Raw genomic sequence first — 115,343 nt, forward strand, 5'->3', positions numbered from 1 at the left:
CGAAGGGCTTCTGGCAGATGACGGGAATACCCATCCTCGCCGCGAGCTCGACAAGCGGGCGGTGACTCGCCACCGTGGTGGCGATATCGACGAAATCCGGCTTCTCCGCCTCGAGCATCCGCTCGGCGTCGCCATAGCGCTTGTCGATGCCGAAAAGGTCCCCGGCCTGAGCGAGACGTTCCGGGTCACGGTCGCAGAGGGCGACGATGTCGACGCCCTCTGCGTCCCGCCAGGCATGGAGCTGGTTGATGGCGAAGAAGCCGCAACCGATCAGGGCACCCCGATAGGACATCATCAGGCCAGCCTCGCCATCTGGCGCAGGGCAACGCGCTGCTGCAGCCGTCGCTGAGCCTGGTCCACCACCACGGCGATGACGATCACCAGGCCCTTGATCACCATCTGCCAGAACTCGCTGACCCCCATCATCACCAGCCCGTCGGAGAGAATGCCGATGACGAAGGCACCGATGATGGTGCCGCCAATGGTGCCGCGGCCGCCAGACATCGAGGTTCCGCCGAGTACCGCCGCGGCGATGGCGTTGAGTTCGAAGCTCTCGCCCGTGGCGGGATGCGAGGCCATCAATTCGGAGGAAACCACCAGGCCGACGACGGCGGCGCAAAAGCCCGAGAACATGTAGACGAAGAGCTTCACCCGGTTGACCCGGATACCCGACAGGCCCGCAGCACGCTCATTGCCGCCGACTGCGAAGATATGGCGGCCGAGCGGCGTGCAGCGCGCCATATAGGCGGCGGCCAGCGCCAGCACGGCGAGGATCCACACCGACGTCGGCAAACCGAGAAGACGTCCCGCCCCCAGGACGGCATAGCCCTGCGTGCCGAAATCGGCGCGGCCGACCAGATTGGGGAAGGTCGCGCCACCGGACGAGAGAAGCGCCAGGCCGCGGGCGATGTAGAGCGTGCCGAGCGTCGCGATGAAGGGCGCGACATTGAGCTTGGTGATCAGCAATCCGTTGACGGCGCCGATCAGAATGCCCACCAACAAAGTGATCGCCATCACCTCGTAGATGTTGAAGAAGATGGTGTAGCCGATGCGCAGGTCCAGGCCGTTGAGGATCAGCCCGCCGGCGACCATGCCGCATAGGCCTACGATCGATCCGACCGACAGGTCGATGCCGCCGGTGACGATGACGAAGGTCATGCCCATCGCCAGGAAGGCGTTCAGCGCCACATGCTTCGACATCAGGATGAGATTGGCCGTGCTGAGGAAGTTCGGCGCCGCCAGCGAAAAGAAGATCAGCACGGCGAACAAAGCGATGAAGGTGCGCAGCTTCATCAGGTTCAGGGCAAGCGAGCCGCTTCCCGCGGACGGATTGTTCAAGGTTTCCTGCGCGACTGTCATGCCGGCGCTCCGTGATTGGCAGAAGAAGTGGAAGGAACGGGGCCATGTCCGAGCGCAGAGGCGGCCACCACCTTGGCGGCCGTGGCCTCGGCCCGCTCGAACAGGGCCGTGAGCTTGCCGTTGCTCATCACGGCGATGCGGTCCGACAGCGCCATCACCTCGTCGAGGTCGGACGTGACGAACAGGATGCCGAGGCCGTCGGCGGCGAGCCGCCGCATGGTGCGGAAGACATCGGCCTTGGCGCCGACATCGATGCCGCGGCTGGGCTCGTCCATCAGCAGCACTTTCGGGCCCGTCATCAGCGCCTTGCCGATCACCACCTTCTGCTGGTTGCCGCCGGACAGGGAACTCACTTCCAGCTCGGGATCGGCCACCTTGATCGACAGGTCCTTGACGGCGGCGCGAATGGCGGCCTGCTCGCGTCCGCGCCTGATGTGAAAACCGGCGAGGAAGCGGCCGAGGGCGGCCATGGAGAGATTGGCGGCGATCGAGAGGATGCTGACCAGCCCCTCCCTCTGCCGGTCTTCGGGGATCAGGGCCAGACCCCGACGGATGCGTCCTGTCACGTCCTTTTCCGCCACGGGCTTGCCGTCGACGAAGAGGCGGCCGGTGGCGTGGCGATGGCGCCCCATCACGCATTCGAAGAATTCGCTGCGCCCGGCACCCATCAATCCGTAGATGCCGACGATCTCGCCCTGCCTGACCGACAGGGAGACGTGGTCGACCGCGAGCCCCCCGCTCACGCGCGGCAGGCAGACATCCTCCGCGCGGAAGACTTCCGGGCCCAGCGGATGATCCTCGGTCTTGGCGAAGTCCTTGGCGTCGGAGCCGATCATCTGGTGCACGATCCAGGGCACATCGACATTGGCGATGCGCTCCTGCCCGGTGACGCGGCCATCGCGCAGCACGGTGATGTAGTCGCCGATGCGGATGAGCTCTTCGAGCCGGTGGGAAATGTAGACGATCGCGACGCCGCGCGCCTTGAGGTCGGCGATGACGCGAAAGAGGATCTCGACCTCGGCGGCGCTGAGCGCGGAGGTCGGCTCGTCCATGATCAGGATGCGGGCGTCCTGCGCCACCGCCTTGGCGATCTCGACCAGCTGCTGCTGGCCGATGCGCAAATCCTCCACCGGCGTGCGGGCATCGATGCCGGCTTCGAGCCGCTCCAGGAACTCGGCAGCGCGGCGTTCCTGCTCGCGATGGTCGATGCCCAGGGGCAGCCGCACGATTTCGCGGGCGGCGAAGATGTTCTCGGCCACGGAGAGATTGCCGAACAGGTTGAGCTCCTGGAACACCATGCCGATGCCATGCGCCACCGCCTCGCCCGCATCGCGGAAGGTGACGGGCTTGCCGTCGAGCAGGATGCGCCCGTCCGTGGGCTGCACGACCCCGGCAATGATCTTCATCAGCGTGGACTTGCCGGCGCCGTTCTCGCCGACCAGCACGTTCACGGCGCCGCGGCGCACGTCGAAATCGGCATGCCTGACGGCGACCGTGCCGGAATACACCTTCGACACGCCTTCCAGGCGCAGGACGACGTCGTCATCGGGCATGGCAGGGCGGCCCTCTTCCATCATGACCCCGCCCCGAGACTCAGTTCGGCCGGCGTCACCAGCGGCGGCTTGCCACCCGGCTCCAACACATAGGCGCCGAGCACCGTCACGGAGCGCCCGGCAAGCTTTTCGCGCGGCAGGGACTGCAGCACGTCGGCATTGACCCGGGCATTGAAGGCCTTGCCGAACTGGGCGTATTCGATCTGGTTGGTGAAGGCATTGAAGGACACGAAATCCAGGCTGTCGCGCAGGGCTGTGCCGCGCACGGCCGGTCCGATCTGCACCACCATGTCGGCCTTGCCGTCCCCGTCGACATCGACGTCGATGGTGGCGGCGCGCGATCCGGTATTCGCCGCCACGATGCGGCCCTCGGCCTTGACCACATAGGTCCAGGGCACGGTGCCCTCCTTGGCCCGATACCCGTATTTCTGCCCGGCCTCGTCCGCATTCTTGGCGGCAAGATCACGCACGACGACGAAGTCGCCTGCCTTCGCCTTGAGATAGGGCAGGACCTTGGCTGCCCAGATCGCGTCGACGGCCTTGTCCGGGTCGAAGACGAGTCCCGTGCCCGAGGCGCCGACCTGTCTGGCCGCCTCGACCTCCGCGGTCGGCACGATCTTGCATGCTGCAAGGGTGAGCGCCATGGCGGCGATCATCAGCCTGTTGGCAAGCCTGGGCATGGATGGGCTCCGGCCTCGATTGTCGGGATCTGGAACGGGCCCGGGACGCCTGCCGCGAGGCAGGTCCCGGGCAATTTTCATCGCAACGTCAATTCGCCAGCGCGAAGGTTTCGAGCTTGCCGGCATTGTCGGGCGTGATCAGCACGCAATCCATCAGCTGCTTTTCCTGCGCAGGGCCCTTCTTGGTCTTGATGTAGGTGTCGGCCTGCTCGACGGCGGTCTGGGCCTGGAGATAGGCGGGCTGCAGGACCGTCGCCTTGATGCCGCCCTGCTTGATGGAATCGCGCACATCGTTGGAGCCGTCGAAGCCGACCACGATCACATCCTTGCGGCCGGCGGCCTGCAGTGCGGCGATCGCGCCCATCGCCATGGTATCGTTGCCGGAAATCACGCCCTTGATGTCGGGATTGGCCTGCAGGATGGTCTCCATCTTGCTGTAGGCCTCGGTCTGGCTCCAATTGGCCGACTGCCGCGCCACCATTTTGAGGTCCGGATAGTCGTCGATGACGTCGTGATAGCCCTTGGAGCGGATGCCGGCATTGGTATCGGCCTCCCGGCCGACCAGCTCGACATAGTTGCCCTTTTCGCCCATCAGCCGGACGAACTCCTGCGCACCGGCCTGGGCGCCCTGGTAGTTGTTGGACACGATCTGGGCGACGGCAATGCCGGCGACATTGATCTCGCGATCGATCAGGAAGGAAGGCACGCCGGCATCCTTAGCCTTCTGCACGGCGGCCACCGTGGCGGCGGCGCCGGCATTGTCGAGGATGATGGCCTTGGCCCCGCGGGCAATGGCGGTGTCGATCAGCTGCGACTGCTTGTTGGCGTCGTCGTCATGCACCAGCACCAGCGTGTCATAGCCCAACGCCTTCGCCTTGACCTCGGCCCCCTGGGCCTCCGCCTTGAAGAAGGGGTTGTCATGCGATGGCGTGATGATGGCGATGAGATCGGCGGCCAGGGCGGTGCCCATTGCTGCCGATGCCATGACGCCGGCGAGCGCAGCGCCCAGCAGAAGTCGTTTCAAGCTCATGTCGTCCTCCCATTGTGTGTCGACGGTTCAGTCCGGATGGCCGCCGGTTGTGTCCGGCGGGTCGTTCTTGCCAGGTGCCAATTCGTCCTCAGGGCCTGAGGGGCGCATAGGCCCGCGTGCCCTCCCCGCCTTTCCTGATCTCCCGCCCGACGAGAAAGGCGAGGACGGCCGAGAGCAGCATGAAGGCCCCCACGATGATCATCGGAGCCTGGTAGAGGCCGGTGTAGTCCTTGACGGCACCGGTGACATAGGGCGCCGCGAAGCCGGCCACATTGCCGATGGTGTTGATGAGAGCGATGCCGGCTGCGGCCGCCGCGCCGGACAGGAAGCGACCCGGCAAGGCCCAGAAATTCGGCAGGGCCGAGAAGATGGCGCAGGCCGTGACGGTGATGCAGGCGACCGTGGTCTCGGGGGTGGGCATATAGAGCGCCAGCGGGATGCTGATCGCGCCGACCAGCGCCGGAATGCCGATATGCCAGGCCCGCACCCCGCGCTTCGTCGCGTCGCGGCTCCACAGATAGAGCGCGATGGCGGCGGGAAGATAGGGAATGGCGATGATCAGCCCGGCCTGGAACACGGAGAACTTGGTGGCGAACTTCGCCTCGAAGCCGGAAACGATGGTGGGCAGGAAGAAAGCCAGTGCATAGAGGCCATAGATCATGCCGAAATAGATGAGCGCCAGCAGCCAGACCCGGCCGCTCGACAGGGCCGCGCCGATCGAGCCGTTGTGCGGCTCACGCTTGGCGCTGTCCTCGCGGGCGAGTTCGCCGGTGAGCCACCTCTTCTCTTCGGCGCTGAGCCACTTCGCATCCTTGGGCGAGTCCGGCAGGTAGAACCAGGTGACGATGCCGACCACGATGGCCGGGATCGAGACGCCGAAGAACATGATCCGCCAGCCTTCGAGGCCGAAGAAGCCGTGGGCCTGGATGAAAGAGGAGGCCAGCGGCGCGCCGATTACCGTCGTCATCGGCTGGGCGATATAGAAGAGGGCGAGGATGTTGGCCCGGTGGCGGGCCGGCACCCAGGTGCTGAGATAGAGGATCGCGCCCGGGAAGAAGCCCGCTTCGGCGATGCCCAGCAGGAAGCGCAGGACATAGAGCTCGGTGACGCCGCTGACCCAGGTGAACAGCACCGAGACGATGCCCCAGGTCACCATGATGCGCGCAAGCCAGCGCCGTCCGCCGAATTTGTGCAGGGCCAGGTTGCTGGGAATTTCGAGCAGGATGTAGCCGATGAAGAAGATGCCGGCGGCGAAGCCGAATTGGGTGGCCGTGAGCCCCAGATCCTTCGTCAGGCCATGCGGGCCGGCGAAGGAAATCGCGGTCCGGTCCAGGAAGTTGATGAAGAACATCAGACCCAGGAAGGGCGCGAGGCGCCAGGTGGCCTTGCGGATGGCCGATCGTTCGACAGGGTCGATCGCGAGGGTATTCGAGCTCATTTTTCCTCCCAATGAGCAAAGCGCCTCCTCCTGTGTGTTGTTTTTGGAGGCGCTGGCGGCTGGCTGCTCGACGGGTCGTCCAGAAGCCTGGTCGAAAGCAGGCAGCCGCCACCAGGGGGTGACGGCTGTTGCAAGATCCAGTTCAGGTGATGCGGCGGATGCTGTCGGCGATCTCGTTCGGCTCGAAGACGCGCTTCCAGTCGTCCCGCATCAGGGCCGGCTTGCCGAAGGCAATCGCCTTGTTGCAGGCATCGGAGAACACACCCTCGACCTCGCCGAAGATCACCGCACCCAGCACGTTCATATGGCCGAGCAGAAAGTCACGGGCCGCCTCGCGGGGCACGCCCCGGGCCACCACCTCGTCCATGGCCTCGCGCATCACCACGAGCAGGGTTGCGCAGACGGTCTCTGACAGACCCGGCTCCAGCAGCGCCATCTGCTCCACGGTGACGCGATGGGAGCGCATGACCGGTGCCCAGATCACCTTGGCGATCTCCTCGCCGACCGCATAGGCGCTCTCCGGGCCCTGCATCAGCGCGCTGACGATGTGCTGCTTGGCCGCGATCCCGCCGAAATGGTCCTTCTTGGCGGCCATCTCCGTCTCGTCGTTGAAGATCGGCGGATGGCAGGGATGAGTGACGAAATAGGTCAGGTCGGGGCGATCGGGAAGATGACCGGCAAAGGGCGCGGCAGCGTCGAGCACGACCACCATGGTGCCGGGCTTGAGCTTGTCGGCAATGCCGGCGGCAACCTTGCCGATCAGCGTATCGGGAACGGCGAGAATGACGACGTTGGCCCCGTCCAGAGCCGCATCCGGCGCGACGCTGTCGAGGCCAAGGCCGGTCTTGAGGCGTTCCTGGCCGGCTGCGCTCACCTCGACATGCCGGACCTCGAAACTCGACGTCTTGAGGTTGCTGGCCAGCCGGTAGCCCATCTTTCCGCCGGCGCCAAAGAGCGCGATCGTCGTCATGCAGATCTCCTCTCGAATTCGAGCGGCTTATAGATCTACTGGTATGATGAGTCAATCATCACTTGTGATGTGACGTGCTTTTGATTCATCTCCGACGTGATGCGTCCGATGAACAGAAAGCTGGAGCTATCCGCGAACGACAACCTCGCGCGGCCAACGGCATACGCGCGAGAATAGAATATTTTGTATAATCAATATCTTATGGTAATATTTGAATTTACTACTTCAGTCCCGAGAGCGGAGGTGGTGGATCGACTCACCCTTGTCTCGCCAGCCGAAAGCGGGAGCGCCCAAGCGGGTCCACAGGCCAGCTTCTTTTACTCGGCCGGGTCAGTGCGCCCTACCTTCCCGAGGCTCCAGCAATGTCCGGGCTGCCGCGACCAACTCCTGCGTGGACGGGAATTTTCCCAGCCCTGCCAATCCCTCGCTGCATTCGATATGGGTCCAGCGTACGAACCCATCGCTGTCGATGAGAAACTGGCCCTTGAGCTGAGGCCATTGCCGTTCCATGTCGGCATGGTCGATCGAATTCTCGACATAGCCATCGAGCCGCGCCAGCGTGTCGGCCGCCTGCCGCACAGGCAGGGGTTCGGGCAACTCGCCGGTGGGATTGACATGGAGCTCCGCCAAGGCGGCCATCAGATCCGGCGTGGGCATCGGCTTGGGAACGCCATAGGCGCGATGCGTCGAAAGTTCCGGATCGGTGGCAATGCGCAAACGGCTCGGGCGAAACTTGAAATAAAGGCGCGCATTTTCGAGTTCGGTGGCAACGATGCCGAGCGTCTCGACCCCCAATGCCTGCAATTGCGGGCCAGCGGCCGCCATCTGAGCGATCGACCTGCGGCAGAAGGGACACCAGAGCCCGACGAACAAGGCAAGGAAGAGCGAGCTCTTGCCGCGATAATCGGCGAGCGACACCGTGCCCGATCCATCGAGAGCGGGCAGCGAAAAATCCGGCGCGCGTTCACCCGGGGCGATCGGCACCAGTATCGGCTGCATGCTCATGCGAAACCCCTTTCATCTCGAGGCAAAACCCATTGTCACGAAATGATTTTCGGCCTTCGCTCTTCGCCTCGGTCCGGCCTGCCAATTCGAGGTGGTCCCGATCCAATCGCAAAACACGTCAGCATAGAAACGGCAAAACCATCAGGGCGTCGGGTTCGAGGCCGGCTCGCTGACAGACCTCCTCCGACTTGGCCAAGTATAGCGCCGCTTGGTCCTGGTTCCCAGCATCGAGATGGAGCGTGCCCAGACCGTCATAACAGGGAAACAGGAATTGCGGTTCACCCATCTGCTCGGCCAGGCGCAAGGCCTCCTCGTAGGACGCGAAGGCGAGCGCATGCTCGCCCCGGCACTGATAGATCTGGCCAAGGATGATCAATGGTGCCGCCAGATGGTCGAGCAGGCCCAGCCGCCGGTCGAGATCGACCGCCATCTGCGCCGCCTTGACGCCTTCCGCCTCGCACCGATCCGTCAGGGCGCAATAGGCGACGGCGAGATTGGCATAGATGCGGGACTGGAAGCCCAGATCTCCCACCTTCTTGGCGGTTTCCAGGCCGCGCAGACAGGTTGCGATGCTGCGCTCGGGATCGAGAGTGCTGTAGAGCACGCCGAGATTGGTATAGCCGCGGCAGGCGGCCTGCAGCAGATGATGGTCCTCGGCCAACCGGACGCTGCGTTCGATCTGCTCTACGGCGACCGCCGACCGGCCGGTGCGTGCCAGCGCCACGCCCATCGTGTTGTAGGCCTGGGCGCGTATCGCCGCGAGGTCACGCATATGATCCGGTTCGGGATCGGCCTTGGTATCGCGATCGGCCTCGGCCAGCGCCCGTTCCGCCCAGGCGATCGCCCCGTCATTGTCGCCGGCGCGGAAGGCAAGCCGGCCGACCTCCTGGTACAACTGCGCGCGCTCGGGCAAATAGCCCTCCTCGCCGAGCAAAGCGAGGCCCCGCATGAAGCAGGCCCTGGCCCCCTCGCGATCGCCGGCCTCCCAATGCAGGCCGCCGATCTTGCGCTGGAGCCGGGCCGCCCCGGCCCGGTCGCCCGCGGCCTCGAGCGCCTCGCACACTGCCTCGTAGTGAACCGCCGCCTCGGTTCGCCGCTCGGTCAGCGCCAGGAGATCCGCCAGCCGTTCCCGCGTGGAACGGATGTCGCTCTCACCGCCCGGACAATCGGCCAGAGTACGAAGAGCCCGCTCATAGTGCCGGATCGCATCTTCGTTGGCATAGACGGCTCGGGCCCGGTCGCCGGCCGCCATGAGATAGTGTGCGCCCCTGGCCTTGTCGAAACTCAGGCTCCAGTGATGACCCAGCGCCTCGAGGTCGCTCAAACGCTCGGGCCGGCTGCCGACCGCATGTTCGAGCGCGCGGCCGGCCCGTTCATGCAGTTCGGTCCGGCGGGACAGGAGCAGATTGTGATAGACGGCCTCGTGGACAAGGGCATGGGCAAAGCGGTGGCTCCCGCCCTCGCCGACCCGGCAGAGGAAACCGGCTTCGGCCAGACGGCGAAGCGCCGCGTCGACCGCAGCCGGCTCCGCGGCAATTTGGGTGAGAAGGTCCTGTTCGAACGCCATGCCGAGCACGGCCGCCGCATACAGCACGCGCCGCTCGGCGACGGCCAGCCCGTCGACACGCGAGAGCAGCAGCCCCTGCAGGGTCGGCGGCACATCCTCGGCGTCGAGCGGCGCCGTGAAGGTCCAGCGACTGCCTTCCTTTTTCAGAATGCCCCTGGCCACGAGGCTTCGAACGATCTCTTCGACGAAGAGGGGGTTGCCGCCCGCCCGCCTGGTGACGAAGGCCTGGATGTCCGCGAGGGCGTCGCCATCGGCCTCGCCGAAAAGAGAACCGAGGAAGGTCCGCGTCTCATCGGCGGAGAGCGGGGCGAGATGAAGGCTCGATTGCGAGGCGCGGGCGAGGCGCAACGACGGCCCGCCGGGGCGATGCGATAGCACGATCATCAAGCGCCGGTCGGCAAGATGATCGGCCACGTCGCACAGAAGATCCACGGAGGCCATGTCGGCCCAATGGAGGTCTTCGACGACGATGAGCAGATGCCCCTGATCGAGGCGCCGCGCGATCAGCATGCGCGCGGCAAGCGCGATCTGGCGCTTCACCTGTTCCGGCGCGAGGTCTCCCGACGGCACGCCCTCCACACCCAGCATGTAGTTCAGGACCGGTGCAACCGCATCCGCCACGTCGGCCTCGGCGCCGAGCGCCACGAGGCCCGCAGCCAGCTTCCGACTTGCCGTTTCGAGCGTATCGTCCCGGTGCACCCGATAGGCTTCGCGAAACAAGGCAGCGAAGAGACCATAGGCGGGTTCCCCGAGGGACGAGCAAACGGCCTGGCGGACGGCGCCGCCGGCAAGCTTTCCCTGCGTTTCGAGCATGCCGAGGAATTCGGCGATCAGCCGCGACTTGCCGGCGCCCGCTTCCCCCACGAGATCGACGACCTGCGCCGATCCGGTCTGCGCCCGTTCGAAGAGCGCGACGAGCCGCGCCAGTTCCTCGTCGCGGCCGACCATCCGGCTTTCCAAGCCGTGCGCGGCCAGCCCTCGTCCGGAAGCCGGCATGGCCAGCCGTCCGACCAGCCGATAGGCCGCGACCGGTGCCGCCTTGCCTCGCAAGGTGAGGTCGGGCACGGGCTCGAAAGCGAAACGGTGGCGGGTCAACGCCTGGGTTGCCTCGGAGACCAGGATGGCACCCGAGGCCGCCGCCAGCAGGCGGGCCGTCGTATTGACGGTGTCGCCGGTCACCGCATAGCTGGCCCCGGCGGCCCGACCGAGATGACCGGCCACGACCAGACCGGTATGGATGCCGATATGAAGGCTCACCGGCTGGCCAAGGCGCCCGGCCCAGTGCTCGTCGAGCCGGTTCGCCTCGACCGTCATGTCCAGCGCCGCGCCGAGAGCCCGCTCCGGATCGTCCTCATGGGCCAGCGGCGCGCCGAACACGGCCAGCACGGCATCGCCGACGAACTTCTCCACGAAACCCTGATAATGCGCCACCACATTTGCCAGCGTTTCGAACAGGGCGTTCTGGAAGGCTCGGACGTCCTCCGGGTCGAGGCGCTCGGAAAGAGCGGTGAAGCTGGAGACATCGGCGAAAAGCACCGTTACCTGCCGCCGGTCCGCCTCGGGACGATCGGGCGTCCCAGCCGATGCGACGCCATCGACAAGCGATGCGGCGTCGGGCTCGGCGGCAGGCAGGCCAGGCGGGCGCGCCGTTCCGCAGCGCGGGCAGAAGGCAAAACCAGGCGCGCAGGCAAATCCGCATTTCGCACAAGGCGTCGGTTGCGCCCGCCCGCAATGCGGACAGAACGCGAAACCCGATGCCAATTCCAGACCGCAACCCGCACAAGCCATGGAACGATCCGCCACCGGTGAAACGAGCTCCCCCTGCCTTAATCCGAGAGGTCCCCTCGCGGGTCCGGCCGCAGATCCGGCGGATCGAGCGTCGTCAGGCGGAAGACAATGCGTCTTCCTGCTCCAAGGACAGGATTTTACTCACTTTTTTAGCTTTGGGCAGCCGGTATCATAGCCGCCCGCCAGGCTCTTTTCTGCCCGACGACCATGCTTCCCATCGGAACAAGCAGGTCCGGACAGCGAGGTTGGGACAAAGGCTGCCACTTCGTTCGGAAGAGGTAGGCACATTTTTTTGCGGATGCGCTATAAATTTGAGATGCTTCAATTCGTGAGATAAATTCAATGTAATTGTTCTTTTACTTGAATTTGGACTTTGGACGGCGGCTAAAAAGCCTTGATCGAGTTATGTGCGCTGTCGGTACGAGGCCCCCGGTGAAGCGAGCATTCATGGCGACGACACCGCCCGGCAGGTCGGCCCGGAAATCCGCCGAAGCGGCAGCGGCCGGCAAAGGGCTGCCACCCCTGTTTTCCTACATCTGGCAGAACAGTCGTCGGCAGCAGGTCGTCGTACTCATAGTCGTGCTTGCTTCCCTGCCCTTCTACTTTCTGTCGCTCGACCTGCCGCGCAGCATCGTCAATGACGCCATCCAGGGACGCGCCTTTCAGCATGGCGCCGCCGAAGCACCGCTTTTCGCCTTCAACCTCGCCTTGCCGTCCTTCCTGGGAGGCGGAACCCTGCACTATCCCGGCATGGAATTGTCCCGCATCGCCTATCTGATGGTGCTGAGTTCGGCCTTCATGCTGCTGGTGCTGGTCAACGGCGCCTTTCGCTATGTCATCAATATGCAGAAGGGCAAGCTGGGCGAAGGCCTGCTGCGCCGCCTGCGTCTCGATCTCTTCAACCTGCTGCTGCGCTTCCGGCCCGAGGCAGTCCGCAATGTCCGCTCGGCGGAAGTCGCCACCATCATCCGCGACGAGGTCGAACCCATCGGCGGCTTCGTCGGCGATGCCTATATCCAGCCCGCCTTCCTCGGCAGCCAGGCGCTCACCGCCCTCGCCTTCATCCTGCTGCAAAGCCCCCTTCTCGGCCTTCTCGCCGCGGCGATGGTGTTGGTGCAGGGCGCGGTCATCCCGCGTCTTCGGCGTGAGCAGCTCAGGCTCGGCCGCCAGCGCCAGGCGCGTTCACGCTCGCTGGCCGGCCATATCGGCGAGATTGTCGACGGGATAGGCGAGGTGAGCAATCACGGCACAGCCGCCTATGAACGCCAGAAGATCACCGGCATCCTCGATGACCTGTTCTGGATCCGCTATCGGCTCTACGGCCGGAAGTTCATGGTGAAATTCATCAATTCCGTGCTGGCGCAGGTGACCCCCTTTCTGTTCTACGCGCTGGGCGGCTATTTCGCGCTGCGTGGCTCGCTCGACATCGGCCAGCTCGTCGCGGTGATCGCCGCCTATCGCGACCTGCCGCCTCCCATCAAGGAACTGATCGACTGGGATCAGCAGCGCCAGGACGTCGAAGTCAAATATGAGCAGATCCTGGAACAGTTCTCTCTGGCGGAACTTCCCGAACCCGCCGGCGAAACGCCCCAACTGGCGGCCGGAGGCACCATCGCGATCGAGGCGCTCAGGGTGCGCGCCCCGAGCGGCGACGTCCTGCTCGACAATGCCAATCTGGTCCTGCCTCTCGGCGCGCACGTCATGCTCACCGGATCCCGGGGTGAAGGCTTCATCACCCTGGCCCAGGTGCTCGCGCGCCGCCTTACCGAATTCGACGGCACGGTCCGCCTTGCCGGCCAGGATATCGCCGCCTTTTCCCCGGGCTGGATCGGAGAGAACCTTGGATATCTCGGTCCCGATTTCATCATTTTCGGGCGCTCCATACGCGAGAACATCGTCTACAGCCTGCGCGGCCCGCGCGCCGGGCAGGGTTTGCCGTCCCCCGCCGATCCAGGCGGCGGCCGACCCGACCAGGCAATCCGCCCCGGCGGGGAAGCGGAAGCTGCAACCTCTTCCATCGACCTGCGCAGGGCCGGCGCAGCCCATGCCGGCGAACTCGACGACATCATCGTCGCCCTGCTGGGCGAGATTGGCCTGGCCGATGCCGTTTATGGCTTCGGCCTGTCTCGCACATTCAATCTGGAACCCGACCGGGATCTCGCCGAGCGCCTCGTCGACTGCCGCCGACGCCTCGTCCAGGAGCTCGAGGCAACCCATCTCGCCGATCTGATCGAACCATTCGATCCGGCCCGCTTCAACCGCTACGCCACCATCGGCGAGAATCTGTTCTTCGGTGTTCCGGTTGCCGAAGGTGCCATCGAGACACTGATCGAGGACGCGGAAATTGCCGCGCTGCTCGCAGAAGGAGGGCTCGGAGACAGCCTGGTTGCCCTGGGGCTGAAAGTCGCCGCAACCATGGTGGAGATCTTTTCGCAGATCGCCAGCGATCACGCCGTGTTCGAGCGCTTCTCGTTCATCTCATCGAGTGACCTGCCGCGCTTTGCCGAGATAGCCTCTCGCGCCGGCAGTCGCGGCACCAGCGCACTCACCTATCCGGAACGCCGTTCCCTGCTGCTGCTGGCGCTCCACTATGTCGAAACCCGCCATCGGCTCGGACTGCTCACCGCCCCCCTTGCCGATGAGATCGTGCGGACGCGCGGGCGGATCATGGCGCTCGATCCGGCCCGGTTCGCCCGGCTGCTGGAGTTCTATGCTCCCGATCGGCTCTGCCCCGTCGCGCCGCTGCGCGACAATCTCCTGTTCGGGCGTATCGACCATGCCATGGCGCATGCCGAGGAACGGATCATGGTCGCATTGCGCAAGGTCGTGCGTGATTGCGGCCTCGAGCGGATCATCTACCAACTCGGCCTGGACCAGGAGGCCGGGCCCGGCGGGCGGCTGCTGCCGGCAACCCATCGATGTGCCCTCGCCCTCGCCCGCTGCCTGATCAAGCGCCCCAGGATTCTCATCCTCGACCAGCTCGACCTGATGTTTGCCGAAGGCCAGCGTGCCACCATCCTGGAGGTGGTGCGCCGGCACATGGCGGGACGCACCCTTGTCGTCGCCATGCGCGATACCACCTCCCGAGACCTGTTCGATATCGTGGTGACCACCCGCGGCAACCGCATTGAATCGGTGTCGAAACCCTCCGCGCCTTCGGACGCACAGGAAGCGGCAGCGCAGACGCCGGTCGAGGAACTGGCCGAGATCCAGGCCCTGCGCGACGTGCCGATGTTCGCGGCCCTCGATACCCCGCGGCTGAAATTGATCGCCTTCACCTGCGAACGCATCTCTTTCGAACAGGACGAAATCCTGTTCCGTCAGGGGGACATCGCCGATGCAGCCTATGTCATTCTCTCGGGGACCGCCGATGCCTTCATGGAACTCCCCGGCGAGAGACTGCATCTTTCGACCACCGGACGCCATTCCATCATCGGGGAGATGGGCCTGATCAGCGGAGCGCCGCGCTCGGCCACCGTCGTGGCCACCACCGACGTCACGGTTCTGAAGATTGCGAAGGACATCTTCCTCAATCTCATCGCCGAATTGCCCGCGGTTGCGCTCGTGGTGATGCGTGACCAGGTAAAACGGCTGAGCCTTGCCGAAGAACGTCTGACCCGTATGCTGCAAGGCCAGTCGACGCCGTCCTGAATGACTCCTGAGAACGCCGACGTCCTTGTCGGCAGGCGCGAACTTTGCAGGTTTATAGCGCGCTTCCGGTGGGGCGATCTCCGGATCGATCGTCTTGGAAACGCGGGATCTGCCCGCAGGAAGATGCCGATCTAGAGAACGGCACACCATGTTTCGCGCGCGTCTCGCCTCAAGTGCGTGCCTGGGCTACTCCATACAGTTCCGCTACCCACATCAAACAGCGCGGCAGACCGGTGAACTGCGGATTTGCTTCAGCTGTTTTTCGGTCAGCGCCAAGGGCGTCGGCCCGTTGCTCGACGTTGCGAACATCAGGTTGCGCGTGCTGCCCGAATGCACCGGCGAGAAGGAGCTGGTCAACATCACGTGGCCGATCTCGTGGGCCGGATCCCAGCGCGAGCAATCATGCGTGACGGCGCAGGCCGGCTTGCCGGTGGCATGTCCGCCGCAGCCCAGCACGTTGTTCTCCTGGAACCTGTTGACGAAGAACAGCTTCACATCGTTGTTGGGGACGGGTGTTCCAAGCGCGTGGAGTTCCGCGAACTCACCTGAATCCATCTGCCAGGTGCAGTTCTGCCCCACGACGTTGAAGCGGTTTTCTTCCTCCTGCGTCAGGCCGAGCGACTCGCCGGAGGCGAAGAATATCTCGATGCCATATTGGGCATAAACGGCCTGGGCGCTGGAGAGGATGCGCTCGAACGGTACGTCGCTGAGGGCCAGCGAACGGAAATGCACCCGCACGCGATGCTTGAACCCGCCGATCTGCTTGTCGATCTCCCGGATCGTCGCCTGGCCCAGCTTGCCATCCTCGACGAGGGGTGGGTTGCGCCGCTGGAACGCCTTCACCACCGACTCCGTTTCGATGCCGTAGACACCATCGGGGCTGTAATCCTGGCTCTGGGTCGAGATCGGCATGGCAAAGCCGAGATCGACGAGGGCCATCTGCAGGAGATGGACATGGCGACCTGACATGCCGCGCAGCAGGACATCATTGCCGGCCTCTATGCGCTGCAAAGAGGGCTCATTCTTGAAACGAACAGATGTCAAAGCCATGATGGCTCTCCTTCTCGCAGTCCTCGGGCGGATGTTGCCGAATAATTCCAGGTACTATCCAGATCTGCGGCATGGAAGATCAGGACCATCCGTGCGGCTCTTCCTCGCTCGGACGCCTGAAAATGTATCTGAACGTGTCGACCGGTTTCACGTTGCTTCTGGCTGCCCAGCCGATGCCATAAGCTTTTTCCGGTCCCTGAACGATCGAATAGGCCTTCGGCTCCTTCGAATAGTGGACTTCCTCGCCGCCATACCAGCCCCATTCGACCAGCTGGATATTCGCGGTCGAACCGCTGACGGTGCAGGAATCGATCAGGGCGATATGCTCATAGGGTGCAGCTGTACAATGGGTGACGACCACATCGCCCAGCTGGATGTCTTCGATCCTGGTCCGACGCCGGGCGGTCGAGGCATAGGCATCGATGGAGGCCGAGGGATTGCCGCCATAATAGTTGCCGACCAGCCCGTTGCAGTCGAGCGTGATGAAATCCGTTGCATAGGCCTGGGCCGTCGCCCGGGCGCAAGGCTGTCCCGCGAGGTCCTTGCCCGTGCCGATGCGGCCGATCGCATAAGCCAGCCGGAGCGTGTCGATGATCTCGTCGGGGCTGCCCTTGCCGACGAAGGCCTGGATGAAGGTGGTGGCGTAGAAGTCCTCGGTCGGCTGGATCAGGCCGAGCGGCTGCTGGTCGAAGAAGAACTTGGCCCCGCATGGCGTATTTGCATTGCCGTGATGGGCCATCCGAAGCGCCGCTGTGAAGGCCGCATGCTCACGCTGCATCACCTGGCCGGTCCCGGCCTTGCCGTTTCGGAAATCCCAGCCCGAGCCATACATGGTGATGCCGGCTGAGATGAGCTCATTGTTGAGCGGACTGTAGAACTTCAGATAGGTGTATCGATCCAGATACTCTTTCGGCGTCACGATCCCCTCCATTTCGCGCAGCCCATTGAAGAATACGGCATATCCGAGCTGTCCTGGTTACGCTCCCCCGTCGATATTTGTTATTTTATACTCAAGCTGCTGGCGGGATATCCCTCAAAGACGGGAGGCAACACACCCAGTCGACAGGATTTCGTCTTATCCTTCAGCAAAGGCGACAAACACCGGACTCGTGCACGAAGTCGCGCGAAGCATGGCACTCATTCAGGGAGGCGTGGGCAATGGCGGCCCGACCGAGATCTGATAGCTTGGGCGATAAGGCAGCTCCTGCTGGGCGATGATATTGAGCTCGGCACCATTAGGCCCCTCGTCGGGATATTTCTCACCCTCCAGGAAGAGATAGAAGAAGCTCTTGGGCGGCTTGCCGGGATCGGTCACCACATCCTCGTTGGACGCCACGCGCTTGGTGTAAGCTCGCACCACGACACCCCAGTCATTGGCGATCTTCTTGAGGAAGTCGCTGGCATTACCGACCCGGCAGGTGAGCAGGACCATCCTGTATGGTTTGATGGCTTTGAAATGCGCGCCGATCTCCTGATAGATCTTCCAACGTGCCAGGCGGTCGGAGCTTGGATTGTTGGCGATGTCGTAATCCATGTCGGATTTCTGGCCGGCAAAGCGGGGACGGTCATAGAACACGTTGACGGTGTGCGGGCTTTCCGCACCGTTGAGGCCGACCAGTTTGAACGTGCCGCCGGGAGCGATCTCGCACATGCCGTCGACCGTGCTGCCATCCAGGGCCGTGCCATGTCCGACGCTGATGATGACCGTGCCATCCGCGCCCGCCTTGCTGATCGCACTCTTGAGGATGTCCCGCGTCTGCGCCATGGACTGGCCTGCCGTCATCTTGACGAGGGCACGAGCCTGCGGTTGGTGTGCGACATAGGATTTTGCCCAGCCGAACCAGGGATTTTCCGTGGTGGTGACGATGACGTCCATGATGATGATGCCAGCAAAGGGAAGGATGGGGATCTCGCCGCAGAGGCGAGTGCGTCAAAGCATCGAAGGCGTGGGAACGTTCTGCCGGGCCAGCATTTCAGTATCGAGGCTCTTGATCGTCATCTTGCCGACGATATTGTCCGGACTGCTTTGATAGGCTCGGTTGATGATCTGCCGCGATGTCTTGTAGCGTAACACGGCGGCAGCCGTGGAAGCGCCATAGACGCCGTCGATGTAGTCCCTGCCGTCGATCTGGTTGAAGCCGAGCTTGACCAGCGCCTCCTGCACAAGCCGGACGTGGTGGCCGGTCGTGCCGGCGGTGAGATGCGCCTGATCATTGACGAGGCAAGCCTCCAGCTCCGGTACGCCCGCAAAAAGCCGACAATGCAACACCATTAAAATCCTCCATTGCTGACGTGAACGCCTGATCCGTGCATGCTCGCCGCGTGATCAGGCCACATCGTACGCAAACTCCCCGTTTTCCACCCCAACCTTCGCCTCCCCGATCTGCTCCCCGGCGATCGCTTTCGCCAGGATGCGCTGAGACAGCGCCGGCAGCAGCGTGTTGGTGACGATGTTGTCGACCATGCGCCCGCCGGAATCGGGGTCGTTGCACTGGGACACGATCTTCTCGACCACCGCATCGTCATAGCTGAAGCGGGCCCCATGATTGTCGCGGATGCGCTTGCCGATGCGATCGAGCTGGAGGCGCACGATGGCGCCCAGCATCTCGCCGGACAGCGGATAATAAGGGATGGTGACGATGCGCCCGAGCAGGGCCGGCGGGAAGACATCGAGCAGATGCGGCTTGAGATCCACCGCCAGCGCTTCCGGATCCGGCTTCTGCGAGCCGTTCCCTGCGGCGGCCATGATCATGTCGGTGCCGGCGTTGGTGGTGAGGATGATCAGCGTGTTCCTGAAATCGATGCGCCGGCCCGAGCCGTCCTCCATCACGCCCTTGTCGAAGACCTGGAAGAAGATCTCGTGCACGTCGGGATGGGCTTTCTCCACCTCGTCGAGCAGGACGACGGAATAGGGCCGCCGGCGCACGGCCTCGGTGAGCCGGCCGCCTTCGCCATAGCCGACATAGCCGGGAGGCGCCCCTTTCAGGGTGGAGACCGTATGCGCCTCCTGGAATTCCGACATGTTGATGGTGATCATGTTCTGCTCACCGCCATAGAGCGCCTCGGCGAGCGCCAGCGCCGTCTCCGTCTTGCCGACGCCGGAGGGGCCGGCGAGCATGAAGACGCCGATGGGCTTGTCGGGATTGTCGAGCTTGGCCCGGTTGGTCTGGATGCGCCGGGCGATCATCTTCAGGCCGTGATCCTGGCCGACCACGCGCCTGGCCAGGATGTCGCCGAGATTGAGGATGGTCTCGACCTCGTCCTTGACCATGCGGCCAACTGGAATACCGGTCCAGTCCGAGACCACCGAGGCCACGGGCTGCTCGTCGACATAGGGATAGACCATGCGCTTTTCGGGATCGATGGCGGCAAGGTCGGCCATGATCCGGGTGAGCTTTTCGCGGGCGGCTTCGGCCCCCTCGCCCCCTTCGGCGATGTCCCGGCGCGCGGCCATCAGTTCGGCCACGATGGCCTTCTCTTCGCCCCAGGCCTTCTCCAGCGCCGCCAGCTTGTCCCTGGCTGCCGCGATGGTTTCCGTCACCTCGCCAATGCGCTTCTCGTCGGCATTGCCGACATCGCGTTCACGCTCCAGGGCCTTCAGCTCACGCTCGCTCGCCTCGATGGCGACGCGCACATCCTCGACCGCGGCGGGCGTGGCGTTCTGCGACACCGCCACGCGGGCGGCGGCGGTGTCGAGCAGGCTGACCGCCTTGTCCGGCAGCTGGCGCGAAGGGATGTAGCGGCTCGACAGCTTGACGGCGGCGACCACGGCGGCTTCCGAAATATGGACGTTGTGGTGTTTCTCCATCGGCGCCAGCAGGCCGCGCATCATGTTGCAGCACTGCTCGATGCCGGGTTCGCCGACATTGATCGGCTGGAAACGGCGGGTCAGCGCCGGGTCCTTCTCGATATGCTGGCGATATTCCGACCAGGTCGTGGCGGCGATCGTCCTGAGCGTGCCCCGGGCCAGAGCAGGCTTGAGCAGATTGGCGGCGTCCCCGGTGCCGGCCGCGCCGCCGGCGCCGATCAGCGTGTGCGCCTCGTCGATGAACAGGATGATCGGCGTCACCGAGGCCTGGACCTGATCGATCACCGAGCGCAGGCGCTGCTCAAACTCACCTTTCATCGAGGCGCCAGCCTGCATCAGGCCGATGTCGAGCGCGTAGAGCTTGTTGCCCTTGAGTGGCGGCGGCACGTCACCGGCCGCGATGCGCTGCGCAAAGCCTTCGACCACCGCCGTCTTGCCGACGCCGGCCTCGCCGGTGAGGATGGGATTGTTCTGGCGCCGGCGCATCAGCACGTCGACGACTTGGCGGATCTCCTCGTCGCGGCCGACGATGGGATCCATCGTGCCGCTGGCGGCGCGCTCGGTGAGGTCGACGGCGTAGCGGTCGAGCGCGCTGGTGCCCTTGGCGGCGGTGCCCGCATCGCCGCCCGCGCCCTTGGCGACCGGACCGAAGCCATCCATCGGGCGCATGTTCTCTTCGGCCGACTGCTGCCAGATCTTGCGATGCTCGTTGGTGAGCCGCTCGACGTCGATCAGGCGAAACTGCTTGGAGAGGCCATTGAGCGTGCGCGCCAGACGCGGTTCCTTCAGGATCGCGGTGAGCACATGGCCGGTGCGCACCTGCGTTTCGCCGAACATCAGCGTGGCGTAGTTCCAGCCCTGGCTGAGGGCATCGAAAATGTCGTCGGAGAAACCCGGCAGCTCGGTCTTGTTCATGGCAAAGCCGGCCGTGACGGCGCTGAGATCGGCCAAGAGCCGGCCGACGTCGAGCTTGAAATGGGCTACCGTCAAGGCGAGATCGCTGCGGTCGGCCTGCAGCACCGCCTGCAGCCAATGGGCCAGCTCCAGGTTGCGGTTGCCCGCGCCCTGCGCCAGGCGGAAGGCCTGCATGAAGCTGTCATAGCCGAGCGGATTGAGCTTGCCGGTGAGGACTTCGAGGCTGACATCGGCCATGGCAACTACCCTTTGCTCGGTTTGCGGCGCCGCTCAGCGCGGATCTCGGCGGGATGGAAATGGCAGTCCCAGCGCATGCGATCGACCGTGGCGTCGGCCGCACCCTTCCTGCCCATCCAACAGGTCCATCCCAGGCGGCCGAAACCGCCGAGCTGGGCCGGCTTGGTCTTGCTTTCCGCCAGGCCGAATTCGACGTCGTAGATGAAGGTCTCGCCGAGATAGAAGCGGATGATGTCGGCCAGCGGTTCGAAATGAACGCCGTCGGGCAGGAAGGTCTCCAGCTCGTCGAGATCGGCGACTTCGAGCCTGATGCGGAACTTGTCCTTCAGGCTGTAGGCCGAGCGGCCGATGATGCTGTCGACGCCGAGCGCACAGCTGCCCGCCGCCAGCACCGCCTGTTCGCGCTCCTCCAGCGGCAGCCAGACACCGACGAATTCCTGTACCTCGACCTTGACGTCGAACAGCCAGCCGAGCATGCCCTCGATGCGCGAAGCGCTCTTGACCGCCGGCGCCATCAGGCCGGCCAGGGCAAGCTTGGAGAAATCGTGAAGCTGGCCGCGCCCGCGCATGGCCGGCGTGCCGATGCCGATCATGGCGCCGAGATAGGTGAGAAACTGGTTTTCGTTCGGCCGGTCCGCCTGTACCGCCGGCCGGGCATTGGCCCAGGCCCGGAAGAACAGTTGCTGGAAGCGGTTGTTGAAGATGTCGAGAAAACGCGCGAAGGCCACGTCGCGCATATTGGCCCAATGGGTCGCTTCATAGCTGGTGTGCAGCGGCAGGGCGCCCTGCGGTCCCAGCAGGCCGAGGAAACGGCTCTCGACCTCGGCAGGCCGTCCCTCGGATGCGGCAATGTGGCCGACATTGGTATCGGTAAAATCGATGTGGGGCTGCTGGCCCAGTCTCGCCACGGCCTCAGCCGAGGAAGCGCTCTCGCCGATGCGCGGCTTGGCGCCGGCCAGATGCTCGAGGCGACGCAGAAGGTCGAGGAAGTCGTAACTTCCCGGCTTTCGAACAAAGTGCGCTGCCTCCGAATCGCGCTTCTTTTCCAGCTCCTCGTCTTGACGCACTTTCTTAGCCGAAAAGTCTGTCAACTCTTCCGGAGAGCGCTCCTGCGGCATGTCGGGAGGCGTACTCATAGCTGCTGCCGCCGCCCGAGTTGCGCCGGCCAGCGCATGATCTCGCCGCGTTCGGTCGAGCGGATCACGGTCTCGACCACGTTGTTGAGGCCGACGAACTCGGTGAGGAAGCGGTCAAGGATGGCACCGAGCAGAAAGATGCCGCTGCCTTCGAAGTGCTTCTCGTCGAGTGTCACCGTGACTTCCAGCCCGCGCACCACGCCCGCGCCGGTGCGTTGGCGGATTCGCCGGGTGATCGGCCTGCTGTCGACGGCGATGACGCCCTGGATGCGCCGTTCGATGGCGGCGCTGCCGCGCGTGGCGAAAAGCGAGAGCATTTCGCGCAGCGAGGCCGCCGAATCCCGCGTGCCATAGCCGGAGAGCCCGAGATGATTGAGGCTCAGCATGCTGATCAGCCGCCAGGCCGAAGTGCCGCCTGCGCCATGCCGGCCGCGTGCTTCCGGATCGGTGGCGGTGGAATCGCGCGGCAGGGTCGGCCCGACCACGCAATCCACCCTCAGCGTGGTCCGGTCTTCGAGAATGAAGTCGGCGCCCCCCTGCCCGACCGGCAGATGCTCGGTGAGGTGGCGGTTCGAACACAGCGCCCGCAGGCTGAGCTCGGCGACGTGGAGGCCATCCGCCCTGTCGCGGTGGTTGGTGAGCGTGACGAACATGTCGCTGCCGACATATTGCGTCGGCTGCGCATTGCGCCGTTCCTCCTGCGAGCGACGGCGCGGCAGGCGCCGCACGGTATAGAACATCGTCTCGGTGGCGGAGACCCCGAGCGGCGGCGCGGCATAGAGCGGATAGACCTCCACCTTGTCGCCGCTGCCGGTGACATGGGCGTGCATCCTGATCAGGCGGTGGGCCTCGAAATCGAGATGGCGCGAGCGGTCGGTGACGACGTGATATTCGTGCTCGTTGTCCTTCACCGGCACGCGCGCCAGCTGCATCTCGAAGAGATTGGAGGCAGCGGCGGCGTAGAGGGCGAAGCTGTCGGCCCTGACGACCGATTGCAGCCGGCTGTCCCCCTGGCTGAAGGCGATGACGATGTCGCAGCGATTGGTCCTGATCGCCGATAATATGGTTTTTAGACTGTTTAGTCTGAAACCGAGGAACTTTGCCGGCAGCACGAAATATTCGCGCAGGAGATCGACCCCCCTGAACACCCGCCGATCGGACGGAAACAGCGGTTCATCGGGCGCAAAGCCGATCTGGGTAAGGCAGGCCTTGGGCAACGGCACGATGACGGGATCGCCGGCTTCGTCGAGATAGCGAAAATAGATGCCGGTGGTAGCGCCGAAGAGCTGCTCGTAAAGCCTGACCGCATCGCCCTCTTGACCGATGATGTGAAAGGCCAGCTCATCGGTCCGGCAATTGGCAAACCAGCAATCGGGTCGCTGCGCCACCTGCTTGTCGGCAGGCTCGGTGAGGCGGTCGGCGGCGGAGCGCCGCAGCAGGGAAAGCCTCAGGCCCGCCTGGCTGGCCGGGCCGGCCTCGATGCCCAGGGCCTGCAACGTTGCCGGCCCGCTCAGATATTCGGCCTGGCCAAGCTCGAAAGGCCACAAGGTGACCTCGCTGGCGAGGCGGTATTTGCAGGCGATGCGGCGTTCACGCTCGACGAAGCGCGCATCGGCATAGGAGCCGGCGGCGATCCTCACGCCGTCCTTGAGATTGGGATCGCCATAGGGCGGCTCCACCCGCAGCAGCGCCGCCGAAGGCACCGGCGCCAGATAATCGGGCACGAGCTGGTCGAGCAGATTGTCGGTGAACTCGGCATATTCATGCTTGAGCTTGAGCTGCACGCGGGAGGCCAGATAGGCGGTGCCTTCGAGCAGCCCCGCGATCATCGGATCCGTGTTGTTCTCCAGGAGCCCACCCAGGCGCTCGGCGACGCCGGGAAACTCGGCTGCGAACTGCTTGGCTTCCTCCTTGAGAATGCCAAGTTCACGATTGTAGAGTTCGAGGAATTCACGGTTCATGGCGTCACAATCTGAAGACTCTGATCTTGCCGCTCTCGACCTCGACGTCCGCCACGAACTCTATTGGAATATCGGTGGGCGTCGACACCATTTCGGCGCTGATATGGAACCTAAGCTGCCCGGAAGCGCTGTCGTCGAGCGGCTCACCCGATATGGCCACCGTGCCCGGCACCAGCCGGCAGTCATACAGTTCCAGCCTCTGCTTGAGCAGAAGCGCAACCCGCCGCGCCGCCTCCGGACTTGCCACGATCGCGGTCAGATCGGGCAGGCCGAAATTGAGGATCGAGGCCGCCACGGCGTCGAAGCCGTCGAGATCCTCGATCGCCGCCAGTTCCACGGTGTTGAGCAAGGAGGCAAGGTCCTCGCCCAGTTCCGAGCGCAGCACGGTCTCGCCGACCGCCGAGCGCGGCGAGGTGCGCCGGCCGGCAATCACGCGTTCGCCGGCATCGTTGCGATTGTCGATGGGCTTGGCGGCATCGCGCAGCCGAAAGGCCTCCCGGAAGGCATGCATGATGGGAGGTACGAAACGATCGCTCTTGACAGCCCGGAAACGGCTCACTTGGTCTTCCGCATGCGAAGGCGTCTTGCGATGGAACGGCAACCGCCGGAATCGCAAAGACGCGCCGAAACAAGGAACTGGAGCAAACACGCCTTCAATCATGAGCGCGCTTGCCCCGGGTCCGGCGATGAAGAGGCAGTCCCTGCCGGGCGGACGGCCGCCATATTTGCGCAGCCGTCCGCCCTCGAAAGGCGAGGAATTACTGATCCTTGCCGGTGGCGACGTTGTAGGTGAACTCGATCGAACCGCCGTCGGCGGCGCCGGTCTTGTCCTGAGGCTGATACTCGTGGTTGATCTTCTCATAGGTGACCGAGAAGCTCTCCATCGCGCCGCCGTCGGAGCCGCCGCTCGTCTGATAGCTGGTGATGAAGCAGTTGGTCAGGGTGATGGTGATGTAGGTGAGCTTATCTTCGCCCGCCGCCTTGCGCACGACGAGCTTGACCTCGTCGATGTGATTGCCGAAGGCGCAATATTTGAAGATGTTGGCGGAGGCCTTGTCCACGGTCTTGGTGCAATGCAGGTCCTGCAGGACCGACTTGCCCTTGCCGCCGCCGGTGCCGCTGCCGAAGGTCGAGGAGTTCGAGCCGCCGATGCTCCAGCTCAAAAGCTCCATATAGCCGTCGAGGCTGTCCTGCTGGGTTTCACCCTCGATGCCGTTGATCTGAAGTAATGCGTCTGATTGGGCCATTTTACTCTCCTGTGATGTGAGCGGATCCACCTTTTCCAGAAGGCATCCGTCGGATTGAATTGGCCAAGCGGGATCGTTCGCTCGCCGGAGCGTTCAGGCAGTCCCGCTTGGATGTCGTGTTACTTCTGGCTATTGGGCAGTCTCGAGACGAGACTGATGCCGATATCCATTCCTTCCAGCTGGTAGTGCGGCCTCAGATAGAACCTGGCGGCGTAGTAGCCGGGGTTCTCTTCGTCGGGGAACACCTCGACCTTGGCGGCGGCCAGCGGTTTCTTGGCCTTGATCGCCTCGGTCGAGTTCTTGGGATCGCCGTCGACATAGCGATTGATCCAGGTCTGCAGCCATTTCTGCAGCTGATCCTGTTCCATCGTGGCGCCGATCTTGTCTCGCACCATGCATTTGAGATAATGCGCGAAGCGCGAGACCGCGAACATGTAAGGCAGCCGGGCCGAGAGGTTTTCGGAGGCCGTCGCTTCGTCCGTATCCATCTTCCTGGGCTTGTACAGCGACTGGGCACCGATGAAGGCGGCCTTGTCGGTATTCTTGCGATGGATCAGCGGCAGCACGCCCGACTTCGACAATTCCGCCTCGCGCCGATCGCTGATGGCGATTTCGGTGGGGCATTTGAGGTCGATGCCGCCATCGTCGGTGGGGAATGTGTGCGTGGGCAGGTTGACGACCTCGCCGCCCGACTGAACGCCGCGGATGCGTACCGTCCAGCCATATTCCTTGAAGGCGCGGTTGATGTTGACCGCCATGGCGTAGGCCGCGTTCATCCAGGCATATTTCCGGCCCTGATGGCCGTCCGTATCCTCTTCGAAGGCGAACTCCTCCACCGGTTCCGACTTGGCGCCATAGGGCTGGCGCGAGAGAACGCGGGGCATGCACAGGCCGACATAACGTGAATCGGGCTGTTCGCGCAGCGAACGGAAGGCGGCGTAATCGGGCGTATCGAAGATCTTGCCGATATCGCGCGGATTGGAGAGCTCGTTCCAGCTATCCATGCCGAACAAGGCCGGGTTGGCGGCCGCGAAGAAGGGCGCATGCGCCGCAGCCGCGACCTTGCTGATGTCGCGCAGCAGCTGCACGTCGGGCGGCGAGTGGTCGAAATAATAGTCGCCCACCAGGGCACCGTAGGGGTCGCCGCCCAGCTGCCCATATTCGGCCTCGTAGAGCTTCTTGAAGATCGGGCTCTGGTCCCAGCGAGCACCGGGATAGACCTTGAACTCGCGAAAGAGCTCTTCCTTCGACACGTTCATGAAGCGGATCTTCAGCGTGGTGTCGGTTTCGGAATTGAAGACGAGATAATTGAGGCCGCGCCAGGCACTTTCCAATTTCTGGAACTCGGGCGCGTGAATGACCTCGTTGAGCTGGATCGAGAGTTGCTCGTCGAGCTTGGCGATCATCGAGTCGAGGGTATCGAGGACGTCTTCCTTGACCAGCGAGGTATCGTCGAGGGCCTGGCGGACCAGGGTGGCGACGGCATTCTCGACCTCGGTGGCAGCACTGTCATTGCGCGGCTTGAAGCTCTTGCGCAACAGGCTGGAGAAGGTCTCCAGGTCGCGGGTTTCGGTTGCGGGAACGGTCTGGGGGGTAGCGGCTGTTTCGGCCATGTGGCTGAACTCCTGGCTTGATCTGCTGGCTTGATCTGCTGGCGGGAGCCGCCGTCAGGCCTCTTCAGGCTTGGCCTGCTCGCTATTGTCCTTGAGCAGCCGCATGAGCTCGGGGTCCTTGAGAAGGGCCTTGATCTGATCCTCGGCCGCGACCTTGCCGTCCATGTAGCGCTGCAGATTGGCGAGCTGCTCACGGGCCTTCAGCAATTTCGCCAGCGCCGGTATGTTGCGGACGACCTGCGCCGGGTTGAAGTCGCTCATTTTCTCGAAGCTGAGCTTGACCGACATCTTCTCGTCGCCCTTGGCGTCGCCGAGCCGATTGGTGACCTTGAAGCTGACGCCAGGCTTGATGGCCTTCATGCGGTCATCGAAATTGTCCATGTCGATGTCGAGATATTTGCGCTCGGCGATCGGCGCTTTCTCGACCTCGGAAGCATTGCCGGACAGATCCGACATGACCGCCATGACAAACGGAATCTCGACGAGTTTTTCCGCATTGTAGGGATCTTCATACTGGATCTGAACGCGCGGCGGGCGATTGCGCTTGATGAACTTCTGTCCGCTGTCGGCCATGATTTTGTCTCTCTCCTCGACGCTGCAGTCGGAGTTCCCGCCCATCGAAGAAAACCGGCGGAAAAGTTCCCAACCATCGCGCTTGAATTCATTGAAGTTGGTGAGCGCCGGCCCAACGGGCGGGTGTCATCCCCCTTGTGATACGCATCTTGCGCCAAACCCCTTCCCCCGTAATCCCCTATTTGGGGGGCCGGCACCGAGCCCCCTTCGTCGAGTACTGTGGTCGATGGCACAGACCGGCTCTTTCGAAGCAAAACCGGCCGTATTGCGGGAATTTCGGGAAACGAGACTGGCCATTGCCAGTCTAAACAAGCCAAGTGATTCCGGCGTGACATCGTGCGGGGAACTGCCCCTGCAAGCGGCCTCGATCCACCCGGCACCGGCCCGATGAGATCGAGAGCCGGCAATATCTTGTGCGAAGACTTCCCCCTGCCCGCCTCCTTGTGAATGTTACGACGATCGGAGAAGCGCGCGGCGATGACTATGCCTGTTGGGGGAGTATCTTCTCTTAACTCAGTATAGAACGCAAGATTGATTCCAGGCCCAAGATGAGCTGCGCGAAGAAGGTTTCGATATCTCCGCCCGCGGGCCGTTCGTCAGATTTTCGGTGCCACTTAGCGCGGCATGTTGATCACGCCCATGCTCGACGCTTCGAAGACGGCTTCTGCCCGCGAATTCACTTCGAGCTTCTGATAGATGTTCTTGACATAGGTCGCCACGGTGCTGCGGCCGATCTTGAGGATGTCGCCGATTTCGACGAAGGTGAAACCACGCGCCAAGAGTTTGAGCACTTCGAGTTCGCGTTTCGACAGCAATTCGAGGCCTTTCTTGTCCGCTTCCTGCTCGCGCGGCTGAAACTCCTTGAGCAGTTGCCGGGCGATGACCGGGCTGATCGGCGAGCCCCCGCGCCGAACCTCACGGATACTTTCGGCAAAACTGTCGAAACGCTCATCCTTCAGAAGATAGCCGCGAGCACCAGCCTTGATGCTCTCCAATACCTTGTCCTGGTCAGCGAAAATCGTGATGACCATGATGTCGACGTCGGTATACTTCTGAGCCGCATAACGGATGAGGCCGATGCCCGAGCCATCAGGCAGGCCGAGATCGCATAGCAGCACGTCGAACCCGCCCTTGTCGATCAGGGTTTTTCCCGTGGCGGTGTTCGGCGCATTGGCCACCACCGAGATGTCGGGCGCCGCTTCCAGCGCCCCTGTGATGCGTTCCAGGGCCGCGGGATCGTCCTCGACGACCGCGACGCGAATGAGGGGCTGGGGCACTGGCGTGGGGGTCGTTTCTGTCATCGTAGGATATCGTCCGGTTCGACGTTGTCTTCACGGCAAAACGGCCGTCGATCGAGCGGGGAACGTCCTCGCCCGTGACAGCCGGCACCCGTTCGCGTGCACTGTTCGCGCCAGCTTGCCAAGACCCGCCTTTAGCGTCAATCTTGCCACAAAAGCCGCACACCCGCCACGTCCCCGGGACTAGATCCGGTCCTGCCGGCCCAGGCGAGGCTTGATCCTGCCATTACTGCCTGCCCTTCGCGGTCCTCGCTTAGGCTTTTGGAAACCGAGCATGGACGCGTCCCAGCAAAGAACCTTCGATACGATCGTGGCCCGCTGCAAGGACCTGATCCCGCCGATCGATATCGCCAGGCACATCAAGGCAGGCACGCGGCAGGTGGCGAACAACACGCTTGACGGCATCACGTTCGAGGCGGTGGATCCGGACGATCTCATCGCCGAACTGGGAGGGCGCATGAAGCTGCCGGGCGCCGGCAAGACGCCCGCACCCGGCTCCTTCTCCATCGATACCACGCGCAGCCCGCGTCCAGCCAACGCTTCGATGATCAGCATGAAGGAAGACCCGCAGCATTGGGCCCTCAAGGCGTCGTTCGGCGCCACCGTCGGCGAGGGCTTTCGCGAGCAATGGCGCCCGCCGCCGCCCTCGTTGAGAATAGCGCCGCCGCTGCCTCGTCACGGCAGCGATCGCGTTTCCCTCGCTTTCGGCGAGACCGGCAAGCGCCTGACCTTCACTGCCCTTCATGCCGCGGTCTCCAGGAACAAGTGCAACATCCATATCGACGAGCGCGGCTTCGTGGTGGCCATGCCCGAAGGCGCTCTGGTCACGCCCACCTTCTGGGGACATATCGCCAATGAATTGCTGCTCAAGACCCTATTCCGGGACTGGCTCGACGGGCTGGTCGGCGACAACGTCGTCGGGGCGCTCGTGGTCGAAGCGGTCAATCGCATCTCCCTGCGCTTTTCCGATGCCGAGAACGGCTTTGCCGGCCTGACCGAGCGGGTGAACCGTATTTCCGGCATCGGCGACGTCAGGGACATCGGCAAGGCATTGCTGCCGATCGGCGTGTCGGCGGACCTGGTTCGCCTCAGAAACTCGACCATTCAGGCCAATTATTATTGGCACGACGGCCAGCAGACGCTCACGCTCAGCTGGGGCGGCACCTTCGACAAGTTCGGCTCGAAATAGGAAATGCGGCGGGTTCCGGCTGGCTCCCCCTGTTTGTAGGATGTGCCACGAGGGCGCCCCGGCCTATGATCGGCTCGCACGCTTGGCGCAGAGTGACAAAACTGCCGCAGTCGGACAAAGTACGCAGTGAGCTCGCGCGTCCGATGCCCGGATACACGGAACGGGATTTGCCTGATGGGACAACCTGCCTCACGTCTGGGCGACATGCATGTCTGCCCGCTGGTGAATGTGCTGGTGCCGCATGTCGGTGGTCCGATCGTGATGGCGTCGATGAACGTCGTCACCGGCGGCCAGCCGCAGGCACGCGTGGGCGACATCTGCATCTGCGTCGGCCCGCCCGACGTGATCGCGCTGGGGTCGACCACCGTCTATGTCAACGGCCAGATGGCGGCACGTATCGGGGATCTCACCGCCCATGGCGGCACCATTGTGGGTATGTGGCCGACCGTGCTCATCGGCGGATAGGCTTTCAGGCCGGACATTCCGTTGCACTAAGTGCAGGAGCGAAGAGCCCGCCTGTAATCGAATTGGGTCTCGATACGTGAATGGCAAAACACAACGAGAAACCAATTCGCCGACATCGCCAATATCATTGCCGACGCTTCATCATCTTAGCAATTCAACTCTAGAGTTTACTTGAGGTTGACATGGCAAGTGACGTCGAACCGATCAATCCAGGGCAGGCGTCAGCTGCGGGACGCCTTTGCAATTTTACGACCGGACAATCCCGGCTTCTATCGAGCCATATCGCGTGGCTGGACGCGACGGTGATCCCGCTCTTGCGCAACACGGCCAATCCGTGGGTCGATGTGTTCGGATATGCCAGCCGGAGCGGCGACGCTCAATTCAACAAGCGGCTTTCGGACCAACGCTGCCAGGCCGTCGTCGACCATATCAAGGCTGCTGTATCAGGCGTCTCGTTCCCGCAGCAATTCGGTTACGGTGAAAGCCAGAGCGGCGGCCGCGACAACGACAATGACGGCTACTGGCGGGCGGTGGAGCTTTACGTCTACGCCACCGGCCGTCCGCCGGCACCTGCTCCGACGCCGCCACCCGCGCCCAACTTCGTCTGCGGCCCTGATGTGACGACCCAGGTCCGGGAGACCTGGAGCCGGATCCAGGTCGAGTTCCGGGCCCGGTCGCGCCGCGACAAGATCTCGCTCTGCAACGAGATCCTCCTGCCGGTCAAGGATCCGGCCGGCCTGGTCAAGGAGGTGACGGATTCATTGCTGGGCGGCAAGGTGCCGGATCTCAATGCCCTGCTCGCCAAGGTGCGCGCCCATGCGAAGATCGACGGATGGGATGTCATTCCGCTTTATCAGGGCGCATCCGAGTGGCTGCGAACACCACCCATTTTCGATCCGGCCCTCAACGGCCCGATGGCGACGCCGTCGTCGTCCGACTATGCCAATCCCGACCCTTTCGCGGCCGGGCACGAGGACGAGGCCACCTGTTCGAATACCGTGCAAGTCGCCGGCCAATGCTGGCTGAACGGCAGCGTCAACTATGGAACCTACGGCATCATGGTCCGGCTGTGCAGCGAATTTGCCGCCTCGGACATCTTCATACCGAATACCCTCAGCAAGAATCCCTTCGACCACCCGCTCAAGTTCAACCCGGTCGTCCGGGCCATCTATTCGCTGCTTTGGGCGACCATGCTGATCAAGGCCTATAAGAAGTTCGGCAACAATCCTGAAGGTGCGATCATTCCGGTTGCCTGGACGAAGGCCACCTTCGAGGGCGGCCCCGCCGCCACGCCCGGCCTGACCGGCAATCGTCCCAAATGCCAGTTTAGCGCGGGGCCCGATGGCAGCATCGTCACCTGGGACTATGTCTGGGAGCCGCTCAAGCCGCGCGACGCAGCCAAGCTTCCCAAATAACGGTACCCCGGCAAGTTGCGCGCTTGTCTGTTTGCTTCGGTGACATGTTGCGGCTTGCGTCGATAATTATGGATTAATCAATCCATAATCCTGGCTCGACCTGGCGAACCGTCACTGGTCGCGAAGCTTGAGATAGCCCGCCACCGTGGTGACGTCGCGCGCATTCGCGATCTCCTTCAGGAAAGGCGTGATGAAATCATCTGCCTCGAAAGCATCCTGCGCGTTGATGCTGATCAACGGCCGCGATGAAGCCACCGCGAACACCAGCATGGGAAAGAAGGGCGGGCGAGCCTCGCCCTCGACCCTGGCCGGCGCCGACAGGCTCAGACCGGCCTCGATCTCCCCCGCCTTCATGGTGATGCAGGAGGCGCAGAGCCGATTGATGTTCTGGATCCCACCCTTGTGGTCCATCACGAACAGATAGATGTTGCGCTCTCCCGCCCCGGTCACGGAAACGGTAAGCGGATCACCCGGCGTACCCTTGTCCGCATCATCGCCGCGGATTTCGGACTTGCTCAAGACGATCTTCAAGGGCGGCGCGCCTGCAACCGACATGCGGCGCAAGGCGCCGACGAAACCGCATTGCTGGTCAGAAACCGCTTCGAGCTTCACTGTCGGCGCAAAGTTCGCCTTGAGCTTGAAGGCATTGGCGAAGCTTTCCTCCGCCGCCGCGGTGCCGAGGGCCGTGACGGTTGCGGAACTGGCCGTTACATCGTCCGCCGTCGCAGAAAAGCAGCTATCCGCTCCAAAACCAGCGACGAAATCCCTGAGCACAGCAGGCGTGGGTGACGTCACAGCCGCCAATTTGGTGCCTTCAACCGCAGCTTTCGCCTTTGCAGCCAGATCATCAGGACAGTCGGCTCCGCATTGATCGAGGAACCGCTTGAGTGCGGTAGCATTCTTGCCGGCAGCCGTGAGCTGCGCCGCAAGGCGGTCATGCCGCACGGCCAATTCTTTCGCGGCATCGATGCGGGCCCGGGCTTGCTGGGCGAGATCGCCGGGGCAGTCCGCACCGCACTGGTCGAGGAAACTTTGCAGGGCGGTTCTATCCTGCCCGGCATTTGCAAGCTGGTTTGCCAGGTCCGCACGGCGCTTGGCCTGCACCTCCTGGGTGTTGATGCTGCCCCTCGCCTGGCGGGCCAGATCGTCGGGGCAGTCCGCGCCGCACTGCTCGAGGAAGCTTTTCAGCGCAGCCACGTTCTGGCCGGCGCTCGCAAGCTGGTTTGCCAGATCCGTACGGCGCTTGGCCTGCGCCTCCTGGGCGCTGATGCTACCCCTCGCCTGGCGGGCCAGATCGTCGGGGCAGTCCGCGCCGCACTGCTCGAGGAAGCGCTTCAGCGCAGCCACGTCCCAACCGGCACTCGCAAGCTGGTTTGCCAGGTCCGTACGGCGCTTGGACTGCGCCTCCTGGGCGCTGATGCTGTCTTTCGCTTGGCGGGCGAGATCGTCGGGGCAGTCCGCGCCGCACTGCTCGAGGAAACTCCTCAGCGCGGCCACGTCCCGGTGGGCGCTCGCAAGCTGATTGGCCAGGCGGTCATGGCGCTCGGCCTCCTGTCTGGCAATGGTTTGCTGGTTGTTGCCATTCGGCGGCTTATCGTCTGGCGGCTTGTCGTCTGATTGCCTGCCAACGGGCGTGCCGTTGCCCGAGAACAAACTCCCGTCCGAATAGATCCAGCCGCCAAGGGCGCCAAGGCCGATGACTGCGACAGCAGTAATGCCGAAGATCGTATTGCGCAGGGCATGTGACGGTTTGGCCGCCGTGGCTTCGGCTGGTTTCACGCCGACAGCCTTGGGCTTCTCGGTCTTCGGCTTGGGGGTTGCCTGATCATCCGGCCAATCGCGGATGGCAGCCATGTCCTCGGGCCGCCCCGCCGGATCGGGTGCCAGCATCGCCGCGAGCACAGCGTGAAACTGCCGGGGAACGCCGCCGAGATCGGGCACGCTGCGGCGTTTTTCGATGATGTCGAGCTGTGAGCCGGTCATGTCGAGCGGGCGGCCGCGCATCGCCGCCGCCATCACCAGAGCCAGGCTGTAGATATCGGATTTGGGCGTGACCTCGCCGCCGTAAAGGCCGAGCTGCTCGGGCGAGACGAAATTGTATTTTCCGGCAAAACTGCCGCCCAGCAAGGTTTCGCCACCGACATTGGCAGACCGGGCAATGCCGAAATCGATGATCTTGGCATTCTGAACCAGGCCACCCGGCAGGATGACATTGTCGGGCGACATGTCGCGATGAATGACGCCGGCAAGATGCGCCCGGTGCAAGCCATCGGCCAGCCGGCGCAACAGCGGCATGAACTCTGCAGCAGTGAGGGGTGCGTTCTTCACATGGGCCGCCAGCGAGGGCCCATCCACATATTCCATCGCCAGATAGGGCCGCGACAGCACCGGGTCGATCGAGAATACGTAATAGCGGACGATGGCCTCGTGGTAGAGGTGGTTGAGGATACGGGCTTCTTTGCGGAACAGCCCGAGAATGGTCTCGTCCTCGGCATATTCCGGCAGCACGATCTTGATCGCCACCGGATCACCGGTCTGGATGTTGTGGCCCTTATATACTTCTCCCATGCCGCCGATGCCGAGAAGGGCATCGATGCGGTAGGTCTGATTGAGTTCGGCGCCGACGCTCACGGCCGAGCCGCGGATCGCGATCCGGGTTCGTTCATCGTTCAAGGATGGTTCCATCGGCGCCATTATCGCATCACAAGCGTTGTCGCGCCTTTGTCGACGACATTGACGATGACAACAGAGATGTTGTCCTTGCCGCCGCGCGCCAAGGCAAGTTCGAGAAGTTCATGGCTCGCCTGGGTCGCGCTCAGTCTGCTGCTCACGGCGAGGATTTCCTCATCCTTGACGTGTCCGGTCAGGCCATCGCTGCACAGGACGAAACAATCCCCCGACTTTATCACACCGGTGGCTTGCTCGAGCTCGAAATCATCGATGGCCCCCACGGCGCGGGTCACGATATTGCGGCGTGGCCAACTCGCCGCTTCATCCTGGCTGATGATGCCGCGATCCACCAGTTCCTGCACTTCGGTATGGTCATGCGAGAGCTGCTCGATGCGCTCGTCACGCACCAGATAACAACGGGAGTCGCCGGCCCACAAGCAACAATAATTGCCGTCAACGGTCAGCAGCGCCACGACCGTCGAGCCGACGATATGCTCGGGCCGGCCCTGGGAGCGGGCCAGCAATTCAGTGTTGACGATGCCGATCTCGCGCCGGAACGCCTCGGAGAATTCCACCAAGGAGGTGGTCTTGCCGAGACCTCGCGCGGCATCGCCGATCATCGCGCTGGCGAGATTGCCGTCGCGGTGGCCGCCCATCCCGTCAGCCACCATCCATATGCCACGCGCGCCATCGGTAAAGATGCAGTCCTCATTGAAGCGGCGCACATGACCCGGATGGGTCAGCGCCGCGGTTTCGAATTTCAGATGCTCACCGGATGCCCAAGGGTCCATCAAACAGCCTCCCCTGTCATCAGGAACGAAAAGAACTGGGCGCCGGGCTTGCCCTCGGCCACCACGAGCCTGGCCGGATGCCCGCCTTGCCCGCCCTGCGTCCACCAATAGCTGCGGCCGCCATTGCGGGCATCGCCATCCGCCATGTCGAGCGAACGGAAAGCATCGGCAACCGGCAGGTCCTCGCCGGGCCAGAGCAGCAGCCCCCCCTCGCGCTGCGGCGGCGCCAGGCGCGATGCGAGGGGCGGAAACGGGATTTGCGCCAGCTGGTGGGCCGGCTCGCGCTCGAACTGATCGTCGAGCATATGGAGCAGGAATTGCTCGCAACCCTCATGCCACTGGTCGAGCCCACGCGAGGGCGGCGGTTCCAGATAGGTGTCCGCCGGCTCGCAGGCGCACACCGTCAGCGGAAAATAGCGCCCCACCCTGTCGACCGAGGCCATCAGCGCACCGGTCACCGCCGAGCCGAAGACCCGCCTGCCGCACCAGAAACGCCAGATCGGAAAGCTCAGATAGATCTCCTGCCAGCGCTCGCCGAGCGCGTGCCGGCTGGCTGCAACCGCGCTCTGGAGCCACTCCTCCCATTGGTCGAGGAAGGGCCGCGGCATGTTGTAGGCCACGAAATCCCGCTTGGAGGGCAGCTTTCCGAACATGCCGCACATTGTCATCATGATGGCCGACAAAGAGTTACAGATCCGACGGACAGGCGAATTTGAGTTGCGACAGGATGGTGAAGGGATTGTCGAGCGTATCGAAGGTCAACTGATAGGTGACTTCGCGGCCGCCGACGACGAAACGCGCCGTCGCCTTGTTGCCGGATTGGCGCATATCCCCCTTCTGCAGCAGGCGATAAAGGGCCCAGGCCCCGGTGAAGCGCAATGAGGGAGACGTGCCATCGCTTTCAGGCATGGTGATCGAGGCGGTGCCGTCAGGGGAGCGCCCCGGCCATTCGAAATCCCCGCGCGAGACCACGCCGAACGGACTGTCGAGCTTGGTGCCGTTGACCTCGAAGCTCACCGAGGCCGTCTTCTGGCTCATCGACTGCGTCACCAATGCGAATTTCACATTGGGCGAGCTGCCGCGGCCGCTGAAGAAAGCCTCCTTGATGCGTGCGGCGTTCTGGAACTGATGCAGCGTTTCGGGCGAGAGCGCCTGGCTGAACTTCGAATTCTGCTTCCAGCCCCAGGCCGCGCCGGAGGTATCCACCAGTCCCGCCAGCTTTTCGCGGAAGAAGGTGTCGAAGACACCGTTCGGTCCGAACAGGCGGCCGAACTCGCCGATCGGCACCTCCTGCTTGCCGTTGGGCGAGAAGGGATATTTGTTGCCGACGATGTTGAGGCATTCGCGGGTGACCGAGCCTTTCAGGTCGCCCTTGAGGTCGGCCACCTTGTCGCCGATGATCTTCTGCTCGAATTCCGCCATGGCATCGCGGAACATGGTGTCGAAGGGCGTCTCGAGCCGCGACGAGCTGGTGGCGATGGAGCCGAGGAAGGTCTGCATGTTCTGGCGGGCCTGCACGGCGCGCTCGAAGTCCTGCTCGTCGATCAGGCTCTGATAGAGGCCCTTCAGCTGCTCGACCAGGAGGTCGATCTGGCTCTTGTCGCCATTCTTGCGGACAAGATCGTGATAGCGGCGGAAATGTTCCTGGATGATGGCGCCGGGCACGAAGGGCGCTTCGACATTGCCGCCGCGGCCAGAAGCTTTCTTGGCAGCATCGAGCCCGATTGCAGCCATGTCGTCGAGCCTGCTGCCGACGGCTTTGGTCACGGCCTTGGTGGCGGCCTTCGCCGCCGCATCCTTGAGCTTGCCGGCAACCTCGCCATCAGCGCCCTGCCGTGCTTCCGTCAGCCTGGTCTGCGCCGAGATCGACTCGAACAGGAGTTTGATCGGCGAAGCGGCGCCCGTGGCGGCGCGCAGCGTGGCATAGCCGGGCTTGTCCGCGGCGAAGCTGTTGAGCTTCAGCTTTCCGAGCGCCGCGGTCCAGGCCTTGATGAATTCCTGGTCGTAGATGCGGTAGAGATCGGGGCCGAGATTGGCGTATTGCTCGTCGATGGCCTGCGTGCTGCCCGCCTCGCCCAGAACCCAGCGCTCGTTCTGCAACAACGTGATCACCGACTTCATCTTGTCGAGGAACAAGGCGTAGAAGCCGTCATAGGTGAACAGCGACTGGACGCCGACGCTCTCGATGGGCGAACCGTCATTGGTGCCGAAGACGACGGCGGCATCGGGACCGGCATTGCCCGCCACGGTCCAGTCCCTGACGCTCTGGTCATGCGCGGCCGACTTGATGATGGCAAAGGCCCGCTCGGCCAGCGACAGCCGCGTCAATGCCACCTGGCTCGCCTTGACGAGATCGCCATTGAGGGCGATCGGACGCGGCGTGCCCTCGATGCCCAGCATGGCGTCGAGATGGCGGCTCAGGCTGTCGCGCACGGCCTTGTTGGGTTCGCCCGGATAGAGGTTCTCCCAATCCCCGCGCATCCAGCCCTCGATCAGGGCGGTGTCCACCGGAATGGCAGGATCGCCACCCAGCATCATATAGACCTTGAGCGGTTCGTAGAGCTGCTCGGGCTGATCCTGCAAATCGGCGAGCCGCTTTTCGAGATGGAAAAGGATGCGTGGGCGCAACAGCCGGTCCAACCCGTCGCGATAGGCCGCGACGCTTGCCGTGCCGATGCGCTTGTGCTGCCCCAGCCCCAACGTCTCGCTGATCTGCGGCTCGGTCTCGAGCTTGTCATAGCCCCAGGGAAAGTCGCGCAACCTGTCGAGTGGACCGATGACCTTGGGGAACTCGGCATCATCGACCGGATCCTCCTTGAGCAGGCTCGCCGTATCGTTCGCATAGGCGGCGGTGGCGGCATCGGTGCGGTCGATCAGGGCCTTGTTGCCGTAATAGCTGGTCAGCCAGCCGCCAAGCGCGGCCAGCGTCACGCCGGCGACGAGCACATAGCCCGAGGTCTGCAGCAGGAATTTGCGGCGCACCGCGGCAGCATTGGTGGAAACCCAGCCGGCCTCGCCGAACACCACCTTGGTGAGCAGATGTTCGAGGAAAAAGCTCTTGGCTTTTCCCGAATAAGCGAGGCTGGCGCCGGCCTGCAGGCCGAGATCGCGCGACAGCGAGCCCAGCAGTTGGTCGATCGGCGTGCCTTCCTGCGTGCCGGAGGTGAAATAGAAGCCCCGCAGCGCGGCGCTGGTCTGGTAGCGCGTCGGCTCGAAGATCTGGTTGAGGAAGCGGGTGATGACGGGTTTGAGCGCCGCGAGCTGGGACGGCAGGCCGGTGAGCCGCACGCGCGAAATGGGGTCCGGCTCTTCCTGCAGGCGATCGGGCAATTCGGCGCTCAGCCGCGAGACCAGAAGGTCGATCTCCGGTCCGACGTCACCGACCCGGTTCTCCTTCTTGTTCCTGGTCTGGAAGGTGGCGCCCCAGACGGCCTTGCGTTCCTCGGGGTCGAGATTGCCGAAATATTCCATGAAGCCGGCGACGAGGTCGGCCTTGGTGAAGATGACATAGACCGGGAAGTCCACCTGCAGGCGATTGTTGAGTTCGGCCAGGCGTTTGCGGATGGCGACGGCATGGGCGCCGAGTTCGGCCTCCTTCATCGACAGGAGGTCGCCGATCGAGATGGCCACCAGCACGCCGTTGATGGGCTGGCGCTCGCGGTGGCGCTTGAGAAGATCGAGGAAGGCGAGCCAGCTCTTGCGGTCGGATTCGGTATCGGAATCCTGTGTGGTATAGCGCCCGGCGGTGTCGATGAAGACGGCATCCTCGGTGAACCACCAATCGCAATAGCGCGTGCCGCCACTGCCAGCGATCGGCCCGGTATGGGCGGCCAGAGGGAATTTCAGGCCGCAATTCATCAACGCGGTGGTCTTGCCGGCGCCAGGCGGCCCCACGATGAGGTACCAGGGCAGTTCGTAAAGGAAGTCGCCCTTGGTGCGGCGCGAGCCCTTGAGCGTGAGCAGGGCATCCCGCATCTTCTCGGCCAGGACGCCGGCGTCGGAGCCGTCATCCTCGGGTTCCTGCACCGCGATATTCTCGGCGAGCGCCCGCGCCGATTGCCCATGCCTGTAGATGCGATAGGCCAGCCAGCAGAAATAGATCGCCAGCAACAGGCCGATCAGCGCCAGCCGCAGCCACGGACTGTCGAACGGCTCGATGCCGCCGACGGCGACCAGCGGCAGCACCAGCCAGATCACCGCGCACAGCGCGACCACGGCCAGGAAGCTGACAATGAAAATGATCCAGCGCTTCATCACATATCCTCGCGCGGGATGAACACTTCGACACGCCGGTTCTTGGCCTTGCCCTCGGCCGTGTTGCTGAGGTCGATCGGTGCGGTGTCGGCCAACCCCGAGGTGGTCAGGCGCTCGGGATCGGCAATGCCGGCGATGAGGATCTTCTCGACGGCCTTGGCCCGCTGCTCGGAAAGCTGCTGGTTATCCTTGTAGCGCACCGTGGCGCGAACCGGCGTGTTGTCGGTATGGCCGACGATGCGGATCTTGCCGGGTTCCTTGTCGAGCGCCGCGGCGATATGGCCAATGACCGGCACGGCGTCCGGGCGCAGGGTGGTGCTGCCCCTGTCGAACAGGGAATCGTTCAGGAGCCTCACTACGATATCCTTGCCGGAATAGTCGGCCGAAGCCTTCTTGGCGGCGATGTCGTCCTTCAGGCGTTCGCGGATGCGCTCGAGCTGGGTGGTGACCTTGATCGGTGGCGGCGGGGGCGGCGGTGCGGGCACGGTGCGGTAGATATGGATGTCGCCGGTCGGATGCAGCGCGAGCAGGCCGGCGCTCGCCGTGTCGGAGAAGCCGCCGAGCAGCCAGCGGAACACCAGGAAGCTCAGGAGAAGCACCCCGACGGCGACGGAAGTGATCGCCCATAGAGGCACGGTCCGCCGCACATAGGCGGCGGCGATATCCTGGCCCCGCCAATGCGGCGAGATGTGATCCGTCACCCGTGCCTCGCGGGCGCGCAGGGTTTCATAGAGGTCGCGGCGGATCTGCTGATGCGGAACGTCGCCGCCGGCGACACGGTATTTGCCCTCGAAGCCGAGCGACATGCAGGCATGCATCAGCCCGAGCAGGTTGTGATTGATCTGCGGGTGCTGCCGCAGCTTGGCCAGTTCCTCGAAAAAGCCGACGCCGCTGTCGCGCACCTGAAAATAGCGGCTCAGCATGCTGTATTGCGTCCACAGATTGCGGTCCGAACTCGGCAGGTTCTGCACGATGTCGTCAGCGGTGGCACAGACCGCATATTTGGCGGTGCGCACCTGGGGTTCGGGAATGCCGCGGGCATTGAGCTCGGCCTCGAAGGCCTCGATGCCCTGCGCCACCGTGCTCATCATCGGCGCGACCTGGGGAACCTGCCTGGCGATGCGGATATTGGCGAGCACGAGCAGCAAGGGCATGGCCGCTTCGAGGATGGGATTGGGGCCGCCGGTCTTGTCGCTGACGCCGAGCGCCTCGAGATCGACCGTGGCGGGACCGAGCGGCAAGGGCGGCTGGGCTCGCGGCGTCTCGGCCAGAGCGGCCTGATAGGGCTGCGGCGCTGCCGAGCCTGCCGCCACGCGCGGCCCGCCCCAGATATCCTGCGCGGGCGCGGGAGTGCCGCCCGGATAGGGCGCGCCCTGGCCGTCACGCCGGCCGCCCGGATTGGGCTTGATCACCGTCTTGTCGGAGTCGGGGTTAGACCCGAACGGGCCCTTGCCGTTCGTCATGTGCCCACGTCCTATTTCACGTCTTCCTTGACGACCCACAGATTGAGCTCAAGCCCGGGCCAGTCGCCGGAAAAATGCATGCCGATGCCGCTCGCGGTGCTGAATTCCGGCCAGAGCGGCGACATGCGGTCGAGCGCGAAATAGACGTGGCTGGTGATCGCCCGGATCTGCGCCGGCGGCGTCGGCAGATGAATGAGCCCGATGCCCGGAAGGTGGGCATGCACGATCTCGTTCATGCGCGTATTGGGGCCGACCTTGAACAGAGCCGGGAACTGCGTCTGCAACTCGGTGAGCGAGCGCTGCGCCGCCACTTCGAGCACGAAGGTCGAGGCCCGGAACAAATTGCGGTCGGTCACCGTCGCCAGGAAGGCGTTGGTGGCCTTCTCCACGATCTCGAGCCGGATGGCACGACTGATGTCGACGCTGAGGAAACGCTGAATGTCGGCCAGGACCGGGGCAAAGGTGGTGCCAGGATTGTCGTGGTCATAGGCCGGATAGTCGTTGGCACGCCGTTCGCGGGTGGAATAGGTCGCCAGTTCTCCGGCCAGGCGCAGCAATTCAACATAGAGCCGCTCGGGATGGGTATATTTCGAACGGCGCATGTGCCGAAGCGCGGGGATTTCGCGGTTGAGCATCTGCAGCACGAAATAGTCGACGCTCTGCATGCCGCCGCTGGAGCGCGGGTCCGAGGCAAAGCGCGCCAGTTCGTCGAGCTTGGTCTCGACCCAGCCGATCACGCGATCGAGCCAGCCGGTGACGGCGGCATGGGCGGCGACCACCAGCACGGGCGGGGCAAAGCGCTCGTCGAAGACGACGGTCTTGTCGTTGACCTCGATGATCCGGGCGCAGAGCATGCAAACGAAGCCCGGTTTCGGTGTCCGCCGGATCTCGTAGCTGAAGCGCGGCACCGCGATATCGATCTCTTCCTCGATCTGCAGAGCCGAGGACGCATCGATCAGCGTCTCCGATTGCACCACATAGCGGCTGCCGCTTTCCGACTCCGGCTCGTCGACCTCGCGGCTGTTGGGTTGGGCCATGGGCATGCACAGCCAGACGAACAGCCCGGCGGCATTTTCAGGCACCATGGCGGGCGGCGGCGGCGGGCAATCGCCCGGAAAACGAAACGGCGTGCCGTCCGGCAGGATACCGGCGGCCCGCCGCAGGCCGAACTTGCTTTGCTGCGCCAGGTCGCGATCGATCTCGATCTCGCTGAAACCCCACGGATAGGGGGTGATCTGGCCGGTGCGGCCCTCGAGCAGATGTTCGAGATAGCGATCGCCCTGCTGCAAGTGATGCGGCCGGAGGAACAGACCTTCCGACCAAGCGACTTTGCTATACCAGGACATCGATCAGCCGCCCGAAGGATTTGGTTGTTTGATTGTCAGGCTCGGCAATGCTGTCGCAAGGCCTCGCCAAAAAAACGTTCGGCCGTTGCGCGAGCAAATTCTCTCGGCTTCCTATGAACTGTGCCATATGACCTGAGGAAGTCAAGCGATCCACCGGCTTACATCGACCCTACCTGCGTAGTCTAGAACAGGCGTTCGACTGTCGCCTCCCCCATTGTGAGGTAGACAGGAAGAGGTGCGGCAGCTACGAAATTTGTATTCGCGTGGTACAATCGGTCCGTGCTCTCGAAGCTGTTTCCTCAACGTCTATGGTTGCGAAGGTTGGGCTTCGCCACGGTGCCGCTTGGCCTGATTTTGGCCCATGGTGGCCAGGCTGAAGCAGCTTTCCGGGTGTGTAATCAGTCGGTCACCCTGTACAACGTTGCCATCGGCGCCGAAATTGACAAGAAATTCGCCACCGAGGGCTGGTGGACATTGCCGGGCAATACTTGCGTTACGCCGATCAAGGAAGACCTGACCGACCTCAAGCTTAGATATGTTTATATCTATGCGACGACTGCAACGGGTGACAGCGCATTCGAGGGAAACTGGGACATGTGCGTCGACACCAAGCGCTTCAAAATCGAAAAAGTGCAGGACCAGCCCTGGGATTGCTGGGTGCGCGGCCTCGTGCAGGCCAAGTTCAAGGAGGTCGACACCGGCGATACCGGCTCGTGGACGGTCTTCATCCGTCCCGACGACAAACCCTAACCTCATCAACGCCCTCGCCATGGACGAGAAGACAGTCATAGCCGGGCAACCATCCTCCGATCCCGCGGATCCTTCCCGGCCGGCCATGGCGAAGCCGCAGTCCGAGCCTGGAGAAGAAGACAGCAACGCCACCATCATCGCGCCGGCCAAGCCGGCCGCGCGGATTGCCAGGAAAGCCGCCAAGCCGGCAATGGCCGGTGCCGGCCCGGCCGGAAGTGCTTCCAAGGAGAGCGCCAGACCTGCTCCGCCCGCCGCCCGCCCCGCAGGCCCGCTGGTCTATCTCACCATGGCCGCGGCCCTCGTCTTTCTCGGCCTCGGCTCGGCCGTGACCACGATCTATCTGCTCGCGCCCGATCGAAGCCGGCAACAGGTCGTGGTGACGGACAGCGATCTGCAGGCCAGCCTCGTTCCGGTGCAGGGCGAGGACAATGAAGCGGAAGACGAGGCCCTGATCCGGGCGGCGATCAAGCCGCGCATCATCGATCTCAGCGGAGACCCGGTGATCGTGCCGCAGCTCGCCGACGCTCCGCGCCAGCTGATCAAGCTGGCAAGCGATACGCAGCGCAAGGCGGCGGGCAGCCTCGGCATCAAGAGCGAGGTGTTCCGCCTCAAGGACGTGCTCGACCTGCCCACGCCGCAGTCGCAGGTCGCGGTGCTGGGTTCCCAGGAGGACATCGCCATTGCGCAGGAGGCGCCGGCTGCGAGCGGCACGACGGACAATGGACCCAGCATCGACGCGAGCACCGGCTCCTCCTCGATCGCGGCTTCGAGCACCAGCACCGGCGACCGGGTCGCGGATTTTGCCGAGAAGGCCAAGGCGCGCATCCGCCTTACGGACGCGCTCAACAATCTCGGCCTCGATACCCAGCGGGCAAACGCAGCCGGTGAGGCCTTCACCACCTTTTATAACCGCCCGATGCTGGAGGCCGATGACCGCTATGTGGTGCGCGCGGTCGCCGTGGACGGCGACCCCAACCGCATGCAGCCGGTGCAGATGTCCGTCTATGCCAAGACCGAGCTCGTCGGCTCCATCGCCCTCAACGATGTCGGCACCTTTGTGCGCTCCGAGGACCCCTGGTATCGTCGCGATCCCTTCGCCGCACCGCTGGCGCCGGTACAGGTCGATCCGGAGAACCAGCCGCGCCTGCTCGATGCGATCTATCTCACGGCCCTGCGCAACCGGCTGCCGGCCCCGGTGATCGGCGAAGCGATCATGCTGCTGTCACGGGCCCAGGACCTGGAACAGAAGGTGCAGCCGGGCGATACGATTTCGCTGATCTACTCGCCGGCGCCCCGGGATTCCAAGCAGGGCCTCGGCCGCATCGTCTTCGTCAGCATCGGGCGCACCACCGGCAATCTCGATTGCTATGTGATGCAGCCGCAGGCCGGCGCCCCCTTCGAATGCGTGTCGTCGGCGGGGCAAGGCAGCCTGCCCGACGGCGGCGGCATGGTCACGCCCGTCAACGGCGTGATCGTCGCCAGGTTCGGCCCCCAGGGCACGGACAGCGCCGCCACCCAGATGAATTACGGTATCGACTGGACGGCTCCCGTGGGTTCGCCCGTGGTCGCCGCCTATCCGGGCAAGGTTACCGCGATCGGGGAGGAAAGCGGCTTCGGCACGGTGGTGCGCCTCTCCCATGACGACGGCAAGACGTCGATGTATGGCTATCTCGCGCGGGCGGCGACCGGGCTTGCCGTCGGCAGCAGCGTCCAGGCCGGCGAAGCCATCGGCTATGTCGGCACGCCGGCCTCCAGCCGCGAGCCGCGCCTGCATTTCGAGGTTCGCAACAATGGCGTGCCGGTCGACCCGGTCGCCGACAGCCAGGTGAACACGGCCGCCCCTGCGCCCGCGACCACAGGCGGCGCCAACAGCGCCGTCGACCAGTTCGTCGGCCGCATCATCACCATCGAAAGCGGCAACAAGTGCAATGCGGCCAATCCGCTCTCCACGGCGGTCGGGCTCGGCCAGTTCATCGAGTCGACCTGGATGACCACCATCCGCCTGCATCGCCCGGATCTCCTGGTCGGCCGCAGCCGCCAGGAAGTGCTGGCGATGCGCACCAATTGCGACCTCGCGCGGGCGATGACGACAGCCCATACCCGCGACAATGCCGCGGTGATCCGGCAGGCCGGCCACGCCGTCACGCCCGGCAACCTCTATCTGGCGCATTTCCTCGGCTCAGGCGGCGCGGTCAAGGCGCTCCGAGGCCCGCAGAACAGCCTGATCTCCGACGTGTTCGGCGCCGCCCATGTGCGGGCCAACCCCTTCGAGCAGGGTAAGACGCTGAGCTTCCTGATCGCCTGGGCAGCCAAGAAGATGGGTGTGGCGGTGGCAGGCACTTCGACACCATCGCAGGATACGGGCACCACCACGGCCAATAACGAACCGCTGGCGAAATTCGCCAGCGATCCGGCCTTTGCCGCGCTCAAGAGCTCCGTGTTGGCGCTGCTACAGTGAGGATCGCGGCGATGCATCCCAAAGCGTTTCACGATTTGATGGATTCGGCCGTAGTCGCAAAGATGCGTCGAAACACCCAACCACAATGATCGTGCATTCTTTCAGGAGATCCCTCGATTCAAACTCCCAGCAAGCCACTCTAAGGCGTTACCTCCACGGCAATCTCGGTCTTGTCCGGGGAGCGAAGAGAACCGGTGAAATTGGTCTGCAACCCGAGGTGATCTGTGCCTGTGAAGCCCGGATTTGGCTGATATTTGACTGCCGTCATCGGTATCATCCGTTCGTTGCATTTGTAGAGATGACTTGTCTTCGGATAGGCGGGATGGTCCCTCACCTGAACAACGCTAGCAACGCCATTCGACGGAGGCGTGGTAATCTTGATAGAGGGCGGCAGATCATACATGATGCAATCATTGGCAACCTGGTAGGCGCTATACACCGTAAGCGACTGATCTTTTTTCGTATGACGCGTGACGGATGGGCCCACTCTCAAACCTTTCTCAAGGGGTTTATTATCAACACAGTTCCCCAAGACGCACACAAACCTTAACGGGAATAGAATATAAGCCGCCCTCATGACTTTCCTGACCCTTGCTGACACTCCGGCCAATCAACGACGAGGAGAATACAAATGCAAGCTCGAATTCACATGACATAACTCTGCGCGTCGTGATTAATATTTGAATTATATTTATAATTCAGAACTATATTATTTACCTGTATATCAAATACATTAAATATATTTAAGTATTTAACGGATTTCTGAAATAAAAGTGTAACAATTATTTTAAAAGTTTTTCTGTTGTTGATTAAAATTACGCCCCTAAAATATGATTAAAATATTTATTACTGCTCTAACTCCCACCTCCGTAAATCCGGCGATACGAATATTGAGACGAGCATTGGTATCGATCGGTCAAGCGACTACAGCCCAACGCTCATCGCCACTATCGCAGCCCGCGAAAAGGGCAATCCTGTGCATAGGAGCGCGGGGGGCGCTTCGGCATGCTTGATCTTCCAGCTGACCGCAGGCCGTTTTTCTTCAATCCTGTCTGAGTACATTATGGATTGCGCCGTCGCAGGCTAGTCGCTCACATTAAAAGCAAAAGAGCCCCTGCATCCAGCATGCCTTGCTCTACGAATGCCGGTTGCGGTTCGAAGCGCTCAGCTTGTCATAGTGCTCGGCATAGAGTTCCAGGAAGGCGCCGAGCATGCCATGTTCACGCCGGCCGACCCTGGCCGCCCAGCGCTCGGCATAGAGCTCCCAATAATTGCCCTTGCCGGAAAACAGGGATTTCCTGGCGTCCGCCGCAGTCTTGATGGCATCGGGCGACAATTCGTCGAAGAGTTCGGTCAGCGCCGCCTGCATCGAGGCCAGGAACGCGACCTGGTGCATCTTGAGATCGCCGAAGGCATTCTCGAGCGCGGCCTTGCCGTCGAGATAGCCTCGCGTCCGCGGGCCGAGCATCACCCGCAGGGCCTCCTCGGGGGTCGGCATGAATTTCAGCGGATTGTTGTCCTCGGCGCTGATCATGGTGCGGTTGCCGGCGCGCGACAGCGCCTTGGCCTCGGCCCTTGCCCGCAGCAGGGCCATCACATGCAGGCAGGCGATGTTGAGGAGCCGTCCGGCATCCTCCGCCAGATCGCCGGCATCGACGCCGCCGAGGACGTTTTCGGGAATGCCGGCGCCGGCTGCAAAGCGGCGAATGAACTCGGCCGCGCCGCCATCGCCCGGCGGTGGCCCCGGGGTGCTCTTCGCCACGGCAGGCCTCGGTGCCTCGGCCGCTTCCCGGGGCGCGGCCACACTCGGGGGTGATTCCTCCGCCACCGGTTCGGCCTCGGCGGGCTCAATCCGGTGGACGGGTGCGATCGGCTCGGGATCCTCGCTTTCCCACAGTGCGGCGGCCGGTGTCGGCGCCGGAATGGCCGGTCTCGGCTTGCGGATCGGTTCCGGTTCATCGAGAGGGGGCGGCACATAGGCGGCCTGGTGCAGAAAATCCGGCCCGCGGTCGGCTTCCCTCAGCCGCGGCAACAATTGGCTCGCATCGATGGGGGGCGGCGCTTCGTGCGGGCTGTCCCAGATGTCCGCGGCTGCCAGCGACGGGCTCGGGCCGGGGGATTGCACCGGCTGGGCCGGCTGGACCGGTGCCTGCGGCAGCTTGATCGACACCGCCAGCACATAGTCGCCCACAGCCAGCCTGTCGCCATCGGCGAGACGATAAGGGCTTTGCAGGCGCTTGCTCGAGCCGTTGAGAAAGGTGCCGTTCGTCGAGGTATCCGTCAGCCAATAGGCGCCGTCGTAGAAACGCACTTCGCAATGCTTGCCGGAGATCACCCGGTTGCGGTCGGGCAGGGTCCAATCGAGATGCTGGTCGCGCCCGAAATCGAAGCCGCGCTTGTCGATCGCGAACTCCAACGGCCCGCCATCGGGCAGGCGATCAAAGTTCTCGATCTTGAGTGTCAGCATGGCAGTTGCAAAGTCCCGTCACGTCGTGGGCATACGATAAACTAAAGCGTTTCCCGAAAAAATTGATAGGCCTTTCGACTAGAAAACACGTCAGAACAGAGGGTTACAGCAACATGTCGTGAAATCGCACTTTGCCTCGATCAGGAACCGCCACGGCGCAGCAGCGCCACGGCATCGCCGACCAGGTCCTCCATGCCATCGACCTGCTTGGCCAAGGGCAGGCCGGCGACCAACAGCGTCAAGCCGACATTCACGGCGTGGCCGGTCAAATGCGCGGGCGGCGGCACCGGATGTTCGGGATTGGGCGAGAGGCTGCCCCCGCTCCAGCCCACCGCCAGCGCGGCCCAGGCGAAGGCGCCCTTCCCGGGATCGTCCATGCCGGCGTCGAGGGCGGCCCGGCGCGTGGTTTCCATGGGTTTTTTCAACCAGTCCTCGACCAGGCGAAGCAGGTTGGCCTCCGCCCCGCTCGGCGGCTGCGGCCGCCGGCGCAGCGCCAGGCTCAGCCATTGCACGGCCTCGCGGCGCGGCAGCACGAAGGCGCAGAACGCCATGGCCTTGCGCGCGCCGCCCTGCGCCAGCAGGGCATCGATGAATGCGAAAGGCTCAAGGTCGAGATTATATCCGGAAAACTCGCCATCGAGGTTCGGAAAGGCTTCGATCACCTGCCGGGCCGTCGAGAACCGAAGATACTTCATCTCGTCTCCTGCGACCGTACGAATACGTTCTTTCGACGCCCGGTCATGCTCCATATCGCATCATTGCATGCTGCGATGTGTGCTCGGTCACAACTTGCAAACAAATTGCGACGGGATGACACGAGCGAGCCAATAAGACGGGCTCGTTCTTCGCGCTAACTCTTTGTTTAAACGTATTTTTGCAATTTCCAGCGCTTTCGTCCAACCAAAAATGCTCCGCAGCATCGCAATCGATGCCCGGAAATCCACTGCGTTGCTGCTGATGCATGCGGTCGCCTGTCCGCCCGGCCGGGGAGACAGGCCTAATTGATGAAAACCAGGGCGCCCTGGACCGTCAGGGGGGCCGCGGCACTGACCTGGCCAAGCCCGTTCGACTTCAGGCTCATCACGGCATCCGCTTCCAATGTGATGAAGGTGGATTTGAGCTGGATGCCCACGGGGGTCATGGTGAAGGTGCTGTTCCCGACGATAAACTCGATCTTCTGATGGGCCTTCACCGTCCAGGTCGACATGATGGTTTCGTTGCGGCTGTTGCCGATCTTCACCTCGACATTCTGGCCGATCTCGCGCCGCTCGTCGTTCTCGACCTTGCCCTCGAGATCGTTCTGGGCATGGAAGCGGATCAGCTCGTTGCCGGCAGTGTCGTCCATGATCAGCTCGTTATAGCCCGATCCGTCGAGCGTCTGCGTCTTGGTGCCGGAGACCGCATTGAGCTTGTCCTTCACATAGGGCGCGACATTCTCGGCATTGTAGACGCTGCCCGTCACCAGAGGGTGGTCCGGATCACCCTCGATATAGTTGACCACGACTTCCATGCCGATGCGCGGGATCTTGACGTCGCCCCAGCCGTTTCCAGCCCAGTTCTGGGCGATCCGCACATAGCGCGACTGGCTCTTGTCGCGGTCCCAGAAGAACTGCACCTCGATGCGGCACTGGTCGTCCACGTCGCTGACCACCACGGCGGTCTGCGGCCCGTGGATGACGGGCTTGGCCGTCACGGCCGGAGCCCGGAATGCGATGTCGAGCGGCTGAAACTCGTAGCTGCCGGAATAGCCTTCCTCACCGGAAGCGTCCGTCGAGCGATAGGCCTGGCCACGGAAGAGATGATGGGCCCGCACGATCAGATATTTGGTCCCCTTGCTGGCGGGGGGATTGCCGTCGAGCGTCATGGTGAAGCCCGGGCAGCAGGTGACGGCGTCGCCGCCGGCGATCACGCGTTTGTCGATGGCCTGCTCGGCCTCGAGCCTGACATTGGCAAGCGTGGTGCCGTCGCCCTTCTCCGTATAGCGGCCGGGATAGTCGTAGAGTTCGAGGTCGCCATGCTGATATCTGGCGCTGGCCGCCTTTTCCGCCATCAGGTCGGTGCTCGGCTTGTGATAGTCGTAATCGTCGAGCGTGACCTTGCCGGAGCGCAGGCGCCTGCCCTCGGCCCATTCGTTCAGCCTGTCCTTCGCGGTGATATTGTCGAGGCCGACGGCTGCAAATTCGAGCGCCGCACCGCCGAGCTTGGGCTCATGGGCTGCACTCGCATCCGCCATGACAAGCTTATGATCGGACTCGTTATGCTCGAAATAATAATAGATTCCGTATTCCTCCATCAGCCTTGAAATGAAGGCAAAGTCGCTTTCGCGATATTGCACGCAATATTCCAGCTGCGGATAGCTTTCCGTCAAGCGTTGCTCGAACTGGATGAAGCCACGATTGTTCAGCACCTGGCTGATGATCTCGGGCACGGTCATGTGGCTGTAGATCTTGCAATTGGTGGTCCTGGTCAGCAGCCACAGCCAGGGGCGGAGCACCAGGCGATAATAGCGCAGGTCCTGGTCCCTGCCGATCCATTGTGTCTCCACCAGCACGCCGTTGAAACTGCGCTTGACCCCTTCGTGATGGGACTGGATTTCCAGACGGCATTTGGTGCCGAGGATCTTGTCGAAATCCACCTGATTGTCGTCACTGACCACTTCGAGGCGATATTCGAAAAGCTCGCTGAGGCCCTCGGACCCTTCAAAACGGGTGACGACGAGCTTGTCCTTGCCAAGGCTGCTCGTGAAAGAACCCATTCGTGTGTCTTGACCGAATATTTGTGCCACAGCCTGCCCTCGCTCCATCACGTCGGCCAATCAAGGCTAGCTCTGTTCAAGTTCAGCGTCTATGGCATTGACGTCTTGTCGCTTCCCACATTTAGGGGGTCCCAGTCATAGTTCTCGCATCTGGGACTGGCGGGTTTCGACATTCTTGCTATTCTTGTCTGAGGGTCGGTCGCTCTCATGATTTAGACGCCTCGCTCAGTTGAGGGGTGACTTGGGCGGCCGAGGCCGGAGCAAAGCGCGTTGGGCGTATCGTCGGTTATGGTTCGAGGACGGTGCGATGAGCCCGGTTGCGGACGATCTGGGGCAGTTGGGACATCTGCTTGCCACCGATACATTGGCCGTCATCGCGGCAATCGCCCTAATGAGCTGGCTGCTGCGTCGGCGCGAAGGCGTGCTGGCCTGGCTCTGCTGCGCGGGTATCGCCTGGTGCGTGTTCAACCTCGCCGGCCTGACCGGCATCGGAGCCCGGCTCCCCGATCTTCCGGCCAGCCGGATCGCCCTGCTCTACCCCGTGCTCTTCACCACGCTCGGCCTGGCAGCGAGCCTTGTCGGCGCGAGCCTTCCCCGCGGCCTGGTGGTCGCGACGGCCCTCGCCTGTCTCGGCCTCGGCGTGGCCGCGATCCCGTTTCATGGCTGGGAGCTCACACGGATCGCGGGTCTTGCGAGCATCGGCGTATCGCTGCTCATGCTGGGCTTTTTCGCGACGAGGGCGGAGACGCAGATCGGCGCGGCTGAGAGACTGGCTCTGGCGGCCCTCAATGCGCTCGGCCTCGGCGCTCTCGGCGTCGACCTCTATGCCGGAACGATCTGGCCCGGCAAAAGCGTGCAGTTCTCGCCCTATGTCGGCGTGATCGTGCTGGGCTTCAGCGGCTTCGTCATAATGCGGCATATCCTGGCAAATGCCGAGGCGCGGGAAAGGCTCAACCAGGCGCTGGGCCAGCGCATCGAGACCACCAAGGCCAACCTGCTGGCGAGCGAAAGCGCCAGGCATGCCCTCGAAATCGCCCATGCCGTGAAACTTGAGCGGGAACGCCTGATGCGGGAAATCCATGACGGTATCGGCTCGAGCCTGGTGGCGGCCCTGGCTTCCGCCGAACGCCAGGGCAAGGAGAGCACGACGGCCGTGGTCGCCCTCAAGGGCGCCCTGACCGATCTGCGCGTTGCGGTCGACTCGCTCGAGCCGGTGGAGGGCAATGTCGCCACCCTCCTCGCCAGTCTGCGCTATCGCTACGAGCCCGAACTCCGAAAATCGGGAATCGCCGTCAAATGGATGGTCGAGGACGTGCCCGAACTCGACTGGCTCGATGCACCGAGCGCCCTGCATGTGCTGCGGATCCTGCAGGAATCGGTCAGCAACACCATGGGCCATAGCAGGGGGACGCAGCTCACCTTCCAATGCAAGATGGCGCTGCTTCAGGGAAGGCCGGGCCTTCGCATCGAGATTGCCGACAATGGCAGCGGTTTCGACATGGATGCTCCGGCCATAGGCCGCGGCCGCCGGAACATGATGCAGCGCGCCGAAGCCCTCGGCGCGAGGCTGGAAGTGCTGAGCAAACGGGGCGAAGGCACCGCCACCATCCTCTGGCTGCCGCTGGTGCGCAAGCAAGGACTGATTCTGGAGGAGGGCCAGGCAGCGGAACGCTAGATCAGCCGGTACTCTCGCATGACGAAATAAAGGATCGATCGATCCAAAACCTGGTGCCGAAGCGACCTTGGTCGCCGGCGGCGACCGACGCAGCATTTCCGCGGCCTCCCCCATATGGGGGGTTGCGGGTAAAGACGCAGAACCTCATCATTTCCAAAAGCGCCTTGCGATTTGAAGGAACCGCTTCAAATCGCAAAGACACGTCGGACCGAAGAGTTAGAGTAAGAATGCGGTCCGGATAAATCGCACTTTGCTCCAGTGGCACCCCAACAGGCAGGCCAAGATGGCAGTCTATGCCGGCATCGAGAAAGAGATTTCAGCCGACGCTCCCTGCGGACCGGATCCCGATACCGATTCCGATGCCCAGAATTTTCTTACCGTCGCCGAGGGCCAATTGCCGGCGAGCTATCGCAGTTTCAACAGGAAGTCGTTTGAATCCAAGCAGACCCTTGCGGACCTGCGCGCCCATCTGGAGAAATCGCGCGATCTCCGCTATCTCATCCTGGCGGCGAAATATCACATTCTGTCGGATGATCTGCCCGGTTTCGTGGATGCCATAGCAGCGACAAACGCCCTGCTTCTTGCGCAATGGGATTATTGCCATCCGACCGAGGCGGCCGGCGGCGCGGAACTGAGGTCCGCCTTCCTCAAATCGCTCGATGACCTGCCGACGGTGGTCCTGCCGCTGCAGAGCGCCACCCTGATCAACGACAAACGCCTCGGCGCCCTGTCGATGCGCTCGGTTCTGGTCGGGGAAGGCAAACTCCCCCCTCGCGAGGGAGAGACGGCCGTCGACTCCTCGAGCATCAAAGACGCCTTTGTGCGTTTCGAGCCGCTTCAGCATCTTGTCGATCTGACGGCCCATCTTGAAACCATCCTTGCCAGCCTCGACAGCCTGCGCCAGCTTTTCATCGACAAGGCGGGGCATGAGGCGGCGCCGCAATTCGAGCAATTGCCGGATCTGGTGCGCACCATCCGCGCCTATGTCGGCGCTATCGTCGCCACGCGGGAACCGGGCCTGGCATCGGCGCAGCCCGCCGAGGCCGATGAGGTGCGGGAAACCGCCGCCGCCCCTTCAGCATCCGCCCCTCTCACACCCTCGGATGTCGCCTCGGTGAAGGAGGCTTCCAACGCCCTGGCGGCGGTCTTGATCTATTATGCAGGCAAGGAACCGTCGAGCCCGGCCAGGCTCCTCCTCAAACAGGCGCATCAACTCGTCGGCAAATCCTTCGTCGAAGTCATGAAGATATTGGCGCCCGGACTGGTCGATAAAGCGAAGATCCAGATCAGCGGTACCATGCCCTTTGCCCTGAACTTCGCCCAGCTTTCGGCGCTGGCGGTCGAGGAAGGCAAGCCGGACGAGACGGAGGCACAGGCCCGTACCTATTCTGTGGCGACACGTGGCGAGGCCACAGCGCTGATGCGTCAGATCGAGATTTTCTACAACAACATCGAGCCTTCAAGCCCGATCCCCATGCTGATCGAGAAGGCGAGATCCCTGGTAGCCAAGGATTTCAACGCTCTTCTCAGCGAGATCTCACGCAAAGACGAGAAGTAGGATGACAAATCCTGAATCAACCAGGATTTCGCATCGATGCGTGGAAACAAGACATTCGAGGAGCTAAGTAAGGTATTCTTATTTTCTCTTCTATTCTTTCGGAATAGACCGATATCACCATTTCGAGAGTAGCAGTAAATTGCTTCGAAAGCTGATATCATAGGATCAATATAGTATAGGAGGCGTCGGTGGAGATGCTGACCTCAAAACCAACCCCGGGCATGCGTCCTTGCCTCGCCTGGAAAACTCGTCTGCCAGTTGCTGCACTTGCGGCCGTCATGCTTGCCTTGCCGGCGGGTGTGAAGGCGGCAGAGCGGCGCGTGGCCTTCGTGGTTGGAAACAGCCACTACACGGTCGTTCCGCAGCTCAACAATCCGGACAAGGATGCACAGGCCGTCGCGGCCGCCCTGAAGCGCGAAGGCTTCGAGGTGGTGTCGGCGCTCGATCTCGACCGTAATGAGTTCGACAAGGCCCTGCAGCGCTTCATCCGCTCGCTGCCGGGCGCCGAGCTCAGCGTGTTCTACTATTCCGGCCACGGCATCCAGGTGGGCGGCGACAACCGCATCATTCCCATCGATGCAAAGCTGAAGGATCCCGCCGATCTGGAGGTGGAGACGATCAACGTCAAGACGATCTTCGCCTATATGCAGCAGAACTCCAAGGCACAGCTGATCTATCTGGATTCGTGCCGCAACAATCCTTTCCAGTCCCGTTCTTTCCTGGTCGGACCCGAAAAGCAGATGGCGGTCGCCGGTGTCGGCCTTGCGCCCCAGTCCAGCCCGCCGAGCAGCCTCATCGCCTATTCGACCCAACCCGGGGCGGTCGCGGAGGACGGCACGGGCGATAATTCGCCGTTCACCGCCTCCATGGTCAAATATTCCTTCACGCTGGGTGTCGATGTGCAACGCGCACTCGACAAGGTAACTGCCGACGTGTGGGAGGCGACCAACAAGCGTCAGCGCCCGTGGTCGGTCGGCACGCTGACCCAACCGATCTATCTGGCCAAGCCGGTCATTCGCATTGCCGCGGCGGCGCCCATCCAGATCGCAAAGAACGTCACCGTGAAGATCGGCCCGGCGCCCAAGCAGGGGGCGGATACGCTCACCGTGCAGGAGGCCCCGATACAGGTCGCCGCGCTGCTTGGAGAAACCTTCAACAAGCCTCGCCGCGTTCCGATCGGCGTCGGCCAGGTCGCGATGCTGGACGATCTTCCGCTGGTGCGTGCCGCGACGGGGGCGCAGATCCAGATCACCTCGGCACCGAGTTTCGGCACGATGTATCTCAATGGAGCGCCTCTGGCCGAGGGGGACGTCGTCGACCAGAACGCTGTCCGGTCCATCACTTTCGAACCTTCGATCGGCTCGGAGGGTAAGGTGCAGAGCGTGCAGCTCAAGGTCGACCAGCCCGGAGGCGAGGGCCAGGTCGTCACCGGCAAGATCGAGTCCTTCGTGCCGATTTGCGACGACAAGGCGGGCGAGCCGCTCGATCCTCAAGGCGTCACCGCCGGCAAGTTGCCGAACGAGATCGATGCCAAGGCGGCCATCGCCGCCTGTGGCGAGGCTGTCGCCAAATTTCCGAATGTCGCGCGTTACAAATATGAGCTCGGCCGCGCCAAGCTGGCCGACAAGGACGTCGCGGGCGCCATCGAACTTTTCAACGCGGCCGCGGACGCCGGTTATACGCGCGCCTACTATGAGCTCGGCTATCTGGCCGAGCGCGGCCTTGGCCGCTCGCAGGACCTGGTCGAAGCCAACAGGTTGTTCAAAATGGGCGCCGACCGGGGCGATCCCTATGCCATGCTCGCCTATGGCCGCAACCTTACGCTCGGCCGCGGCGTTCCCAAATCCGTCGAAGAGGGCGTCAAGCTGCTCAACCGGGCCGTGGAACTCGGGCATACCTATGCCATGAATGCGGTCGGCGCCATGTATTATTACGGCCAGAGCCTGCCGGCCAATCCCAAGCGCGGCGTCAAATTCTACGAAGCCGCACTGGCGCGGAACGACATCTATGCGATGCGCAATATGGGCATCGCCTATCTCGACGGCAAAGGCGTGGCGCGCAAGCCGGCCATGGCGATGGAACTGTTCAAGCAGGCCTCCGAAGGCGGCCATCCCAGCGCGCCCACCAATATCGGCGCCATGTATTTCAAGGGCAATGGCGTCAAGAAGGATCTGGCGAGCGCCATAAGCTGGTACGAGATCGGCGCCGAACGCGGCGACTTCTACGCGGCATCCAATCTGGGCTGGATCTATTCCAAGGGCCCGGCGGCGCAGCGCGATCTGGAAAAGGCCGCCTGGTATTCGAGCCTCGCCGTCGCACTCGATGCTTACGGCGAACACAAGGAAGAAATTGGAAATCTTCGGGCTTTGCCGCTGGCCGAGAAGCAGAAGGTCATCGACAAGCTCAATGCCGAATTGGGCAGCGATGCGGCAGCCCCGACTTCGGATGTCGACGACGCGGTCGTGTTGCTCGCCCGCAAGGCCTGGCAGAAGCGCAACCCTCGTCTCGACCTGTTCTGACAGCACCGCCGCACCGACAGGCACGGCCCTCTTCACGGCATCGAACCTGGCTTTTCGCCAGGTTCGATGCGGCCGCCAGCATTACGCGCCGCGACCGAGCAGGGGTGCGGACCTTTGATAATCCGCCAGCATCGTCATCTTCACATCGATGCGATCATAGTCGACCATGAAGTAGCCGCTGTCGGTCAGGATAACCGCATCGGGATGGGTCTCGAGAAGATCCTGGGCCATGACTCCGACATAGACCGGACCGCCCCAGACATAACGGAAGCGATAGATCGTGAGGCCGCCGGGAGACTGGCCGATGGGTCGGATATCGGTCTTGAGCCGGCGATCCGACCAGCCACCGCCGCCGCCACTCGAGCCGCCGCCACCATTTCCGCCACCACCGCCGCCGCCCCCGCCGCCGCCGTTACTGCCGCCAGGCATCCTGTCGTCCGCATCCGGCTCCACGATCACACGCCTGCGATGGGACATCGTCTTGTAATGAGGCCGGGTGGACCTCATCTTGCGGCGCGGCGGTTCCGGTTCGTCCACATAGACGGGCTCGTCGGGGTAACCTGACGCGCAGCTGGCAAGCACGACAGCCAGCCCGCTTCCCAGGACCCCAAAAAGCAGGCCCCGCCGAACTTCAAATTTGCTCGTCATCGGTATCTCCTAAAATCTGGCGACTTACACCGCGCCGATATGGATCCTAGCAAGTACGGCGGATTTGGGCGTGACACCCCGCACACAAGAGCAGACCAAACGGGATGCAAGTCGCCTCTAAACTGACCAAATGGTCAGCAAAACAAACACCGAGACGACGGCCTCGGCATAAATATAGAACAAAACCTGTTCCCGACATAGATATACTCGATCCCTGCAAGGCGGCTGCGGGCCTGAAATGTGAGTCAACTTCCGCCTGCCGCGTTCATCAAACACAGCTTCAATCGCAAGAAGTCGTTTTGAGGCATATCGTGGTCGAACCGCGCTCTTTTTGTGAGAGTGCGGATCTCAGGGCAAGACTCCTATCTTCCCGATTTTATTCCCGGATTTGATCGAGCGGATTTCGCGGGGATCGACGGCGCCTGATCCAGTCGGCAAACGGAAATACCAGCGACGTTGAAGCTTGACCTGTCATACCGACGGTGTTGATGCTTGACGGATCAAGCACCGTCATTGCGCGTAGCGAAGCAATCCAGGAATTACGGCGACCATGTTTCCCAGCCCTGGATTGCTTCGCTACGCCCGCAATGACGCGTGAGCCGGATATAGCTGCCGTCGGTATCTTTCCCGGCTCCGCCGCAGGCGGCGGAAAGAAGATCCAGGGGCCAAAGCCCGTGTCGTTCAGACACTGGATCCCCTTCCCTCGGGATTACAAGCAAAATGCTTTAGGAAACAGAGAGTTTAACAAGGTACGGATCGAAGAAGCCGCGCTCTGCCCTAGGATGGACGCCCCTGCAGGATGCCGATCGCCCTGTTGAGCTGGGTATCGTCTTTTTCATTCGCCGGCACATAGGCCGAAGAGCCGCCTTCTTCGGCCTTGTCGGCACCCGGATTGGCCAGATGGCCCGTGAGGCCGGATTCACCCTTGGTCTCATCGGTTCCCTTGAGATCGTCGGGCACGTTCTCCTGCACCACGACCTCGGGCTCGATGCCCCTCGCCTGGATCGAGCGTCCCGACGGGGTGTAGTAGCGCGCCGTGGTCAGACGCAGCGCGCCGTCACCTTGCAGCGGGATGATGGTCTGCACCGAGCCCTTGCCGAAGGAGCGCGTTCCCAGGATGGTGGCGCGCTTGCGGTCCTGCAGCGCGCCGGCAACGATCTCCGAGGCCGAGGCCGAGCCGCCATTGACCAGCACGACGATCGGTTTGCCCTGGGTGAGATCGGGTCCATCCGCAGCAAAGCGCTGTACATCGTCGGCATTTCGTCCGCGTGTCGAAACGACCTCCCCGCGCCCGAGGAAAGCACCGGAAACAGAAACGGCCTGGTCGAGCAAACCGCCTGGATTGTTGCGCAGGTCGATCACATAGCCCTTGATCTTGTCCTGCCCGATCTTCCTGCTCAGCCTGTCGATACTTTTCTTCAGGCCGTCGAAAGTCTGCTCGGTGAACTGGGTGATGCGTATATAGCCGATGTCCCCGGCAAGCTCTTCATCTCTCACCGAAGCAACCTTGACGATGTCGCGCACGAGCTTGACCTCGAAAGGCACTCCCTTACCCGCCCTCAGTACTCTCAACGTGATCGGCGTATTGACCGGTCCGCGCATCTTGTCGACGGCCTGCTGCATGCTCATGCCCTGCACCGCCTCGCCATCCAGCGCGGTGATCACGTCACCTGCCAATATGCCAGCCTTGGAGGCCGGCGAGTCGTCGATCGGTGATACGATCTTGAGGGCGTTGTCTTCCATGGTGACCTCGATACCGAGCCCGCCGAACTCGCCCTTGGTCTGCACCTGCATGTCCTGGAAGCTCTTGGCGTCCATATAGCTCGAATGGGGATCGAGCGAAGCCAGCATGCCGTTGATGGCTCCTTCCACCAGTTTGCCGTCCTCGGGCGGCTCGACATAGTCGGAGCGCACCCGCTCGAACACCTCCCCGAACAGGTTGAGCTGCTTGTAACTGTCGGCCAGCGAGGCCTGAGCTCGATCGACAAGAAGAAGATGGGGTTGCGTCAGGGCGACAGTGCCGAGCACGCCAAGAGCGGCTCCCGTGGATATGAGGGCGAAATTACGCATCAGGGTCTCATCTGTTGGAGGCCAAATTCGAGTTTGAACGCACTCGATGCGCCTTCCATCCCCTCGCCCACATCGCCCCAGGGAAGGCAGACGAACTGATACCGCGATTATGGCTGCATTTTGTTGCTCATTCTTCGCCATTCAAATCATGGTCACGCGGGCGCCCCCGCGAATCGACTGCGGCGCCGGCGCCTCCATCGCAAATCGGGTCATGGCTGTGGCTTTTTTCCTCGAAAAGCATTTTGATCGATCCGCAAGGTCTCCGTGAGGTTCAAGGCAGTGTCGCGTATCTGGAAGGACGGTTCGAAGCCGAGATGCGGCAGCATCCCTCGCGCAATATGCATAATTATCCTGACTTTCCTCATGGCCGTGTCGCCGACACCGCCGATCGCCCCCGCCTCGGCCGGTCAGCAAAGCCACCAAATACGGGCCGTAACGCCCTGCGTGGCGTTGACCTTCGACGACGGACCCGACATGACACTGACCCCTCTCCTCCTCGACATTCTGGCCCGCGAGAAAGTCCACGCGACATTCTTCGTGGTTGGCAAACGGCTGGCTTATTCACCCGGCCTGGTACGGCGCGAATTTCTCGAAGGTCATGAGATCGGCAACCACACTTTCGACCACCGGGCGCTCACCGAGCTGACAGATGGAGAAGCCATCGCCGAGGTGGAACTGACGGATGAGGCCGTCATGGCGGAGACAGGCCATCGGCCCGATTTTTTTCGTCCTCCCTGGGGCAGGATCGATGCGCGCATCGAGGCTGCGTTGCGCGGCGCCGGCCTCTGGCGCCGAATGGCGCTCTGGAATTTCGATTCCTTCGATTGGCTCGACGACGAAGCGCCCCTGACCAGGTTGATCGGTGCCGGCGCTCCGGCGGGAGCCGTGATCCTGATGCATGATATCCACGCCAGCACCATCGAGGCTGTGCCGGACGTCATCCATACCCTCAAGATGCGGGGCTTTCGGTTCGCGACAGTGGGACAGCTGCAGGCTTGCCGGCATGGGACGGAACCCGGCATCGTATCGACGGCTCCCCTTGCTTCACCCGCGCCTTCCCCTGCCCGGTCGCATGGCAGCTTCGCCCATGCCCTGGATGCGATTGCCTCCGTGAAGGAATATATCGCTCACCGGCTCGGGTCCTGACACGCGCTCGGCGCGGGCGATCTTTGCTTCGAGACAAAACGTCCTCCCCCGCTGTGCAGGCGGCACGCAGCATCAAGCCGATGATGGCCTCAAGGCAGGAACCAGATCAGCCGTGCCGCGTCATAGGGACAGGTACTTTGTCCAGGTCCCGGAGTGAGGCCGATGTTCAGGCTGTTTCTTGCCCTCGCACTTATGCTCGCCTGCGGCGCGACGCAGGCGGCCAAGCTCGACATCGATAGCGTCAACCAGGCGCAATTCAGCCAGGACAGGGCGAAGGATGTCGACCCGATGTTGATCAAGGCGCAGATCCTGCTCGATCGTGCCCGCTTCTCGCCTGGCCTGATCGATGGCCGCCTTTCGGATAATTTCACCAAGGCTGTCGCGGCCTTCCAGGCGGCGAACGGACTGGCATCCGATGGCACGCTCACGAAGGAAACCTGGGACAAGCTCACCGCGACCAGCATCGCCCCGGTCCTGACGACATATGAGGTGACGCTCAGGGATGTGCGCAGTCGCTTCACCAGACGAATTCCGGCACGCATGGAAAGGATGGCCCGTCTCAGGCGGCTCGGCTATCGCAACCTTCGAGAGAAGCTGGCGGAGCGTTTTCATGTCGGCCAACGGTTGCTGACGATGCTCAACCCTCGCGCCCGGTTCAGAAAGGCCGGCGTAAACCTGGTGGTGCCCGATGTGGCCCGGAGCGGCCCGCCGCCGGCCATCGCGAATATCGAAGTCGATAAGAATTCTCGCCAGGTACGCGTGCTCGATCCGTCAGGCAAATGGCTCGCTGTCTATCCCGCCTCGATCGGCAGCGAAGAGAAGCCGGCGCCGAGCGGCACGGCGGAGGTCAAGCATGTGGTGCACAATCCCACCTATCACTACAATCCGAAATTCGCCTTCAAAGGGATCAGGACCAAGCGGCCCTTCACCATTGCGGCCGGGCCGAACAATCCGGTGGGATCGGTCTGGATCGATCTTTCCATCGAAAGCTATGGCATCCACGGCACGCCCGACCCTGGCAAGATCGGTACGACCTTCTCGCATGGCTGCATCCGCATGACCAACTGGGATGCGGAGGACCTCGCCTCCATGGTCAAGCCGGGCACGAAGATCGACTTCAAGGGCGATGCGGCGCAAAGCGAGAACGCGCGTTCCCCTTGAAGGCCCGCACTCTCCTGCATGGCGTTTGCAGCCCGTGCGGCGTTCAGCTCTCCTATTCACCCAGATCCTTCTCAGCGAGCTCTCTGAAGGCGTCCGGGACGGAACGCTTTCGATCGAGCGCCGCCGTCGCATATCCCACCGCGTCGCGTCCGAAGCGCCGGCGTATGGCATCCATGGCGCGATCGGCTGACTGGCGCGCGGCTCCCCGATGGGCGCCGGGCCGCCGCTTCTCGTCGGGAAGGCCGAGCGGAAGATCGAGCTGGATCTCCCGCTCTTTATGCAAATGGGAAACGGAAACCGCCACCAGCGTGATGATGGTTTCTCGCGGGTGATCGGCAAGCGCGGTGCGCACCAGCCTGGTGGCAATCTCTGCCAGCACAATCGTCGCTGCGACCGGCACCCCGAGCGTTATCGACCGCGTGATGGCACGCATGTCGGCAAACCGGACCCGGACGGTCACGGTCCAGCCTGCCAAGGCCTTGGCGCGAAGGCGCGAGGCGACACGATCGGCAAGCCGAAGCACGGCCGGCACGAACACGCCTTCGATGGCAGGTTGCCGCCCCAGCGCGGATTGTGCGCCGGCGGATCGGGCCTTGTGCTGCGTGCGGATCTGGCGAGAATCCCGGTTCCAGGCAAGCGAGCGGAGCTTTTCCCCGGCGGCACGGCCCACAAGCTGCTCGATCGAGTGACCTGGCGTCTCGGCGAGTTGGCCGATGGTGAGAATGCCGCGGTCCTTGAGCCTGGCCTCGGTCACAGGCCCGACGCCCCACATCAGGCCAACGGGGAGGTCATGAAGAAAGTCGAGCTCATGCGCAGGATCGACGACGACGAGCCCATCCGGTTTGGCGACCTGGGAGGCGATCTTGGCGAGATGCTTTGTCCGTGCGACACCGATGGAGATCGGCAGACCCAACTCGCTTCGCACACGCCCTCGAATGGTTGCAGCGATATCCGCCGGCGTCCCGAACAGGTGGGTACAGCCGGCGACATCGGCGAAAGCCTCATCGATCGAGATGCGCTCCACCAGCGGCGTAAAGTCACCCAGGATGGCGATCGCGGCATCGCCAAGACGCTGATATTCCTCGAAGTGCCCGCCAACGAAGAGGAGTTGCGGACAAAGTTCGCGTGCCTTGCGGCCCGACATGCCGCCTCGCACCCCAAAAGCCCTGGCCTCGTAGCTCGCCGCCAGTATCACCCCGCCGCCGACGGCGATCGGCCTCCCACGCAGATTGGGGTCGAGGAGTTGCTCGACCGAGGCATAGAAGGCGTCGAGGTCGGCGTGAAGGATGGTGGCAAGGGTTTCCACGACGGCACCTGAAATCCCATATCGCAATGTTCTCTATTTGTTCTAGTTGGCAACGGCAAAGTCAAGGCCCTGAAAAAGTAGGCAGCTCAAGCGGCGCCGGATCGAGATCAGGATGCGAAGATCCGAGGGCAAGGCGGCGAACGGCCTCCGGCCTGAAGCGGGGACGCAGCCCTGACCGGATGCGTTGGGCCTTCACATGGAAAACAAAGCGCGCGTCAAGGCGTGGTCGGGATCGACGAGCCCATCGAGAATGTTGAAATGGTGGCGATCCGGCTCTTCGACGACATCCGTTTCGATGCCGAGACCTCGCCAGATATTGCCGAGCAGCGCATTCTGGCGGAGGAACTCGGAAGTCTCGCGGGCGCCGGCCCAGCAGATCAGCCGGCTTCCCGGCAATGGCTCGAGCAGAGCCGGGCTCTCGCTTTTGGCTTCGCCCGCGTCGATCTTCAGCGTCGCATTGCGCGCAATATTCATCAGCGGCCGAAGATCGTGCAGGCCGGATATGGAGAGCGTTCCCGCGATCCTGTCATGCAGCTCGCCTGGGAGCGGCGTCGTTTGGCTGATCATGCGCGTCACCAGCTGGCCGCCGGCGGAATGGCCGATCAGCCGGATCGGACCCGGCACCATGCTCGCAGCCGCCACGACGGCCTGGCCGATCGACTTCGTGATGTCTGCGATGCGTACCTCCGGAGCCAGCGGGTAGCTGGGTATCGCCACCGCATATCCATGCGCCAGCGGCCCCTTGGCGAGATGCGACCAGAAGCTCTTGTCGAGCGCCATCCAAAAGCCGCCATGGACGAAGACGACCAGACCCGCTGGGCTCCCCTTCGGGTAGAACAGGTCGAAACGCTGGCGGGGATCGCTGCCATAGGCGAGCTCCAGCCGTGCCCGGTCACCGGCGACGAACGCGTCGCGCGCGGCCCGAGCTGGCTCCACCCAGGCGCTTGGCCACGCCTCGCTCCTGGGGATGTTCCCCGCGTTGTCGTAGGCCCAGGTCCAGTCGACCACCCGATATTGCATAGTTGCTCGCTTTCAGACCTGTGCGCCCGGCCTGAGCCCGTCGCCACCTGCTCCCGCTTTCCGGAAAGGCTTTTTCTCAGTCATTGGCCTCTGGAGGCAGGAAATCGACGTCGTGTTCCGCGGAGGCTCGGATGACGGCTTCGACATCGGTCATGTTATGCAAGGTTTTGAACAGGTCGTGCAGCCTGCCGGCCGGCGACACCCAGAAAAGCGCTCGAGCCAGCTTGTTCGACTTGTTGAAATAGCCATGCGGAATGCCGCGCGGCATGCGCACCAGGTCGCCGGGCTTGGCCGTCTGCCATTTTCCGTCGAGCTTCAGCTCCAGCTGGCCTTCCAGCAGAAAGATGAATTCATCCTGCGTCGGATGGATGTGGACCGGCACGAACTGGCCGGGTTCGGAATTGGCCTCGAAGGCGAAGGTCGACCCGCAATCGGCCTTCGGGAAATAGCGTTGGCCGAGAATGTTCCATTCGACCTGGCCATAGCCCTCGCCGTGCCGCGTGATGCCGCCATCCAGTTCCGTCGTCATCGCGATCCCTCCCCTCTCTGATTGGACTCAATATTCGCAAGAAAAGGCATGCGCCACCCTGCGGTGGCGCATGCACTGGGATCATAACCTCGTCTGGCTGTCCTGAAACGGGTGTTTTCAACGAACACCCCGTTCTCCCCTCCAATTCGCAGCAGTCTGCAAGACACGGTCCCGGGAACGTGTCTTTCTCATCACGAGGGAGGCAATGGCGGAACGATCGCCTCTGCACGGTCACGTCTAGTCACGAGCGACCAGATCTCTTGGGCAACGACGTCCGGATCGATCATCGGAAAGTTAGGATCCAGCATTTTGCCACCCCCGGTGAGCGCCCGAAGTCCGGTGGAACGATCGAGCATAGCACCGATGCTGACGGTTCCGGCATAAATGCCCCTTTCCGCCACCTCGGCGTTGAGCGTGAGAACATAATTGCGTGCGGCGGCCATCAACGGGCCGACACCGCTCAATCCTGGCATGGTGATCACGGCAGACAGGCCGCCGACGATGACAATCGCGCCATCGCCCCGTGCCATCTGCCCCTGCAGGACCGCGTGCGATACCTCCACCGGCGCAAAGGTAAAAATGTCGGCCATGGACTTGAGCGCCGCGGCATCGAGCTCGGCGGCAGGCACGAAGCCGACATCCGGCGGCAGCGCGGCATAGACCGCAACGTCGATGGCTCCCAGACGCTCCTCGATCGAACGAACCAAGGGAGGAATACCGGCCAGGTCGGTGAGGTCGGCCGGAAAGGCCGCAGCTTCGATGCCGGCGCCTGCAAGCTCGGTGACGTGCTCGTCGAGCGGGCCGGCGCGGCGGGCAACAAGGGCCACGCGGTAGTTTTCCCGTCCGAACCGCCTAGCCAGGGAGGCGCCGAGACCGCTGCCGGCGCCGAAGAGTACTATCGTTTTCTTGTCAGCCATAATCTGCTCCAAAACGTGGTATGTTTTAGTGACCAGATAATTGGATTGGACTGAGAATGGCGCAAGAACGCATAAGTTTGGGGCCTGGTCACAGACCTATGCCTGCCCCTCCTTTCCAGCCTGGCACCCATCCGGGCTGCGGAAAGGTCAAGGAGGTTCTCAGCCGCTTGGGCGACAAATGGACCGTCCTGGCGATTTCGATGCTGGTCGAGCAGCCAAGGCGCTTCAATGAATTGAAAAGGCTGATCGGAGGAATCTCGCAGCAGATGCTCACCCGCACCCTCAAGGGGCTGGAGCGCGACGGCCTGGTGACGCGAAAAGTCTATCCGACCATTCCTCCCCAGGTCGAATATGGCTTGACGGATCTGGGCAGATCCCTTGCCCTGCCTCTCATGCAGCTGGGGCTTTGGATATTGGACAACATCAACGCGATCGAGGCCCATCGGGAGGCGCATGACCGGAAAGCTGCGCAAGACTAGATGTTCGACCCCAGGCTTTGATAGGGCATCATTGCCCTCCGCGTTTCTCGGTGCCCGCATCCGGAGCGGCGGCCGCCAATGACGCTTTCATGCCGCAATGGCCACCGGCTGCCTGGCTTGCTGAGCCCGCTTCCCCCTCACTCGGGATTCAGCCGTCTGCCGCTTCTCCCGTCGAAAAGGTGCATCACGTCCCGATCACCCCTAACGGAAACAACCTCTCCCACCTTCACGGCGCTGTGACGGGGAAACTCGACCGTGATCATGCGTTCGCTGCCATCATCCAGATAGCCAAAGGTCTGTCCGCCGAGACGTTCGACCATGGTCAATTCGCCGGTGAACCATGCCTGGGAGGCATCGCAGGGCGAAAGATCTTCCGCGCGAATGCCAAGGATGATCGGGGTGCCGGCTGCCGCCGTCAGCCATGGCAGGGCGATTCTGGCCTTGCCAATCGCAAGTTCATTTTCCCCATTCAGCTTCAGTTCCACGGTGTTCATGGTCGGACTGCCGATGAAGCGCGCGACGAACAGACTTGCCGGGCGGTGATAGAGGTCGAGGGGGGGACCGACCTGTTCCATGCGCCCGGCATTCATCACCACGATGCGGTCGGCCAATGTCATCGCCTCGACCTGGTCATGGGTGACATAGACGGTGGTTGCCTGGATCCGCCGGTGCAGCTTGGCGATCTCGAGCCGCATCTCCACCCGCAAGCCGGCGTCAAGATTGGAAAGCGGCTCGTCGAACAGGAAAGCCTGGGGATCGCGGACGATGGCCCGCCCCATGGCGACACGCTGGCGCTGCCCTCCGGACAATTGCCCCGGCCTGCGTTCCAGCAAGGGCGCCAGTTTCAGGGTTTCGGCGGCTTGCTTTACGCGCTCGTCGATCATTTGCGAGTTCTGATCGCGCATGCGCAGGCCGAAGCCCATATTCTCGGCCACCGTCATATGCGGATAAAGCGCGTAGTCCTGAAACACCATGGCGATGTTGCGGTCGGCGGGCGTCAGCGCATTCACCACTCTGCCCCCGATGCGCATCTCCCCGCCCGTAATCTCCTCGAGGCCGGCAATCATGCGCAGCAAGGTGGATTTGCCGCAGCCCGAAGGACCGACCAGCACCAGGAACTCGCCCTCGGCGATATCGAGGTCGACGCCGTGGATCACCGTATGGGTACCGTAGGACTTGCGAATATCCCTGAGGGCAATGCCCGCCATTGCGTTCTCCCCGATGCTGCCTGCGACAAGCGAGGCCTTTCCAGCCCTTGACCTGATTATCAATATCAATAATGATAATTGCAAGAGGCCTTGCGCAGCATTCGCAAGCGGCGTCAGCACAGGGGGAGAGATGAGCGAGCGGCCAGCATCCCGGCGTTTCGACCCGGCATTACGCGCCAAAGGCACGCGGCCCGGCCCTGTCGCCCGTTCGGCGATCGCCTTCGACGCTCTCAAGCACGACATCATGCTCGGCGAACTCGCCCCCGGCGAGCCGCTGGTGGAACTGGAACTTGCCGCCCGCTTCGGCTGCAGCCAGGGCACCGTACGGGAAGCCCTGCTGCAGCTCCAGGAAGAGGGGCTGGTGCACCGGCGCGGCCATCGCGGTACCCAGGTTTCGGACTGCACGGCCGACGAGGCCGTCGAGATGTTCCGCGTCCGCAGGCAGATCGAATGCGCCGGCGTGCAGCGCGCCCTGCGCAACCCCAGCCGCAGCCTGCTTTCCGATCTGAAGGCGCTGGTCGAGGCCATGGAGGAGGCCGCGCGGGAGAATGACGAGATGGGGCTCGCCGCCTTCGACCGCGATTTTCACCGCCGCCTGTTCCACGATGCCGACCTGCCGGCGCTGGATCCGATCCTGCATCGCTGCCTGATTCATAATCACCGCTTCAAGATTTCGCGGACGCAGGGCCAGCGCGATCTCGTGCTCACGGCCCAGCGTCATCGGCCGCTGGTGGCGGCCATCGAGGCCGGCGACAGCGCCGCGGCCGTGGTCTCCCTCGAACACCACATCGCGACCATCGTCGATTTCGGCCCCAACGTCTTTCCCGGAGCGGGACAATGAATGATCCCATCCCCGACAGGCGGGTTGAAGAGTTGCCTGGCCGGCTGGATCCGGAATTGGCGCGCCTCCTGGCCGCCATCGAGGATGAAATCGGCCCGCAACCCGACACGACGCTGCTGCCGCCGGCCGAGGGACGGGCCCTTGCCGCGCAACTCAACCAGCGCTGGAACCGCGACCTGCCGGCAATGGCCTTTGCAGGCGACATCGTCATTCCTGCGGATCCGGCATTCTCGTCGGCCGGCTGCCGCGTCAAGGTGCTGATCCCCCCGCAAGCAGGAGACGGTGCCCTGGTCTTCATCCATGGCGGCGGCTTTGCCTTCTGCAGCCCCCAGACACATGAGCGGTGCGCTCGGGTCCTCGCCCTCGAAACCGGCCTGCCCGTTCTCCTGCCGGACTATCGCCTGGCACCGGAACACCCCTTCCCGGCGGGGCTGCATGATGTGATCGCCTGTCTGACCTGCGTTTTCGAACACACGGCTGCACTCGGCATCCGTCCAGGGCCGCTGCTGCTGGGGGGCGACTCCGCCGGCGCGAATCTGGCGCTCGCCGCCATGCTTCACGGGCAGGCCCATGGATACAAGGCTGCCAATGGTGCCCTGCTCTTCTATGGCGTCTACGACGCGGATTTCGAGACCCCGTCCTATCGACGCTTCGCCGAGGGTCCCGGCCTCACCACGGCAAGGATGCAGCGCTACTGGAACTGGTATCTGCCCGACCCGGAGACGCGCCGCGCGGCGCTCGCCTCGCCCCTTCAAGCCAGCGACGAGGCCTTGCGGGCCCTGCCGCCTCTCTTCCTTCTGGCGGCGGAGATCGACCCGCTCCTGTCGGACACGCTCAACCTGGCGGCGCGCCTGCGCTCGGTAGGACGGCCGGCCGAGATGCACATCGTCGAGGGCGTCACGCACGGATTTTTGCAGATGAGCATCGGGCTGAGCGCGGCCCGCAACGCCCTCAAGACCGCGGGTCAAGCGGCAAAGTCAATGATCAAGCCGGCGTGAACCGGCATCGAAACACATTCTTCGGGAGGAGACGATGAGGACAGGACTGACAAAAACGCTGAAGGCGCTCGGTCTCGCCTGCGCCCTGAGCGCCGGCATGATGCTTGGGGCCGCCAAGGCGCAGACGGTGCGCTTCTGGTATCATTTCGACAATCCGGCCAACCCGATGGACGATCTCATCAAGAAGTTCGAGGCGGCCAATCCCGGCATCAAGGTCGAAGCTGAAAACGTGCCGTGGAACTCCTATTACGACAATCTCTACACGGCAATCGTCGGCGGCAATGCGCCCGACGCCGCCATGGTGAAGCTGTTCGCCCAGCCCCGCCTCGTCGAGATGGGAGCCCTGGAGCCGATCGGCGATCGCATCGATGCCTGGCCCGGCAAGGCGGACCTGCTCGACAATCTCCTCAATCTCAACAAGGGACCGGAGGGCAAGCAATATTACCTGCCGATCCAATATGTCGTTCTCTATCTCTATTATCGGGCCGACCTGTTCAAGGCCGCCGGACTCGAGCCGCCCAAGACCTGCGACGAGTTCCGCGAGGACGCCAAGAAACTCACCAAGGCGCCGGAGACCTATGGTTTCGGCCTGCGTGGCGGCAAGGGCGGCTGGGACCAGTGGGGCACCTTCGTCTTTTCCAAGGGCGCCAAGCTCGAACCGGGCGGCCTGACCACCCCGGAGGCGATCGCCGCCAACAAATGGCTGGTCGACATGTTCCGGGAGGACAAGTCGATTCCGCCCTCCGCGCCCAATGACGGCTTTCAGGAAATCATCGCGGCTTTCAAGGCCGGCAAGACGGCGATGACCATCCACCATATCGGCTCGTCCAACGACCTCGTCAAAGCACTGGGCGACAAGGTCTCGGCGGTGCCCGCTCCGGCCTGCAACGGCAAGCAATGGACCTCCTATGGTGATGAATCGCTGGCGATCTTTTCATCCTCGCAGGTGAAGGACGCTGCCTGGAAATGGATCTCCTTCCTGGCGGAGGGACAGAACAATGTCGAGTTCAACAAGGCCACGGGCCAGATGACGGTGACCAAGTCGGGCTCGGCCAACTGGACGCTGCACCAGAGGCGCTTCGTGGACGCCACCGTGCAGTCGCTGCCCTTCGCCTCGGTGCTGCCGCAGACCCCGGCCACGACCGAATTCGTCAACACGGCCTGGCAGACCAACATGCAGCAGGCCCTGACCGGCGCGGCGACGCCCGAGCAGATGATGCAGCAATTGCAGACCTTGTTCGCAAACTAGGCAAGGGCGCCGGGCTTTCCGCGCGGTGCGCAGAAAGCCCCTCTTTCTCCTCTCACCGTCACGCCGGGCCATGTCGCTGCATTCGTCCACCTCCGAACTCGACCGGGAATTCGCGGTACCCCTGCGGACGCGGCTGATGCCCTATATCCTGTTGGCGCCGGCCCTGCTGGTTGTGTTCGTCGTCGTCTTCGTCCCGATGATCGAGGCCGTCTATACGAGCCTGTTCGATCTGGTGCTGTGGAAGCCCAATGCCGCCAAATTCGTCGGCTTGGGCAACTACATCAGGCTGTTTGCCGATCCGGTGTTCTGGACAGCGCTCTGGCACACCGCAATTTGGATCGGCCTCACGGTGCCGCTGCAGATGGGGCTTGGCCTGGTTGCCGCCCTGCTGCTCAATCGCGACTTTCCCTGGCGCGGCCTGGCCCGCGCGCTGATCATCATCCCCTGGGCGCTGCCGAGCGTGGTCATCGCCCTGATGTGGCGCTGGATCTACGATCCCAACACCGGCGTGCTCAACGACATGCTGCTCAGCGTGCACCTGATCCAGAGCGCGGTGCCCTGGCTCGCCGACCCCAATGTCGCGCTCTATGCCGTGATCGCCACGCTCACCTGGCAGGGGTTCCCTTTCTTCGCCGTGATGATCCTCGCCGGCCTGCAGGGCATTCCGCGCAGCCAGTACGAGGCCGCCTCCATCGACGGCGCCACACCCTGGCGCCAGTTCGTCAACGTCACCCTGCCCGGCATTGCACCGGTCCTGGCCACGGCCGGGCTGCTCCGCGTGATCTGGGTCGCCAACTCGATGGACGTCATCTTCGTGATGACGGGAGGCGGTCCCGGCTACGCGACCCACACGCTCCCCCTCTACGCCTTCATCAAGGCGCGCCAGAACCTCGATTTCGGCTACGGCACGGCGATAGCGGTGACCTTCACCATCCTGCTCGGCGCCTTCGTCGCCATCTACATCATCCGCACCATGAAGGAGGTCGAGCGATGAACAAGCCGTCGACAATCCGGCGCATTCTCACCACCGACCTGCCGGTGGCGGCGATCGTGCTCTTCGCGCTCGGGCCCTTCGCCTGGATGATCCTGACCTCGCTCACCCCGTCCGAGCGCATTGCGGCGAGCGGGGTTTCGCTCTCGCCCATCGGCTGGAGCTTCGACAACTACGCCCGCCTGTTCGAGCAGACTTCCTTCCTCGGCAATATGGGCCATAGCCTGATCATCGCGCTCGGCACGGTCGTCGTCGGCCTTGGCGTCTCGGTCACCGCCGCGTACGCCTTCTCGCGCTTCCGCTTTCTCGGCCGGCAGGCGATCATGCTGCAATTCCTGCTGGTGAACATGTTCCCGGTGGTGCTGCTGATCCTGCCGCTTTTCGTGCTGATGCGCCGGCTCGGCCTGCTCGACACCCATCTCAGCCTGATCCTGGCCAATGCCACCGTCGCCATTCCCTTCGCGGTGTGGATGCTGACGAGCTATGTGGCGGCCATTCCCAGAAGCCTTGACGAGGCGGCGATGATCGACGGCTGCTCGCGCCTGGCGGCGCTGCGCCGGGTGATACTGCCGCTTGCCATGCCCGGCATCATCTCCACCGGCATCTATATCTTCATCACCGCCTGGAACGAGTATCTCTACGCGCTCACTTTGGGCGGCAAGAACGTCCGCACGGTGACCGTGGCGATCCAGACCCTGATCGGCGAATACCAGATCGAATGGGGGCTGCTCGCCGCCGGCGGCGTGGTCGGCGCCCTGCCCGCGACGCTGCTCTTTCTCATCGTGCAAAAACGCCTGGTCGGCGGCCTGACCCAGGGAGCGGTGAAGGGATGATGAAGCCAGCACCGCGCCTGCCCTCTGTAAACCGTGAAATGAGCCAATGAATTCTATCGGCCTGATATCGATGCAATATGCCCGGCCCTTTGCCGCCGAGCATTTTCCCCTTTTCGCCCGCATGAAGGAACTCGGCTACGACTTCGTCGAGCTGCTGGTGCCCGAGCCCGGGGAAATGGACCTCACCGCGGCCCGCGCGGCCCTGGCCGATGCTGGCCTTGGGGTGGTGTTGGCAGCTCGCGTCAATTTGCAGCGCAACCTATCCTCGGAAGATGCAGCCAGCCATCGCGCCGGCATCGACTATCTGAAATATGCGGCGGACTGCGCGGCCGCGCTTGGCGCGACAGTGGTGGGCGGCCCTCTGACGGGCAATCCGCTCGTCTTTGCCGGCCGCGCGCCCCAGCCGGTGTCCGAGACCGAGCGCCTTTCCCGCAAGCAACGCTGCGTCGCCGGCCTGAAGGAGGCAGGCGACCATGCCGCAGGCCTTGGCGTCACTCTCGCCATCGAACCTCTGAACCGTTTCGAGAGCGACGTCCTGTGCACCACGCAGCAGGCGATGGAACTGCTCCAAGCCGTCGATCACCTCGCCGTGCGGCTGATGCTCGACACTTTCCACATGCATATGGAGGAAGCCTCCATCTCCGAGGCTATCCGCCTGGCCGGCTCTCTTCTCGTGCATTTCCAGGCCAATGAGAACCATCGCGGCTTTCCGGGGACCGGTTCCACGGATTGGGTCGATGTCTGCCGTGCCCTTCATGACATCGACTATCGCGGGCCCATCTCGCTTGAGCCCTTCAGGCGCAATGACGATCGCTTCGGCGTGCCTTTCGCACAATGGCGGCCCCCGCATGAGGACGAGAGCGAGCGCCTCGCCGCCTCCGCCGCCTTCATCCGCTCCCACATCTCGCTGACGGAATTTCGCAGATGACCTTGAATATCGGCTGGATCGGTTGTGGCGTGCATGCCACCCAGATGCTGCTGCCCCAGCTCATCCGCCACGACGTTAAAATCGCGGCCCTTTGCGATATCGACGGCAAACGCCTGGCCGATGCCGGCCGCCAGTTCGGCGTTTCGACGCTCCTCACTGATGCAAGCGCGTTGATCCGCACGCCCGGCATCGATGCCGTCGGCATGGCCGTCGGCCCCGACCAGCATCTGGCCTTCGGCAAGGCGGCGCTGGAGCATGGCCTGCCGGTCTTCATGGAGAAACCTCCTTCGGGGTCGGCCGAGGGCGCCCGCCTGTTGCGGCAGGCATCCGAGAAGGCCGGCAAGCCGTTGCTCCTCGGCTTCATGAAACGCTATTCGGTGGGCAACAAGATCGCCCACAACATCCTGAAATCCGGCCGTTTCGGCCCGGTGCTCGGGCTTACCGGCTACTATATGACGGCGCCCGGCTATTTCGCCGGCAATGTCGATTACACCGGATTTTTCCTGCACCATTGCGTGCATTACATGGATCTCGTCTCCCATCTCGTCTCACCCGTCACCGCCCTGACGGCGCGCAAGGTGGAGAAGACACCGGGCCGCGTGCTCTTCCACATCGCCCTGGACTTCGATTGCGGCGCCATCGGCACCATAGCGATGGGTACGATTCAATCCCGGGGCACGCCGGTCGAACGGATCGAATTGATGGGCGATCATCAACGCCTGGAGATCGAAGACGTGGTGGAGGTGCGCTGGCATCGCGATCCGCCCTTCAAGACGGCGGATGCGCAGGCGACCCTCATCGACGATCAGGACAGCCTGACCTGGAAACCCAATTTCACGGCCGCCGCCAATGAGGATTTCAAGGGCTACCACGCTCTCCTCGCCGACGTCGTTCCCGCCCTCAAGGGGGAACACACGCCCGCCCCGACCATTCAGGACGGCGTGGTAGCCATGGAAAGGCTCGAGGCTCTGAGGAAGGCTCTGAGCCTGTGACACCGGATCACATCGAGACCTCCTGGCATCGCAGGCATCCTTGCCTGCTCTTCCGGTCCTCTCGCAGAGGGCAGGCAAGGACGCCCATCGGCGCTAAACATGGGGTTGGAAGCGCGGGTTCTTTACCCTCCCCTCGATGGGGAGGGTCGGCCGGAAGGGCCGGGGCGGGGTGAAGCTACGCAGGTCTCGACGACGAAAGCCGTAGATTCTTGCGGAGAAGTCACCCCTCCCCGACGCTCCGCGTCGACCCCAGGCCATTCAAGAGGTATGGCCGACCCCATCGAGGGGAGGGTATGGTCGCACTAAGATCGCCACGGCGCTGGTGCAGGTGCCGCGCCGGGCGACCTGCCGCGCCATGAACGGATTAAGGTTCGTCGCGCAGCCACACCCGCATCTCACCCGGCTGCCGGTTGTCCCAGGCGAAATAGGGGACGGCCCGCACCATGGTCTGCTCTCTGACGGGACGCGCGCTTCGGTAGAGAGTATCGCCCCAATCCGAGCTCCGATCGGCAACCGCCTGGCCCGATAAAGTCACCACCCCACCCAGCAGATCGGGCGCCTCGACGGCCTCGATCGACGTTGCCGACGGCAAGACAAGGCTGTGGAGCGGCTCGGGATTGTCGACTTCCTCGACGCAATAGACGATCGGCCCGCGGGCGAGCGCGACGCGTCCGGCATCCTGGCGAACCCTGGGATTGGCGTAGATACGCCGGGCCGGCATGTCGAGGTCGAGGCGGATCACGTCGGTGCCCTCCCATTCGCGATCGAGGGTGACGTATCCATCGGCCAGGACATCCTCGACATCGACACCTTCGCCATTGATTGTCAACTGCGCCCGTGGACACCAGCCGGGAATGCGCAGATGCAGTTTGAAGCGCAGCGGCCGGTCCATGTCGAACTTGATCGAGACGGCGCCATCCCAGGGATAGCGGCTGGCCTGAGTCAAAACGACCTCACGCCCTTCCACCTCGAACCGGATGGAGCTGTCCCCGTAGAGATGGACGGCGACGGCACGCTCGCCCAGGCCATAGATATAGGTGCCGATCGAAGCGACCATGCGTCCGATATTGGGCGGGCAGCAAGGACACCGATGCCACTTCCAGCGATTGTGCCGTCCCCGGCTTTCGAGCGGGTTTTCGTAGAAGAAGCGGGAGCCGTCCAGCGACAGGCCCGAGATCGAGCCGTTGTAGAGCGCCTGCTCCATCACATCGGCATAGCGTCGGTTGGGGCCCACGCCCAACATCCTGCTTGCCCAGAACACCAGGGCAACCGAGGCACATGTCTCGGCATAGGCCGTTTCGTTGGGCAGGTCGTAATCGGAGGTAAACCCTTCATTGGCCGCCGACGGGCCGAGCCCGCCGGTAACATAAAGGTTCTTGCTCGTCAGGTCGTTCCAGAGGCGCTCCAGCGCGGTGCGGAGGCTGTCGTCAGCGAATTCCGCGGCGATATCGGCCATGCCGGCATAAAGATACATCGCCCTGACGGCGTGGCCGACGACCTTGTTCTGCTCCCGCACGGGCTTGTGGGACTGGTTATATTCATACGTCTTGAAATGGTAATCCTTCGGATCGGCGCCACGCGCCCTTGCTTCTTCATCGAAGTAGTGCGGCTGCTGGCCGCGCTGGTCGACGAAATAGCGCGCGAGCTCCAGATATTTGCGCTGCCCCGTCACCCGCCCGAGCTTGACCAAAGCAAGCTCGATCTCCTCATGCCCGCAATAGCCTTTCCGCTTGCCCGGCTCGGCCCCGAACATCTCGCCGATGTGATCGGCAAACCGGCACATGATATCGAGAAGCTTGCGCTTGCCGGTGGCCTGGAAATAGGCGACCGCCCCCTCGATGAGATGGCCGGCGCAGTAGAGTTCATGGCAATCGCGCAAATTCGTCCAGCGCAATCCCGGCTGGATGCGCTGATACCAACTCGACAGATAGCCATCCTCCTGCTGAAGCTTGCCGAACAGGTCGATGACTGCGTCGATCTTCCGCTCCAATTCGTCGTTCCGGCGGCGGTAGAGCGAGTAGGCGGCGGTCTCGATCGTCTTGCCCCAGTCGGAATCCCAGAACATCTGGGTCGTCACCGTGGCGCCGGTGAACTCGTTGCCGGTCGGCGACATCGAATGGAAGGGAATGACGACGCCCGGCGACGGAATGTCGGGATCGATCTGCTCGAGCATGCGGGCCTCGACGCAGCGATCGTAGAGGATATCGGCCGTGCGCGAGGCAACGGCATCGACGCGGGCGCCCCAGAACCCAGCGACCTCGACTTGTGCCACCGAGGGTGGGCGAAAGGTGGTGTTGGCAGGCATGGTGCCGGGCGTGGCATTGAAAACAGACATGAAAGGATCTCCAGGTAATATAGGCTACTTCACCGCGCCGGCCGTGAGCCCGCGAATGTAGTAGCGCTGCAAGAGCAGGAAGAGGACGAGGCAGGGGATCATCATCACAGTGACGCCGGCCTGCACCGCGCCCCAATCGATGGCGCCGAAGCGGCCCGACTGCAGGGCCGTCATCATGACCGGCAGAGTGAACTTGCTCTGGTCCGTCATCAGCACCAAGGCGGCGAGGAATTCGTTCCAGGCACCGAGAAAGGCAAAGAGCGCGATCGTCACGATCCCGGGCCAGACCAGGGGCAGCATCACGCGGATCAGCAGGCTGACATCATTGGCCCCATCCATGCGGGCGGCCTCCTCGATCTCCCGTGGCACGGCATCGAAGGCATTGCGCATCATGAAGATGGAGAACGGTAGCTGCAGCGTCACATAGACGCCGACCAGGCCGGTCAGCGTGTTGTGCAGTCCCAGCTTCGTAAGGATCAGGAAAATCGGCGTCAGGATCGACTGGAACGGGATCATGATGGTCGACAGGATCATCATGAATAGCAGGTTCTTGAACGGAAACCGAAAGCGGGAAAACCCGTATCCGGCCAGCACGCTGATCAATACCGACAGCAACACCGTCATGCCGGTGACATAGATGCTGTTGAGTGCCGGCTGGGCCAGGCCATTGCCGAAGCCGTTCAACGCCGAATAGTTCTCCAGCGACAGGCCGGTGCTCGGCCAGGGCGGCAAGGGAGGCTGGCGAGCCTCCATCGGCGATTTGAGGCTGGACAGGACCGTCCAGACGATCGGCGCGGCGAACACGGCCGCAATGAACACGCCGATCGCATGGTTCCCCGCAAAAGAGATCAGGGACCGTCTTTCCGTGGCGGCGACGAGCGTCTTCATTCCACGCCCTCCGGCTGACGCAGGACGCGCAGCTGGATCAGACTCAAGACGATCAGGACGACCAGCAGCACCATCGACAGGGCGGCGCCATAGCCAAGCTTGAAGGAAACGAAGGACTGGTTGAAGATCCAGTAGACGGCGGTAAGGGTCTGGTTGTTCGGACCGCCACGCAGGATGATGTAGAACTGGTCGAAGGCCAGCACCGATCCTGATACCGACAGGATAAGAGCGAGCGCGAGCGTACGCCGCATCAGGGGCAGCGTGATCAGGCGAAAGCGGGCCAGGGCCCCCGCCCCGTCGATCTTGGCCGCCTCGTGCAGTTCGCCCGGGATGGACTGCAGGCCGGTCATCAGGATGACCATGGTGAAGCCGGCGACCTTCCACACCACCATGGCGATGATCGACCAGAACGCCGGCTGGAAACCGGCCAGGAGATTGATTTTCCTTTGGGTGAGGCCAAGCTCGAACAGAGCCGGGCTGAAGAGGCCGGAGTCGACGTTGAGCAGCCAGGACCACAGCAGGCTGGCGGAGGCGAAACCGACGACGACCGGCATGAAGAAGAAGGTGCGGTAGACGCCGACGCCCGGCCGCGGCCTTTCGATGAACAGGGCCAGCGGAAAGGCGACGGCGAAGATGGCCACCGTCACGATCACCGTGTAATGGGCGGTAAAGCCGAGCGCCGACCAGAAGCGCGTGTCACGGGCGATGGCCAGGTAGTTGGCGATGCCGATGAAACGCGGTACCCCCATCAACGGCCAGTTGTGCAACGACATCCAGGCCGTCATGCAGAGCGGCATGATGAAGAACACGCCCACAAAGGCAATCGCCGGCGCAATATAGACCAGCCCCATGAGATTGCCGGAGCTGCGGCGGCGCATTCGCGTCCGCGCGCGCGGCAAGGCTGCCGAGACACTCATCGTCCTCTCCTGTCGATGCGAGGCCATCGAGCCGCCTCTGGAGCAGAGTACGATTCTCTTGAATCGTATTTTCTCTCTAACTCTTTGTTTTGACGCATTTTCTTAACCGAAAAGCCGATCGGCTTATCTGGAAAACACTTTCGCGAGGCGGCGGCAATTGCCGGGCGCTATTGCGGGGCGGTATCGATAATGGACTGCATGGTCTTCTGGGCGGTGGCGATGGCCGCTTCGACATCTTCGCCGTAAAGGGCCTCCCCGATCATCTGGTTCCACGGGCCATTGGCCGAGTTGATGATGTCGTTGAAAACCGTGCTGTAGGGCGTGCGGCCCTTGGCCATGGCCTCGGCGGCGATCTGGTAGCGCGGATCGAGATCCTTGAGGGCTTGCTTGGCAATATCGCCACGCACCGGCAGGCTGCCATATTTGGCCAGCAGGGTCTGCCCTTCGATGGAATAGGCAAATTCGAGGAACTGCTTCACCACCGCGAGCTTGGCGGTTCCCTTGGTGACGACGAAATTGTCCCCGCCCGCGAAGGACGACCAGCCGCCATCCTTGCCGGGCAGGAAGGTGACGCCATAGTCGATGTCGGGATATTGCGTGTTCAAGGCCCCGATAGCGAAGGCGCCGGAGGGGCTGATACCGATATTGCCGGCGGCGAAGGCCGCGAAGAAATTGGCGCCGGTGTCGCTTTGGGCGCCGGCCGGAACCAGGTCCTTCTTGATCATGGAGCGATAGAAATCGATGGCGGCGCGCAGTTGCGGGCTCTCCAGCGTGGCCTTGGTGCCGTCCTCGGAGAGAATGTCGCCGCCGGAGGCCCATACCAGCGGGGTCAGGGTGAAAATGTTGCAGCCCGGGCAGTTGCCGGAAAAGTAATAGCCCTTGATGTTGCCGCCGAGGGCATTGATCTTCTCGGCGTCCGCCTCGATTTCAGCCCAGTTGGCAGGGCCTTTTTCGGGATCCAGCCCCGCCTTCTTGAACAGCTTCTTGTTCCAGATCAGTACCGAACTGTCGGCGGAGAACGGCAGACCATAGATCCGGTCGTGATAGGTGCCCGTCTTCACATGGGCCGGCGACAGGGCAGAGAAATAGGGCAGCGACTTGGCCCAATCGGTGATGTCTTCCAATTGGCCCGAAGCGGCAAAGGCCGGCGTATAGATCAAGTCGAGCGACAGGGCATCCGGTGCCGTACCGCCTGCCGCGGCAGCACCATATTTGGTGATGATCTCCGCATTGGGAATGATGTCGAGCTTGATCTGATTGTCATGGCTCTTGTTGAACGCGTCGACCACTTTCGGCATGAAGTTCGAAGCGTCGGCGCGGACCCAGATGGTCGCCGTCTCAGCGCTCCATGCCGGCAGCGCGATCACCGCTGTGGCGAGCCAGGTCGCCAGGCCTATCATCAACTTTCTCATTGTTTCCTCCCCTTTGGTATCACCGACCTAGCCACCCCTTGTTGACGGGGTCTCACCGTCGTGGCGCGGACTGCCGCAGGACTCCCGCACCACAAGCCGACAAGGCAATTTCCTGACGCCCGGCTCCACCGGGCGACCGTCGACCTGAGCCAGCAGCGCCAGCCCGGCCTGCCGCCCGAGCGCGGCCAGGTTCATGTCGATGGACGTCAGCGGCGGCCGGCTCTGGGAGGCGATGATCTCCCAATTGTCGAAACCGATGACCCCCACATCTTCCGGCACGCTGAGGCCGCGCTCGCGCAGCGCGTCGATCACCCCTCGCGCAATCATGTCGTTGCCGCAGAAGATCGCATCGGGTTTGGCTCCCCGTCCCGCAAAGAGCCGCCCCACCGCTTCGTGCCCCCATGCCTCGGACCAAGCTCCCATCAGGGGAGGAAAGGGCGACAATCCAGCCTGAGCCTGCACATCGTGGCAGGCCTTGGCGCGAAGATTCACGACGGAGAAGCTTGCCGGGCCAGTAATATGAGCAATCCGGCGCCTGCCGAGGCCCAGGAAGTGTTCGGTCGCAAGGCGGGCCCCGGCTTCGTCGTCGGAGACGAACGCCGCCGCGCCCGGATCGGGTTCGGTAAAGGCGTAGACGGCCGGTATGCCGAGATTCGAGAGGTCGACCGGAAGCCGGCGGTCGATCCGCTTGCCCGTGGCGATAATGCCGTCGACCCGCTTGTCGAGCATGGCATTGACGTGGAGCTGCGCCAGGCGCGGATCGTCCTCGACATTGCACAGGAAGACGGAGACGCCCTTGTCGACCAGGGCGTCGGTAATCCCCGCCATCAACGGGAGCGAAAAGCGGCCATAGGTATCGTTGGTCAGCAGCCCCACCGTAAAGCTGCGGCGGCGGAGCAGGCTCTGCGCCAGGGCATTGGGTCGAAATCCCAACCGTGCGGCAACCTCGCGCACCCGCTTGCGGGTTTCGGCCGTCATCCGTCCCTGACCATTGAGTGCTTTGGAAGCCGTGGCGAGGCTGACGCCGGCGGCAGCCGCGACGTCCCGCAGCGTGACGGGTTCGGACGCCCCCTCGCCTCCCTTCGACATCACAGCTCCTCACCTGAGAAAAGGTTTTCTCTTTCCCAAAAAAGCGACGTCAAGCGTAAAAAGCGCGGCTTTATGGTGGGAAAAGGTTTTCTCACTTTTATAGCAGATCGAGGCCTCGGACAAGGCCTATTCATCGGACGATCGAAATCGGCCCCCCGGCGAGATTGCCCTTCGACGATAGGCCGCTCGCGCACAATGAGTGGAGAACCTACGCCCAGCCATCCTGCATTTGGGAGGCTCAGTAGCGGTTTACGGCCAATCTCTGCTCCAGGCCTCGATCATCCCACGTCCCCTCTTACGCACGTCGAGCGTTCGCGGCGCTTGACAAAGTGTGGTTCTGGCCTCAGAATGAATTTAATATCACATATGAATAAATATTCATATCGACATGGAGGACTGATGACGGCGCCCCCCCACGCTTTGAATCTCGTTGAAGCCGAGGCGTCCGGGCCTGCCTCGTACCCGGCACCGCTGGCGGCCGTCGCGCCTCCGAGCTTCGAGAAAACCGGCGATCCCGCCGCGCTGGCGGAGATCGCCCGTCAGGTGCGGATCAAGATCGTCAGGACCATCGCCCAGGCAGGCCTTGGCCATGTCGGCGGCGATCTCTCGGTGACCGATATCCTCACCACCCTCTATTTCGGCGTGCTCAACGTCGATCCCGCCACCCCGGCCAAGCCGGACCGGGATCGCTTCATCCTCTCCAAGGGACATTGCGCCGCCGCCTTCTACAGCGTGCTGTCGCTGCGCGGCTTTTTCGATCCGGCCGCCGTCGATACCTTCATGAAGCCGCTGGCGGCCCTCAACGGCCATCCCAACCGCCGCAAGATCCCGGGCGTCGAAGCCAATACCGGCCCGCTCGGCCATGGCCTTCCGATCGGCGTCGGCACCGCCGTCGGGGCCGCGATCACCGGACAGGATTGGCGCACCTTCGTGGTGCTCGGCGATGGTGAGCTGCAGGAAGGCTCGAACTGGGAGGCAGCCATGGCTGCCGGCCATCGCAAGCTCGCCAACCTTACCATCATCGTGGATCGCAACCGCTTCCAGCAGGGCGCGGGTACGGAAGCCACCAACACCCTCGAACCGCTCGCCGACAAGTTCCGCGCCTTCGGATGGGAGGCCATCGACGTCGACGGCCATGACATGACAGCCTTGCTCCGCGTACTCGCCGCCCGCGGCACGGACCGCCCCCGGGCCGTCATCGCCAAGACCTATAAGGGCCGCGGCGTCTCCTTCATGGAAGATCGGGTGGAGTGGCATCACAAAGTGCCGAGCGCCGAGCAGGTCGAGATCGCATTGAAGGAATTGTCGCTATGAGCGCCCCCGAAGCTCCCCGCCCCGCCGGCGCCCCAGAGACGTTCGACTGCCGGGTCGCCTTTGCCGAGGAACTGATCGCCCTCGCCCGTGCCGACAGCCGCATCGTAGCCGTCTGCAACGACAGCGTCGGCTCGAGCAATCTGGGGGCCTTTCAAAAGGAGTTCCCGGACCGCCTGGTCAATGTCGGCATCGCCGAGCAGAACATGGTCGGCGTCGGCGCCGGCCTCGCCAATGCCGGCCTGATCCCCTTCGTCTGCGCCGCAGCTCCCTTCCTCACCGGCCGGGCGACCGAACAGATCAAGGCGGACTGCGCCTATTCGCAATATCCGGTGGTGCTGTGCGGCATGTCCCCCGGCATGGCTTATGGCGAATTGGGTCCCACCCATCATTCCATCGAGGATTTCGCCTGGATGCGAGCGATTTCCGAACTCACCGTGATGGCGCCGGCCGATCCGCAGGAAACCCGCCAGGCGGTTCGCTGGGCAGCGACTGCGGGCAAGCCCGTGTTCATGCGTGTCGGCCGCTTCAAGATCCCCGCTGTGAACAGGCCGGGCGACAGCTTCCTACCCGGCAAGATCGGTACGCTGCGCGAGGGCAGCGACGTGACGCTGGCCGCGATCGGGACCATGGTGTCGCGAGCCCTTGAAGCAGCGGACCTGCTTGCGGCACGAGGCGTCTCCGCCCGCGTCCTCAATGTCTCGACGCTGAAGCCGCTCGATGAAGAGACCATCCTGCGCGCAGCTCGCGAAACCGGCCGCATCGTCACCGTGGAAGAAGCGATCAATGTCGGAGGCCTCGGAGGCGCCGTCGCGGAGACGGTGGCCCAGCACCATCCCGTGCCAATGCGAATTCTCGGCGTTCCGGGCTTTGCACCGACGGGCGACACCCAGTTCCTGCTCGATCATTTCGGCCTGAACGCCAAGGGCATCGTCGAGGCGGCGCTCGCTCTCCTGGGCAAGGGAGCACATTGATGGCCGGCCCGCTCGTTCTCGCGATCGATCAGGGCACGAGCTCCACCAAGTGCCTGCTGGTGGACGGTTCCGGCGCCGTGGTCGCGCGCGGACAGGCGCCGCTGCGCGAAAGCCACCCCCAACCCGGCTGGGTCGAGCAGGACGCCGAGGAGATCTGGCAGAGCATCAGGACCGCCGTCGCGGCCTGCGTCGCGCCCGAACAGGCCGGCGCGGTCGCGGCCGCCGGGATCAGCACGCAAAGGGAATCCTGCCTGCTGTGGGACCGCAAGACGGGTGCTGCGCTCTCGCCCGTGCTGTCCTGGCAGGATCAGCGAACCTCGGCCCTGGCGCAGGCGATCGGCGAGGCCGATACGCTTGTCCGGGTACGCCAGGTCAGCGGCTTGCCGCTCGACCCGATGTTCTCCGCCCTCAAGCTGCGCTGGCTGCTCGACCGGATCGATCCGGATCGCACCAAGGCCCGAGCCGGCGACATCCGGGTCGGCACCATCGACAGCTGGCTGCTGAACCGCCTGTCCGGCGAGCATCTCATCGAGGCGGGCAACGCCTCCCGCACGCAGTTGCTCGACGTCGTCAAGGGCCGCTGGGATGAAGGCCTTCTGGAGCTGTTCGGCATACCGGCCGAAACACTGCCGCGCCTCACACCCTCGAGCGGGCCCTTTCCAAGCCTTCGCGGTCTCCCGCCCTTGCCGGACGGAATCCCCCTCCTGGCGGTGATGGCCGATTCCCATTCTGCGCTGTTCGCGCATGGCGCGATTCAGCCCGGCGAAGCCAAGGCCACGCAGGGAACCGGTTCGTCCGTGATGGGCCTGATCGCGGATGGCGCCGCCCTCGATCCGGGCCTCTGCCTTACCATCGCCTGGGCCATCGACGGTGTCGGGCCCGGGCAGCTCGCCCTCGCCGCCGAAGGTAATATCAGGGCGGCAGGTTCCACCTTGCGATGGGTGGCCGGCATTCTGGGCGTCGATACGGACGAATTGGCGAGGCTGGCGAGTACGGCCCCGAGCAGTATTACCCTGGTGCCCGGCTTCACCGGACTCGGCGCACCGTGGTGGGACGCCGAAGCCGTCGGCCTGTTGACGGGCATCACGCTCGGCACCGACAGGAATGCCATCGCCCGCGCGGCCATCGACAGCATCGCGCATCAGATCGCCGACGTCGTCGAGGCTCTCGAGCGCAGCGGCTCGCCGGCGCATCGGCTCCATGTCGATGGCGGCCCCACCCGGAACGACCAGCTCATGCAGATGGAGGCCGACATGATCGGCCGCCCCATCCTGCGAGGGCATACGGCTGAACTCTCGGCGCTGGGCGTTGCCCATCTGGCCGGTCTCAAGGCCGGATTCTGGGATGCCAGGAAACTCGCCGCGCTCGAACGTCCGCGGGATGTCTTCGAACCGGCGATGGGCACAGCCGAACGCCAGGCCGAGCGCCGGCGCTGGCTCGATGCCGTGGCCCGTTCGCGCCTGCGACCGGGCACCTGATTCGGCGCCTACACCACACCAAAAGCCACGACAAGGGCGAAAGAACCAAAGCGGGAGGAAGGAAAATGTCAGCCCAAGTAGAGAATTCGGATCGAGCGGGGCCGCGCTTCAAGATCGACCTGACCGCAGGCGTCTGGGGCCCGTTGATCGGCCTGCTCGTGCTGATCGCCTTCTTTTCGATCCGGGCGCCTCATTTCTTCACGGTGCAGAACGCCATCATCATTTTCGACCAGGTCACGGTTTACGGCATCCTGGCCATCGGCATGACGCTGGTGATCATCACCGGCGGGATCGATCTGTCGGTCGGCTCGGTGCTGGCCTTCTCGGCCATGACCACGGGCTGGCTGTTCTCCACCGTCGGGCTGCCCTTCGTTCCGGCCTTGCTGCTCGGCATCCTGGCCGGGGCGGCCTGCGGGCTGGTCTCGGGCCTGTTGATCACGCAGGCGCGCCTGCCGCCCTTCATCGCAACCCTGGCCATGATGACGGTCGCCCGCGGCCTCGCCAACAAGTATACGGACGGAAACGTGGTTTCCGGCTGGCCCGACGCCTTCAACACGCTCAACACCTATCGCCATTTCGGGCTGATCACCGCCACCACCGCCTTCTTCCTTCTGCTTGTCGTGCTGACCTGGGCTTTCCTGAAATATCGCCCGGCGGGGCGCAATCTCTATGCGATCGGCGGCAATCCGGAGGTGGCACGCCTGGCCGGCATTTCGGTGAAAGTGCAGATCGTCATCGTCTACGCCGTCGCCGGGGCCTTGTCCGCCATCGCCGGCATGGCCAATGCCGCCCGCCTGCAGACCTCCCAGCCCTATGACGGGCTCGGCTACGAACTCACCGCCATCGCAGCCGTGGTGATTGGCGGGGCATCCCTCTCCGGCGGCGTCGGCAGCATCGGGGGCACGCTGATCGGCATTCTGATCATCGGCGTGCTCAATTCTGGCCTGAGCCAGATCGGGGCGCAGACCTACGACAAGGACGTGATCATCGGAATCATGATCGCGGCCGCCGTCGCCTTCGACACCCTCATCCGGCGACGCCGGTAACCCGATCGGGGCGGGCCACACCCTCCCGATGTCTCAACTAAGCCTGCAACAAGATCTCCAACCGAGGAAACTCCCCATGAGCAGAACCATCCGCGCTCTCGGCCTGACGCTCGCCTTCGCCGTTTCGCCCCTTGCCGTCTCCGGCGCCTGGGCCGCCGACAAGGTCAAGGTCGGCCTTGCCGTCGCCAATCTACAGGCCGACTTCTTCAACCAGATCAAGCAGTCAGTCGAAAAGAACGCCGCGGCGATGGGAGCGGAGGTCGTCACCGTCGACGCCAAAGGCGATGGCGCCACCCAGGTCAGCCAGATCCAGGACCTGATCACGCAGAAGGTCCAGGCCCTCATCTACATTCCCGCCGGCGCGGCAGCCGCCAGCGTTCCGGTCAAGGCAGCCAAGGCCGCCGGCATTCCGGTCATCGCCGTCGACCGCAACCCTGCCGATGCGCCCGGCGATACCTTCATCGCCACCAACTCGGTGGCTGCGGCCAAGACGCTCGGCGAGCATGTCTGCAAGGTCACCGGCGGCAAGGGGGAACTCGCCATCATCCAGGGCCAGATCGGCACCACGCCGGAGCAGGACCGTGACAAGGGCTTCAAGGAAGCCATGGCCAATTGCGCCGGCATCAAGGAAGTCGGCCGCGAGGCCTCCAAGATGTGGATGAAGGACGAGGGCTTCAACATCGCCCAGAACATGCTGCAGCGCGATCCCACCATCAGCATCTTCTTCGGACGCGCGGACGCTCTCGCCCTCGGTGCCGCGCAGGCAGCCAAGGCCTCCGGTTCCGATCACAAGGTCTGGGTTTTCGGCTTCGATGGCGACCTTGCCGGCCTCAAGGCCGTCAAGGACGGCACCCTCGACGCCACCATGACGCAGCGCACCCAGTTCATGGGCAAGCTTGCCCTGCAATCGGCACTCGACCTCGTCGCCGGCAAGAAGGTGCCGGCCGAGCAGTTGCAGGACGCGGCGCTGACCACCAAGGACAATGTGGATCAATACATCGCCGAGCATCCCTGATGCCACGGCCCGTCTGCGGCGCGCATCGAGCGCCGCAGACATTCGAATGCTCCCCGCGAGCAAACCCGCTCTTCATGTGATCCCGGCCGCGCCACCGCGGCCTGAGCGCCCCTTTGTCGGAGGCCCGTCATGAATGAAATCCCAGAACCGGCCGCTGTCGGCCTGTCGGTGCGCGGCGCCTCCAAGCGCTATGGGCCCGTGACGGTGCTGGAGGGCGTCGACATCGATGTCCGCCCCGGTGAAGTCGTCGCCCTGCTCGGCGAGAACGGCGCCGGCAAGTCGACCATTTCCTCCATCATCGCCGGACTGATCCAGCCGAGCGCCGGCACGATGAGCTGGAACGGCGAGCCCTATGCGCCGGCCAGCCCCGCCGATGCGCTCGCGCGCGGCATCGGCCTGATCCATCAGGAGATGCGGCTCCTGCCCGATCTCACCATCGCGGAAAACGTCTTCGTGGGCCGCCAGCCCACGAAATCCGGCCGCATCGATCGCGCCTACATGGCAAAGCGCGCCGCCGAACAGCTCCATCGGCTCGGTCTCGACGTATCCACCTCCACCCTGGTCCGCAATCTGCGCGTAGCGGCCCAGCAGCAGGTCGAGATCGCCAAGGCGCTCACCCTCGATGCCAAGCTCCTGATCCTCGACGAGCCGACCGCGGCCCTGGGCGGCGAGGAAACCGATCACCTCTTCGAGCAGATCGAGCGGCTGAAGAAGGAGGGCATGGGCTTCGTCTATATCAGCCACCGCCTGGACGAGATCGCCCGTATCGCCGATCGCGTCGTCGTCCTTCGCGACGGGCGGCTGGTCGGTACCTACGCCACGGCACAGGTGCCGGTGAAGACCCTGGTCGAGGCCATGGTCGGCCGTTCGGTGGAACGCATGTTTCCCGCTGTGACCACGCCGGCCGATCGTGAGGTCCTGCGCGTCGAAGGCTTGGGCGCCCCCGACAAGTCCTTTCAGGACATCAGTTTCAACGTGCATGCCGGCGAGGTCTTCGGCATCGCCGGCATCGTGGGTGCCGGGCGCACCGAGCTGGTGCGCGCCATTGCCGGCGCCGATCCCATTGCCGCCGGCACCATCACCATCGACGGCAAGCCGCTTTCCCCGCGCAGCCCGGCCGACAGCCTCACGGCCGGCATCGTGCTCGTGCCGGAGGATCGCAAGGACCAGGGCCTCATTCTGGAGCATACGATCGGCGACAACATCGCCCTGGGCAACTATCCGAGGATCGCCCCCTCCGGCTTCGTGACGCCGAGCGCCGTGCGCAGCTACGCCAACCAGAACATCAAGCGTTTCGGCGTGAAAGGCAGCGCCGGCCAGCCCGTCGGCCATCTTTCAGGGGGCAACCAGCAGAAGGTCGTCCTCGCCAAGTGCATCTCGCGCCGTCCCAAGGTGGTCATCCTCGACGAGCCGACCCGGGGCATCGATGTCGGCGCCCGTGCGCAGATCTACGAGGTGATCGCGGACCTTGCCCATCAGGGCCTCGCCGTCATCGTGGTCTCCTCGGACCTGGACGAGGTGCTCGGCCTGTCCAACCGCGTGATGGTGCTCAGCCGCGGCCTCAATCGCGGCATTCTCGACCGCAATCAAGCCAATCGCGTCTCCGTTATGGAACGCGCCACACTCTGACTCCAGGAGCGGATATGGAGATCTTCAGACTGGACGGCCAGGCCGCCTTCGTCACGGGCGCCGGCAGCGGCATCGGCCAACGGATCGCCATCGGCCTCGCGGAGGCGGGCGCCGACGTCGCCTGTTTCGACCTGCCCGGCTCGGCGACCATCGACCATACGGTGAACGCCATCGAAAAACTTGGGCGCAAGGTCATCGCCCTGGCAGGCAGTGTCACCCAGGCGGACGATCTCGCCCGCAGCATCCGGGAAGCCGAGAAGGCGGTGGGCCCGCTGTCCATTGCCATCAATGCCGCGGGCATCGCCAACGCCGCGCCGGCCGAGGACATGCCGCTCGAACAATGGCAGCGCATGCTGGACATCAACCTGACCGGCATCTTCCTGTCCTGCCAGGCGGAGGCTCGGGTCATGCTGCCGCGGGGGAGAGGCGCCATCGTGAACATCGCCTCGATGTCAGGATCGATCGTCAATCGCGGCATCCAGCAGATCCATTACAACACTTCCAAAGCCGGAGTGGTCCATCTGACCAAGAGCCTGGCGATGGAATGGGTCGATCGGGGCATCCGCGTCAATGCGATCAGCCCGGGCTATACCTCCACGCCCATGAATTTGCGCGCGGAAGTCGCCGAACAGGTGAAGCGCTTCGAAGCCGAGACGCCGATGGGCCGCATGGCGACGGTCGACGAGATGGTCGGGCCGGCCGTTTTCCTCGCTTCGCGGGCTTCTTCCTTCGTCACGGGCGTCGACCTGCTGGTCGATGGCGGCTTCGAGTGCTGGTGAATGTCAACAGGGGCAACGTCACGGTGCACGAGTGAGATCCGTGCTTGTCGCTCTTCAACGATCCGGTCGAGAATGCGGTTTCGCCTCGCGAGGCAGCTTGCCCGCGAAAATCGCTCTCTCGCCGGATAACGACCGAAGCCATGTCCAGGGCCGACGAACTCCGCCTCATCACACGCGTTGCGCAGATGTATTACCTTGATGCCGTCAAGCAGTCGGATATCTCCGAGCGCCTCCACATTCCGCAGGCGCGGGTGTCGCGCCTTTTGAAGAAGGCGCTGGACGAGAACATCGTCCGCATCTCGATCACGCCGCCGCCGGGGGTCTTCGCCGAGCTGGAGGCGGGCCTGCGCGAGCGTTTCGGCATCGAGGAAGCCATCGTTGCCGAGGCGCTCAGCGAACGGGACGAAACCGTTCTGGCCGCCATCGGCGATGCCGCCGCCCATTTCCTCGAATCGACGATCGCGGATGACGAAGTCATCGGGGTTTCCTCCTGGAGCCTGTCGCTGATGCGGACCGTGGATGCGATCACGCCGATCAAGCGCGTTCAGGCGAAGAAGGTGGTGCAGATCTTCGGCGGCATGGGCAATCCCACCATGCAGTCCCACGCCCAGCACATCGTCACCCGACTCGCCCAGCTTACCAATGCCAAACCGCAATTCCTGCCGGCGCCGGGCGTCGCCGGCTCGCCGGAGAGCAAGAATGTCCTGATGGCGGACCCCTTCGTCGAGGAGACGGTACGCTGCTTTCGGGAGATCACTCTGATGCTGGTCGGCATCGGCTCGATGACGCCATCCTACATGCTCGTCAATTCCGGCAACGCCTTCACCCGCGAGGAACTGGACGAACTGGCTGCCCACGGCGCCGTCGGCGACATGGGCCTGCGCTTCTTCGATGCAGAAGGCAGGCCGGTGGTCACCCCGCTCAACGACAGGGTCATCTCGATACCGCTCGAGGAGATCAAGGCCGCCAAGCGGGTCGTCGCCGTCGCCGGCGGTAGCCGCAAGGTGCCGGCCATTCGTGCCGCCATGCTCGGCGGCCTCGTCGACGTCCTCATTACCGATCACTTCACCGCCGAGCAGTTGCTCGGCAGCGAACCCACCCGAAAGACCTGAAAGGACAAGCCATGACCACCGCCTCCCGTTTCTCCGGAAAAACCGTCGTGATCACAGGCGCCAGTCGAGGCATCGGCGCCGCCATCGCACGACGCTTTGCCCGGGAAGGCGCGGCGGTCGTCGCGAGCGCCAACGAGGCGCGCGTCGAGGAGGTGGCAGCCGAGATCAAGGCGCAAGGCGGCAAGGCGGCGGCCTTCGTCGCCGACGTCACGGACAAGGCCAGCGTGGTCGCGCTCTACGATGCCGCCGAGCAGCAATTCGGCCGGGTCGACATCTCCATCCAGAATGCCGGCGTCATCACCATCGCCCGGATCGAGGACATGACCGAAGCGGAATGGGACAAGGTCATCGATGTCAACACCAAGGGCGTCTTCCTGTGCTGCCAGGAAGCGATCCGGCGTATCCGCAAGCACGGCCAGGGAGGCCGGCTGATCAACACCGCCTCAGGGCAGGCACGCCAGGGCTTCATTTTCACGCCGCATTATGCCGCCTCGAAATTCGGCGTCGTCGGCGTTACCCAGAGCCTGGCCAAGGAAGTGGCAAAGGAAGGCATCACCGTCAACGCGTTCTGCCCCGGTATCATCGAAACGGATATGTGGGCCTACAACGACACGGCCTGGGGCAAGCTGCTGGGCGATTACAAGCCCGGCGAACTCATGGCCGAATGGGTCCGCAACATTCCCATGGCCCGTGCCGGCAATGGCGAGGACGTCGCCGGCCTAGTCGCATTCCTGGCCAGCCAGGACGCCGCCTATATCACCGGCCAGACCATCAATGTCGATGGCGGCCTCATCATGTCCTGAGGCATGAGCGGCATCGGCCGGACGCACGGGGGCCACCTTCATTCGGCAACTGACGTCCATTTCGAGGAATGGCGCAAGGTGGCGGCAACAAAAAACGGCCCGGCGATGTCGGTCGTCCGGGCCAGTTCGTTGCCTGCGACACGTCATTGTGCCACGAGGTAAACTGTCGTTGTGCCGCGTGAAGCGAACGTGATAGAGCCGATGCCGAGCCGTCACACTTGGAAATCGGCCTGAGCTTGCCGACATCAGTCTTGGGGCTCTGGAGGGTGACAAGCCACCGCCTTGGCCGGAACCCGGTATGATTCGCTCGGATCTTCGTTTGCTGTTAGAGCAAGAGGGCCGGCTCGCGACACCTGATCCGATCTGACATCGTCCCTGTCCCGGAACATAGGGGCATAGGTGGGACGCCGGAACATTCGGAAGGAATGGATTGATGGCCCGAAATCCCCCGCCTCCCAGCAAATCGGAGAAGAGACAGGCCGAAACCGATAGTGCGGCATACGCGCTCATCGTGAGCGAGACGCAGACTCGTGACGAAAAGACCGCGCGTCTAAAAGCGTTGCGGGAAAAGCGAGATGCGAGCGGTGGCGAACCCAAGCCATCCGTTCAGCATGGGCCCGTGAAACGGCACCGCATTCGCCGTGCCATGACCCAGAAGCGGCAATAGGCTCGACGCCGGTAAATCGAAGGGAACAAGGCCATGCCCGATAGCGTCGATCCGATTGAGCGCATCTGTCGCGCCTTGTGCCGGTTCCATGGCAATCCCGAGAACATCCAATTCGACGGGAGCCCGATGTGGGAATCGTATCGGGACGAAGCAATGGCCATTTTGTGGGTGTTGAGAGAAGACGATTGGCTGCCGCACGGACTGGTGGTGAGAAAAGACGCCCGGCGGAGCGTGTGATTGCGGCGCCTGCGTCCTCCATTGCCCAGGGTGGATTAATGAATGACATTTGGAAGGTGATGTGTTAATTTAACATATGTCCAAATTAGATTTTTTCGTTCCTGCTGAGCTTTTTGTTAAATCAAAATCGGCCGGATGGGTTCGAAGCTCCATAAAATATCGACGTTTTGAGAGCCTTTCTTCTGCCGTAAACTTTGCGATGGACGAGTATGGAGCCAATCTTAATGGTATCTCCATACAAACAAACACCGACGAATATACCGGTTCCGCTATTCGGTCCCTTTATGAGAACGAGCAATATCCGTTAAGGGGCAGGCGAGCCGTCCAACAGCGCAGCCCAAAGGCCGCGAACTCGGCGAGTGGTCCGGCTGCCTCGGCCAGTCATAAGTTCAAGATCGGTGACGCAGTCAGATATTTGCGGCCGGGCCTGGTGGGACAGAGCGGATATTACGAGATCGTCAAAGTCCTTCCCGTCGAAAATGCCGGGCCGGCCTATCGCATCAAAAATAAAAGCGAGCAGCATGAGCACGCTGTCAAAGAGCACGAGATAGCGCCCGTCTAGAGCAAAGTGCGATTTCCCTAAATCGTACCTTCTCTCCAACCGTTTATTTTGACGCGTTTTCCTAATCGAAAAATCCGTCGACTTTTCTGAGAAACGCTCCAACGCTCTGTCTCGGTCGGTCGAATTCGTTCGACTGGATTCAAAAATCGACCTCTCGGGGCAGTGGCCATGGCCGGATTGCTCCGATTTTTCACTCAACCGGAAAGGAAATAAATCATTGCAGGTATTGGTGCGGGACAACAATGTTGATCAGGCCTTGCGAGTGCTGAAAAAGAAAATGCAGCGCGAGGGCGTCATTCGTGAACTGAAACTGCGCAAGGCTTACGAAAAACCATCGGAACGCAGGATACGCGAAAAAGCGGAGGCCATTCGCCGCGCCCGCAAGCTCGCCCGCAAACAGGCCCAGCGCGAAGGCCTTCTCCCACGTCCCAAGCCGCGCGATGCCTCCGTCAAGCGCGGCGGTTCAAAGCCACGCCCCGGTTCAGCGGCCTGAAGCGCCTTCCAGAAAAGTCGACAGGATTTTCGCCAAGAAAACGCCTGAAAGCAAAGAGTTAGGGAGAAGCACGCTGGACCAGGTCTGGCGGCTTCTTTTTTCATGTACATCCCGCAAGGTGGCGGCCATGGCGGCGATAGGCTTTCCATGGTTTGTGAATCAAGACAGCTGCCAGCTCGCCGCGTGACGTTTCGTTCCGGATATTCTCAATTGGGAGCGTCCGGATTATCCACCTGGCATCCGATACCGTGGCAGCCCTGATAATTGCCCTGGGTATCGAAATTGGGATTGCCCTGCCTGTCGAACTGCGGCCTGGTATCGATGGTCTGATTGTTCGACTGCGACCAGCTGCTGTTGTTGTTCCAGCTGCTGTTGCTATTCCCGTTGTTGTCGGCTTTCTGCCGCCATGCGTCCCAATTGGCCTGGTCCCTCGCGGCCTGGGCCTGCTGCGCCGCTGCCTGTCTCGCCTTGTCGGCGGCCCGCGATTGGGCTGCCGTGTTCATGCACTCCGCCAGGGCCTGCGAGCCGGGCGCAAAACCTTGGGCCTGGCAGAGCCGGTTGTCGTTTCTCATGTCGATCGCGCGCTGCTGTTCGTCAGTCTTGCAGCCGGCGAGAAGGCTCAGCGCGCCGAGCACGATGAGGACACGTTTCATGTCGAACTCCATCAAGGATCGTCTGGATAAGGGGCAGGATCGTCAGTTGGCGGTGGGAACCGGGCAGCTGGTATCGCCCTCCCCGCAGCTCAGATAGGCCTCGAGCGAGCGAACCCTGGCTTGAGTGACCCTGTCCAGGCACATCGAATAGACCATGGGATAGATGCTTCCTCCCGAGGCACCGGAGGCGGAGAAGGTGCATTCGGCGTCGCGGAAGGCCACCCAGGCCCGCTGCGCGGCAACAAGCCGTTTCTTGGTATCGGCATTGTCCTTCAGTCGTTGCTCGATCTGCTGGTAGACGGCATTCAGATCGGCATCCGATTTCTTGAAAGCCTTGTCGGCGCATTCGTTCATATCGGCCTGCGTGGCGGCGTTCGCGCAATTTGTCGCCCCGGCAGCCGCAGCTCGCCCCGCCGTTGCGACCTGGGCAGGCGCGCTTGCCGATCCCGAGCCGGAACCGGTGCCGGCTACGCTTTCCCGCTTCAGGGACAGGATGCCATTGTCGTACCAATAGAGTGAAACGACATCCGGCTGGACGGGCAGCACCACCGCGCCGGGCCCCCATCCCTGCGAGCCGCACAGGATATTGTAGCCGCCCTTCACCTTGTATCCGGCGTCCGGATCGTTGCGGTCGGCAGGCGTCAATTTCGGTGCTGCGTTGCAGTTGTCGGTGTTCGGATCGATCGGCTTGGCCTTGGTGCCCTGGACCCAGATGATCTTGCCTGCGTCGAATTCGACGACGGCCCCCATATATTGTGGATCGTTGTTGACCAGGGCTTGTACGCCATTCCCCGCAACTTTGACGCCCTGGACCTTCCATCGTCCAATAAGTGAACTGTAATGAAAGTCTGCTGCGTGACTTGGGAGTGTCGACACGACCAGCACGCCCGCCGCCAGAATTCCACCAAACGCCCGCATGCCCCTAATTCCCCTATGAGAATGCTGAATTAAATCCTGTATGGATCTTCGCATTTCCTTCAGGGAACAAACGAATAGATCGAAACAGACGGCAGTCAACCGCCGGTCGGTTTCTTTCTACCACCCAAAGCTCCTCGCACCGACGCCGAGCCGGCCGCCTGTTCCAGCAGACAGGGCGTTCCGAGGCAAAGGCCCTGCCGTTAACGCTGGCGAAAGAAAGCCGATCGAAGGGGGCTGGATCGCCGATCGAGCCGCGATCCAGGCATGGTGGTCGGAAGGGTTTCAGGCAAAACCGGCCGCGCTCGAAATTCAGCTTTCCTCACCACGTGCTTTGCCTACCGGCCTCACTCGTTGCCGACCGTCATTTGCCTGAAGACCTCGTCCCGCCTGACGAGAAGATGGAACAGCGCCGCCGCGATGTGAACCAGAACCAGCGCAAAGAAAGCCATTGCGAGGTAGAAATGGGTGTTCCACAGCAGGGCGTGCATCTCGCGGCTGGCAGGAAGGATCGGGGGCAGGCGCAGACCGCCCGCCAGGACGATCGGATAGCCTGCCGCAGACATCATGGCCCACCCGATCAACGGCATTCCGATCATCAGCAGATAGAACGCCAGATGTGAAAGATGCGCCGCCAGTTTCATCGGCGCCGGCAGATCGCCAGGCAAAGGAGGTGCGCCCCTTTTCAACCTGACCGCCAGCCTCAGGAGCGCCAGCACCAGGATGGCAACGCCGAGACTCTTGTGAAGCGAGATGAGGGACAGATAATCCGGTCCGATCGTCCTCACCATGGCCACACCGATGAACAGCATGGCGAGAATGCAAATCGCCATTACCCAATGCAGCAACCGCTGCAAAATCGAGAAGGAGCCGATCGCCGCTCTCATCGCGTTGCTCCCTGTTGCCTAGGGTAGCTGCCGGACTCGGCCGTCCGCCTGTCGAAAGAGACGGCATAGGCCGCGGAACGAGCTGCAGGGAATGGGTCGTCGGAGGTGCGAATGCCGTCCGGCAGTACGGTCGGATCGAAGTTGATGTCGCGGCACGGGCCGTGATCCTCGGGGATGATCTGCGTCGCGGTAAGCGTTCCCACCTCCTCCGCCTTGCGATCGGTGGGCCAGGGCTTGCTCGGGTCTGCGGTGGGATCGCCCGGATTGGCCAGTGTAACCACCAGCTTCCAAGACACGGGCCCAGCCTTCACTCTTTCGACGATTTCCTGCTCGAGGAAGTCGGCATCGCGCTTGGCCAGATCGTCCGGTGCGATGGCGGTCGCCGCAATCGTGGGGACCAATGACCAGCGCACCGTATGTTCCGTGCCGGCGGCATTGGTGAAGACGAAGCTATTCAGGCTGTTGAAGCGCTCCTGAGCGTAGCTGGCCGTCCAGGGCGCGCTCTTGGCCCATTCGCCGAACGCGGCAATCTCGGGATGGGCGCCGGCGAAACGCTTCATCGCCTCCGGATCCTTGCTCGCCGATGCGGTCAGAAGCTCGTAAAACGCCTGCGGCGTGGACACCGGAAAGAAAGGCGGATCGATCATGGCGCTACGCCATTGTTGGCCGTCAGCACCGGTGATCTGAATCCCGATTCCCCTCACCCGGACAGCGGCATCGCGCGCGGTCGGATCCGGCGTGGCAAGGTTGAGGCGGCCGACGGCCGGGTATTTGCCGGGGGCAAACATGCTTGCCTTCGACAAATTGACGCCAGAGCCATTTGCTTCGAACTCACCTGTGAAACAGATGCCTTTCGCGTGATTGCGCCGATGGCCGGGCGCAGGCCCCGATGCCGGGGCGAGAGCGTCCACAAGTTTCTGCGACGTGAGGGCGTGAGGTGAAAGCCAGCCCGCAGTGTAGGCAAAGGCAGCGCCTCCGCCTGCGACGACCACGCCAATGATTACAAAGGATAACCAGCTAGAATAGAAGGACGTCGAACCTGGTGACATCACAATTCCTTGAGCCAAGTTCCACGGCGGCCAAGTGAAAACGCAGTTTCATCCTCGCTCGCCGAAGCATTTTTCATTCTTCTCCCGGCGATAAAAGCAAGTCAAGGAGTACCGTTTCGTCGACGGAAATTCAGCCGAGCTGACTGTGCGCGCGTTCGATGAATCTCAGGCGCAATCGCACAATGGGATCGGCCGAAATCGAGGCCTCCTCCTGAAAATCCCGTTACGGGCGGGTCGAACCAATGGCGGGAATGACGCCATTTTCGCCGAAGCTGGAACGCTGGCCTGACTGAGACGCGCGGAGGGGCCGAATTGTCGCGCCCTCCCCTTCAGGAGCGCCTCGCTCCAACGCGCGTCGATGCCGCCGACGGTGCAGCGGTGCCAGGGGTCGTGGCTGTGAGGCGGGACCGTCGTTCGTGTTATCCCCGCACATTGCTGGGGCACGGTCCGCCAGCAAGGCGCCCTCCCATCTCGAGCCGTCAGCTCGGATCGGCTCCCATCACGAGGCCCTCGATATCGTGCTTCTGGCTGATCGGCACGAGTTCGTCCACGACCCTGCAGACGAGGTGTTTCTTCGCGATATCGGGCAAGGCATCATACCAGTCGCGCGTTACCATCATATCATGCAGTTCGGCATGCCCTGCCCCCGGCGCATCGACGCCAAGGACCATCACGGGCCGCGCGATCGGCGATTGATGCTCCGTTCCGCGATGGACCGTCAGCGCCGACCGACAGGAGATATCGCCCCGCTGCGGATATTTGCGGGTCGCACGCTCCTGGAAGCGGCCCCAGAGCGACTTGTCCGGAAACATCTCGTGCTTCCATTCACGGCCGTCGTCATATTGCGTTCCGGGGGCTATTTCGAAAGGACCCATGTCTTCGGTGACATCGACGCCGGTGAGGTTGAAAGCGAGCGAGGTGATTTTTCGATCGCGATAGGTGTCGGCAGGTGAAGGAAAGTCGCGGTGCCAGGGCTGGTATTTCGCACCCTGGAACGGCACGTCGAAGCCGATTTCCACGATCTGATAATCGGGCCCAAGCACATGCGTGCAGACATCCACGACCCAGGGATGGGTGATGAGGTCCACGAAACCGCGGAAGGCCTGCGGATGTATCTCGACATACCAACGGCGTGGACCACGGCCGACGGCGCCACCGGGCCGTTGAATCGCCGCCCAGAAAGCCGTCATCATGTCTTCGCGCATCTCGTCGGCCCATTCTGGACTGAAAGCGCCTTTCAGCCCGATGATACCGTCTTCGGCGAGCTGCGCCGCCTGAGAGGCGATATCGTATTTGAACGAAGGTTGCGTCGTCATTCAGCCGTCTCCTCCTGATTTTCCGAGATACTAGCCAGCCGATAATTATTCGCATAGCCCGACGAGCCCTCGGGCGATCCGCACGCGCATTGCGGTTGGTGTCTTCGGCGACGGCGGCCCGGGGGGGTCGCCCATTTGGTCGTCTTGATCGAACGCACGATTGCTGGTCCGTTGTACCAAGCGGCGTCACGAACTTCCGACGAGTCCCCCATTTCGAGATGCGAGGAACCCAAATGGCAACGAAGCGCTGGATCCGACGGCCGGAAGGATCGACATGGGGCGATTGGGGCGAGGACGACGAGCGCGGGCGCGCCAACCTGTTGACACCGGAAGCCGTCCTGCGGGGCATTCACGAGGTTCGTGAAGGGCGTACCTTCTGCCTGTCGCTTCCGCTGGACTATCCCGGCGGCAACGCGCTCAACCCTCGCCGGGGGCCACCCGTGTTGCGGCCGACCGAGCGCGACGGCAAGCCCTTCATGAACTATCCGCTGCGCTGCGACGATCCGACGGCAACAGATGTGGCCAGCGACGATCAGGTCGTGCTGGCGCTGCAATATTCGACGCAGTGGGACACCTTCGCCCATGTCGGACAGATGTTCGATGTCGACGGTGACGGCAAGCTGGAAGATGTCTATTACAACGGCTTTCGCGCCAACCAGGACGTTGTCGGCCCCGTCGTTTATGCCGAGGATGGCACCAGCACGCCGACGGCGGCACACAGGGGTGCATTGCATCTCGGCGTCGAGAATATCGCCACCGCCTGCATGCAAGGCCGGGGCGTGATGGTCGATCTCTTCGCCCACTATGGCCGCAGTGGCCAGCTCATCGGTTATGATGAACTCATGAGGGTGATCGAGGCAGACGAGATCTCGATCCATCCAGGCGACTTCGTGCTGTTTCGCACCGAGTTCGGCCGCGCACTCTTGGAGATGCACAGGCAGCCGGACACAGGCAAGCTTTTTTCCACCACGAGCGCGCTCGATGGCCGCGATCCCAAGCTCTTGCAATGGGTGACGGATTGCGGGGCGGTGGCCCTGGTGGCCGACAACTATGCCGTAGAGGCTCTGCCTGCCCGCCCCTGTACGAGCGATCATTGCGCCAGATTGCCTTTGCATGAGCATTGCCTGTTCAAGCTCGGCTGCTATCTCGGCGAGCTTTGGTATCTGAGCGAGCTCGCGGATTGGCTGCGCGAGAACAAGCGGACGAGCTTCCTTTTGACCGCTCCGCCGCTGCGTCTGCCCGGCGCGGTCGGAAGCCCGTTGACGCCCATCGCCACGGTATGATCGCCCAATGGCACGGCCGGGCATCGCCCGGCCGGCAAATCAGTACGGCGAGCCGATGATTTCGGTCAGACCCGCCTTGTCGGGTGGCCCGCCATTATACTTGATGGAGGCGAACATGCCGCCATCGGACACGACATAAGGGCCCTTGTCTTTCTCGCCCCAGATCAGCGCAGTGCTGCCCCGGATGGCCGGGTCATGCGAGAATTCCACTGATTTGCCGTCGAGGATCACGTACAGGCTCTTCTGATGGGTGGTATAGAAGAGATTGCCTTTCGGCGAGAAGGCGATGTCGTCGGCCCTGGCATTCTCCTGATAGGCTTCGATGGGGCCAAGTTTCCCGGCCGGGTCGAGGCGCGCTCGATAGATCGTCTTGCGCGCCGTGTTGGAGATATAAAGATAACCGTCGTGGATCTTCAGCCCGTTGGCCGCCGGCGTGACAATCGTGGGGTCCGGCGTGTCGAGCAGGGGATCGGAGGCGAACTTCGTCAGCTCACCGCTTTTGGTGTCGAGCTGCCAGATAGTACCGCCGATTGAATCGGCGATCAGAAGGCGCCCCGGCGCCAGTCGCACCCAACCGTTCAGGAGCCTCGCATCCTTGGCTTCCTTGAAGAGTTCCGGTTTGCCTTCAGGGCGAATGCGGTAGATCGTGTTGGCGTCGGGGCCGTTCACCGGCGTCAGCGCGTTGCGGCCGATGGCACCGACATAGAGAGTCCCATCTGAGTCGAAGATCAATCCGAGCGGATAGGCCGGCAGCTCTGCAAAGATTTTCAGTCCTTCCACATCCGCGTAGCGAAGGATGCGGCGATGGTTGTGATCGGAGATATAGAATGCTCCGTCCGGCCCGAGCGCGATATTCTCCCAAAGAGAGAGCTCACTGGCCTGGCCGACCACTTTCGATGTGACTGCCGCCAGGGCTTGCGCGGGATCTTGCGTGGCAGTTGCAGGTTCCGTCGCCCTGGCCGCAACGCTCCCCCCGGCCAACAGCGCCGTGGCCAGGAAAAGGCTGCTGCAAAATGCACTGATACCGGAACGGCTGACCACCCCGGCCCGGCCCGTGCCAACACATTCTGTAATTCTTGGCTGTTCGATCCGACGGTGAAACGCACTGGCCAGTTTCATTATCGCACACTCCCTAAAATGGTGCGCCCACGATGCCGGGGCGGGTTGGGGAACGAGACGGAGAAATTGGTGCGCTTCTCACGCCAGGGCGGCTCAAGGTCGCATGGGCGGCGAGAGGCGAGCTTCCTTGCCAGGCCGGATCCATCCGGGCCTTGATATAAAGGCGCGCCGGATCGGCGCGCGGCGATTGCGGGAATGCCGGAACAAAGCCTGGAGGCTCTGTTGGCGGCGAGGACCTATTCCGTAACGTCGACCGACGGTACCCGGCTTGCCGTGTCCGAAAGCGGACTCGGGACGGGGCGCTCCATCATCCTGCCCGCTGCCGCCGAGATTACGGCACGGCATAGCGCCCACGCCCAACTCTCCTGGTACGCCGAAAGCGGTCATGCGCCCTTCTGGGAGGAACCGGAACGTTTCAATCGCGAGCTCGCGGCTTTTGCTGAGAGATGCTGAAACGCCAGCCGGCATGGCTTTCACGTCTTTAAGGCCATGGCCGGCGCATTTTCTGCGACCGGCGGGCTGCACGTTTCGCCCAGCACCAGATCGAAGCCGACGATGCGCGTCAGGCGCTCTGCTGCGGGCTCCTCCAAGCGGCGCAGGATCAGTTCGGTGGCGGCGCGTGCGACTTGATCAAGATTAAAACGCACGGCCGTCATAGGGGGATGCATCAAGGCAAAGCCGCGCTCCGTGCCGATGCCGATCACCGAAAGATCGTCGGGAATGCGACGTCCCGCCTGCCGCGCCGTATTCATGGCCGCCGGCAATATCGGCGTACCCAGGCAGATCATCGCCGTCGGAGGTTGCTTCAAAGCCAGCATCGCCTCCATCTGGGCGACAGGCTGATCGGTGGCCGAACGCAGCATACAGATCAGATCCTCATCGAACGGCAAACCCGCCGACTTCAGGCCTTCTTTGTATCCCTCCAGCCTTTCACGGCCGCCGCGAATGGCCAGCGAGGGGCCAAACAGCGCAATACGCCGATGGCCCAGGCTGGCGAGATAGCGCGTCGCCTGGCGCAATGCGGCGCGATGATCCTGCAGCACGAAATCGGCCGGGAAATCGATGTCCCGATCAAAAACCAGGAGCGGCAGCTTGCAGCGCGCATAAGGATTTTCATCCTCGCCGAAATTCTCGCGGCTCGGTGTTACCACGATGGCTTCGACCCGGCGCATTTCGAACATGGCCAAGAGCTCGGCTTCGCGCGCGGGGACGTCATATGTACTGGCCACCAGCAGCGAATATCCGTTTGCGTAAAGATGGAACTCCAGCGCAGCAAACAGCTCGGCCAATAGTGGATTGGCCATGTTGGATACCATCAGGCCGATCGTGCGGCTGCGCCCTGTGCGCAATTGACGCGCACTATAGTTGGGGATGTAGCCCGTCAACCTGACTGCCTCCTCGATCCGGCGGCGAACCTCATCGCTGACATAGCCGCTGTCGTTGAGCGCTCGCGACACCGTGGCAATCGACACGCCTGCCGCTTCTGCAACGTCTCGGACGGAAATTTTTTGTTTCATGCTTTTCATGTGAAAAAATTACACCTGTTGCATATGGAAAGCAACAGGTATATGTTGCACAAAATGTGGAAACGTTTTCAGAGGCAAGCACCTGCGATGATCGAAACGACTCCTGGAAATCTGGATGGTCGGAAGATCGTTGTCATCGGCGGCGGCCAGCTGGGCCGGCCCGAGCCGGCCAGCAACGGCAGGGCGATCTCTCTAACGCTGGCACGGCGCGGCGCCCATCTGATGGTGGCCGACCGCAGCGAGGCGGCGGCCCGATTCTCGGTCGACGCCATACGGTCGGAAGGCGGCATCGCCGATATGGTGAAACTCGACATCGCCGATTCAGACGCGGTGCGCCGGTGCTTCAATGAATTCGACGCCGAGGGACCGATCGATGGCCTGGTGCTCAATGTCGGCATCAGCGACAGGCGGCGGCTCGAAGACATCACGCCGCAGTCGTGGGACGCCATTTTGAATGTCAACCTCCGCGGCCACATGCTTTGCGCCCAGGCTGGCCTTGAAACGATGAAGCCAGGATCGGCCATCGTCTTCATCTCGTCCTTATGCGCCCATCTGCCTCTGGCACGAAATCCCGCCTATGAGGCCTCGAAAGCCGGCATCGGCGCCTTATGCCGGGCGGTCGCGATGAGTGGGCACGAGCGCTCCATCCGCGCCAATTGCGTGGTTGCCGGCTTTGTCGACACCCCGATGGGCCTGGCCGCAAGCGCCGCTCGCCCCGAACGCGCAAGAAGGCCTCTTCCCTTCGGCCGGATGGCAAGCGCCTGGGAAATCGCCGAGGCCGTCGCCTTCCTGATCAGCGACCAATCCTCCTACGTCAACGCCACCGAACTCCTGGTCGACGGTGGCCTGGCGGCTGGAATCACACTCCCCGTTCAAGCAGAGGAAAACGATCATGCGCCCCATTGATTACGTTCTGCGCTCCGCTCAACGCTTCCCGGACAAAGTGGCCCTGGAAGGGCCCGAAGGCACGCTGACCTACGCCGAATTGATCGCGAAGTCAGAGGCCTGCGCGGCATTCATCCAGGACCTGGTGCCCGACGAGCGCGGCCGCGTCGGCATACTCGCAGCCAACAATTTCGCCCACGTCGTCACCCTGCTGGGCATCCTTCTGTCGGGCCGCATCTGGGTACCGCTGAATACCCGCTCGGCCCAGGCCGAGATCGCGCGAGCGGTCCGTTTCGTGACACCTTCACTGATTGTAGCGGACGCTTCCTATGTCGGCCTGGTGCCTCCCACCGAGGGCCTCGAGATCGTACTGGGCGCACCGGGACAGGAACCCGATCCGAAGCTGCGGCGCCTGACCGACGAGCTCCAAGCCTACGCCGGGAAGAAGCCGAAGCCGATCTACCACCCGCTCGCCGAGACGCAGGCGATCAAGTTTACCGGCGGCACCACCGGCGCCCCGAAAGGCGTCATGCAGTCATATCGCGGCTGGAACGCTGGAATCGTTTCCTTCATTCACGCCATGCGTCTCCAGGAGGATGAACGCTTCCTGGCGACCGCCTCCATCTCGCATGGCACCTCCGCCTTCCTGTTCCCCATCCTCGCCCAAGGCGGCACCATCGTCCTGCCGGAAGCAAATCGGCCGCCCGATCTCGTGCGCATTCTCGAGCGGGACCGCATCACGGCGACATTTCTGCCCCCGACATTGATCTACAGCATCCTGGAAGAGCCGACGGTACGCGGTCGCGACTGGAGCGCCTTGCGTCATCTGATCTATGGTGCCGCCCCCATGCGGGAAGACAAGGTCGCCGAAGCCCAGCAGGTCTTCGGTCCGGTGCTTGAAACCGCCTACGGCCAGACCGAATCCCCCGCGATCATCGCCTTCCTGACGGCCGCCGAGGCCATGAAGCCGGAAAACCGGCCGACCGTCGGACGGCCCACCATCCTGACCAGCGTTGCCATCCTGGATTCCCAGGGAAACGAGGTTGCGCCCGGCGAATGGGGCGAGATCTGCGTTCGTGGCGATCTTGTCATGACCGGCTATTGGAACCAGCCGGAGAAGACGGCTGAAGCCTTCACCAAGGGCTGGCTGCGCACCGGCGATGGCGGCTATCTCGACGAGCGCGGCTATCTGCGCCTGGTCGACCGCATCCGCGATGTCATCATCACGGGCGGGTTTAACGTCTATCCCGCCGATGTCGAGACCGCGATCGGCCAACACCCCGACGTCATCGACTGTGCGGTCGTCGGCATCCCCGATTCCCACTGGGGCGAAGCAGTGCACGGGGCGGTGCAGCTGCGCGCCGGCTCCACGCTGAGCGAGCGCGAACTCATCGCCTTCGTGCGCGGCATTCTCGATGGGGTGAAGACACCCAAGGGCGTGCATTTCTTCGACGAACTGCCTCGCACAGCCAATGCCAAGGTTTCCAAGGCGGAGGTGCGGCGCGAGATCGATCGCCGCCTCGGGGAGGCTGCCGCATGAGCACCGGAGCCAGACAGAAAGTCCTGGTGACCGGAGCCTCCTCCGGGATCGGGCTCGCTATCGCCAAGGATCTGGCAGCGCATGGTTGGGAAATCATCAATTTCGACCGGAACGCCCCGCCCGAACCCAATGGACGTTTCATCCAGGTCGACATGTCCGATACCGATGCACTCGCCGACGCCTTGGCTTCCATCCAGGACGATGCTCCCCTCGGCCTCGTCAACAATGTCGGGCTGGTGAAGCCCGCTTCGATTGATGCGACCACATTGTCCGACTTCGACTATCAGATGGCGGTCAATGCCCGTTCGGCCCTGCAATGCGCGCAGGCTTTGTTGCCGGCGATGCGCAAGGCCCACTATGGCCGCATCGTCAACATCTCGAGCCGGGCCGCTTTCGGTAAGGAATTGCGCTCAGCCTATTCGGCCAGCAAGGGCGCGGTCATCTCCATGACGCGGACGTGGGCGCTCGAACTCGCCGGGGACGGCATCACCGTCAACGCGGTGGCGCCGGGCCCGATCGCGACGGATGCCTTCAATGTCGCCAATCCACCCTTCAGCGAACACACCCGCAAGATCCTGGCGACGATTCCTGTCAAGCGGCTCGGCACCAGCGAGGACATCGCCAACGCCGTGAGCTTCCTGATGGACGAGCGCAGCGGCTTCATCACCGGCCAGACACTGATGGTCTGTGGTGGCATCACCGTCGGACTCGGGGGGTAATCGAAATGGACGGCGTCAAGACAGAAATCGGCTACACGACGGCAGACCAGATCGTCGTCCGTGGCGCAGACCTTTCCACCGAGATTCTCGGCAAGTTCGACTTCGTCGACATGATCTATTGGCTGAACTTCGCGCGTCGCCCCGAAGAACGCGAGAGAGCGATGGTCAATGCCATTCTGGTGGCGGCCACCGACCATGGCCTCACCCCGAGCGCCATTGCCTCGCGCCTGACCCTGCTCGGCGCACCTGAGAGCGTGCAGGGCGCGGTCGCTGCCGGACTGCTCGGCGCCGGCGGCCGTTTCCTCGGGACCATTCAGAACGTCTCGGAACTCTTGACCTCCTCCGCGCGCGACCTGCCGCCCGAGGCGAGCGAGACGGATATAGCTGAAACCGCGCGGCAATTGGTGCAACGGCAAAGGCAGGCGCGATCCACCATTCCAGGCGTCGGCCATCCCATTCATGTCGGCGGCGATCCCAGGGTCGAAATCCTGAGACGGATTTCTCGTGACAACGGCTATTTCGGCAAGCACTGGCGGCTTGCGCTGGCAATCCCCAAGGCGTTGGAGGAAACTCTCGGCAAACGGCTGCCCTTGAACGCTGCCGGCGCCCTCGGAGCCATGATCAGTGACATGGGCTTCGACTCGGTCTTTGGCCGAGGCCTGATCCTGGTCGGGCGAGCGGCGGGCCTGATCGCGCATCTGCGCGAGGAAACGGAAACGCCCATTGCCGCGAATTTGTGGGAGCTGGTGCTGGAGCAGGACCCACGCAACGGAACCGGGGGCAAATGATGAGCATCTCGTCGGGATTCTACCGTCAGTTTGCCATGGAGCGGGTTCTGCATGGCTCACCCTTCGATACCCTGCTGGCCGCCGAACTCGAGGCTGGAGGCCATGAGAAAGTCCTGCTGCTGACAGCACCGCAGGCGGTCGGCACCCCCGATCTCGCGCGCCTGGAAACTGCGATCGGCAATCGCCTCGCCGGCACCTTTTCCGGGCTCGCTCCACACACGCCGTTGGAGGGTGTTCTGAAGGCGGCGGATCTCGCCCGTAAGCTCGGGGCCGATCATCTCGTCGCCCTGGGCGGCGGTTCCGTGATCGATGCCGCCAAGCTTATCGCCCTATGCGTGCACGAAGGGATCGATGCGCCCGAAGGGCTGCTCAACAAATATCCGACCGCGGGTGTCGATCCGAGCCGCCGCCCGTCGAGCGCCGGGGGCTGGATCCGCATGACGGCCCTGCCGATGACGCTGTCGGCGGCGGAATTCACCTGGTTCGCCGGCGTGACCGACACGGCCAAGGGCCTGAAATATGTCGTGGGCCATCCCATGATGATGGCGCAGACCGTCATCATGGACCCTGCCCTGACGCTCGGCATGGGTGCCACGGATTTTCTGGCGAGCGGCATCCGCGCCGTCGACCATGCGGCTGAGCGCCTGGCCGCCCTGACCTCACATCCCTTCAACGACGCGGTGTGCCGGCAGGCGCTCCAAATGCTCAGCGCCTATCTGCCCAGGATTCACAAGGACCCGCGCGACCTCGAAGCGCGCCAGCAGTCCCAGATGGCCGGCTGGCTGTCACAGGCCGGCGCCGGCACGGGCGTAAGGGTTGGCGCCAGCCATGCGCTCGGCCATGTATTGGGTGCCCACGCCGGCATCCCGCATGGCCTGACCTCCTGTCTGCTGCTTCCCGCCGTGATGACCTGGAATGCCGGCGTCAACGCCGAGAGGCAGGCTCTCGTCAGCGCCGCGCTCGGAGCGGACGATATCCCGGCGGCGGAAGCGATAAGGCGCCTGGTCGCCGCCATCGAGCTGCCGACCCGGCTGCGCGACGTCGGCATCATCAGGGACGATCTCGCTCTCATCGCGGCCAAAAGCTTCCATGATCCGGGCCTTCGCAACAATCCACGCCCGGTCGAGACCACCGCCGACGTGCAGGAAATCCTCGAACTGGCGTGGTGAGGCACGCACTGGCGCAGCGTTGCACCGCGCCCGCATCAGGAGGTTCGCTATGACCGACGAGACCCCAAACGTCCAATCCAACCACGCGGCCGCCCGACGTTTCGTCGGGACCTGGCGGCTCCTCTCGATCTACAACAGCCCGCTACAGCCCGATCGCGGCGACAAGCCGACCGGACTGCTGTTCTACGACGGCAAGGGCAACATGGCCGTGCAGATCGCACCGAGCCGGCCGCGCCGACCTTTCGTCGACCGGCATGTGCCGACAGCCGAGGAGGCCCATGACGCCATACTCGGTTACACCGCCTATTTCGGCACCTTCAGCGTCGACGCCGGCAAGGGGACCGTCACCCATCATCGCCACGGCAACATCAGCCCGGGCGCGACCGGCGATTTCGTGCGCCGTTTCAAATTCCTCGCCGAGGACCGCATGGCGCTGATGCCGATCGAGAACGATGTCAGCCTGACCTGGGAACGCGTTGGCTAGAGACTCGAAGACTTCCAAGGAGGCGAACTATGACCGGCAGATACAATGACCGCATGATCGGCGATGTCCGTCTGACGCGGATCGAGGAGAGTTGCACTCCCCTCTTTCATCCCAAGAACTGGTATGCCGACTACAATGAGGAGGAACTGGCGCCAGTCCTGAAAGCGCTGCCGCCCGGCTGCCACGACCCGTCGACCGGCTTCCTGACCATCAGCATCCACAGCTGGGTCGTGCGCCAGAACGGGCGCACCATCCTGATCGACACCTGCGTCGGCAACCACAAGAATAGACCGAGCTGGGGTGTGTTCGATCAGCTGAACACTGACTATCTCGACCGACTTCGAGCAGCGGGTGTCGAGCCCGAGGAGGTCGACATGGTGATGTGCACCCATCTGCACGTGGACCATGTCGGCTGGAACACACGCCTGGAGAACGGGCGCTGGGTGCCCACCTTCCCGAACGCGAAATATGTGATGTCGCGTGCCGATCTCGCCTATTTCGAGAAGGCCGCGGCAATTGAGGACAAGGACGTGGCGGAAGTGAACCGCCAGGCCTGGTTCGACAGCGTGTTGCCGGTGATCGAGGCTGGCCAGGTGCTCACGGTGGAGGGCATCGAGGAACTCGGTCCTGGCCTGATGCTGCGGCCGGCGCCGGGCCACTCGCCGGGCCAGATGCGGCTCGACGTGAACTCCCGCGGCCAGCGTGCCTGCCTGTGCGGCGACGTGATGCATCATCCCCTGCAGGTACCACTCTGGCGTTGGCGCACCTTCGTCTGCGCGGATCCGGAGAAGGCGGTGGAAACGCGTCGGGAGATACTCGAGCACTGCGCCGAGCAGGACATCATCGTGATGCCCGCCCACTTCGCCCCTCCCTATGGCGGCCACATCAAGGCCCGGGGCGACGAATTCAGCATTCTATTCGATCGAATGTGACGATGCTTAGTCAAGACGCGCGCCACGACTTGGCCGGCGGACTTTGAATAATTCTACAAATATAAACTGGAATGCAGAAGTAAAATGAAAATATAACTTCCAATATCAGGGAAACGTCTATGCCAAAATCTTCCATGCGCAAGATCGCCGCAGCGAGCTTTGCCGGCGCGGTAATGGAATGGTATGATTTCTATGTTTTCGGTACCGCCTCAGCCCTCGTGTTTGGCAGGCTCTTCTTTCCAAGCACCGACCCACTGACGGCGATGACCGCCTCCTTCGCGACCTTCGGCGTCGGCTTTCTGGCCCGGCCCCTCGGAGGAATCGTTTTCGGCCATATCGGCGACAAGATCGGACGCAAGGCCAGCCTTCTCGCGACACTGATCATCGTCGGCCTGGGTACCTTCCTGATCGGCCTCCTACCGGTGTATGAGACGGCGGGCTTCTGGGCGCCGGTGATGCTGGTCGTGCTGCGTCTCCTGCAGGGATTCGGCGTGGGCGGTGAATATGGTGGCGCCGCCCTGATGACGATCGAGCATGCGCCGATGGAAAAGCGCGGCTTCTGGGGCAGCGTCCCACAGTCGGCGGCCTCCGGCGGCATCCTGCTGGCAACGGCCGTGTTCGCCCTTGTGACCCTGCTGCCGCAAGAGGAGCTCCTGAGCTGGGGCTGGCGTATCCCCTTCCTCATCAGCGCGATCATGCTGGTGATCGGCCTGTTCATCCGGCTCCAGATCGAGGAAACGCCTGAATTCAAGCGCAGCCAGGAGCGCGCGGACAGACCCAAGGTGCCGTTGTTCTCGCTTGTCCGGCAGCATCCGCGCAATCTCGTCCTCGCGATCGGCTCTCGTGTGGCTGAAAATGTTTCCGCCAACATCATCAATACCTTCGCCCTGGGATATCTGACTTCCAGCCTCATGGTCGATCGCTCGGTTCCACTAACGGGCATGATACTCGCCTCCGGTCTCGGTTTTATCGCCTGCCCGATATTCGGCTGGCTTTCCGATCGCGTTGGCCACCGGGTCCTCTATCTTTGCGGGGCCGGGTTCCTGATGCTGGCCGCCTTTCCGTTCTTCATGTTGTTGGAGACGAAATCAACCGCACTGATCATACTTGCGATCGTGGTCGTCCTTACCTTCGGCGCAGTGCTGATGTTCTCGGTACAGGCGACATTCTTCAGCGAGTTGTTTGAACCTGGCGTACGCTATACGGGCCTGTCGATGGCTGCGCAGCTCTCGGCGGTGGTCGGCGGGTTCACGCCGCTGATCGCTTCACGGCTTCTGGCAGCAGGCAATGGCACACCCTGGTACGTCGCCGCCTACATGGCCGCGATCGCCCTGCTGAGTTTGGTGTGCGCGGCCATGACCTCCGCCAGAGAGCACCAGCCGGACCCGGGACCGGCATCGATCGCGGCCGTAGGCGCTGGCGAAGCCACCGAATAGGTGGTGTTCCGCCGGGGCGGCGTCGACAGACATTTTCGGGAAAAAGCTCCCACCTTCTGAAGGTTATCTGCCATGTCTTCTCACGATTCTGCGTCTTCGGACGGGCGTCTTGTGGACTTCGGCCTATCCGGGCGCACGGCGGTTGTGACCGGCGCCTCTTCCGGGCTGGGGCGGCATTTTGCAGCCGTTCTGGCTCGGGCCGGGGCCAAGGTTATCATTGGCGCGCGCCGGCTTGAAAAATTGGAGGAGGTTCGGGAGGAAATTGCCGCTCTTGGCGCGGATGTGGGTGTGGTGCAGGTGGATGTCGCCGACCCTGCGTCTGTAGAGCAGGCTTTCCGCGACATATCGGCGGCCGGCGGCCTCGATATTCTCGTCAACAATGCCGGCGTGACGGTAACCAAGCCGGCATTGGACGTCACGGAACAGGAATGGGACCAGGTCCTCGATACCAATCTCAAAGGCGCTTTCCTGATGAGTCAGGCGGCCGCGCATGCGATGAAGGGACAGGGTCGCGCCGGCGCCATCGTCAACATCGCTTCCATTCTTGGGCAACGGGTCGCCGGCCAACTCGTCGCCTACACGGCCTCCAAGGCAGCGCTCATCCAGATGAGCAAGGCTCTGGCGCTCGAATTCGCCCGTTTCGGCATCCGCGTGAACGCACTATGCCCCGGCTATGTCGAGACCGATCTCAATCACGGCTTCTTTGCGAGCGAGGCCGGTCAGGCCCTGGTGCGCAGGATACCCCAACGCCGTCTCGGTCGGCTCGAGGAGCTTGACGGGCCCTTGCTTCTTCTGTGCTCGGACGCCGGCTCCTACATCACCGGCGCGGCACTGGCGGTCGACGGCGGCCATCTGGTTTCATCCCTGTAGGAGCGCGAGGTATGGATTTTCACATTTCGCCGATCGTCGAAGATTATCGTCGGCGCATCGATGCCTTCGTGGCACGCGAGCTGATCCCTCTGGAGGCCGATCCCGCCTCCTATGATCGCCATGAGAATATCGATCTCGGTCTGCTTGCCACCCTGCGTGCCCGCGCCATGGCCGAAGGGTTGTGGTGTCTGCAGCTCAAGCCCGAGAACGGCGGCGCCGGTCTCAGCCGCGTCGGCATGGCGGTCTGTTACGAAGCGATGAACTACTCGATCTTCGGACCGGTCGTGTTCAACTCCGCCGCCCCAGATGACGGCAATATGATGGTGCTGGAGGCTGTCGGCACCCCGGCGCAGCGCGAAAAATGGCTAAAGCCGATCGTACGCGGCGAAGTGCGTTCCGCCTTCGCCATGACGGAACCACATCCCGGCGGCGGATCCGATCCGACCATGATCCGAACCACGGCCGAAAGACGCGGCGATACCTATGTCGTACATGGGCATAAATGGTTCATCACCGGCGGTGAGGAAGCCAGCCATTTCATCTTGATGGCCCGCACTTCGGATGACGAGCGCCACGGGCTGACGGCCTTCATGTTTCATAGGGATCAGCCGGGCTGGAACATTGCGCGCCGTATCCCGATCATGGGGCCGGAGGAACATGGCGGCCACTGCGAGCTCACCTTCGAAGGGCTGGAGATTCCAGCCGAAAATATCCTGCTTGGCGAAGGGCAAGGGCTGAAGGTCGCTCAGATCCGCCTCGGCGTGGCGCGCCTGACCCATTGCATGCGCTGGCTGGGGCTGGCGGAGCGATGTGTCGCAATCGCGCGCGAATACGCCGCCGAGCGGCAGGGCTTCGGCATCAGGCTGGCGGATCGCGAGAGCGTCCAGCTCATGTTGGGCGCTTTGGCGATGAACATTGAAATAGGGCGGCTCCTCGTCATGAAGGCAGCCTGGGAACTCGACCAAGGCGGCTTTGCCCGCAAAGAGGTTTCCATGGCGAAGGTTCAAGTCGCCAATACGCTCCACCAGGCAGCCGATATCGCCATTCAGATCAACGGAGCGCGCGGCTATTCCAAGGACACCTTGCTCGAATGGATCTACCGCTATGCCAGGCAAGCGCGCTTGGTCGATGGAGCGGACGAAGTGCACCGCATGGTGCTCAACCGCTGGCTGGAGACGGAAGGGCGCAACTTTTGGCAATGGCCGGTGGCGGAGTTGGCGTCATGAGCGAACGAGACTGCGATTTCGATCCCGCCCGACTGGATGCGTTCCTGCGAACGGCACTTCCGGATGCTTCCGGATCCATCAGAATAGAACGGATATCGGGCGGCCAATCCAATCCGACCTTCTTTGTAACCTATGACAACCAGCGGCTGGTGGTCAGAAAGCAGCCTTCCGGCGAGTTGCTGCCCTCCGCCCATGCCATCGATCGCGAATACCGGGTGATGCGCGCTTTGGCAAAAACATCCGTCCCCGTGCCGGACATGGTCTGTTACTGCGACGAGCGCGAGATAATCGGCACTCCCTTCTATGTGATGCGGCGCCTGGAGGGACAGGTATTCCACAATACGGCCCTCCCCTCCGTGGCACGCGAGCAGCGCCGTCCGATGTATCGCTCTCTCGCCGAGACGCTGGCCAAGTTGCACAACATTGATCCGGCTGCCGCCGGACTCGGCGATTACGGCAAAATCGGCAATTATTTCGTCCGCCAGATCGCGCGCTGGACCAAGCAATGGGAATTGTCGCAAACGCATGAGGACGACAACATCAAGCGCCTGATCGACTGGCTGCCCGATCATATCCCGGCCAGCGATACAACGGCCATCGCGCATGGCGACTATCGGATCGGCAATGTGCTGTTCCATCCCGACGAGCCGAGGATCGTCGGAGTATTGGATTGGGAATTGTCGACGCTCGGTCATCCCCTGGCCGATCTTGCCCATAGCTGCATCGCCTGGCATTCTGAGCCGGAAGAATATGGCGGCATGCTCGGTCTCGATCTCGCGGCGGAAGGCCTGCCTGAACAGGCGGCATACGAAGCCGATTATTATGCTTCCGTCGGACATGGTCTGCGCATGACCAGCTTTCACATGGCCTTCGCCCTATTCCGTTTCGCCGTGATCTTCGAAGGCATCGCCGCTCGCGCCAGGGCCGGCAATGCGTCCGATGGGGACGCCGCGCGAACCGGCCAGCTCTCTGCCCGCTTCGCCCGGCGTGCAGTCGACGTGCTCGACCGAGGGTAGGACGGTAGTGCGATTTGGCCGAGCCCGAGAAACCGGATCCTGCCCCCGAGGTATGACGCATCCCGGCGGCGCGGCGCCGGACACGTCATACGCAATGTCCCCGCCCACGCCGGCAGCAAGACAAGCGTTGCTGCCCCTCGATTACCCAGCTTCCACCCCGCTGGGCGCAGACGCCGCAAATGATGAAGGGAGCGTCCAACGGGCCCACTGCACGAGGCCGGAAACCATCGTTCTTTCGATCGATGATCCTCTCGCAAGCTGACGAAACATACCGGTTCGGGCCGCGAGGCCTCAAACTACACCGCGTCGTGGGACACGATCGTCACTGCCCGTTGCTTGGCGTTTCTTCGGTCCAGGACTGCAAGACCGGCCGGCGTCAAGGCCGCACTGCCGCCCCCGCGAATGACGCGTCTCGCAACCAGTCCCCTACGATGCAATGACGCCAGGAGGCGAGAAGGGTTAAGGCTCGCTTCCAGTTCCTGCGGCACCTGGCGCTCATTCTTGCGTCCGACTCGCGACCGGTGTGACGTATTTCTCGTCATGCCGTCATCGGGTGGCATTTCATGGCCGCGCGAGAGTCGATTTCCCGCCTCTTCCTCTCGACTGCGCGGTGCTCGTTCGTACAAATCCGGCGCGAGCTTGTAAGCACGCCGAAGTATCGCCGATACGCAGAAATATCTGCCCGGATAGTGCCCCTGCTCCATCAGGGCGAGCGCCCTGAGAAACAGCAATTGCCTTGAGCCCAAGCCGACATCCATCGCATAACCCCAACATTGTGGTATTTGCTCGCCAATTAAGATTATAAATACAATATAATATTACCGAGATTTAAGTATAAAATAAAAATTTTAATAGAAATTTCTCAGTATACACATATTATTTCATATATTGAATGACGATTTTCAATTCGGCATTTCGGATAATTTTTGTTTACGCATTTCTAAAAAATAAACATTTTAGCGAAGCAATGAGCTGCGCTCATGAACCCGTGCGGCGCCATGATCCCATGTGATAATCGAAAGCGGAATGATATCCGGGCTCGAGACATTAGCGTCACGACCGCTCCATAGAAGATGTCCATTCCCGCCAGATAGCGAACAGGAGCGCCATTAGTACGGGCCCAAGGAATAACCCCAGGAATCCCATTGTTTTAATGCCCCCGACCAGGCCGAAGAACGTAGGGAGGAAAGGCAATTCTATCGGTCCTCCTACCAGCTTGGGACGAATGGTCTTGTCCACCACGAACAACTCGATAGACCCCCAAGACAGAAGAGCCACGCCAGCAACGGGTGAGCCACTCACCGTCAGGTAGATTGATACCAAGGTAAAACATAGAGGCGCGCCGCCTGGTATCAGGGCCATGATGCCGGTGATGACACCCAAAGTGGCAGGTGACGGCGCCCCCGCGAACCAATAAGCCACCCCCAGGACGATACCTTCACCGAAGGCGATCAAGGTCATTCCTGTAACCGTTGATGCTATAGTTGCTGGAATAACGCGCGAGACCCTCTTCCATCGCTGAGGGAAAAGGTGATGACCAATTGTTTCGACCTTCGCTACCAGCCGATCTCCATCACGATAGAGGAATAGGAGCGCAATCATCATGAAGAGGATATTGAGGGCAAATCCGAATATGCCAGCACCTGCCGCCAATACACCTCGATAAACATTGCCAATGTTGTCCCCGCTCAAAAGCTGAACAACCTCACCAATGCCGCCGGGATGGCCGAGATAGCGGTTCCATTGCTCTTCAATCCAAGCGCCGGCGAATGGAACGGTCCGCAGCTGGACAGGCGCTGCTGCGCCATCTCTGTTGATTTGCATCAACCAAGCATAACTGTCCCTGATTTCGTTCGACGCGTAACTCCCGGCCAAAACAATCGGCACGATCAGAAACGCCAGAATGAGGATTATCGCAAAAGCCGCGGAAAGTGTATCTCGCCCTCCCAGTGCAGCGCGTAGCTTGCGATAAATGGGCCAGCTTGCAAAGGCGATCACCAGAGCCGCGAGAACTGGAACCAAGAATCCGTGAAAAAAATAAATCGCGGCTGCCAGCACAAGAAGGAGCAGTCCGCGTGCCAGGATCGCCGGGGATATCAGAGGATGAGGAGATGCTGCAGCAAGCTCTCCCGAACTACACCTCGTCTGCGGTGATGCATGATCTATTTCTTTGGAAACACTGTTCTTCGACACATCCATTCTCTGTTCATGGGAAGTGCATTTGCAATGGAAGCCATTGCACGCATCAAAAAATATCATCCTCGAGATTCATGGCAGATTGCATTGCCACCACGCGTTCCATGCGCCCGTCTGGGAGAACCGAGAGGAGTACTGTGCTGCAATTCGACAGAGGTTGTGGCGTGGCCTCGAAACCTCGCAAGCCGTCCACAAACCCCACGATTATCCTCTCTCGCTGATACTCGATGCTCGCCGCTTTATTTTCTGTGGCAAAGCAGTGATATTATTATCAATTCGATCAGCGACATTCTGAATTGTTAAATCAAAAAACTCTTTGATATAATATGAGCCGTTGACTTGCGTATCAGAGATCATCTTCTGGATAAATGCATCTCTCAATTTGGGGTTCGGTATGGATTGAACCTTCCAGAACTGATTCAGCTTGTCTTCGTCACCGGAGGAGACCAGTCCATCGAGTGCATAGTGGGCATTCCCGAGCACGAACACCGGGCAATTACGCTGAAGTGCCAATATCCCGGTGGTACTGTTGACCGTAATCAGCCCTCGAGCATGACGGACCAATAGGCCGGTTGACCCGTCGTCAATCAGGGAAACACGCGTTGCCACTCCTGCCA

96 protein-coding genes and 1 pseudogene (2 of these 97 running past the window's edge) are annotated in these 115,343 nt (G+C 62.8%); 44 read left to right on the plus strand and 53 right to left on the minus strand.

Features of this window, described 5'->3' with window-relative positions:
- The 10 genes and pseudogenes from C5L14_RS03105 to C5L14_RS30940 all read right to left on the minus strand — a co-directional run.
- Positions 1–295, minus strand: the 5' portion of a protein-coding gene (locus C5L14_RS03105) for a Gfo/Idh/MocA family protein (RefSeq protein ID WP_105860526.1). It extends 734 nt beyond the left edge of the window; only the first 295 of its 1,029 coding nucleotides appear in the window; it begins with the start codon at positions 293–295; its stop codon lies off the left edge, out of view.
- Positions 295–1,359, minus strand: a complete 1,065-nt coding sequence (locus C5L14_RS03110) for an ABC transporter permease (protein WP_105860527.1) — start codon at positions 1,357–1,359, stop codon at positions 295–297. The genes C5L14_RS03105 and C5L14_RS03110 overlap by 1 nt, the downstream gene beginning before the upstream one ends.
- On the minus strand, positions 1,356–2,912 hold the full coding sequence (locus C5L14_RS03115) for a sugar ABC transporter ATP-binding protein (RefSeq protein ID WP_181160994.1): 1,557 nt from the start codon (positions 2,910–2,912) through the stop codon (positions 1,356–1,358). Before C5L14_RS03115 ends, C5L14_RS03110 begins: the two co-directional genes overlap by 4 nt.
- Before the next feature lie 20 nt (positions 2,913–2,932).
- Positions 2,933–3,592 carry a DUF2291 family protein gene (locus C5L14_RS03120; RefSeq protein WP_105860529.1) on the minus strand — a complete coding sequence of 220 codons (660 nt, stop codon included), beginning with the start codon at positions 3,590–3,592 and terminating at the stop codon, positions 2,933–2,935.
- Positions 3,593–3,680: 88 nt separating this feature from the next.
- Positions 3,681–4,622: a D-ribose ABC transporter substrate-binding protein gene (locus tag C5L14_RS03125; RefSeq protein ID WP_105860530.1), complete on the minus strand. Its 942-nt coding sequence runs from the start codon at positions 4,620–4,622 to the stop codon at positions 3,681–3,683.
- An 88-nt stretch (positions 4,623–4,710) separates the two neighbouring features.
- A complete protein-coding gene (locus C5L14_RS03130) occupies positions 4,711–6,060 on the minus strand; it encodes an MFS transporter (RefSeq protein ID WP_105860531.1) in 1,350 nt (449 codons plus the stop codon).
- 142 nt (positions 6,061–6,202) lie between these two features.
- Positions 6,203–7,030, minus strand: a complete 828-nt coding sequence (locus C5L14_RS03135; RefSeq protein WP_105860532.1) for a phosphogluconate dehydrogenase C-terminal domain-containing protein — start codon at positions 7,028–7,030, stop codon at positions 6,203–6,205.
- A gap of 330 nt (positions 7,031–7,360) precedes the next feature.
- Positions 7,361–8,035, minus strand: a complete 675-nt coding sequence (locus C5L14_RS03140; protein ID WP_105860533.1) for a peroxiredoxin family protein — start codon at positions 8,033–8,035, stop codon at positions 7,361–7,363.
- 118 nt (positions 8,036–8,153) lie between these two features.
- Positions 8,154–11,138: an AAA family ATPase gene (locus C5L14_RS03145; RefSeq protein ID WP_181160995.1), complete on the minus strand. Its 2,985-nt coding sequence runs from the start codon at positions 11,136–11,138 to the stop codon at positions 8,154–8,156.
- 126 nt (positions 11,139–11,264) lie between these two features.
- Positions 11,265–11,390, minus strand: a pseudogene (locus C5L14_RS30940) (double zinc ribbon domain-containing protein); the annotation flags it as partial.
- A gap of 432 nt (positions 11,391–11,822) precedes the next feature.
- Here C5L14_RS30940 and C5L14_RS03150 point away from each other — a divergent pair.
- Positions 11,823–15,041, plus strand: a complete 3,219-nt coding sequence (locus C5L14_RS03150; RefSeq protein ID WP_181160996.1) for a cyclic nucleotide-binding domain-containing protein — start codon at positions 11,823–11,825, stop codon at positions 15,039–15,041.
- A gap of 213 nt (positions 15,042–15,254) precedes the next feature.
- On the opposite strand, the gene C5L14_RS03155 is transcribed toward C5L14_RS03150, so the two are convergent.
- The 12 genes from C5L14_RS03155 to C5L14_RS03210 all read right to left on the minus strand — a co-directional run bounded on the left by C5L14_RS03155 (position 15,255) and on the right by C5L14_RS03210 (position 28,882).
- On the minus strand, positions 15,255–16,091 hold the full coding sequence (locus C5L14_RS03155; RefSeq protein ID WP_105860536.1) for a peptidoglycan-binding domain-containing protein: 837 nt from the start codon (positions 16,089–16,091) through the stop codon (positions 15,255–15,257).
- A 79-nt stretch (positions 16,092–16,170) separates the two neighbouring features.
- Entirely contained in the window at positions 16,171–17,010 is an 840-nt protein-coding gene (locus C5L14_RS03160; RefSeq protein ID WP_146126818.1) for a hypothetical protein, read from the minus strand.
- Positions 17,011–17,232: 222 nt separating this feature from the next.
- On the minus strand, positions 17,233–17,967 hold the full coding sequence (locus C5L14_RS03165; protein ID WP_105860538.1) for a hypothetical protein: 735 nt from the start codon (positions 17,965–17,967) through the stop codon (positions 17,233–17,235).
- 54 nt (positions 17,968–18,021) lie between these two features.
- Entirely contained in the window at positions 18,022–18,363 is a 342-nt protein-coding gene (locus C5L14_RS03170; RefSeq protein ID WP_105860539.1) for a peptidoglycan-binding domain-containing protein, read from the minus strand.
- A 54-nt stretch (positions 18,364–18,417) separates the two neighbouring features.
- On the minus strand, positions 18,418–21,051 hold the full coding sequence (gene tssH, locus C5L14_RS03175; protein WP_105860540.1) for a type VI secretion system ATPase TssH: 2,634 nt from the start codon (positions 21,049–21,051) through the stop codon (positions 18,418–18,420).
- 5 nt (positions 21,052–21,056) lie between these two features.
- Positions 21,057–22,187 carry a type VI secretion system baseplate subunit TssG gene (gene tssG / locus C5L14_RS03180; RefSeq protein ID WP_105860541.1) on the minus strand — a complete coding sequence of 377 codons (1,131 nt, stop codon included), beginning with the start codon at positions 22,185–22,187 and terminating at the stop codon, positions 21,057–21,059.
- Positions 22,184–24,148 carry a type VI secretion system baseplate subunit TssF gene (gene tssF / locus C5L14_RS03185; RefSeq protein WP_105860542.1) on the minus strand — a complete coding sequence of 655 codons (1,965 nt, stop codon included), beginning with the start codon at positions 24,146–24,148 and terminating at the stop codon, positions 22,184–22,186. Before tssF ends, tssG begins: the two co-directional genes overlap by 4 nt.
- 4 nt (positions 24,149–24,152) lie before the next feature.
- The gene (locus C5L14_RS30250) at positions 24,153–24,707 is read right to left on the minus strand and encodes a type VI secretion system baseplate subunit TssE (protein WP_181160997.1); all 555 of its coding nucleotides are present in this window, start codon (positions 24,705–24,707) and stop codon (positions 24,153–24,155) included.
- A gap of 199 nt (positions 24,708–24,906) precedes the next feature.
- Positions 24,907–25,395: an Hcp family type VI secretion system effector gene (locus tag C5L14_RS03195; RefSeq protein ID WP_105860544.1), complete on the minus strand. Its 489-nt coding sequence runs from the start codon at positions 25,393–25,395 to the stop codon at positions 24,907–24,909.
- Positions 25,396–25,514: 119 nt separating this feature from the next.
- A complete protein-coding gene (gene tssC / locus C5L14_RS03200) occupies positions 25,515–27,008 on the minus strand; it encodes a type VI secretion system contractile sheath large subunit (RefSeq protein ID WP_105860545.1) in 1,494 nt (497 codons plus the stop codon).
- 54 nt (positions 27,009–27,062) lie between these two features.
- Positions 27,063–27,581, minus strand: coding sequence for a type VI secretion system contractile sheath small subunit (gene tssB / locus C5L14_RS03205; protein WP_209432117.1), 519 nt, complete (start codon positions 27,579–27,581; stop codon positions 27,063–27,065).
- 614 nt (positions 27,582–28,195) lie between these two features.
- Positions 28,196–28,882 carry a response regulator gene (locus C5L14_RS03210; protein ID WP_105860546.1) on the minus strand — a complete coding sequence of 229 codons (687 nt, stop codon included), beginning with the start codon at positions 28,880–28,882 and terminating at the stop codon, positions 28,196–28,198.
- Between the two features lie 271 nt (positions 28,883–29,153).
- Between C5L14_RS03210 and C5L14_RS03215 the strand changes: the two genes are divergently transcribed.
- From C5L14_RS03215 to C5L14_RS03225, 3 genes are all read left to right on the plus strand, one after another.
- Positions 29,154–30,068, plus strand: a complete 915-nt coding sequence (locus tag C5L14_RS03215; protein WP_105860547.1) for a hypothetical protein — start codon at positions 29,154–29,156, stop codon at positions 30,066–30,068.
- Positions 30,069–30,242: 174 nt separating this feature from the next.
- Positions 30,243–30,533 carry a PAAR domain-containing protein gene (locus C5L14_RS03220; protein WP_105860548.1) on the plus strand — a complete coding sequence of 97 codons (291 nt, stop codon included), beginning with the start codon at positions 30,243–30,245 and terminating at the stop codon, positions 30,531–30,533.
- 302 nt (positions 30,534–30,835) lie between these two features.
- Entirely contained in the window at positions 30,836–31,948 is a 1,113-nt protein-coding gene (locus C5L14_RS03225; RefSeq protein WP_181160998.1) for a hypothetical protein, read from the plus strand.
- Between the two features lie 111 nt (positions 31,949–32,059).
- Here C5L14_RS03225 and C5L14_RS03230 read toward each other — a convergent pair whose 3' ends face one another.
- The 6 genes from C5L14_RS03230 to tssK are packed head-to-tail and all read right to left on the minus strand — an operon-like array spanning position 32,060 to position 42,472.
- Complete coding sequence (locus C5L14_RS03230) at positions 32,060–34,621, minus strand: serine/threonine-protein kinase (protein WP_342588382.1); 2,562 nt, start codon at positions 34,619–34,621, stop codon at positions 32,060–32,062.
- A gap of 20 nt (positions 34,622–34,641) precedes the next feature.
- Positions 34,642–35,409, minus strand: a complete 768-nt coding sequence (locus tag C5L14_RS03235; protein ID WP_105860550.1) for a PP2C family protein-serine/threonine phosphatase — start codon at positions 35,407–35,409, stop codon at positions 34,642–34,644.
- Entirely contained in the window at positions 35,409–36,062 is a 654-nt protein-coding gene (gene tagF / locus C5L14_RS03240; protein ID WP_181160999.1) for a type VI secretion system-associated protein TagF, read from the minus strand. Before tagF ends, C5L14_RS03235 begins: the two co-directional genes overlap by 1 nt.
- Positions 36,063–36,096: 34 nt before the next feature.
- A complete protein-coding gene (gene tssM, locus C5L14_RS03245; RefSeq protein WP_105860552.1) occupies positions 36,097–39,663 on the minus strand; it encodes a type VI secretion system membrane subunit TssM in 3,567 nt (1,188 codons plus the stop codon).
- Positions 39,663–41,126: a type IVB secretion system protein IcmH/DotU gene (gene icmH, locus C5L14_RS03250; RefSeq protein WP_105860553.1), complete on the minus strand. Its 1,464-nt coding sequence runs from the start codon at positions 41,124–41,126 to the stop codon at positions 39,663–39,665. The genes tssM and icmH overlap by 1 nt, the downstream gene beginning before the upstream one ends.
- Before the next feature lie 11 nt (positions 41,127–41,137).
- Positions 41,138–42,472 carry a type VI secretion system baseplate subunit TssK gene (gene tssK, locus C5L14_RS03255; protein ID WP_105860554.1) on the minus strand — a complete coding sequence of 445 codons (1,335 nt, stop codon included), beginning with the start codon at positions 42,470–42,472 and terminating at the stop codon, positions 41,138–41,140.
- A gap of 321 nt (positions 42,473–42,793) precedes the next feature.
- Here tssK and C5L14_RS03260 point away from each other — a divergent pair, with 321 nt between their 5' ends.
- Both C5L14_RS03260 and C5L14_RS03265 read left to right on the plus strand, forming a co-directional pair.
- On the plus strand, positions 42,794–43,222 hold the full coding sequence (locus C5L14_RS03260; RefSeq protein ID WP_245443207.1) for a DUF1036 domain-containing protein: 429 nt from the start codon (positions 42,794–42,796) through the stop codon (positions 43,220–43,222).
- An 85-nt stretch (positions 43,223–43,307) separates the two neighbouring features.
- Positions 43,308–45,680, plus strand: a complete 2,373-nt coding sequence (locus C5L14_RS03265; RefSeq protein ID WP_181161000.1) for a M23 family metallopeptidase — start codon at positions 43,308–43,310, stop codon at positions 45,678–45,680.
- A gap of 139 nt (positions 45,681–45,819) precedes the next feature.
- Here C5L14_RS03265 and C5L14_RS29890 read toward each other — a convergent pair whose 3' ends face one another.
- The 4 genes from C5L14_RS29890 to C5L14_RS03280 all read right to left on the minus strand — a co-directional run bounded on the left by C5L14_RS29890 (position 45,820) and on the right by C5L14_RS03280 (position 50,902).
- Positions 45,820–46,083 (minus strand): hypothetical protein, encoded by a 264-nt coding sequence (locus C5L14_RS29890; RefSeq protein ID WP_146126820.1) that lies wholly within the window; start codon positions 46,081–46,083, stop codon positions 45,820–45,822.
- 732 nt (positions 46,084–46,815) lie between these two features.
- Positions 46,816–48,147 carry a type VI secretion system-associated FHA domain protein TagH gene (gene tagH, locus C5L14_RS03270; RefSeq protein WP_105860556.1) on the minus strand — a complete coding sequence of 444 codons (1,332 nt, stop codon included), beginning with the start codon at positions 48,145–48,147 and terminating at the stop codon, positions 46,816–46,818.
- Between the two features lie 140 nt (positions 48,148–48,287).
- Complete coding sequence (locus C5L14_RS03275) at positions 48,288–48,842, minus strand: DUF6931 family protein (RefSeq protein ID WP_105860557.1); 555 nt, start codon at positions 48,840–48,842, stop codon at positions 48,288–48,290.
- Positions 48,843–49,144: 302 nt separating this feature from the next.
- Positions 49,145–50,902, minus strand: coding sequence for a type VI secretion system Vgr family protein (locus C5L14_RS03280; RefSeq protein WP_181161001.1), 1,758 nt, complete (start codon positions 50,900–50,902; stop codon positions 49,145–49,147).
- A 307-nt stretch (positions 50,903–51,209) separates the two neighbouring features.
- On the opposite strand from C5L14_RS03280, the gene C5L14_RS03285 reads away from it, so the two are divergent.
- The 3 genes from C5L14_RS03285 to C5L14_RS03295 all read left to right on the plus strand — a co-directional run bounded on the left by C5L14_RS03285 (position 51,210) and on the right by C5L14_RS03295 (position 56,654).
- On the plus strand, positions 51,210–52,577 hold the full coding sequence (locus tag C5L14_RS03285; RefSeq protein ID WP_105860559.1) for a sensor histidine kinase: 1,368 nt from the start codon (positions 51,210–51,212) through the stop codon (positions 52,575–52,577).
- Positions 52,578–52,860: 283 nt separating this feature from the next.
- Positions 52,861–54,135, plus strand: coding sequence for an ImpA family type VI secretion system protein (locus C5L14_RS03290; protein WP_146126821.1), 1,275 nt, complete (start codon positions 52,861–52,863; stop codon positions 54,133–54,135).
- Positions 54,136–54,413: 278 nt separating this feature from the next.
- Positions 54,414–56,654, plus strand: a complete 2,241-nt coding sequence (locus tag C5L14_RS03295) for a caspase family protein (protein WP_181161002.1) — start codon at positions 54,414–54,416, stop codon at positions 56,652–56,654.
- A gap of 81 nt (positions 56,655–56,735) precedes the next feature.
- On the opposite strand, the gene C5L14_RS30585 is transcribed toward C5L14_RS03295, so the two are convergent.
- Positions 56,736–57,302 carry a tail fiber domain-containing protein gene (locus C5L14_RS30585; protein WP_245443209.1) on the minus strand — a complete coding sequence of 189 codons (567 nt, stop codon included), beginning with the start codon at positions 57,300–57,302 and terminating at the stop codon, positions 56,736–56,738.
- Positions 57,303–58,079: 777 nt separating this feature from the next.
- Positions 58,080–59,372 carry a S41 family peptidase gene (locus C5L14_RS03305; RefSeq protein WP_105860563.1) on the minus strand — a complete coding sequence of 431 codons (1,293 nt, stop codon included), beginning with the start codon at positions 59,370–59,372 and terminating at the stop codon, positions 58,080–58,082.
- A gap of 363 nt (positions 59,373–59,735) precedes the next feature.
- On the opposite strand from C5L14_RS03305, the gene C5L14_RS03310 reads away from it, so the two are divergent.
- Positions 59,736–60,518 (plus strand): polysaccharide deacetylase family protein, encoded by a 783-nt coding sequence (locus C5L14_RS03310; RefSeq protein ID WP_105860564.1) that lies wholly within the window; start codon positions 59,736–59,738, stop codon positions 60,516–60,518.
- A 162-nt stretch (positions 60,519–60,680) separates the two neighbouring features.
- A complete protein-coding gene (locus C5L14_RS03315) occupies positions 60,681–61,679 on the plus strand; it encodes a L,D-transpeptidase family protein (protein ID WP_105860565.1) in 999 nt (332 codons plus the stop codon).
- A 52-nt stretch (positions 61,680–61,731) separates the two neighbouring features.
- Here C5L14_RS03315 and dinB read toward each other — a convergent pair whose 3' ends face one another.
- From dinB to C5L14_RS03335, 4 genes are all read right to left on the minus strand, one after another.
- Entirely contained in the window at positions 61,732–62,985 is a 1,254-nt protein-coding gene (gene dinB, locus C5L14_RS03320; RefSeq protein WP_105860566.1) for a DNA polymerase IV, read from the minus strand.
- 192 nt (positions 62,986–63,177) lie between these two features.
- Positions 63,178–64,005, minus strand: a complete 828-nt coding sequence (locus C5L14_RS03325; protein WP_105860567.1) for an alpha/beta hydrolase — start codon at positions 64,003–64,005, stop codon at positions 63,178–63,180.
- Between the two features lie 76 nt (positions 64,006–64,081).
- Positions 64,082–64,534 (minus strand): cupin domain-containing protein, encoded by a 453-nt coding sequence (locus C5L14_RS03330; RefSeq protein ID WP_105860568.1) that lies wholly within the window; start codon positions 64,532–64,534, stop codon positions 64,082–64,084.
- 191 nt (positions 64,535–64,725) lie between these two features.
- Entirely contained in the window at positions 64,726–65,451 is a 726-nt protein-coding gene (locus tag C5L14_RS03335; RefSeq protein ID WP_105860569.1) for an SDR family NAD(P)-dependent oxidoreductase, read from the minus strand.
- A gap of 98 nt (positions 65,452–65,549) precedes the next feature.
- Between C5L14_RS03335 and C5L14_RS03340 the strand changes: the two genes are divergently transcribed.
- Positions 65,550–65,930 carry a winged helix-turn-helix transcriptional regulator gene (locus tag C5L14_RS03340; RefSeq protein WP_105860570.1) on the plus strand — a complete coding sequence of 127 codons (381 nt, stop codon included), beginning with the start codon at positions 65,550–65,552 and terminating at the stop codon, positions 65,928–65,930.
- 137 nt (positions 65,931–66,067) lie between these two features.
- Here the strand turns inward: C5L14_RS03340 and C5L14_RS03345 are convergent, their stop codons facing one another.
- Positions 66,068–67,138: an ABC transporter ATP-binding protein gene (locus C5L14_RS03345; protein WP_105860571.1), complete on the minus strand. Its 1,071-nt coding sequence runs from the start codon at positions 67,136–67,138 to the stop codon at positions 66,068–66,070.
- Positions 67,139–67,268: 130 nt separating this feature from the next.
- Between C5L14_RS03345 and C5L14_RS03350 the strand changes: the two genes are divergently transcribed.
- From C5L14_RS03350 to C5L14_RS03380, 7 genes are all read left to right on the plus strand, one after another.
- Positions 67,269–67,979: a GntR family transcriptional regulator gene (locus C5L14_RS03350; protein WP_105860572.1), complete on the plus strand. Its 711-nt coding sequence runs from the start codon at positions 67,269–67,271 to the stop codon at positions 67,977–67,979.
- The gene (locus C5L14_RS03355; RefSeq protein ID WP_105860573.1) at positions 67,976–68,977 is read left to right on the plus strand and encodes an alpha/beta hydrolase; all 1,002 of its coding nucleotides are present in this window, start codon (positions 67,976–67,978) and stop codon (positions 68,975–68,977) included. Before C5L14_RS03350 ends, C5L14_RS03355 begins: the two co-directional genes overlap by 4 nt.
- A gap of 34 nt (positions 68,978–69,011) precedes the next feature.
- Positions 69,012–70,226, plus strand: a complete 1,215-nt coding sequence (locus C5L14_RS03360; protein ID WP_105860574.1) for an ABC transporter substrate-binding protein — start codon at positions 69,012–69,014, stop codon at positions 70,224–70,226.
- A gap of 70 nt (positions 70,227–70,296) precedes the next feature.
- The gene (locus tag C5L14_RS03365) at positions 70,297–71,220 is read left to right on the plus strand and encodes a carbohydrate ABC transporter permease (protein WP_105860575.1); all 924 of its coding nucleotides are present in this window, start codon (positions 70,297–70,299) and stop codon (positions 71,218–71,220) included.
- Positions 71,217–72,050, plus strand: a complete 834-nt coding sequence (locus C5L14_RS03370; RefSeq protein ID WP_105860576.1) for a carbohydrate ABC transporter permease — start codon at positions 71,217–71,219, stop codon at positions 72,048–72,050. Before C5L14_RS03365 ends, C5L14_RS03370 begins: the two co-directional genes overlap by 4 nt.
- Before the next feature lie 46 nt (positions 72,051–72,096).
- Positions 72,097–72,978, plus strand: a complete 882-nt coding sequence (locus tag C5L14_RS03375) for a sugar phosphate isomerase/epimerase family protein (protein ID WP_105860577.1) — start codon at positions 72,097–72,099, stop codon at positions 72,976–72,978.
- Positions 72,975–73,970 carry a Gfo/Idh/MocA family protein gene (locus tag C5L14_RS03380; RefSeq protein ID WP_105860578.1) on the plus strand — a complete coding sequence of 332 codons (996 nt, stop codon included), beginning with the start codon at positions 72,975–72,977 and terminating at the stop codon, positions 73,968–73,970. Before C5L14_RS03375 ends, C5L14_RS03380 begins: the two co-directional genes overlap by 4 nt.
- A 364-nt stretch (positions 73,971–74,334) precedes the next feature.
- Here C5L14_RS03380 and C5L14_RS03385 read toward each other — a convergent pair whose 3' ends face one another.
- The 5 genes from C5L14_RS03385 to C5L14_RS03405 form a co-directional block, all read right to left on the minus strand.
- Positions 74,335–76,305, minus strand: a complete 1,971-nt coding sequence (locus C5L14_RS03385; protein ID WP_181161003.1) for a glycoside hydrolase family 127 protein — start codon at positions 76,303–76,305, stop codon at positions 74,335–74,337.
- A gap of 24 nt (positions 76,306–76,329) precedes the next feature.
- Complete coding sequence (locus C5L14_RS03390) at positions 76,330–77,193, minus strand: carbohydrate ABC transporter permease (protein WP_105860579.1); 864 nt, start codon at positions 77,191–77,193, stop codon at positions 76,330–76,332.
- Positions 77,190–78,071, minus strand: a complete 882-nt coding sequence (locus C5L14_RS03395; RefSeq protein WP_245443236.1) for a carbohydrate ABC transporter permease — start codon at positions 78,069–78,071, stop codon at positions 77,190–77,192. The genes C5L14_RS03390 and C5L14_RS03395 overlap by 4 nt, the downstream gene beginning before the upstream one ends.
- A 206-nt stretch (positions 78,072–78,277) precedes the next feature.
- A complete protein-coding gene (locus tag C5L14_RS03400) occupies positions 78,278–79,510 on the minus strand; it encodes an ABC transporter substrate-binding protein (RefSeq protein WP_428832598.1) in 1,233 nt (410 codons plus the stop codon).
- A gap of 39 nt (positions 79,511–79,549) precedes the next feature.
- Positions 79,550–80,611 carry a LacI family DNA-binding transcriptional regulator gene (locus C5L14_RS03405; RefSeq protein ID WP_105860582.1) on the minus strand — a complete coding sequence of 354 codons (1,062 nt, stop codon included), beginning with the start codon at positions 80,609–80,611 and terminating at the stop codon, positions 79,550–79,552.
- 399 nt (positions 80,612–81,010) lie between these two features.
- Here C5L14_RS03405 and C5L14_RS03410 point away from each other — a divergent pair, with 399 nt between their 5' ends.
- The 12 genes from C5L14_RS03410 to rpsU all read left to right on the plus strand — a co-directional run bounded on the left by C5L14_RS03410 (position 81,011) and on the right by rpsU (position 92,717).
- On the plus strand, positions 81,011–81,925 hold the full coding sequence (locus C5L14_RS03410) for a transketolase (protein WP_105860583.1): 915 nt from the start codon (positions 81,011–81,013) through the stop codon (positions 81,923–81,925).
- Entirely contained in the window at positions 81,922–82,896 is a 975-nt protein-coding gene (locus C5L14_RS03415) for a transketolase family protein (protein ID WP_105860584.1), read from the plus strand. The genes C5L14_RS03410 and C5L14_RS03415 overlap by 4 nt, the downstream gene beginning before the upstream one ends.
- Positions 82,896–84,374, plus strand: coding sequence for an FGGY-family carbohydrate kinase (locus C5L14_RS03420; protein WP_105860585.1), 1,479 nt, complete (start codon positions 82,896–82,898; stop codon positions 84,372–84,374). Before C5L14_RS03415 ends, C5L14_RS03420 begins: the two co-directional genes overlap by 1 nt.
- A 65-nt stretch (positions 84,375–84,439) precedes the next feature.
- On the plus strand, positions 84,440–85,420 hold the full coding sequence (locus C5L14_RS03425) for an ABC transporter permease (protein ID WP_105860586.1): 981 nt from the start codon (positions 84,440–84,442) through the stop codon (positions 85,418–85,420).
- Positions 85,421–85,496: 76 nt separating this feature from the next.
- Positions 85,497–86,435, plus strand: coding sequence for a sugar ABC transporter substrate-binding protein (locus tag C5L14_RS03430; RefSeq protein WP_105860587.1), 939 nt, complete (start codon positions 85,497–85,499; stop codon positions 86,433–86,435).
- A gap of 129 nt (positions 86,436–86,564) precedes the next feature.
- Positions 86,565–88,064, plus strand: a complete 1,500-nt coding sequence (locus C5L14_RS03435; protein ID WP_105860588.1) for a sugar ABC transporter ATP-binding protein — start codon at positions 86,565–86,567, stop codon at positions 88,062–88,064.
- 14 nt (positions 88,065–88,078) lie between these two features.
- Positions 88,079–88,843 carry an SDR family oxidoreductase gene (locus C5L14_RS03440; RefSeq protein WP_105860589.1) on the plus strand — a complete coding sequence of 255 codons (765 nt, stop codon included), beginning with the start codon at positions 88,079–88,081 and terminating at the stop codon, positions 88,841–88,843.
- Between the two features lie 140 nt (positions 88,844–88,983).
- Positions 88,984–89,955 (plus strand): sugar-binding transcriptional regulator, encoded by a 972-nt coding sequence (locus tag C5L14_RS03445; protein ID WP_105860590.1) that lies wholly within the window; start codon positions 88,984–88,986, stop codon positions 89,953–89,955.
- Between the two features lie 11 nt (positions 89,956–89,966).
- Entirely contained in the window at positions 89,967–90,758 is a 792-nt protein-coding gene (locus tag C5L14_RS03450; RefSeq protein WP_105860591.1) for a glucose 1-dehydrogenase, read from the plus strand.
- A 700-nt stretch (positions 90,759–91,458) separates the two neighbouring features.
- Positions 91,459–91,662 (plus strand): hypothetical protein, encoded by a 204-nt coding sequence (locus C5L14_RS03455; RefSeq protein WP_105860592.1) that lies wholly within the window; start codon positions 91,459–91,461, stop codon positions 91,660–91,662.
- A gap of 76 nt (positions 91,663–91,738) precedes the next feature.
- The gene (locus C5L14_RS29900; protein WP_146126822.1) at positions 91,739–92,224 is read left to right on the plus strand and encodes a hypothetical protein; all 486 of its coding nucleotides are present in this window, start codon (positions 91,739–91,741) and stop codon (positions 92,222–92,224) included.
- Positions 92,225–92,441: 217 nt separating this feature from the next.
- Positions 92,442–92,717 (plus strand): 30S ribosomal protein S21, encoded by a 276-nt coding sequence (rpsU, locus tag C5L14_RS03465; protein WP_105860594.1) that lies wholly within the window; start codon positions 92,442–92,444, stop codon positions 92,715–92,717.
- A gap of 206 nt (positions 92,718–92,923) precedes the next feature.
- On the opposite strand, the gene C5L14_RS03470 is transcribed toward rpsU, so the two are convergent.
- The 5 genes from C5L14_RS03470 to C5L14_RS03490 form a co-directional block, all read right to left on the minus strand.
- On the minus strand, positions 92,924–93,370 hold the full coding sequence (locus tag C5L14_RS03470; RefSeq protein WP_245443211.1) for a hypothetical protein: 447 nt from the start codon (positions 93,368–93,370) through the stop codon (positions 92,924–92,926).
- 42 nt (positions 93,371–93,412) lie between these two features.
- On the minus strand, positions 93,413–94,120 hold the full coding sequence (locus C5L14_RS03475) for a lysozyme inhibitor LprI family protein (RefSeq protein WP_245443213.1): 708 nt from the start codon (positions 94,118–94,120) through the stop codon (positions 93,413–93,415).
- 512 nt (positions 94,121–94,632) lie between these two features.
- On the minus strand, positions 94,633–95,172 hold the full coding sequence (locus C5L14_RS03480) for a cytochrome b (RefSeq protein WP_105860597.1): 540 nt from the start codon (positions 95,170–95,172) through the stop codon (positions 94,633–94,635).
- The gene (locus C5L14_RS03485) at positions 95,169–96,221 is read right to left on the minus strand and encodes a catalase family peroxidase (RefSeq protein ID WP_105860598.1); all 1,053 of its coding nucleotides are present in this window, start codon (positions 96,219–96,221) and stop codon (positions 95,169–95,171) included. The genes C5L14_RS03480 and C5L14_RS03485 overlap by 4 nt, the downstream gene beginning before the upstream one ends.
- A gap of 479 nt (positions 96,222–96,700) precedes the next feature.
- Complete coding sequence (locus C5L14_RS03490) at positions 96,701–97,537, minus strand: phytanoyl-CoA dioxygenase family protein (RefSeq protein WP_105860599.1); 837 nt, start codon at positions 97,535–97,537, stop codon at positions 96,701–96,703.
- Positions 97,538–97,770: 233 nt separating this feature from the next.
- On the opposite strand from C5L14_RS03490, the gene C5L14_RS03495 reads away from it, so the two are divergent.
- Entirely contained in the window at positions 97,771–98,820 is a 1,050-nt protein-coding gene (locus C5L14_RS03495; RefSeq protein ID WP_105860600.1) for a cyclase family protein, read from the plus strand.
- Between the two features lie 39 nt (positions 98,821–98,859).
- On the opposite strand, the gene C5L14_RS03500 is transcribed toward C5L14_RS03495, so the two are convergent.
- Positions 98,860–99,939 (minus strand): SMP-30/gluconolactonase/LRE family protein, encoded by a 1,080-nt coding sequence (locus C5L14_RS03500; protein ID WP_146126823.1) that lies wholly within the window; start codon positions 99,937–99,939, stop codon positions 98,860–98,862.
- A 195-nt stretch (positions 99,940–100,134) separates the two neighbouring features.
- Between C5L14_RS03500 and C5L14_RS03505 the strand changes: the two genes are divergently transcribed.
- Positions 100,135–100,392, plus strand: a complete 258-nt coding sequence (locus C5L14_RS03505; protein WP_105860602.1) for an alpha/beta fold hydrolase — start codon at positions 100,135–100,137, stop codon at positions 100,390–100,392.
- A gap of 20 nt (positions 100,393–100,412) precedes the next feature.
- On the opposite strand, the gene C5L14_RS03510 is transcribed toward C5L14_RS03505, so the two are convergent.
- Complete coding sequence (locus C5L14_RS03510) at positions 100,413–101,465, minus strand: LacI family DNA-binding transcriptional regulator (RefSeq protein ID WP_210203197.1); 1,053 nt, start codon at positions 101,463–101,465, stop codon at positions 100,413–100,415.
- Between C5L14_RS03510 and C5L14_RS03515 the strand changes: the two genes are divergently transcribed.
- The 11 genes from C5L14_RS03515 to C5L14_RS03565 all read left to right on the plus strand — a co-directional run bounded on the left by C5L14_RS03515 (position 101,448) and on the right by C5L14_RS03565 (position 112,530).
- Positions 101,448–102,371 carry an SDR family NAD(P)-dependent oxidoreductase gene (locus C5L14_RS03515; protein WP_210203198.1) on the plus strand — a complete coding sequence of 308 codons (924 nt, stop codon included), beginning with the start codon at positions 101,448–101,450 and terminating at the stop codon, positions 102,369–102,371. The two genes, C5L14_RS03510 and C5L14_RS03515, sit on opposite strands and share 18 nt — an antisense overlap.
- Positions 102,358–103,890, plus strand: coding sequence for a class I adenylate-forming enzyme family protein (locus C5L14_RS03520; RefSeq protein ID WP_105860605.1), 1,533 nt, complete (start codon positions 102,358–102,360; stop codon positions 103,888–103,890). The genes C5L14_RS03515 and C5L14_RS03520 overlap by 14 nt, the downstream gene beginning before the upstream one ends.
- Positions 103,887–104,609 (plus strand): SDR family oxidoreductase, encoded by a 723-nt coding sequence (locus C5L14_RS03525; RefSeq protein ID WP_105860606.1) that lies wholly within the window; start codon positions 103,887–103,889, stop codon positions 104,607–104,609. The genes C5L14_RS03520 and C5L14_RS03525 overlap by 4 nt, the downstream gene beginning before the upstream one ends.
- Positions 104,610–104,614: 5 nt before the next feature.
- A complete protein-coding gene (locus tag C5L14_RS03530; RefSeq protein ID WP_105860607.1) occupies positions 104,615–105,397 on the plus strand; it encodes a citryl-CoA lyase in 783 nt (260 codons plus the stop codon).
- Complete coding sequence (locus tag C5L14_RS03535; protein ID WP_105860608.1) at positions 105,394–106,566, plus strand: iron-containing alcohol dehydrogenase; 1,173 nt, start codon at positions 105,394–105,396, stop codon at positions 106,564–106,566. The genes C5L14_RS03530 and C5L14_RS03535 overlap by 4 nt, the downstream gene beginning before the upstream one ends.
- A 49-nt stretch (positions 106,567–106,615) precedes the next feature.
- On the plus strand, positions 106,616–107,050 hold the full coding sequence (locus C5L14_RS03540; RefSeq protein WP_181161004.1) for a lipocalin-like domain-containing protein: 435 nt from the start codon (positions 106,616–106,618) through the stop codon (positions 107,048–107,050).
- Between the two features lie 29 nt (positions 107,051–107,079).
- On the plus strand, positions 107,080–107,982 hold the full coding sequence (locus tag C5L14_RS03545) for an MBL fold metallo-hydrolase (protein WP_105860610.1): 903 nt from the start codon (positions 107,080–107,082) through the stop codon (positions 107,980–107,982).
- A gap of 134 nt (positions 107,983–108,116) precedes the next feature.
- Entirely contained in the window at positions 108,117–109,418 is a 1,302-nt protein-coding gene (locus C5L14_RS03550) for an MFS transporter (RefSeq protein ID WP_210203199.1), read from the plus strand.
- Between the two features lie 72 nt (positions 109,419–109,490).
- Positions 109,491–110,288, plus strand: coding sequence for an SDR family NAD(P)-dependent oxidoreductase (locus tag C5L14_RS03555; protein ID WP_105860612.1), 798 nt, complete (start codon positions 109,491–109,493; stop codon positions 110,286–110,288).
- An 11-nt stretch (positions 110,289–110,299) separates the two neighbouring features.
- Positions 110,300–111,514 (plus strand): acyl-CoA dehydrogenase family protein, encoded by a 1,215-nt coding sequence (locus C5L14_RS03560; RefSeq protein WP_105860613.1) that lies wholly within the window; start codon positions 110,300–110,302, stop codon positions 111,512–111,514.
- The gene (locus C5L14_RS03565; RefSeq protein WP_105860691.1) at positions 111,511–112,530 is read left to right on the plus strand and encodes a phosphotransferase family protein; all 1,020 of its coding nucleotides are present in this window, start codon (positions 111,511–111,513) and stop codon (positions 112,528–112,530) included. Before C5L14_RS03560 ends, C5L14_RS03565 begins: the two co-directional genes overlap by 4 nt.
- A gap of 1,053 nt (positions 112,531–113,583) precedes the next feature.
- On the opposite strand, the gene C5L14_RS03570 is transcribed toward C5L14_RS03565, so the two are convergent.
- On the minus strand, positions 113,584–114,729 hold the full coding sequence (locus C5L14_RS03570; protein WP_105860614.1) for an AI-2E family transporter: 1,146 nt from the start codon (positions 114,727–114,729) through the stop codon (positions 113,584–113,586).
- A 201-nt stretch (positions 114,730–114,930) separates the two neighbouring features.
- Positions 114,931–115,343 carry the end of a capsular biosynthesis protein gene (locus C5L14_RS03575; protein ID WP_181161005.1) on the minus strand. Its footprint extends 652 nt past the window's final position, so the window shows 413 of its 1,065 coding nt (coding positions 653–1,065); the start codon falls outside the window, past its right edge; its stop codon occupies positions 114,931–114,933.

It is taken from the genome of Labrys okinawensis, from assembly GCF_002982075.1.
Classification (GTDB): Bacteria; Pseudomonadota; Alphaproteobacteria; order Rhizobiales; family Labraceae; genus Labrys; species Labrys okinawensis_A.

What these genes read in the sequence shown, in the direction of transcription:
- C5L14_RS03110 (WP_105860527.1), bottom strand. Translation starts at nt 1,359, where the DNA reads ATGACAGTCGCGCAGGAAACCTTGAACAATCCGTCCGCGGGAAGCGGC.
- C5L14_RS03115 (WP_181160994.1), bottom strand. Translation starts at nt 2,912, where the DNA reads ATGCCCGATGACGACGTCGTCCTGCGCCTGGAAGGCGTGTCGAAGGTG.
- C5L14_RS03120 (WP_105860529.1), bottom strand. Translation starts at nt 3,592, where the DNA reads ATGCCCAGGCTTGCCAACAGGCTGATGATCGCCGCCATGGCGCTCACC.
- C5L14_RS03125 (WP_105860530.1), bottom strand. Translation starts at nt 4,622, where the DNA reads ATGAGCTTGAAACGACTTCTGCTGGGCGCTGCGCTCGCCGGCGTCATG.
- C5L14_RS03130 (WP_105860531.1), bottom strand. Translation starts at nt 6,060, where the DNA reads ATGAGCTCGAATACCCTCGCGATCGACCCTGTCGAACGATCGGCCATC.
- C5L14_RS03135 (WP_105860532.1), bottom strand. Translation starts at nt 7,030, where the DNA reads ATGACGACGATCGCGCTCTTTGGCGCCGGCGGAAAGATGGGCTACCGG.
- C5L14_RS03140 (WP_105860533.1), bottom strand. Translation starts at nt 8,035, where the DNA reads ATGAGCATGCAGCCGATACTGGTGCCGATCGCCCCGGGTGAACGCGCG.
- C5L14_RS03155 (WP_105860536.1), bottom strand. Translation starts at nt 16,091, where the DNA reads ATGGCTTTGACATCTGTTCGTTTCAAGAATGAGCCCTCTTTGCAGCGC.
- C5L14_RS03165 (WP_105860538.1), bottom strand. Translation starts at nt 17,967, where the DNA reads ATGGACGTCATCGTCACCACCACGGAAAATCCCTGGTTCGGCTGGGCA.
- C5L14_RS03170 (WP_105860539.1), bottom strand. Translation starts at nt 18,363, where the DNA reads ATGGTGTTGCATTGTCGGCTTTTTGCGGGCGTACCGGAGCTGGAGGCT.
- tssH (WP_105860540.1), bottom strand. Translation starts at nt 21,051, where the DNA reads ATGGCCGATGTCAGCCTCGAAGTCCTCACCGGCAAGCTCAATCCGCTC.
- tssG (WP_105860541.1), bottom strand. Translation starts at nt 22,187, where the DNA reads ATGAGTACGCCTCCCGACATGCCGCAGGAGCGCTCTCCGGAAGAGTTG.
- tssF (WP_105860542.1), bottom strand. Translation starts at nt 24,148, where the DNA reads ATGAACCGTGAATTCCTCGAACTCTACAATCGTGAACTTGGCATTCTC.
- C5L14_RS03195 (WP_105860544.1), bottom strand. Translation starts at nt 25,395, where the DNA reads ATGGCCCAATCAGACGCATTACTTCAGATCAACGGCATCGAGGGTGAA.
- tssC (WP_105860545.1), bottom strand. Translation starts at nt 27,008, where the DNA reads ATGGCCGAAACAGCCGCTACCCCCCAGACCGTTCCCGCAACCGAAACC.
- tssB (WP_209432117.1), bottom strand. Translation starts at nt 27,581, where the DNA reads ATGGCCGACAGCGGACAGAAGTTCATCAAGCGCAATCGCCCGCCGCGC.
- C5L14_RS03210 (WP_105860546.1), bottom strand. Translation starts at nt 28,882, where the DNA reads ATGACAGAAACGACCCCCACGCCAGTGCCCCAGCCCCTCATTCGCGTC.
- C5L14_RS03215 (WP_105860547.1), top strand. Translation starts at nt 29,154, where the DNA reads ATGGACGCGTCCCAGCAAAGAACCTTCGATACGATCGTGGCCCGCTGC.
- C5L14_RS03220 (WP_105860548.1), top strand. Translation starts at nt 30,243, where the DNA reads ATGGGACAACCTGCCTCACGTCTGGGCGACATGCATGTCTGCCCGCTG.
- C5L14_RS03235 (WP_105860550.1), bottom strand. Translation starts at nt 35,409, where the DNA reads ATGGACCCTTGGGCATCCGGTGAGCATCTGAAATTCGAAACCGCGGCG.
- tagF (WP_181160999.1), bottom strand. Translation starts at nt 36,062, where the DNA reads ATGTTCGGAAAGCTGCCCTCCAAGCGGGATTTCGTGGCCTACAACATG.
- tssM (WP_105860552.1), bottom strand. Translation starts at nt 39,663, where the DNA reads ATGAAGCGCTGGATCATTTTCATTGTCAGCTTCCTGGCCGTGGTCGCG.
- icmH (WP_105860553.1), bottom strand. Translation starts at nt 41,126, where the DNA reads ATGACGAACGGCAAGGGCCCGTTCGGGTCTAACCCCGACTCCGACAAG.
- tssK (WP_105860554.1), bottom strand. Translation starts at nt 42,472, where the DNA reads ATGTCCTGGTATAGCAAAGTCGCTTGGTCGGAAGGTCTGTTCCTCCGG.
- C5L14_RS03265 (WP_181161000.1), top strand. Translation starts at nt 43,308, where the DNA reads ATGGCGAAGCCGCAGTCCGAGCCTGGAGAAGAAGACAGCAACGCCACC.
- C5L14_RS29890 (WP_146126820.1), bottom strand. Translation starts at nt 46,083, where the DNA reads ATGTATGATCTGCCGCCCTCTATCAAGATTACCACGCCTCCGTCGAAT.
- tagH (WP_105860556.1), bottom strand. Translation starts at nt 48,147, where the DNA reads ATGCTGACACTCAAGATCGAGAACTTTGATCGCCTGCCCGATGGCGGG.
- C5L14_RS03275 (WP_105860557.1), bottom strand. Translation starts at nt 48,842, where the DNA reads ATGAAGTATCTTCGGTTCTCGACGGCCCGGCAGGTGATCGAAGCCTTT.
- C5L14_RS03280 (WP_181161001.1), bottom strand. Translation starts at nt 50,902, where the DNA reads ATGGGTTCTTTCACGAGCAGCCTTGGCAAGGACAAGCTCGTCGTCACC.
- C5L14_RS03285 (WP_105860559.1), top strand. Translation starts at nt 51,210, where the DNA reads ATGAGCCCGGTTGCGGACGATCTGGGGCAGTTGGGACATCTGCTTGCC.
- C5L14_RS03290 (WP_146126821.1), top strand. Translation starts at nt 52,861, where the DNA reads ATGGCAGTCTATGCCGGCATCGAGAAAGAGATTTCAGCCGACGCTCCC.
- C5L14_RS03295 (WP_181161002.1), top strand. Translation starts at nt 54,414, where the DNA reads ATGCTTGCCTTGCCGGCGGGTGTGAAGGCGGCAGAGCGGCGCGTGGCC.
- C5L14_RS30585 (WP_245443209.1), bottom strand. Translation starts at nt 57,302, where the DNA reads ATGACGAGCAAATTTGAAGTTCGGCGGGGCCTGCTTTTTGGGGTCCTG.
- C5L14_RS03305 (WP_105860563.1), bottom strand. Translation starts at nt 59,372, where the DNA reads ATGCGTAATTTCGCCCTCATATCCACGGGAGCCGCTCTTGGCGTGCTC.
- C5L14_RS03310 (WP_105860564.1), top strand. Translation starts at nt 59,736, where the DNA reads ATGGCCGTGTCGCCGACACCGCCGATCGCCCCCGCCTCGGCCGGTCAG.
- C5L14_RS03315 (WP_105860565.1), top strand. Translation starts at nt 60,681, where the DNA reads ATGTTCAGGCTGTTTCTTGCCCTCGCACTTATGCTCGCCTGCGGCGCG.
- C5L14_RS03325 (WP_105860567.1), bottom strand. Translation starts at nt 64,005, where the DNA reads ATGCAATATCGGGTGGTCGACTGGACCTGGGCCTACGACAACGCGGGG.
- C5L14_RS03330 (WP_105860568.1), bottom strand. Translation starts at nt 64,534, where the DNA reads ATGACGACGGAACTGGATGGCGGCATCACGCGGCACGGCGAGGGCTAT.
- C5L14_RS03335 (WP_105860569.1), bottom strand. Translation starts at nt 65,451, where the DNA reads ATGGCTGACAAGAAAACGATAGTACTCTTCGGCGCCGGCAGCGGTCTC.
- C5L14_RS03340 (WP_105860570.1), top strand. Translation starts at nt 65,550, where the DNA reads ATGCCTGCCCCTCCTTTCCAGCCTGGCACCCATCCGGGCTGCGGAAAG.
- C5L14_RS03345 (WP_105860571.1), bottom strand. Translation starts at nt 67,138, where the DNA reads ATGGCGGGCATTGCCCTCAGGGATATTCGCAAGTCCTACGGTACCCAT.
- C5L14_RS03350 (WP_105860572.1), top strand. Translation starts at nt 67,269, where the DNA reads ATGAGCGAGCGGCCAGCATCCCGGCGTTTCGACCCGGCATTACGCGCC.
- C5L14_RS03355 (WP_105860573.1), top strand. Translation starts at nt 67,976, where the DNA reads ATGAATGATCCCATCCCCGACAGGCGGGTTGAAGAGTTGCCTGGCCGG.
- C5L14_RS03360 (WP_105860574.1), top strand. Translation starts at nt 69,012, where the DNA reads ATGAGGACAGGACTGACAAAAACGCTGAAGGCGCTCGGTCTCGCCTGC.
- C5L14_RS03365 (WP_105860575.1), top strand. Translation starts at nt 70,297, where the DNA reads ATGTCGCTGCATTCGTCCACCTCCGAACTCGACCGGGAATTCGCGGTA.
- C5L14_RS03370 (WP_105860576.1), top strand. Translation starts at nt 71,217, where the DNA reads ATGAACAAGCCGTCGACAATCCGGCGCATTCTCACCACCGACCTGCCG.
- C5L14_RS03375 (WP_105860577.1), top strand. Translation starts at nt 72,097, where the DNA reads ATGAATTCTATCGGCCTGATATCGATGCAATATGCCCGGCCCTTTGCC.
- C5L14_RS03380 (WP_105860578.1), top strand. Translation starts at nt 72,975, where the DNA reads ATGACCTTGAATATCGGCTGGATCGGTTGTGGCGTGCATGCCACCCAG.
- C5L14_RS03385 (WP_181161003.1), bottom strand. Translation starts at nt 76,305, where the DNA reads ATGTCTGTTTTCAATGCCACGCCCGGCACCATGCCTGCCAACACCACC.
- C5L14_RS03390 (WP_105860579.1), bottom strand. Translation starts at nt 77,193, where the DNA reads ATGAAGACGCTCGTCGCCGCCACGGAAAGACGGTCCCTGATCTCTTTT.
- C5L14_RS03395 (WP_245443236.1), bottom strand. Translation starts at nt 78,071, where the DNA reads ATGCGCCGCCGCAGCTCCGGCAATCTCATGGGGCTGGTCTATATTGCG.
- C5L14_RS03400 (WP_428832598.1), bottom strand. Translation starts at nt 79,510, where the DNA reads ATGATAGGCCTGGCGACCTGGCTCGCCACAGCGGTGATCGCGCTGCCG.
- C5L14_RS03405 (WP_105860582.1), bottom strand. Translation starts at nt 80,611, where the DNA reads ATGTCGAAGGGAGGCGAGGGGGCGTCCGAACCCGTCACGCTGCGGGAC.
- C5L14_RS03410 (WP_105860583.1), top strand. Translation starts at nt 81,011, where the DNA reads ATGACGGCGCCCCCCCACGCTTTGAATCTCGTTGAAGCCGAGGCGTCC.
- C5L14_RS03415 (WP_105860584.1), top strand. Translation starts at nt 81,922, where the DNA reads ATGAGCGCCCCCGAAGCTCCCCGCCCCGCCGGCGCCCCAGAGACGTTC.
- C5L14_RS03420 (WP_105860585.1), top strand. Translation starts at nt 82,896, where the DNA reads ATGGCCGGCCCGCTCGTTCTCGCGATCGATCAGGGCACGAGCTCCACC.
- C5L14_RS03425 (WP_105860586.1), top strand. Translation starts at nt 84,440, where the DNA reads ATGTCAGCCCAAGTAGAGAATTCGGATCGAGCGGGGCCGCGCTTCAAG.
- C5L14_RS03430 (WP_105860587.1), top strand. Translation starts at nt 85,497, where the DNA reads ATGAGCAGAACCATCCGCGCTCTCGGCCTGACGCTCGCCTTCGCCGTT.
- C5L14_RS03435 (WP_105860588.1), top strand. Translation starts at nt 86,565, where the DNA reads ATGAATGAAATCCCAGAACCGGCCGCTGTCGGCCTGTCGGTGCGCGGC.
- C5L14_RS03440 (WP_105860589.1), top strand. Translation starts at nt 88,079, where the DNA reads ATGGAGATCTTCAGACTGGACGGCCAGGCCGCCTTCGTCACGGGCGCC.
- C5L14_RS03445 (WP_105860590.1), top strand. Translation starts at nt 88,984, where the DNA reads ATGTCCAGGGCCGACGAACTCCGCCTCATCACACGCGTTGCGCAGATG.
- C5L14_RS03450 (WP_105860591.1), top strand. Translation starts at nt 89,967, where the DNA reads ATGACCACCGCCTCCCGTTTCTCCGGAAAAACCGTCGTGATCACAGGC.
- C5L14_RS03455 (WP_105860592.1), top strand. Translation starts at nt 91,459, where the DNA reads ATGCCCGATAGCGTCGATCCGATTGAGCGCATCTGTCGCGCCTTGTGC.
- C5L14_RS29900 (WP_146126822.1), top strand. Translation starts at nt 91,739, where the DNA reads ATGTCCAAATTAGATTTTTTCGTTCCTGCTGAGCTTTTTGTTAAATCA.
- C5L14_RS03470 (WP_245443211.1), bottom strand. Translation starts at nt 93,370, where the DNA reads ATGAAACGTGTCCTCATCGTGCTCGGCGCGCTGAGCCTTCTCGCCGGC.
- C5L14_RS03475 (WP_245443213.1), bottom strand. Translation starts at nt 94,120, where the DNA reads ATGGGGGCCGTCGTCGAATTCGACGCAGGCAAGATCATCTGGGTCCAG.
- C5L14_RS03480 (WP_105860597.1), bottom strand. Translation starts at nt 95,172, where the DNA reads ATGAGAGCGGCGATCGGCTCCTTCTCGATTTTGCAGCGGTTGCTGCAT.
- C5L14_RS03485 (WP_105860598.1), bottom strand. Translation starts at nt 96,221, where the DNA reads ATGTCACCAGGTTCGACGTCCTTCTATTCTAGCTGGTTATCCTTTGTA.
- C5L14_RS03490 (WP_105860599.1), bottom strand. Translation starts at nt 97,537, where the DNA reads ATGACGACGCAACCTTCGTTCAAATACGATATCGCCTCTCAGGCGGCG.
- C5L14_RS03495 (WP_105860600.1), top strand. Translation starts at nt 97,771, where the DNA reads ATGGCAACGAAGCGCTGGATCCGACGGCCGGAAGGATCGACATGGGGC.
- C5L14_RS03500 (WP_146126823.1), bottom strand. Translation starts at nt 99,939, where the DNA reads ATGAAACTGGCCAGTGCGTTTCACCGTCGGATCGAACAGCCAAGAATT.
- C5L14_RS03505 (WP_105860602.1), top strand. Translation starts at nt 100,135, where the DNA reads ATGCCGGAACAAAGCCTGGAGGCTCTGTTGGCGGCGAGGACCTATTCC.
- C5L14_RS03510 (WP_210203197.1), bottom strand. Translation starts at nt 101,465, where the DNA reads ATGAAAAGCATGAAACAAAAAATTTCCGTCCGAGACGTTGCAGAAGCG.
- C5L14_RS03520 (WP_105860605.1), top strand. Translation starts at nt 102,358, where the DNA reads ATGCGCCCCATTGATTACGTTCTGCGCTCCGCTCAACGCTTCCCGGAC.
- C5L14_RS03525 (WP_105860606.1), top strand. Translation starts at nt 103,887, where the DNA reads ATGAGCACCGGAGCCAGACAGAAAGTCCTGGTGACCGGAGCCTCCTCC.
- C5L14_RS03530 (WP_105860607.1), top strand. Translation starts at nt 104,615, where the DNA reads ATGGACGGCGTCAAGACAGAAATCGGCTACACGACGGCAGACCAGATC.
- C5L14_RS03535 (WP_105860608.1), top strand. Translation starts at nt 105,394, where the DNA reads ATGATGAGCATCTCGTCGGGATTCTACCGTCAGTTTGCCATGGAGCGG.
- C5L14_RS03540 (WP_181161004.1), top strand. Translation starts at nt 106,616, where the DNA reads ATGACCGACGAGACCCCAAACGTCCAATCCAACCACGCGGCCGCCCGA.
- C5L14_RS03545 (WP_105860610.1), top strand. Translation starts at nt 107,080, where the DNA reads ATGACCGGCAGATACAATGACCGCATGATCGGCGATGTCCGTCTGACG.
- C5L14_RS03550 (WP_210203199.1), top strand. Translation starts at nt 108,117, where the DNA reads ATGCGCAAGATCGCCGCAGCGAGCTTTGCCGGCGCGGTAATGGAATGG.
- C5L14_RS03555 (WP_105860612.1), top strand. Translation starts at nt 109,491, where the DNA reads ATGTCTTCTCACGATTCTGCGTCTTCGGACGGGCGTCTTGTGGACTTC.
- C5L14_RS03560 (WP_105860613.1), top strand. Translation starts at nt 110,300, where the DNA reads ATGGATTTTCACATTTCGCCGATCGTCGAAGATTATCGTCGGCGCATC.
- C5L14_RS03565 (WP_105860691.1), top strand. Translation starts at nt 111,511, where the DNA reads ATGAGCGAACGAGACTGCGATTTCGATCCCGCCCGACTGGATGCGTTC.
- C5L14_RS03570 (WP_105860614.1), bottom strand. Translation starts at nt 114,729, where the DNA reads ATGGATGTGTCGAAGAACAGTGTTTCCAAAGAAATAGATCATGCATCA.